We start from the raw sequence: 83,800 nt of genomic DNA on the forward strand, positions 1-83,800 counted from the left end.
CCAAAAGACCATTCTGCTGAAGTTTTGGGTCGGGCGGCGCGGGTTGGCGCCGCCCGATTCTCGTCCCGCACGACGATATGAGCGTGCAGGACTAGAGGATCAACGGAAGGGCATCCCGAAGATGAGGCCGCCGTCGTAGTACTGGGCGTTCAGGCCGCGGGGGATGTCGAACGGCGTCTCGGGACCGAGGTTGCGAGCGTAGATCTCACCGTAGTTCCCTACCTGGGCGATCGCCTCGCGGATCGCCGTGGGCTCGAGTCCGAGATCCTCGACCGCGCTGGGGTCGACACCCAGGAGCCGCTGTACGTTCGGGTTCTGTGTGGTTTCGGCCACCTGATCGACGTTCTCCGAGGTCACCCCGTACTCCTCGGCCTCGAACAGACCGAATACGACCCACTTGACTATGTCGAACCACTGGTCGTCGCCGTGACGGACCGCCGGGCCGAGCGGCTCCTTGGAGATGGTCACGTCCATGATCTTGTGCGCTTCGGGGTTCTGCAGCGTGATCAGGCGCGATGCGAGGCCCGACTTGTCGGTCGTCCAGGCGTCGACGTTACCGGCGTCGTAGGCCGCCACCAGCTGGTCGGCGGTCTCGAAGGTGACCGGGGTGTAGTCGATACCCAGAGCACCGAGGACGTCGGCGAGGTTGAGTTCGGTGGTCGTACCGATCTGCACACCGATGCGAAGGCCCTGGAGGTCCTGGAGGGTATCGATGCCCGAGTCGCGGGGCACCATGAAGCCCTGACCGTCGTAGAAGGTCGTGGGGGCGAAGTTCAGGCCCAGTTCCGTGTCACGCGTGGAGGTCCAGGTGGTGTTGCGGATGAGGACATCCACCTCACCGGTCTGCAAGGCGGTGAAACGCTCCTGCGCCGAGAGGGGCCGGAACTCGACCGCCTGGGCGTCGCCAAGCACCGCCGCGGCGATGGCGCGGCAGAAATCGACGTCGAACCCTTCGTACTCGCCCTGTGCGTTCACGGAGCCGAACCCGGGAAGCTGGTCGTTGACGCCGCAGACGAGGTTGCCGCGCTCCTGTACCTCCTGGAGCAGGCCCTGTCCGAAGGCGGCGCCTGCGAGGAGCAGGGCAGCCAGAACGATCGTAAATAGTTTGCGCATCTACACGTCTCCCATCCGTTCAGAAATGTGCTCTGGTTTTCGTGCCGGGGGCCATCCTATCCGTTTGGGACGTTATCTGTAAAGTCGTGCAGCTTCGCGAAACTTTAATGGTGGGTGGTTCGCGGCTCCTTCGGTCGGGCGCCGCGCCCGCCTCCTACCGTCACCTGGCGCGCCAGAAAATATGCGAACCGGTCCCTTCCGGGACCGGTTCATGGGTCGCTACCGGCTCGCTGGCCGGGCGGAGCGCCGCGGTTCCAGGCTACGCCCCCGCGACTTCCTCCTTGGCGTCCACTTCCTTCTCACGCGCCTCGAGCTTGGCCTTGATCCGCTTGAGGACCGTGACCTCCTCCAGCGCGCGCTGGTCGAGAACGCTGCGTATGTCGCGGATCTGGCGCTGGATATTGGGGATCACCAACTGTTCGAGGGCGTTGACGCGGCGATTGGTCTTCTTGATCTCCTCGCCGATCCGCCTGAGACGAGTCTCGGTGGCGGCGACCTTGACGAGCGCCTCGGTGAGCGCCCGGAACTGGGCGGCGGCGTTGAGCGTCTGAGCCCCCGCGCCAACGGGCGAGAAAGGCAGTTCATCGCTGAACTCGGGCGGCTGGACCGCCGGCACCTTCACACCGAAGAGGTTCTCCACCCGGATGTCGACTTCGAGACTCTGCGGCGAGGCGAGGCTGAGGCTCTCGACCGCCTGGGGGCCGTCCCACGCCTTCGCCAGGAAGAGGCTGAAGTACGCCTCCTTGCTGCTGGCGAAGAGCGCCCGGCGAGCGGCCAGCGACGACTTCACCAGCTCGAAGAATTCGCCGATGAGGGCGTCTCGCTTACGCTTGAGCAGGTCGGCCCCTCGAACCGCCAGGCGCAGCTGATCGCGGCGTTGCAGCAGGTTCGATCTGGTCGGGGCGATTTGTTCTGCCACGAATGCCTCCTAGCCCGGGGCTAGACGCGATCCCTGCTGGAGGATCCCCAGAGTTCGTCCATCTTGGCGCCGTAGTACTTGTCGATCTGATCGGTCGACAGCCTGGTGAGCTCGCTCTTCGGCAGCAGCGAGAGAAGTGCCCAGGCGAGGTCGAGCGAGTCCTCGATCGCGCGGTCCTCGGATCCCTGGTTGATGAAGCGCTTCTCGAACTCGTCGGCGAACTGCAGGTAGAGCTTGTCGTTCTCGGACAGAGCGTCCTCGCCGGTGATCGCTACCAGCCGCCTCAGGTCGAGGCCGTTCGCGTAGGCGGCCTGCAACTGGTCGGACACGTTCTTGTGGTCCTTGCGGGTCTTCCCTTCCCCGATGCCGTTGTTCATCAGTCGCGAGAGCGACGGGCCCGGGTTGATGGGCGGGTAGATGCCCTTGTTGTGCAGGTCGCGTGCCAGGTAGATCTGCCCCTCGGTGATGTAGCCGGTGAGGTCCGGGATCGGGTGGGTGACGTCATCGTCAGGCATCGAGAGGATCGGCAGCTGGGTGACCGATCCCTTGCGGCCAACCACGACGCCGGCCCGCTCGTAGATCGACGCGAGGTCGGTGTAGGTGTAGCCGGGATAGCCGCGGCGCCCCGGGATCTCCTCGCGAGCGCCGCCGATCTCGCGCAGCGCTTCGCAGTAGTTGGTCATGTCGGTGAGGATGACCAGCACGTGGTAGTCGTGCTCGAAGGCGAGGTACTCGGCGGCCGTCAGAGCCATCCTGGGGGTCAGGAGACGCTCCACGGCCGGGTCGTCGGCCTTGTTCAGGAAGAGGACCGAGCGAGCGAGCGCCCCTGTACGTTCGAACTCCTGGGTGAAGAAGGTCAGCTCACGCTGGGTGACGCCCATCGCCGCGAAGACCACGGCGAACTCGGCGCCTTCACCAAGCACCTTGGCCTGACGGGCGATCTGCGCCGCGAGCTCGTTGGCCGGCAGGCCCGAGCCCGAGAAGATGGGCAGCTTCTGCCCACGAACCAGGCTGATCATGGTGTCGATGGTGGAGATACCGGTCTGGATGAACTCCTCGGGCTTCTGCCGCGCTACCGGGTTGATGGGCGCCCCGTAGATGGGCAGGCGCTTGTCGGCGACCACCGGCGGCAAACCATCGATCGGCGCTCCGATACCGCTGAAGCGCCGGCCGATCATCTCCTTCGAGACACCGAGACGCGCCACGTCCTCCACGAGGCTCACCGTGGTGCTAGAGAGGTCGATACCGGAGGTCTCCTCGAACACCTGGAGCACGGTGTACTCGTTCGACACTTCGATGACCTGACCGCCACGGATCCGGCCGCTGGCGTCCTTGATGTTGACGATGGCGTTGTAGGCCAGGTCGGGCGCGTTCTGGAGGAAAAGCAGAGGTCCCGAGACGTAGGAGACCTGGCTGTACTCCTTGGTGAGTAGGTTCTTGCTCATGCCGATACTCCCTTAGGCCGCCACGCCGAAGCCCTTTTCGAGCTCGGCCATGGTGCTGCCCTTGTAGGCGTCGAACTCGTCCTCGGGCACGTAGCGCGAGCGGTTTATCTTCTCGACGACCGGGTTGGCGAGGATCTCGTCGACGGTTGCGCCCGCCTCGAGGGCCTTACGGCTCTCCTCGTAGAACTTGAGCATCATCTGCAGCATGCCGTACGCCTTCGAGAGCGAGCAGGAGGCGTCGACGGGGTCGAAGCCGTTCTGCTGCAGGAAGTCCTGACGCAGGATCCGGCCCGCCTCGATGACGAGGCGCTCGTTGTCCTGGAGAGCGTCGGGACCGACCAGCTGCACGACCTCCTGGAGGTCGCTCTCACGCTGGAGCAGGTCTACGGCCCGCTGGACCAGTTCCGGATAGTCCTCGGCCACGTTCTCCCGGTACCACGGCTCGAGGATGTCGCTGAAGAGCGTGTAGGAGCGGTTCCAGTTGATGGCCGGGAAGTGACGGCGGCGGGCGAGCGCCGCATCGAGCGCCCAGAAGCAGCCGGTGATCCGCAGGGTCGACTGGGTAACCGGCTCGGAGAAGTCGCCGCCGGCGGGCGAAACCGCGCCGATGATCGAGACCGCTCCCTGCTCGCCGTTCTGGGTGATGACGCGGCCGCCGCGCTCATAGAAGGCCGCGAGACGCGAGGCCAGGTAGGGCGGGTAGCCCTCCTCAGCGGGCATCTCCTCGAGTCGCGAGGAGATCTCGCGCAACGCCTCGGCCCAACGGCTGGTCGAGTCGGCCATGACCGAGACGCGGTAACCCTGGTCGCGGAAGTATTCGGCGAGGGTGATGCCGGTGTAGATGGAGGCCTCGCGTGCGGCGACCGGCATGTTCGAGGTGTTGGCGATCAGCACCGTGCGGTGCATGAGCGGGTTGCCCGTCTGCGGGTCCTCGAGTTCGGGGAACTCGACCAGCACGTCGGTCATCTCGTTGCCGCGCTCGCCGCATCCAACGTAGACGACGATATCGGCGTTGCCGTACTTGGCGACCGACTGCTGGGTGACGGTCTTGCCCGATCCGAAGGGCCCCGGGATCGCGGCGGTACCACCCATGGTGAGCGGGAAGAGCACGTCGAGGATTCGCATGCCCGTGAGGAACGGCGTGACAGGGTCGAGCTTCTTCTGCACCGGCCGCGGCTGGCGCACCGGCCAGGGGTGGTAGAGCTTCAGCTCGGTGCCGTCCTCCAGGGTGGCGATCACGTCGTCGACGGTGTACTCGCCCTCGGCGACGATCTTCTTGATCTTGCCGCCCTTGCCTGGCGGCACCAGGATCTTGTGGGTGAAGGCGAACTCCGGCACCGTGCCCAGCACCTGCCCCGAAGCCACCTCGTCACCCTTGGCAACCTGCGGGGTGAACTTCCACTTGGTCTCGCGCGACAGCGATTTCACGGTGATGCCGCGCTCGATGTAGGTGCCCGACGCCTCCTGGATCTTGTCCAGCGGCCGCTGGATCCCGTCGAAGATGCCGTTGAGCATCCCCGGGCCCAGTTCTACCGCCAGCGGCAGGCCGGTCGAGACGACCGGCTCGCCTACGGTCAGACCGCCGGTGTCCTCGTAGACCTGCACGAACGCGGTCGTGCCGTCGAGACGGATGATCTCCCCGACGAGCTTCTCCTCGCCGACCCTGACGATGTCGTACATCCGGGCTCCGAGCATCCCCTGCGCGATTACGGCAGGCCCGGAGATTCTCTGTATCTTGCCTTCGATGGCCATTGCTTCTCCTATTCGAGTGGGAACCGTTGTCGGGAATTCCGCTGCGGTTACTCGAGCTTGATGTCGAAGCCGATCGCGCTTCGCACCAGTTCCTTCATATAGGCGGTCGCATCGTCCCCCTCGCCGAACGACGCCGAAAGACTGGGGACCGGCAGGATCACCGGCAGGTCCCGTCCCCGCATCGTACGAGCGCTGGCGTCGATCGGGTCGGCGATGAGTCCTTCGTCCACCACTACCAGTCCGTACTCGCCGGACTCGATGAGGTCGTCGAGCTCCGCCTCGGCCCCTTCCGGTTGCGACTCACGGACCTCCACCCCCGCCAACCGGTAGCCGGTCGCGGTCTCACTGTCGGTAAGTACGACCACGCGATGTTCAGGCATTCCCCAACTCCCGTTCGAGTTGCTCCCGCGGCACATCGTAGAACTTGCCCCGGGCGAGGAGGCGTAGCTTGGCGGCCTCGGCCTCCTTCTTCCGCAGGAAGTCGAGCGCCACGCCGGGACCCAACGGGTCGGAGAGAGCCACCCGGTGGGCGCTCTCATCGAGGATCCCGCGGATGACGGCGTCGGCTTCGCTAAGCGAGTCGGTCTCGGCGACCTCCGCGAACGCGGAACCGGCGAGGGCCGACAGGGCCGACTTGGAGGTGTCGGCGATAATGGCGTCGAAGGTGCCGCGGTCTATCTCGGCGCCCCCCGGCACGTAGAGTTCCTCTCTGGCGACGGTCCTGCCACGCAGCTTCAGTGCGGTACGGAGGTTGGTCGCGTCGATCTCCCGCTTGACATGGCGCCGCAACTCGCGGGGCGCATCGTACTCGTCGAGCGCGTCGAGGAGCGACTTGTAGCAGAAGCGGTCGAGGGTGAGTTCGAGGGTGTAGAGCTCCCCCTCCTGAGCGTAGCGTCTCACGGCCGCACTGAACGCCCGCGAGAGCGGGTGGCCGGTGACGGCCAGCGCCTGAGCCATCGAGGGCAGGTCGGGCGCCGCGGCGAGCGTCTCGATGAGCGCCGGGCGCATCTCGCCGGCCGGCAGGGCCACGTCGAGGGCGCTCTCGGCATCACGGCCGGCGTGCTTGGCGCGAGCCAGTGTCTTGAGGTTCATCAGGTCGTAGCTCAGCAGGAAGAGGGTGAGCAGCTCTCCCGGCCGACCGTCGGAGAAATCGAGGATCGAACGGGCGGTACGGCGGAAGTTCTGCGCCACGGCCCAGTCCAGGGCTTCCAGCCCGGAGGTGCGCGCCTGCGCCTCTTCCAGGTCCGCGACGTAGGACGTCTGCGCGACGGTGCCGGTGAAGGCACGGAAGTCGGTATCGGCGAGCGCCTGAGTGTAGAACTCCGGCTCGAGCAGCTTTGCCTTCATCCCCCGTATTCGGGCGTTGATGTAGCCGAAGTCGGAGGACACGCTACCCCTCCTTGCTAAGCAAGACCTGCGCCACCTCGGCCGCCAGTTCGCCGCGCAGCGCCGCGAGCCTGCCCGGGAGGGTGTTCTCGATCACCGCACTGTCGCTTGCGGCCTCGACCCGAACGCCCGCGTAAACTTTGGGGTCGGCGGTGATGCGGTCCTGCAGGCCGAGGCCCTTGGCCGCTTTGCGAGCGGCTTCATCGTCCTCTGGATCGACCTTGACGGCTCGGATCTCGCTCGGGTCGCTGCCGCTCGCCGCGACCGCTTCCTTCATGAGCTGGCCCAAGACTTCGACGTAGGTGGGTCCGCGGCGCAGCGCCGCGATCCGCTCCTCGGCCTCCTGGAAGACGGCGGCGATGGCGTCGTGTTGAGCGCGAAGCGTCAGCGAGGACGCCTCGAGTTGGGCGGCGCTGCGGGCGCGCACCAGGCCCGCGGCGCTCTGCGCTTCGACGCTTCGCTTACGGCTCGCGAGCAGCGTCTCTGCTTCGGCCCTGGCGCCCTCGACGATTTCCGAGGCGCGGGTCCGCGCCTCGGAAAGGATCTGCTCGATCTCCGCGCTCGCTTCTTTCTCAAGCAGAGCAGCTAGATCCGCCACGTATCAGCCTATCTGGCCGTTGAGGAAGAAGGCGATGACGAAGGCGAAGATGATGATGGTCTCGGGGATCACCAGGTAGATGAGGACCTGACCGAAGGCCTCGGGACGTTCGGCGATGGTGCCCGCACCAGCCGAACCGATGGAGGCCTGCGCCAGACCGGTACCGACAGCGCCGAGGCCGATCGCCAAGCCGGCGCCGAGGGCCATGAGGCCCGCGCCGACCGAGTCTCCGGCGGCGGCCACCTCGGCCGCCTCCTGCGCGAAACCTGTCGCGACGAGGGCGAGAGCGGCGATGAATCCGAGAACTGCGGTTACTTTCACGGCGACTTTCTTCATGCTTTTCCTCCAAGAAGACGGAATGGCTTGTACGGGCGCCCGTTGGCGTCGTAGAAACCGAACTTGGTGAAGAACTCCACATACTGCAATCGCAGAGGCTGCAGTGTGTGTCCGATGATGGTGAGCGCCACCGCGATCAGATGCACGGCGAGCGCGACGATGATCCCCAACAGCGCGCCCACGACGGGCACCGGGAGGGCGCCGGCGATCGCGAAGCCGATGTCGGTAGCGAGATTGGCGATCAGAGCAGCCGAAAGGCCGACCGCGAACAGTCGCAGATAGCTGAGGATGTTGCCCGAGTTCGAGATGAGCTCGATGATCATCAGCGGGATGCCTGCGAGGAACACGCTCAGCAGGAATACGGCGAGGCCGGCGATCACCACGATCCAGACGGCAGTGCCGAGCGCCCCCGTGAGGAAGGCGGTGGCGAAGACCACCAGCGCGATGAGGCCCGACACCATGCCTATGCCCTCCCAGAGGTGGGCCCGGTCGTGGTGGAGCGCGCCGTAGTAGGCGCGGATCACCCAGCCGCCGATCACCTGCAGCACCCCGAAACCGATGGTGAGCAGGAGCAGCGGCGTGAACTCCTCGACACGGAAGAGCAGGATCGGGATCATGCCGTGGTCCCCGTGCGCAGGCGGGTAGAAGACCGGGTTGTCGTGCGGCCAGTGCTCGAGGAAGTTGCCGAAGAACTCTCCGTAGATGAAGCCCCAGACGATCCCCCAGACGGACGCCCAGATCACCAGCGTGCCGATGGTCGGCAGCGAAGCGGGCGGGATGACGATCCCCAGCGGTCCCAGGTCGAGAGAGCTGCCGTTCCTGCCTCGATTCCTGAGCCAGAGGCCGAGGGCGAGGAAGAGCAGGCCGAAGCCGATGTCGCCCAGGACGATCCCGAAGTAGAGCGGGAAGAAGATCGCCAGGGTCCAGCTCGGGTCGAAGCTTCCGTAGCGAGGTGGCGCGAAGAGGGAGAGCAGCATCTCGAACGGTCGAACCCAGCCCGGGTTCTCGAGCTTGACGGGCACGTCGTGATCGTGATGCTCGTTCGCGGGCCGAGAAGCGGCGACGATTCCCTGCCCGAACTGCTTGCGAAGTCCCTCGATGACCCTGCGCGTCTCGCTGGCGGGTACCCAGCCGCGGAGGGCGACGCTGTAACGGCCACTGAGCAGGTCTTCGAGTTTCTCGAAGCGGACCTGCTGGTTGAGGGCGAGCTGATGGACGGCCTGAAGGCGTCCCCCGTTCGCTTCCCGGAGTTGCCGAAGCTCCTGCTCGAGCGACTCGATCCGTCGCGGGAGGGTCTGGGACCGCTCCTCCATCACGTGCACGGCCTTCGCCACACCCTGGTCGGCGTAGCGGCCGGGAAGAGTCAGCGGACTGATTCCCAGCCTGCTGAGCGCCTGACGGAGAGTGGACTCGTCCCGCTTGAGGGCTGCGGCCGTGACGAGCGTCTGACGGCCGTAGGGACGCGAGGCGAAAGCGACGTTGCCGCCGAGGGCGTCCTCGACTTCACTACGGACCTCGGCTACGGCATCGGCGGCCACCAGGAAGGCGTACCCGCTGAGATAACGGCTGCCCTCCAGCTGAGCGAGGGTAGGAGCGAGGGTGCGGAAGAGCGGGAGGTAGGTGCGGATCAGGTCGAGTTCGTCGCGCAACCTCGAGCGCTCGGCCACGACGTTGTCGACCTGGGGGCCGAGGTCGGCGAGGTACCTCTCGATCTCGCCGACCTCACTGGGCGCTTCGCTCCGCGGCGCCGGTTCCTCGTCACGCGCGCCGAGCCCGCTCAGAAGCGTGTCGGTACGACCGACGATCTTCGACCACCGCTCACGGTTCTGGCGGTCGTCGCCTTCGAGCGTGTACCTGACCAGCGACAGACCCTCTTCGGGCTCGAGCGGGTCGACCTGCACCACCCCGAGACTCTGCAGGCTCTGCAGCAGCTCACGGGCGATGCTCCGCCGGCCCACCACCGTCAGCTGGTCCATGGGCGTGATCACGGCAGTACTCGCTCCATGACCATGTCGACCGCGCGCTCACGGTTGCCCTTCGCGCGTGCCTCTATCTTCTCGGCCTCGGCCCTGGCACGCGCGAGGATCTCCTCGCGTGCGGCCGCGCTCTGCCGCTCGGTTTCGGCCCGAGAGGAGTCGGCGAACGCGGCCGCTTCGGCACGCGCTTTCTCGAGGACGGCTGCGGCTTCCGCCTGGGCCTTCTCGATGATCGCCGCGGCGTCGCGCTTCGCCTGTTCGACCTTGGCGATCACCGCCTTCTCGTGGTCGACCAGGTTCTGAAGCAGTTGTTCACCTTGAGCTTCCAAACGGCCCTCCTTTCACCCGGACTATCCCCGTAGAACTACTTCGTGTGTGGGGTCTGAATCGGTGTCCCGAAAGACGAAAAACGCGATGGTTGAGGCACCTTCGGCGTCAACGCGAAAGCATACCAATGGCCATTTCACCGTGTCAATCGAGACATTTGTCCCCCCTGAGAAGAGCATGAGCGGGGCCGCTGGCGCTGGTACACTCTCACCCCGGATGCGCCCCCAGACTGTGCCCGACCCCCGCAATAAGGAACTCGGCGCGTACTACACCGAGGCGCGGGTCGCCAGCGCCCTCTGCCGTTGGGCGATGCGCTCGTCGTCGGGGCGTCTGCTCGACCCCGCGTTCGGCGGTGGCGTGTTCCTGAACGCGGCCGTCCAGCTGGCCGGCAGACAGGGCCTCTGGGAGCTCACCGGTGTGGAACTCGAAGAGGCAGCGCACGCCCGCTGCGCGGCTCACGGCTCAGACTCGAGGCTAATCAACGCCGACTTCTTCACGCTAGGTCGCGGCGACCTCCCGCGGATGGACGCCGTCGTGGGCAACCCGCCCTTTATCCGCTTCCAGCGCTTCACCGGTGGCGTTCGAACGCTCGCACTCCGCCGCGCCCGTGAGACCGGGATCGACCTGCCGCCACTGGCGGGCTCATGGGTGGCGTTCGTAGCCCACGCCACGACGTTCCTCGCCAACGGAGGCAGGTTGGCGATGGTGGTGCCCGCCGAGGTGGGGCACGCGCCCTCCGCTCGCCCGCTGCTCGACCTGCTGCACCGTTCGTTCGTCAGCGTGACCCTCGTCTCGTTCCGGCGCTCGCTCTTCCCTCACCTCGACCAGGAAACGGTCCTGCTCCTCGCCGACGGTTACGGGAGGGGCGAGGGGCATCTCACCTCGCTGGTACTGCCCGGTCCCGAAGCGCTCGAGCGCCCCCTTCCGCGTCAGGGCGACCTTCCGCTCGACGCACGCGCGCTCATCGAGGGGAGGTCTGCGCTGGCGCATTCTTGGCTCGAAGGTCCGACGCTCGACCTCTACACGCGGCTCGCAGAGAGGAACGAGATCATCAGGCTCGGCGACCTCGCGCGAGTCGAGAGCGGCTACGTCACCGGCGCGAACTCCCACTTCCACCTGTCGCCTCGCAAGGCCGAAGAGTGGCGCCTCCCGAATGGCGCCCTGGTGGCCGCGGTCTTCAGACCTCGCGCACTGGCCGGCTGGAGATTCGGTCTCCCCGAGTGGCAGGCGGCTTCCCTGGCCGGCCACGCCGGCTACCTGGTGCAGGCGGCCGGATTCGAAGGCGACGGAGCGGTCGGGGCTTTCATCGAGAGGCTGCGGGAAGCGGGCGTCCATACTCGCTACAAGGCCCGTCACAGGCGGCCCTGGTATCGGATCGGCAGGGTTGCGGCCCCACCGCTGATCCTTCCTTCCATGGGCTCCGGCAGCCTGCCCCTCGTCCACAACGCGGCGGCCGTGGCGGTCCCGAATACTTTCCACGCCGTTACCCCGGTGGAGGGCGCCGAAGCCGAGGCTCTGGCAGCCTGCTGGCGCACCTCGCTCACGGATCTCAGCCTCGAACTCGAGGGGCACGGGTTGGGCGGCGGCCTCCTCAAGCTCGATCCGGGCGAAGCGCGCAACGTGCTCCTGCCGTCACCGGCATTGCTGCCGGCGGGGGGTCCGGGGCGCATCGCGGCGGCAGGAGATGCCGACGCGATGCGCGAGTGTGCCGACGAACTCCTGTTGCGCGGAGCGCTGGGGCTCGACCGTCAGGAGGTAGCGGCGTTGCGACGGGCCGCCGCTGACTTGCGAGCGAGGCGGTTGCGGAAGTAGCTAGCTTCAGTCGTGCGTCGGCTCGACCTCGAGCAGGTGGAACTTCGCACGACCCGAACCGTGCCAGCCCTCTCCGTCCCGGACATCCGGGTAGAGGGCGCGGAGTTCCGCCCGGCTCTGCGGCGTCAGCCGCTCCCACTCGGGCGGGCCGAAGGTCTCACCGGCCTCGACGTCCACCGTCACGAACTTGTGGTCCCCGCTGGCCATGAAGAACATCCCAGCCACCGCAGCCTCTACGACCTCGCCGGGCCGCGGCTCGGCGATGGTCAGCACGAGGGCGTCGAAGTGAACTCCTGGAGGCGTGCCCGTGCCCGCTATCCAGCCGTAGGCTCCCGAGAACCCCCGCAGGTAGGCGAGGGAATCGTCATCGGTCCGGAAGAACTCGCCTCGCTCCGAAACGTACCGGTAACGCTTCGGTTCGTGGGGTGGCTGTTCGATGACGACCCAGACCTTGTCCGGGAAGTGCGGGTGACGACGCTCGTATAGTTCCCGGCTCACGGAACCGACAGTAACCGAAGACCGGGGCTACGCCGGGCCGATCGACCAGCGCGCATCCGGTACCCCGCAACAGACTCGACGCTCGGCGCGCCGCAAACTCGTCAACAGACCCCCGAACTCCCAGCCAGCCAGGAGAGCACCATGAACGATCTCATCAGGGGAGCCATCGCTGGAGCGGCCGCGACCTTGCCGATGACCGCCACCATCGAACTGATCAACCGCAGCCTGCCGCCGGGCGAACAGCGCCACCTCCCTCCCAGGCAGATAACGGAAGAGGTTGCCGAGCGAGCCGACGTGAAGCACGAGACGAGCGAGCGGGGCCTGGATATCGCCACGATGACCACTCACTTCGGTTTCGGTGCGGCCATGGGCACGCTTTACGGCCTCGGCGCCCCCGCACTGAGGCTGCCTCCGGCGCTCACCGGGATCGGCTACGGGCTCGCCGTGTGGGCAGGCAACTACGCCGGCATCCTGCCAGCCCTGGGACTGCAGCGCGCACCGAAGCACCGGCCGGCATCACTCAACGCCACGATGATCATCGGCCATGTCGTCTGGGGAGCGGCCCTGGGCCTCGTGGAGGAGCGGTTGCGGGCGCGCCGCAGGGACGAGTGGCAGGAGTACCAGGAAGAGACCTACGCGGAAGCGAGGACGAGGTTGGCGCCGCAGGACCGGTGAGCGGAGCCAGCGGCTGCTGTTAGAGTCGAGCGGTGCGACTAGCCGTCCTCTCCGACATCCATGGCAACCTCGCCGCGCTCGAAGCGGTGCTCGAGCATCTATCCCACGAGGAGGTCGACGAGGTGGTGGTGGCCGGCGACCTCGTCAACGGGGCGCCCGACTCGAAGGTCTGCTGGGACCTGATCCGCTCGCTCGGCTACCCGCTGTTGCGTGGCAATCACGAGCGGTACCTGTTCGACCTGGGCACGCCTCGGGAGGATCCGGCGTGGCGAACGGAGAGGTTCGGGCCGGTCAGGTGGGCGGCGCGTCAGTTCGGTTCCGGCGAGCTGGAGGAGATGAGATCCCTGCCTCTCTGCTACCGCCCCGGTGACCACCCGGACCTGCTGGTGGTGCACGCCTCCCCACGAGCCGACGACACCAACGTCCGCCCCTACACTCCCGCTGCCGAGGTAGAGGCGCTCTTCGCGAACAACGGGCTCACCCTGGCCGTACGTGGTCACAACCACATAGCCAATCTGCGTACGCTCGGTGACCTGAAACTCGTCACGGCCGGCTCCGTAGGGATGCCGCTCGACGGCCAGGTCCTCGCCCAGTTCCTGCTGCTGGAACGCAGAGAGGGCGCCTGGCGCTTCGAGCACCGCCCGTTCCGTACGACGTCGACTCCACCGTCCGCCGATTCAGCGAGTCCGGTTACCTGGAAGAGGCTGGTCCTATGGCACGGATGCTCCTGCGGGAGATCGCCACCGCCAGCCATCACATGCTCCCTTTCCTGCGCTTCTGGTATCGACAACCGGAAGGCGACCGGCAACTTTTCGCTGAGGCGGTCGACGCTTTCCTCGAGCTGTACTGACTCGCCTCAGTTCCGCCTCCGCCGCAGGTACCCGGCCGGGACCCGCAGGCGCCGCTCCGCTTCGCGGGCAACCTGCTTGGCGGCGATCTCCTTCAGTTCGGCGTACAACCGCTCGAGCCGCTCGGCTGGCAGGGTCGCGTCGGCCAGCAGCGCCTGGATCTCCTCCATGCGGGCGAGCAGCCTAGTCTGCTGGCTCGACTTCTCGCTGTCCAGGTAGAGCTCGCGCAGTCGCGATAGGGACTTCTCGATGTGACCGTCCACGTCTATCCGCCCCTCGGTGTCGCCCGCCGCCTCTCCGAAGAGCCGTGACCAGACGACGCCCCCTTCGTCCCGTTCCCGATAGTGGAGCAGCACCTGGCGATCGTCGAAGTCACACTCCCGGCAAAGCTCGGCGAACTCACGCAGGAGCGAGTCGGGTGCGGGCGGCAGCGCCATCTCGACCCGTTCGAGCCGGCTACGCAACCGCTCCGGCTCCAGCAACAGCAGGGCGATGATCTCGAGCTCGATGACGACCGTCTGGCTCGCGGTTCCGCCGCGCCGCTTCATGCCCTTGACCTGCGTGTCGTCGAGTCTGCTCCCTCCGCGCACGGAGCCCAGCCAGGCGTCGAGTGCCCGCCCATCCATGCCCAGGCGGTCGATGACCAGCCGGCGCATCTCGCTGGCCACCGGGTCGAACACCGAGCGGGGCCGCAAGGCAGGAAGCAGCTCGTTGAGGATCGCCTTCTGTCCCGCCACGCTCTTCGCATCGTGCTTCTCGATGACGCTGTTGAAGCGGAACTCGACCTCCGAAAGCCCCTCGTCCAGGGCTGCCAGGAACTCCTGCAGGTGACCGCTCATGACCGCATCGGCCGGATCCTTGCCGAAGGGCACCTGCACCGCCCGGACGAGGAACTGCCGGCCCACCGCCTGTTCCAACCCCGACAGCACGGCGCGCTGGCCGGCCGAATCGGCGTCGAACGCGAGGTAGAGCCGCTGGACGTCGAGCCGGCTCAGGTGGTCGGCCTGTTGCGCGGTGAGGGTCGCTCCCAGCGCGGCGACGACATGCTCGACCCCGGCCTGGTGGAGAGCGATGACGTCCATGTACCCCTCCACCACGATGCACTCGTTCCTCTGCCGGATGGAGTTCCGTGCCAGATCGAGCGCGTACAGCAGTTCCCCCTTGTGGAAGATATCGGTCTCGGGGGTGTTCAGGTACTTGGGCAGAGAGTCGTCGAGGACCCTTCCGGCGAACCCGACGACACGACCCAGGGGATCGCGGATCGGGAAGATCACCCGATTGCGGAAGCGGTCGTAGCGACGCCCGCTCTCGTTCTCCGAGAGGAGTCCGGCGGCGAGCAGGTCGTCGTCACGCAGACCCTTGCCCAACCCGTGACGCAACAGGCCGTCCCAGCCATCGGGGGCGAAGCCGAGACCGAACTTGGTTATCGTCTCGTCCTCCAGGCCCCTCTCTAGCAGGTACCTCCTGGCGACGGCCCCCTCCTCCGACGCCAGCTTCGACGTGAAGTAGCCGAGGGCGAGTTCGTTGACGTCGTACAGGTCGTTGCGCCTGCGGTCGCGGGCGCCGGGCGGGGAGACTTCCACGCCGACCCTCTGGCCGAGCGTCTGGAGCACCTCGGCGAACGACATCCCCCGCGTCTTCATCACGAAATCGAAGACGTCCCCCTTCTCCTGACAGCCGAAGCAGTAGAAGAACCCGCGATCGCGGTGAACGTGGAACGACGGCGTCTTCTCGCTGTGGAAGGGGCAGAGCCCCTTGAGCTGGCCGCGGCCGGCCGGCTTCAGCGCGACCACCTCGCCGATCACCTCGGCGATGTCGAGTCGCTGTCGAATCTGCTCTTTGGCGTCACTCGCCACGACCCATCGCCTCCACGCGCTGAACCGGTCACCGGAGGGGCCCGAGGGCCCTACGCCCGCAGGTTACCACGGGCGAAGGCGGATTCCGGATCCGGCGAAAATGCCGTTCTGCACCCTCTCTCTGGGCTTGCTACCAGCTCGTCCTCGGCCCCTTCATGCGGACCCCGCTGTCGGGCGTCACGACCCCTCGCGCCTCGACCCGTTGGCACGGCGGCTCAGAAGGATCGGGGCGGCCTCGAGGACACGTCCCGTCATCGCCCGGGCGCGGGTCTCAGCCGGAGATGCGCACGCCCAGCGCGGTGACGAGGCCGAGCGCCTCGGGCAGGTCGACCCGCATCCCCAGGAGTTTGTTCTCGTAAGGCGACAGCGAGTAGTTCCGGGCGCCCCGCAGGTCGCACTCCCTCATGTCGTTGTCGACGAACCTGGCGCCGACGAAGTCGCTGCCTCCCAGATCGACCTTCCTCAGGTCGCAACCCCGGAACTCCGCCTCGGAGAGCCGGCAGGAGCGGAACGAGCAGGCGCGCAGGTCGCAGTCGATGAAGGCGGCGAGGGAGAGTTCGCAGTTGTCGAACGAAGCGACCATGCCGATGGCGTCTCTACGCAGGGCGCCGAAGTCGACACCGGTGAGCCTGCAGCCGTCGAAGGTAACCGAGTGAAGCAGCGCGTCGGTCAGGTCGATGGTCGAGAGTTCGCACCGTTCGAACGCGCACTCGCTGAAGTGGCTGCCGCGCAGCGAGACCCCTGACAGGTCGCAATCCGCGAACATGCAGTCGCTGAACCTAGCGCCAGCCAGCTCGCCTGGGGGGAGTTCGTCACCGGAGAACCGGCGATCTTCGAAACGACCGGGCTCCGTCATGCCTGCCACCTACCTCGGGCGCTCGACCGCTCGCGAGCCGGCGAAGCCGACACGCAACTCAGCCTCGTGCCGGGAACAGCGGCAAGTGTCCGAGCGCCACGACGTCGTCACGTTCGTCTCCTTCGGTGAACACGACCAGCGTGGCCACCACCTGGCCGCCGATCTCCAGCAGCAGCTCCCGCAGGCCCTCCAGCGTGCCGCCTGTGCTGACGACATCGTCCACTATCGCCACCCGCTTCCCCTCGATCCTGGGGATGTCGCTGCCGTCTATGACCAGGTCCTGAGGCTTTCCCGTGGTGATAGACAGGACAGTCCGTTTGACCGCGCCCACCATGTACGGCTTCTCCGTCTTGCGCGCCACCACGTAGGGGATGCCGGTGATACGGCTGAGGGCGTGGGCGAGCGGTACCGCCTTCACTTCGGGAGTCACCAGCGTCTCTATGCCCTCCGGCATGCACCTGGCCAGTTCCGCGGCCGCCTCTTCGGTCAGTTCGGTGTCACCGAGGAGGTTGAGGAGAGCGACGGAAACGCCGCCCACGTCGACGATCTGCAGCTTCCGCTCGAGCTTCCCGATGCGTACCGTGTGATGTTCCATGTCGTGACTTCCCTCTCGTTTCCCTCCCCCGCCCGAGTCAGCCTAGCCCGAAAGGCGGGTGCGTCGAGGCGGCCCTGCTCCAAGACCACACCTACTCGAAGACCACCGTCTTGTTGCCGAACACCAGGATGCGGTCCTCTATATGAGCAGCGACGGCTCGGGCGAGCACGGTCCTCTCGATCTCCCGGCCCACCCTGGCCAAGTCGCTCACCGACTCTCGATGCGAGACGCGGTGCACGTCCTGTTCGATGATCGGGCCCTCGTCGAGTTCGTCGGTGACGTAGTGCGCGGTCGCACCGATCAGCTTCACCCCCCGCTGATAGGCGTTGCGATATGGGTTCGCGCCCACGAACGCCGGCAGGAACGAGTGGTGGATGTTGATGATGCGCTCGCGCCAACGCTGCACGAAACCGGGCGAAAGGATCTGCATGTAGCGAGCGAGGACGATGTAGTCGACCTGTCCGTCGAGCAGTTCCAGCATCGCCGCCTCCTGCTTAGCCTTCGTCTCCTTGCTCACCGGCAGGTGGTGGAAGGGGATGCCGAACGACTCGACTGTGCCGCGAAGCAGCTCGTGATTGGAGATGACGAGCGGGATGTCGACCTCGAACTCACCGCTTCGCTGGCGCCAGAGCAGTTCCAGCAGGCAGTGCTCGTACTGGCTCACCAGCACCGCCATCCGCTTCCGCTGGTCGGCGTAGGAGATGCGCCACTCCATCTCGAACGGCTTGGCGACGACCTCATCGAACGCCTTCTCGAGTTGACTGCGACCGAGGTCGAGCCTCTCGAGGTGGAAGACCATGCGCATGAAGAAGGTGCCGCCCTTCGGGTCGGTCGAGTGCTGCGACGAGTCGAGCACGTTGGCGCCGTGGGTGTAGAGGAACTGCGAGACGGCGGCGACGATGCCACGCCGGTCGGGACACGAGATGAGGAGTCTGGCGGTGTTGGCGCGCTCACTCACGAAGGGATCACGAAGGTGAAGCTTACCCGATGGACGGCTTGCGGCAGAAGGTTCGCGGGGGATGTGGCCAGGCCGTCCTTCCGCTCCCTGGGCCGGCGGTAGAGTGCTCCGGTGCGATCCTTGCCTCCCAGGACGAGAAGGGTGTTCGGTCAGGTCTGGCAGCTGGCGCTGCCCGTCATCATCGCCAACATGCTGCAGAGCCTGGTCAACGTCGCCGACGTGTTCCTGGCGGGCCGACTCGGTCCGATCGAGATCGCGGCGGTGGGGATGGGCACCAGCGTCCGGATGCTCGTGCTGGTGGGGATCATGGCCATCACAGCCGGCTGCATGGCACTGGCGGCGCAGGCTCGCGGAGCCGGCGACGACGAAGAACTGAGCCTGGTCACCCGCCAGTCGCTCTCGCTGGCCGTACTGCTGTCGGTGCTCCTGAGCGCTATCGGCTTCTTCGGCGCCGAACCGATCCTCCGCTTCCTCAACTCGGGCGGCGATCCGCGCGCAGTTGAGCTGGGCACCGACTATCTGCAGATCCTCTTCGCCGGCACCATCTTCCTGACCCTGAACTTCACCATCAACTCGCTCATGCAGGGAGCCGGAGACACCGTCACACCGCTCTACATCTCGGGTGGGATGAACGTGTTGAACGTGCTCTTCAGCTCGGTCCTGATGTTCGGCCCGGGCCCCCTCCCGGCCCTCGGCGTGAGCGGAGCTGCCTTCGGAACCGTACTCGCCCGGGCGTTCGCCGTGGTTGCCGGCATCTCCCTCTTCTACTCGGGCCGCAACGCCGTGCGTATCCTGCCGGGCAGCTACCTCCCCAACACCGACATGTTCCGCCAGATCCTCTCCATCGGGGTTCCTTCCGGCGCGCAGGGCATCGCCCGCAACGCGGCTCAGATCATGGTGCTGAGGATCGTCACCTCGACTGCCGCCGGGACCTACGGGGCGTCGGCTCTGGCGATCGGCCTGCAGGTGGAGTCGCTCGCCTTCATGCCCGGGCTCGCGGTGAGCGTCGCCGCGACCAGCCTGGTGGGCCGCTCGCTCGGCGCCTGGCAGGTGGAGGAGGCGCGTGAACGCGGCAACGCCGCCGTCGCGCTGGGCGCCCTCCTGATGGGAACCCTCGGGCTGCTGCTGTGGATCTTCGCGACCCCCCTCGTGCGCCTGTTCGACCCCAGCGCCCACCCCACCGTCATCGCGGCCGGAACCGCTTACCTGCGCATCAACGCCCTCTCACAGCCGATCCTGGCTGTGGCCATGGTCGTCAACGGCGGCCTCCGGGGAGCCGGGGACACCCGACCGCCCCTCGTCGCGACGATCGTGGGAAGGTGGCTCGTCGTCGTACCGCTCGCATACTTTCTCGCCCTGCAGCTGGGCATGGGGGTAAACGGCGTCTGGTGGGCGCTCTTCGCCGGCACCTGCATCCAGGCGGTCTACGTCGCGGCTCGGTGGCTCAGCGGGAAGTGGCTCCAGGTGGGGCTCCGCAAGTCGAGGCTCTACCGAATCCACCTGCGCCACCTGCCCGAAGAGGAGCAGCGCCGCTTCCTCTACGAGGTGAAGGCTCCGCTGATGGCCTCGGGAGCGACACGCGAACGGGTGGAAGAGGAGGGGGTCGTCTACCAACTGCCCAGCGGACGGGTGCAGCTCGCTTTTGACGGATCGTATCGGGTGGTGAGCGGCCACGAACTGCTGCCGGAGCCGGGCGCGGACTCCGGATCCGATGAGCTCGCCGAACCCCGCCCGGCAGTTGCCGATCGTCGGCCGGCGGGCTAGAAACCCCACTCCGGGTCGGCGGAAGCCCGTGATACCTTGGAGCCGTGGAGGACGGCGCCCTCAGGCCAACTAGACTCGACGAATACGTTGGGCAGGAGAAGCTGAAGGCGAAGCTGGCCGTCTACCTGGAGGCCGCGCGGAGTCGCGGCGAACCCCTCGATCACGTGCTCCTCTACGGTCCCCCCGGATTGGGGAAGACGACCCTGGCCCACATCATCGCGGCCGAGATGGGCGTGGGCATCCGTGTCACCTCGGGGCCGGCCATCGAGAAGCCGGGGGACCTGGCGGCCATCCTCACCAACGCACTGGAGGATGGCGATGTCCTCTTCATCGACGAGATCCACAGGCTGGGGCGAGTAGCCGAGGAACACCTCTACCCGGCGATGGAGGACTACAAGATCGACATCGTGCTGGGCCAGGGACCGGCCGCTCGCACCATCCGCCTCGACCTGCCCCGCTTCACCCTGGTGGGGGCGACGACCAGGCCGGGCCTGATAACCGGTCCGATGCGCAGTCGCTTCGGTATCCTCGAGCACCTCGAATACTACAGCGACCAGGAGCTGGCGCTGGGAGCGGCCCGAGATGCCCGGCTCCTCGGCTTCCGGCTCAGCGACGAGGCCGCGCTGGAGATCGGCCGGCGCTCACGGGGCACCATGCGCATCGCCAAACGGCTCTTGCGGCGGGTACGGGATTACGCGGAAGTAGCCGGCGACGAGATGGTCGCGTTGGAGCGGACACGGGCGACCCTCGACGAGTTGGGCATCGACTCGATCGGCCTGGACCGCCGAGACCGCGCCATCCTCGCCAGCATGATCGAGAAGTTCGCGGGAGGACCGGTTGGCCTGGACACGCTGGCCACGGCGGTGGGAGAGGACCGCAATACCCTCGAGGAGGTGCACGAGCCGTATCTCATCCAGCGTGGCCTGGTCCAACGCACTCCGCGGGGCCGGGTCGCCACCGATCGCGCCTACCGTCACCTCGGGCTGCCCACCCCCGCCAGGGGCGGCCTCTTCCCTCTCGAACCTTCCTGAGCCTCGCCCGATGAACCGTACTCGTGAACGGCACGGCATGAACGGGCGGCATGAACGGCACGACATGAACGGCACTGAATGAACGGCACTGCATGATCGAAGGAAGCCTCCGCAACCTCCCCCTCACCGACGTCTTCCAGGTGGTGGCGACCTCACAGAAGAGCGGAACCCTGAGCCTGATCCGCGGTCGGCGCCACGCCCGGGTGCTGTTCGACGCCGGGCGTATCACGTACGCCCACCTCACGCCCGGCGTGCACCTCGCCGAGATCCTGGTGAGGATGGAGCTGGTGACCGTTTCCGAGATGCTCACCCTACTCTCCCAGCAGAAGAAGGAGAGGTCGTCTCTGCCGCTGGGAAGGGCCGCGGTCGCGGCCGGCTACCTCGACGAGGAGGGCCTTCGGAACGCACTCGAGCGGCAGGTCCTGGAGGTGCTCAGCGAACTCCTCAGCTGGAGGACCGGCAGCTTCTCGTTCGGCGAGCAGATCGACGAAACGCTGGAGGGTCCCGAGGTCAAGGGGTTCGACGCGATGATGCTGCTCATGCAGGTGGCTCAGGAGCAGTCCGGGTCCGAAACCGACTCGGCGCAGCCGAGCGCCATCTACCAGCAGGTGGGCGACCCGACCAAGGTGGAGATGTCTGCTCCTGAGTGGGAGGTATTGACGGCGGTCGACGGCCGCCGCAACGCCATCTCGGTAGCAGCCGAACTCGACCTGCCCGAACGGCGGACCTACAGACTGCTCAGGGACCTCGAGCAGAAGCGGGTGGTCGCTCTCAGCCCGTTCAACATCGAAGTGCCACTGGTCCTGCTCGTCACCCCCTCCAACGCCCACGGCCGTCTCCTGAGGCTCTTGCTCGCCAGAAGCCGGGCCCTCCCCCACATCGAGTGGGAGCAGTCGGCCGCTCTCGAGTTCCTCGAGGCTCATCATCCGCGAGCGGTGATCGTCGACGATCACGGCAACAACGGTTGGGACTTCATCCGCGATCTGCGGCGCCTGCCCGCCAAGGCACACCTGCCGGTCGTGGCTCTGGTCCCTGCCGGTTCCGAACGTCGCGCAGCCGGGCGCGCCCGAAGGGTCAAGGCGCTGATGCTGCCGAAACCGTTCCAGGAGCTCGAGTTCCAGCAGCTGCTCGGGCGGATGGTGGGGTCGGCGGCTAGCTAGGTCGGCACACCGCCTAAGCCTCAGAGACGCCGCTCACAACGGCGCCGCTTCTTGCGGGCCCCGACGGCCCCTGCTATAGTTCGTCTACTCAATCGGCCGGTAACCGTCGCTGTTCGACGGCGGTGGCGCCTCCTGCGGTGGGAACGTAGGGTTGCGGCCGTTTTGACATCCATCGAAGAGGAGGGGATAGAGATGAAACGAATCGTGCTCATGCTGGTGGTCTTCACGATGTCGCTGGCGCTCGCCCAGGGGGAGCTACGGACCCCACAGGAGGCGGCGCTGGAGGCGGCCGGGGGCGAGCAGATCGGCGGAACGGTTTCAGTACTGGGAGTCTGGGGCGGCAGCGAGCAGGAGTCGTTCCTCGAGATGGTCGCCCCCTTCGAAGAGGCTACCGGGATCGACGTCGAGTACACCGGTACCCGTGACCTCAACGCGGTGCTCTTCACCCGGGTCGAGGGCGGCAATCCGCCCGACCTCGCCGGCCTGCCGGGACCCGGGCAGATGGCGCAGTTCGCCAGGGCAGGTGAGCTGGTGGACCTGAGCAGCGTGCTCGACATGGAGACTTTCGGCGAGAACTACGCTCAAACGTGGGCCGAGCTGGGCAGCGTCGATGGCACCCTCAGCGGCATCTTCATCAAGGCCGCGGTGAAGGGCCTGATCTGGCACAACGTGAACCAGTGGGAGGAACAGGGCTGGGAGCACCCGGAGACCTGGGACGAGATGATGCAGCTCTCCCAGCAGATCGCCGAGGAGACAGGCACCACTCCCTGGTGCGTAGCGGTCGAGAGTGGCGCTGCGAGCGGCTGGCCCGGTACCGACTGGATCGAGGACATCGTCTTGCGCCAGGCCGGACCCGAGGCGTACGACGCCTGGTACCAGGGCGAACTCGCCTGGACGTCGGACGAGATCCGCTCGGCGTGGGAGACCTGGGGCCAGATAGTCGGAGACCAGCAGATGGTGTACGGCGGCCCCGCCACGGTCCTCACCACCAACTTCGGACAGGGTGGCAACCCCCTCTTCACCGACCCGGTAGGTTGCTACATGTTCCATCAGGCCAGCTTCATCACCTCCTTCTTCCAGGAGTCGTTCCCGGACCTGCAGCCCGTGGAGGACTACAACTTCTTCGCCTTCCCGAAGTTCTCCGCGGACGCCCCGCAGAGCGTGGAGATGGCCGGCGACCTCTTCGGCATGTTCAACGACACGCCTCAGGCGCGTGCGCTCATCAACTATCTCGTCACTCCCGAAGCCCAAGCGATCTGGGTCGAGAACGGCGGCGCCATCTCGCCCAACCAGGCCGTGCCGCTCGAACTCTATCCGGACCCGATCAGCCAGCAGACAGCCGAGTTGCTGACCAGCGCCGAGGTCGTTCGGTTCGACGCATCCGACCTCATGCCCGAAGCGATGAATAACGCGTTCTGGGAAGCGATCCTCGAGTTCATCCAGAACCCGTCGGGCCTCGACGGCATCCTCGAGAACCTCGATTCCGTCCAACAGGACGCCTACGCTCAGTAGCTGAGCGGAGCCTGGCGGGGCGCGCGCCCCGCCAGGCCACTTGCCATGTTCGAGAGCAGGCTGTTACTCGCGCTGATCGTCGTCGTCGGGGTTCCCCTGGCGACAATCGCCTACGTCTGGCTCGTCGAAAGGCTGGTCGGGCTCCTGCCCGACCGCACCCGTGACGGCATCAGACCGTGGCTGTGGGTGGCCCCCGGGATCCTCCTGCTGACCGGTTATCTCGTCTACCCTACCCTCAACACCCTCTATCTGAGCTTCCTCGACGCCAACTCGACGGAGTTCGTCGGGCTGGCCAACTACCGTCATATCTTCACCGACGACAGCTTCATCACCTCGCTGCGTAACAACGCCCTGTGGCTGGTCTTCCTCACCGCCTTCACGGTAGGGTTCGGCCTGCTCTTCGCGATACTCTTCGACAAGGTCCCTTACGAGGCCGCCGCGAAAGCGCTCATCTTCCTGCCGATGGCGATCTCCTTCGTGGCCGCCGGCGTCATCTGGAAGCTCATGTACGACTTCCAGCCTCCCGGCCGACCGCAGACGGGGACCCTCAACGCGATCACAACCAGTCTGGGGGGCGATCCGGTCGCCTGGCTCCTCAACCAGCCCTGGAACAACTTCTTCCTGATAATCGTCGGCGTCTGGGTCTGGACGGGTTTCGCCCTGGTGATCCTCTCAGCCGGCCTCAAGGGTATCCCTGCCGAGATCATCGAGGCGGCCAGGGTGGACGGCGCCACCGAGTGGCAGACCTTGACCCGGGTGACGATCCCGATGATGGGCTCGACCATAGCGGTCGTGGCCACGACGATGATCATCTTCGCGCTCAAGGCGTTCGACATCGTCTACGTGATGACCAGCGGGAACTTCGGGACCGACGTCATCGCGAACCGGATGTACGAGGAGATGTTCAACATCAACCACTTCGGCAGGGCGGGAGCGATCGCGGTGATCCTGCTGCTCGCCATAGTGCCGATAATGTTCTTCAACATCAGGCGCTTCCGAGAACAGGAGGCGATGAGATGAAGTCGACCCAGGCGATGGCGATGCCGCGCAGCGAGAGCCGTACCCGGCCGCGAACGAACCGGTTCCTTCGGCGCATTCCGCTGCACGCCATAATCGTCTTCCTGGTGCTCGTCTGGTCGGTGCCGACGATCGGCCTGCTGGTCAGCTCCTTCCGACCGGCAAACCTCGTCACCACCACCGGCTGGTGGACCGCTTTCGTGCCCCCCTGGAACTTCTCCCTCGATCTCTACCGGGAAGCGCTGACCGCCAGGGGGATGGGGCAGAGCTTCGTCAACAGCCTGTTCATCAGCATCCCGGCTACGGTCATCCCCATCATGATCGCGGCCTTCGCCGCCTACGCCTTCTCCTGGATGCGGTTCCCCGGCCGGAACATCCTGTTCGTCTCGGTCGTGGGTCTGCTGGTCGTGCCCCTGCAGACCACCCTCATCCCGGTATTGCGGCTCTACAACGAGCTGGGGCTCACGGGAACCTTCACCGGCATCTGGCTGGCGCACGCCGCCTACGGACTCCCTTTCGCGGTCTACCTGCTCCGCAACTTCTTCGGCACCCTGCCCAGAGACATGCTCGAATCGGCGTTCCTGGACGGAGCCTCCCCGTTCACCGCATTCTTCTACCTGGCTCTGCCCCTTTCGGTGCCGGCCATCGCCTCGCTGGCGATCTTCCAGTTCATGTGGGTGTGGAACGATCTCCTGGTGGCGCTGATCTACCTGGGAGGCGCGCCCAACGTGGCGCCGATGACGGTGACCATCGCCAACATGACGAACTCCCTGGGCGGAGGCTGGCAGGTGCTCACCGCAGCGGCCTTCATCTCGATGATGCTGCCGCTGCTGGTCTTCTTCACCCTTCAGCGCTACTTCGTACGCGGCATATTGGCGGGATCCGTCAAGGGCTGAGGAGCCGCGAACTAGCGCCCTCCCTCTTCATGCAGCGCGGCAGGACCGTTGCAGACGCTCCTGCCGCTTGCTATAGTCGAACCACTCAAAACGACTGGAGCGCTTCCGTCCGGAACGGAACTCTTGGGCCTATTTGGCACGGTCTCCCGTGTCGCTTTGAGCCGGGGGGAATACGGAAGAGAGAGGTGCAAGATGAAGCGATGGTTCTTCGCAGCAGCGCTCGTCCTGGGCGGTGCGGCCGTGGCGCAGCAGGACGTCACGATCACCTGGATGGGTGGATCGAACGCCCCCGCGCAACAGTTCGCCGCGGCGAGCGCCCAACGGTACATGGACGCCAACCCGCACACCATCAACGGTACCGAGTACAACGTGACCATCGAGTTCGTTGCCGGGCCCGAGAGCACGACCGACAGGCTCAGCCTCTACCTCCAGTATTTCGAGGCGCAGTCGCCGGAAGTCGACCTGATGAACATCGACGTCATCTGGCCCGGAGACCTCGCCGCCCACCTCGTCGACCTCTACCAGTACGAGGGGTTCGAAGAGGCGGTCGAAGCCCACTTCCCGGCGATCGTCGAGAACAACACGGTAGACGGTGAACTCGTAGGTATCCCGCTCTTCACCGATGCCGGCCTCCTTTACTACCGCAGCGACCTGCTCGAGGAGTACGGCTACGACGGTCCGCCCTCTACCTGGGACGAGCTCGAGGAGATGGCCCGCACCATCCAGGAGGGTGAGCGCGAAGGCGGCAACCAGGACTTCTGGGGTTTCGTCTGGCAGGGCAACGCCTACGAGGGCCTCACCTGCGATGCGCTCGAGTGGGTCGCCTCGCACGGCGGCGGCACGATCATCAGCCCCGACGGCGTCATAACCATCAACAACGAGCGCGCCATAGCCGCCATCGAGCGGGCGGCCGGCTGGGTGGGAAGCATCTCGCCCGAGGGCGTAACCGGCTTCCTCGAAGAGGATGCCCGTGGAGTCTGGCAGGCCGGAAACGCGGCCTTCATGAGGAACTGGCCGTACGCCTACGTACCCGGCCAGGACGAGGCCAGCCCGATCCGAGGCAAGTTCGGCGTGGCCCCGCTGCCCGCCGGCGAGGGCGGCAGCCCCGCGGCCACACTGGGCGGCTGGCAACTCGCAGTCAACGCCTACAGCGACAACCCTGCCGTTGCCGCGGACGTCGCCCTGCACCTCACCAGCTACGAAGAGCAGGTGCGTCGAGCGATCGAGGTCTCCAACCTGCCGACCATCGAAGCCGTATACGAGGACCCCGAACTCCTCAACTCCGAGGTTGCCTGGTTCGCCGACCTGCTGCCCGTTTTCCAGAACGCGGTGGCCCGGCCCTCCACGGTTACCGCCCCGCAGTACGGCGAGACATCGCGCATCTTCTTCACGGCGGTCCACGACGTGCTGACGGGCCAGGAAGACGCCGGCACGGCGCTGGCGATCCTGGAGCTCGACCTGATGGAACTCCATCCCGACTTCGAGGTTGGGACGCCGGAGTAGCTGCCATCCGCTGACTAGCTTCGCGCCGGGCGGGCAAGGTCTCGCCCGGCGCAACTGGTAGGGCGACGCCCTGCCGCTCAGGAGGTTGTGAATGGCTCAGAGTCGGATCGGCATGGCGCCTGCGAGTCGCGGCGCCAGGAAGGGATTGCGGCTGGCGGCACGCGAGGAGCGGATGGCGTGGCTCCTGCTGCTCCCCTCGGTACTGCTGCTGCTGACCGTGGCGCTCTTCCCGCTGGGCCGGGTCTTCTACTCGAGTTTCACCGACGCCCGCTTCGCAGCCGCCGGCTCGCAGGAAGTGAACTTCGTCGGCATGAGGAACTACCGCGAGCTGCTCAGCTTCACCCTGCGTGAACTGCCCTACCAAGTGGATGCCGACGGCGTCCGCCGGTACGACCACCCCCGCCTCTTCCTGCGCCGCCTCGACACCAGCATGTCCTACGACGAAGTGGTCACCTTCGACCTGTTCGGCACCCGCTACGTACTGGGAGCGGTCCGGCCCGAGTTCGTGCGGTCGGTCATCGACACGGTCATCTTCACCGTCGTTACGGTCTCGCTGGAAACGATCCTGGGCATGATAGTCGCACTCGCGCTCGCCGCTAAGTTCTTCGGCAGGAACGCGATGCGAACGGCGATGCTGGTGCCGTGGGCGATCATCACCGTGGTGTCGGCCCGCATCTGGGAGTGGATGTTCCGCTCCAACCGCTCCGGCTTCTTCAACTCGCTGCTCGACCGGCTGGGGTGGGGGGACGGGAACACCGGCTTCCTCACCGAACCGGCGCTTCAACTGCCTTCGATCATCGCCATCGACGTCTGGAAGACCACGCCTTTCATGGCGTTGCTCCTGCTCGCCGGGCTGTCGGTCATCCCCAAGGAACTGTACGAGGCGGCCGAGGTCGACGGGGCATCCCCGATCCGGCGCTTCTTCACGATCACCCTGCCACTGGTCTCCCCTACCCTCGCCGTGGCCCTCGTGTTCCGCACTCTGGACGCGTTGCGGGTGTTCGACCTCTTCCAGGTGGTCTTCGGCGAGAGGCGCTTCTCGATGGCCAGCTTCGCGCAATACACCCTCGTGGCGAACCGCGACGTTGGCCTCTCCTCGGCCGCTTCGGTGGTGATCTTCCTGATTATCTTCATCTTCGCCATCATCTACATCCGGGCTCTCAAGGTGGACAGCGGTGACTAGGAAGCAGCGCAGGATAATCGGTCAGATAGGCTTCTACCTGCTCATAGGAGTCATCTTCGTCTACCTGATGTTCCCCTTCTACTGGGCGACGATCTCGGCCCTGAAGACGGAGAACGAACTCATCCGCACGCCCGCGACCTACTTCCCGATCGACCTCACACTGCAGAACTTCATGGCGGTGCTCAGCAACGAGCGCTTCCTGAGGGGTATCCTCAACAGCCTCATAGTCGCCAGCACGGCAACGGTACTAAGCCTGCTGGTGGGCTCGTTCGCAGGCTTCTCGCTGGGCAAGATGCGTTTTCGCGGCCGCAGCCCATCCCTCTACGCCATCCTGGCGATGACGATGTTCCCCCAGGTGGCAGTGCTCGCTGGCCTCTACGCCGTCATCCGCATCCTCTCCATGCCGTCGCTGGTGAGCCTCGTGCTCTCCTACCTGGTGTTCACCCTGCCGTTCACGATCTGGGTGCTCACCGCCTTCTTCAAGGGCCTGCCCAGCTCGCTCCTGCAGGCTGCCCAGGTCGACGGCGCCACCTTCATGCAGACCTTCTGGCAGGTGCTCCTGCCGCTGACGGCTCCAGCGCTGGTGACCACCGGGCTGCTGGCTTTCATAAACGCCTGGAACGAGTACCTGTTCGCCCTCACCTTCACCGCCACCGACCCCGACGCTCAGACGGTGCCGGTTGCCATCGCGAACCTGAGCGGACGGGTGGCACGTCAGGAACCCGTGGGCGAGATCATGGCCGCTGCCCTCATCGTCACGGTCCCGCTGGTCGTCCTGGTGCTGGTGTTCCAGCAGCGGATAGTGGCCGGCCTCACCGCCGGAGCCGTGAAGGGCTAGCTCCCCGACTCCTACGGTCGCCCGAGTCGAAGGGGCCCGGGCGCCCTTCTCACCTCACAGTTCCGCCACCGTCCGCTCGATCTCGTCGAGCGCCTCCGGGTTGGCTATCACCTCACGGTTCGGCACCGACTGCCCGTTCACGACCCTAGCCACGGCGATCTCCATCGATTTGCCGCTACGCGTCCGAGGCAGCTGCGAGACGGGGATCACCCTCCTTGGAACGTGACGGGGACTGGAACGAGCGCGTATCTCCCGCCTGATCTTCTCGACCAGGGCGTCATCGAGTTCCACGCCGGACCCTAGGACCACGAACAGCCAGATCGACTCGTCGCCGTCCACGCGCTTGCCGACCGCCGCCGCCTCAACCACCTCGGGCACCGCCTCCAGCGGCCGGTAGATCTCGGCAGTGCCGATGCGCACGCCGCCCGGGTTGAGGGTAGCGTCGCTGCGCCCGTACACCACGACGCCCCCCTCTGGCGTCACCTCGATGAGGTCGCCGTGGTGCCAGACCCCCTCGTAGCGCTCGAAGTAGGCGCTCCGGAAACGCTCGCCACCCTCGTCGTTCCAGAAGCGGAGCGGCATCGAGGGCAGCGGTTGGCGGCACACTAGCTCGCCCGGCTCTCCCACCACCGGCTGGCCCTCCTCGTCGAAGGCGGCCAGGTCGACGCCCAGGCCGGTAGCCTGGATCTGCCCCGGGTAGACGGGTAGCGTCGGGACCCCGAGCATGAAGCAGCTCACGATGTCGGTTCCACCCGAGATGGAGGCGAGGTGTACGTCTTCCTTGACGTTCCGGTAGACGTACTCGAAGCCCGACGGAGAGAGTGGCGAGCCAGTGGAAGCCACGGTGCGGAGGTGCGAGAGATCGTGGCTGGCGGGATCGATGCCTCGTGACTGAAGGGTGTGGAGGTAGCGGGCGCTGGTGCCGAAGAAGGTGAGACGGTGCCGCTCTGCTTGTCGCCAGAGGACGTCCAGGTCGGGCCAGCCCGGCGAGCCCTCGTAGAGGACTGCCGTCGCGCCCTGGGCCAGTACGGACACCAGCCAGTTCCACATCATCCAGCCGCAGGTGGTGAAGTAGAGGACCCGGTCGCCCTGGCGGATGTCGCTGTGCAGCCTGTGCTCCTTCCAGTGGCTCAGGAGCGCTCCGCCCGCTCTGTGGACGATCGCCTTGGGCAGTCCGGTGGTGCCCGAAGAGTAGAGGACGTAGAGCGGATGGTCGAACGGCAGCGGGTCAAGCTGCGGCTCGCCTCCTGCGCCTAGCCACTCCTCCCAGCCGACCATCCCATCGGGAACCGTCTCCTCGCCGGGGTAGGGCAGAACCACCGGGCGTTCGAGGCCGAGCGAAGCGGCAAGGTCCCGCACCACCCCGCTCACGTCGAACCGTTTCCCACCGTACCGGTAGGCGGGCGACGCGAAGAGCGCCTTGGGCCGCACCTGGCCGAAGCGTGCCCGAGACGCATCCAGACCGAAGTCCGGGGAGCAGCTCGTGAAGACAGCCCCCAAGCCGGCGCAGGCGAGCAGGACCACCACCGTCTCGGGCACGTTCGCCGCGTAGGCGGCCACCCGGTCGCCGGCCCCGACTCCCGCCTCCTTCAGGGCGGCCTGGGTGCGGGCTACGACCTGCCTGAGTTCTGCGTAGCTCACGCTCCTCTCGGAGCCGTCCTCGGCAAGGGCCAGCAGTGCGGTTCGCGACGCGTCGTCGAGGGCCGACGGGTAGAGGAGAGCCTTCGCGTAGTTGAGCGTCCCTCCTTCGAACCAGCGGGTGTGTGGCATCGGCTCGTCGCCCACGGCCCGTACCGGGTTCGTATCGAACGTCACTGCCTCCCGGGCCAGCATCATCCAGAACTCTTCGGGGCAGGCGACCGACCACTCGTGAAGGTCGAAGTAGCCACTGAGTTCGCGGCCCGCGCGCTCGGAGGCCCTCCGCCTGAATCCGTCCATGAACGACCGCCGGACACGCTCTTCGCTGGGCCGCCAGATCGGTTCTGCCACGTCGATTCTCCTTCCGGTAACCGGATTCTAGCCCGCCTCCGTCGGCTGGCGGGCAACGACGGCACGGCAACCTGGGGTCGTAGACTGTCGTGTGTTTCGTCCCAGCCGCCTTCGCCCTGCAGTGCCGGCAGCCGGTGAACGACAGCGGTTGGACGTCGGAGAGCTGAGGCGGCTCTTCACCCTTACCGGCCCGTACCGACCGCAGTTGATCGTGGGGATCGTCGCCGTGGCGGTGGCCGGACTGCTCACGCTCGCCCTCCCGCTGCTGGCCCGCAACCTCTTCAATAGCGCGTTCGCCGCCAGGGGCGCCGTCCAGCGAACCGCCGACCTCGATCTCATCGCCCTGACGCTCCTGGGACTGTTCGTCCTCCAGGCGGTGTTCAACTTCCTGCGGGTCTACATGCTCGGACTCGTGGGCGAGGGTGTGGTGGCCGACCTGCGCAAGGAACTGTACGGTCACCTGCTCGACCTGCCGGTCCCTTTCTTCGACTCGCGCAAGACGGGCGAGATCACCTCGCGGCTCACAGCCGACGTCGCCACGGTTCAGGCAGCGGTGTCGCAGGGCGTGGCCCAACTCGTCAACCAGGCGGTCACCCTCCTCGGTGCAGCCGTATTCCTGCTGGTTCTTAACGCCAGGCTCACCCTCGTGATGCTCGCGGTCATCCCCCCGGTGATAATCGCCGGCGCGGTTTTCGGTCGCCGGTTGCGTAGCATCAGCGCCCGTTTCCAGGACCGCGTGGCCGAAGCAAACGCCGATGCCGAGGAGGCGCTGGCGGGTATCAGGGTCGTGAAGGCGTTCACCGCCGAGGAGCTCGAGCGGGAGCGGTACGGCAGGTCGGTGGACGGCTCGTTCCAGCTGGGCCGGGCACGAGCGATGGCCCGGGCGCTGTTCGTGCCCTCGATAATCCTTGCGCTGTTCGCCGGCATCGCTCTCGTGCTCTGGTACGGCGGCCGCCAGGTGGTCGTGGGCCACCTCGCCCCCGGCGACCTGGTGGCGTTCCTCCTCCTGACTATCTTCGTCGCCGGATCGGTCGGAACCTTCACTACCCTCTACGGTCAGCTCCAGGAGGCGGCCGGCGCCTCGCGCCGGATCTTCGAACTGCTGGACGAGGAGGGCGAGGAGCTGGGCCGGGCGGCGCGGCAGAAGCCTGCCGCCAGCGGTCGCGTCGCCTTCGAAGGCGTTTCGTTCACGTACCCCGGGCGCGGCGAAGGGATGGTGCTCGAAGGGATCGATCTGGTGGCCGAAGCCGGCGAGGTGATCGCCCTCGTGGGCCCTTCGGGGGCCGGCAAGAGTACCCTCGTGTCGCTGCTGCCCCGCTTCTACGAACCGCTGGCCGGACGAATCACGATAGACCGCCGCGACCTGCGCGAGATGGAGCTGCGCGAGGTCCGCGAGATGCTGGCGATGGTGCCGCAGGAGACCCACCTCTTCTCCGGCACCATCCGCGAGAACATCCGCTACGGCCGGCCCGGCGCCAGCGACGACGAGGTGATGGGAGCGGCGTCGGCGGCCAACGCGCTCGAGTTCATCGAGGAGTTCCCGGACGGCTTCGAGACGACCGTGGGCGAACGAGGTCTCAAGCTGTCCGGGGGTCAACGGCAGCGCATCGCCATCGCCAGGGCGCTGCTCAAGGACCCGCGGATCCTGATCCTCGACGAGGCGACCTCGTCACTCGACAGCGAGTCGGAGGCCCTGGTGCAGGCCGCGCTCGAACGGTTGATGGCCGGGCGCACTACCTTCGTGATCGCCCACCGGCTTTCGACGGTGTTGCGTGCCGACAGGATCGTCGTTCTCGACCGGGGGCGGATCGTGCAGCAGGGAACCCATGCGGCCCTGCTCGGACAACCCGGGCTCTACCGCGATTTCTACCAGCGTCAGTTCGACGTGGAGACGATCAGAGGTGGCTGAACCGTCGCTCGGGCCTAGACCAGTTTCGCTTCCAACCTCACGTCGGGGACCGCCAACGCTCGCGACACCGGGCACCCCTTCTTGGCCGCTTGCGCCTGCTCCTGGAAGGCGCTCTCGTCGATCCCCGGCGCACTGACCTCGGTGTTCAGATCGATACGGGTGATGGCGAAGCCCTCGGCGCCTTTCTCGATGTGAACCTTCGCGGAAGTGCGGACCTCTTCGGGCGCGTGACCGGCTCTCTCCAGGTTGCCTGACAGGGCCATCGAGAAGCAGGCGGCGAAAGCAGCCCCGATCATCTCCTCCGGGTTCGTGCCCTCCCCCTCTTCGAATCGCGACGGGAAGGAGTAGCGGCCCTCGAAGCCTCCGAATGATGCGGTTCCCTGGCCCTCTCGCAGGCCGCCGCGCCAGATCGCTTTCGCAGAACGTACAGGCATGATCGCTCCCTTCCGGTCCGCGGCTGCGGACCAGCACAGCTCCCAGTGTACTGAGGCGGGGCCCCTCCGCCCTGCAGTGTAGCGAGGTTTTCGGCCGTTCCGCAGGCCGGCTACTGTAGCCGCTCATGAGGCGGCCGGGCCGCGGAGCGGCATAGAGTGAGGGAATGCCACTCGAGGTTCACGCGCCTTACCAGCCGCAGGGAGACCAGCCGCAGGCGATCGAGAAGATCTGCGAGGGCCTCGACGACGGGCTCCGCTATCAGACCCTGCTGGGCGTTACCGGTTCCGGGAAGACGCACACGATGGCGCGAGTCATCGAGAAGATGCAGCGGCCCGCACTGATCCTGGCGCCGAACAAGATCCTCACCGCGCAACTCGCTGCGGAGTTCAGGGAGTACTTCCCCACCGCCGCGGTCGAGTTCTTCATCTCCTACTACGACTACTACCAGCCCGAGGCGTACGTCCCGGCCCGCGATCTGTTCATCGAGAAGGACGCCAACATCAACGATGAGCTCGAGCGGCTGCGGCACTCCACCACCCGCAGTCTCCTCACCCGTCGGGACGTGATCGTCGTCGCCTCGGTATCGGCGATCTACGGCTTGGGTTCGCCGGACACCTATCAGCAGCTCAACATGATCCTGCAGACCGGCAAGGCTATAGGCCGCGACGAGATCCTCGAGCGCCTCGTCACCCAGCAGTACGAGCGGAACGACATCGAGCTCGCCCCCGGACGGTTCCGCGCCAAGGGTGACGTGATCGAGGTGTGGACCGCCTACGAAGAGGAGCCGCTGCGCATCGAACTGTGGGGCGACCAGATCGACCGGCTGGTGATGATGGACCCGATCACCGGCAGCGAGCTGACGGAGCTGGAGTCGGTCACCGTGTTCCCCGCCAAGCACTACGTCACCCCCTACGAACAGCTGGCGCCGGCGATCGAGCAGATCGAACACGACCTGAAGGACCGCCTCGCCTTCTTCGAAGGAACGGGCAAGCTGCTGGAGAAGCAACGTCTCAACGAACGGGTGCGTTACGACCTCGAGATGCTCCGCACCCTGGGATACTGCTCCGGCATCGAGAACTACTCCCGCTACCTCGACGGCCGCACCCCGGGACAGCCCCCGAACACCCTGCTCGACTACTTCCCCGACGACTTCATCACCTTCACCGACGAGTCCCACGTGATGCTTCCGCAGATCCGCGGCATGTACAACGGGGACCGGGCCCGCAAGCAGACGCTGGTCGACTACGGCTTCCGCCTGCCCGCCGCGCTCGACAACCGACCCCTCACCGATGACGAGTTCTTCGACCGGGTCGGTCAGGTGGTCTTCGTCTCGGCCACCCCGGCCGACCTCGAGCTGAAGCTATCCGACCAGGTCGCCGAACAGGTGATCAGACCTACCGGCCTCGTCGACCCGAGCGTTACCGTCAAGCCCAGCAAGGGTCAGATCGACGACCTCATCTTCGCCATCCGGGGGCGGGTGAAGGCCGGCGAAAGGGTTCTGGTCACCACCCTCACAAAGAAGATGGCCGAGGACCTCACCGAGTTCTTCGCACAGCAGGGGATCCGCGTGCGGTACATGCACTCCGATATCGACGCCCTGGAGCGCCAGGTGATCATCCGCGACCTGAGGCTTGGGCACTTCGACGTCCTCGTGGGCATCAACCTGCTTCGTGAAGGCCTCGACCTGCCCGAGGTCTCGCTGGTGGCCATCCTCGACGCCGACAAGACCGGCTTCCTGCGCAGCGAGCGCTCTCTCATCCAGACGATCGGCCGCGCGGCCCGCAATGTCAACGGCGAAGTGTTCCTGTATGCCGATGCCGTCTCCGAGGCGATGCAGGCGGCGATCGACGAGACCGATCGGAGGCGGAGCAAGCAACTCGCCTTCAACGAAGAGCACGGCATCACCCCTGAGACGATCCGCAAACGGGTGCACGAGGTAATCCGCGAGTCGAAGGATCCGGCCGAGGAGGTGAAGCTCGCACCCTGGGAGCGGGAGCTGGTCCAGGACGATCTGCGGCAGCAACTCGCGGTCCTCGAGAACGAGATGTGGCAGGCTTCCGAAGCGCTCGACTTCGAGAAGGCCGCCGCTATCCGCGACCAGATTCGCGAGGTCGAGGCGAGGCTCCAGGGCAGGGAGCTGAGCCTGCCGACGCTCCCCGGGCGCGGTCGAGGCGAGGAGAAGCGTTCGAAGAGCGGCAAGGAGAAGGGAATTCGGGCCTGAGCCCGTGGGGCGCTCCCACTGACGCTGGTAACGGCCTGCAACCTTCGCGGCACCTCCGCGCGGGTATACTTCTCGGGCTGTGACAGTCTTGTCCCCGAGATCGTTGCTTCTGCTCGCGGCGCTCCTGTCGATCCTCGGCGTTCCCGCCCTCGCGCAACCGTACGCGGCTGGCGGCGGCTTCGACCGACCCGTGGAGATCGCCCGGACACACGGGACGACCCGGGTCGACCTGGCCGGTTCAGGCGGCAGCGCCACTCTGTACTGGTCGGACAACAGCGGCATCTACTCGCGGGAATTCCCCGGGACCGGCGAGACGGTCCAGATCGTCGAAGGTCGCGGCGTCCGCGAACTGGCCTCCGCCGAGGTCCACGGGAGTGCGGCGGTTGCCTGGGCCAGGCGTGCGCTCACCAGCACCGAGACCGAACACTGGGTGCGCTGGAGGGGTGAGGAGCGGATGATGCTGGAGGCGCACCAGCCCTACCACCTCAGCCTGGTCGAAGCTCCCTCCGGACCGGCTCTGTTGATCGCCCGATTCGAAGACGAAGCCGGCGCTAACGTACTCAGGCTGATGAGCTGGAACGGCGACAGCACGGTGGTGAGACGCAGCGACATTTCACTGGTGCAATACGTGGCCCGGTTCGACGAGCAGGGCGTCGCCCACGTCGCCTGGCTCGAGGGCTTCACGCATCGCGGCGCTGTCCTGGGGCCGTCGGATGAGTGGCGCGCTTTCGTAACGACCGTTCAGCCGAACGGACAGGTGGGACGGGCGGTCGAACTGGGACTCGCCCGCTACCAGGGCAACGAGTCGGAGGTGGCGATCGAGCTCACCCCCGAGGGGGTCCGGGTGCTGTGGCCCGGTCCCGACGGAGAGGTCCTCTACGGCGGCCCCGGAATCGAAACGGTGAACGTGGGCCGAGGCTCCCCCGTTGGCATCTCCAGCGACGGCGGAATCTACTGGGCCGGCGATTTCTCGATCCGCCGCCGATTCCTCCCATCCGGTGAAGAGCCTGTGAACGTGAGCTGGTCGCCCACCACCATCACGCGTGGAGAACTGGTAGAGACCGGCGGTTCGCACTTCCTCGCCTGGTACGGGCCCACCGTCGGCGGTCTCCGCGTCGTCTACGGCGCAACCGACGCGACACCCTTCCGGCCGGGTCTGCGGGACAGGGTGGCAGCCGCGATGGGGTGGAGTCCGTGGAACTTCTGGGAGGCGTTCGCCGGCCAGCTCCTCGGCGCGCTCTTCGCCGGAGTGCTGATAGCCATGGTCCTCTCACCACTGCTCTGGGCAGTGGCCGCGGCGATGGTTCGACTGGAGGCAGCCGCCAACTCGACGATCTCCGGCATCTCCGTGGGGGCCGTGACCCTGCTGGCGATGCTGGCATTCGCCGCGCTGCGCAGCCGGCTACCGCAACCGATCCACTCCGCCCTCTTCGGTTCGGTGCCGGAACTGGTGATCACCCTCACCCTGGCGGCGCTCCTGACCTGGGCGTTGCGCAGACGTACCGACAGCGAGCAGCTCATCGGGGTGCTGGGGAGCGCCTGGCTGTTCGTCTTCCTGGGCACGTCCACACTCGCCTTCATCACATTCCAGGCATGGATGGAGTATTGGACCAGGGTCACCTGATCACCGCCGGTCGGCCGATAGCGCGTGTGGTAACGGAAATCGGGGGCAGGGGCGGCTATGGTACTCTCTGGGTTGGAGGAACCGGTGACATTTCAAGTGGGTGATCACGTCGTGTACCCCTCGCAGGGGGCAGGGCTGGTGCAGGAGAAGACCACGCGGCAGGTGCTCGGCGAAACGCACGAGTACCTGAAGATCGTGTTCATTCGCGGCGACATGGAGGTTCTGGTTCCGCTCAGGAAGGGGCAGGAGGTGGGTCTCCGCCACACCGTCGGCAAGGATGAGATCGCCCAGCTCAGCGAAGCGCTTGCCAAGGGCGACCTCTCGCTGCCGAACCAGTGGCCGCCTCGCTACCGCGCGGAGCAGGACATCCTCGCTGCCGGCAGCGCCTACGATCTGGCGCGGCTCATAGGCCTGCTCTCGAAGCGTGACATCGAGAAGGGTCTCGCCGCCACCGAGCGCGAGGTGCTCGAGACGGCGAAGAGCATGCTCGCGAGCGAGTTCGCCGTGGTGCAGGACATCGGCCTGGACGAGGCCGCGAAGCAGCTCGAAGCGATCATCAGCGAAAACGTCGGCTGACCAGATGGGGGGCGCCCTGCACGCGCCCAGCAGCGTGCGCGCGCTGCTCGAGAAGTTCGGGTTGCGGGCAGACAAGTCGTTCGGTCAGAACTTCCTCGTAGATATCCACGCTCTGCAGGCGATCGTGACGGCCGCGGACCTGACCCGCGACGAAACGGTCCTCGAGGTGGGGCCCGGACTCGGTGTGCTCACCCGGGAACTGGCGCTGCGCGCCGGGCGCGTGGTGAGCGTGGAACTCGACCGGCGGCTGCTCGAGCCGCTGAAAGAGACGGTCGGTGACGCCGCCAACCTCGAACTGCGATTCGGGGACGCCATGACCTTCGACCTCGGTGAGCTCCCCGAAAGGAGTGTGCTGGTCGCCAACCTGCCATACAACATCGCCACCGGCCTGATCGTCCGGGCGCTCGAGTCGGGGAGGTTCACAAGGCTGGTGGTGATGGTGCAGAAGGAGGTAGCCGAGCGGCTCACTGCCGCCGCCGGAACCCCGCAGTACGGGGCGGTGAGCCTCATGACCCGTCACTTCGCCGAGGCGCGTGTCGTGAGGAACGTCGCTCCCGGTTCCTTCTACCCGCCGCCCGAGGTCACCTCTTCGATAGTGCGTCTCGACGTGCGCCCCGAAGCTCGACCCGAGCCGGAGCTTTTCGACCTGGTGAAGGACGCTTTCAGGCACCGCCGCAAGACGCTCGCCAAGAACCTGCAGATGGCGGGGTACGAGCGGGAGCGCGTCAACGGTGCGCTCGCCTCACTGGGGCTCGACAGCCGGGTCAGAGGCGAGCAGCTCGACCTGGAAACCTACCGCAACCTGCAGAGAGAATTGCATGCCAGGGCGTAGGTCAAGGGGGCAAATCGGCTATACTTGCGCAAGCGCTAATCGGATACCTACCGACGTCGGAGAGGGTAGATGTGTAAGTTTTTCGTTGTCGGCGACGCCACCGTCGACCAGATGTATTTTGTTGATGAACTCCCGGAGCCCGGAGGAGAGGTCACCGCGCTGAGAGCGGTCATGGAGCCTGGTGGTGCCGGCGGCACCATCGCGACCGCCCTGGCGAGGATGGGCAACCCGGTGAAGATCGCGACCAGAGTCGGCACGGGTCCGTTCTCCGAGCTGGCCCTGATGAACATGCGAGCGGCCAAAGTAGATACGTCGATGATCCAGGTCGACGAACGGCTGCAGACATCGAGCGTGACACTCCTGATCACCCCCGATACGCAACGAACGATGATCTCGGCCGCGGGCGCTTCCCGCTACCTCGACTCGGCGGCTCTGACGCAGGCCGACCTCGAGGAGTGCGACGCGCTGATCATGAGCGCCTACAGTCTCGTCGCCGGGCGGCAGCGCGAGTACGCGGTGAGAGCGCTCGAGTACGCCTCGAAGGCGAACGTCACCACTTTCATAGACATGGGCTCGGGCGCCGTGAACGCCCTGCGTGACCGGCTCATCGGACTGGTGCGGGAGGTCGACTACCTGCTGATGAACGAGCGGGAGCTCTACACCCTGACCGGCGAGAGCTCGATTTCCGACGCCGTTTCGGGGCTTCGTACCCACGGCATCGAACGCGTGATCGTCAAGGTGGGCGAGATGGGCTCGATCGTCATCACTCCGGAACTCACCGAGCTGATCGAGGCGTTCGAGGTGGACGGTGTGGTCGACTCTACCGGCGCCGGCGACTACTACACGGCCGCGTTCGCCCACGCGATCATGCGGGGCGACGACCTCCTGCATGCCGCCCGGCTCGGCAACATCGCCGGCGCCCTCAACACCACCATGGTAGGTGCCCAGAGCTACCCGATAACTGCGGAGGAGCTCGACAGTCACGCCGAAGAACTCGAAGCAGTGCAGGGTTGACGAGCGAGTTGAGTCGCCGACACCTTCTCATCGCTTGCCTGTTGTGCCTCCTGGCTTCTGGCGCCGTCGCTCAGGGCAACTACGCGGAACGATTCGAGCGGGCCTGGAGCCTGGTCGCGGAGCGCTACTGGAGCCTCGAGGAGATCGACTGGCAGGCGGTGGGCGAAGAGTACCGCGACGACGCCGTCGGCGCAGCCAGCGAGGACGAGTTCTACGACGTGCTGGAGCGGATGTACGAGGAGCTCGACGACGACCATTCGGTGTTCGTGCCACCCGAGCGGGTCGCGGAGATTCGCGAGGAGTACGGTGACCTCCCTTGCCTGCCGGTGCTGGCCCAGAGCGATCCGAACGCGAACATCGGCCGTGTGAGTTTCCGGCTCATCGGCCAGGTGGGCTACCTGAAGGTTCCGGACCTGGCCTCTCCGTGGATCGCCGCGGACACGCGGGACGTGGTAGGCACGCTGGTATCGGCCGGCGCCGATTCGTTGATCCTCGACCTGCGCGGGAACCCCGGCGGCCGGCTCGTCGAGATGATGCAGCTGGCCGGGATCTTCACGCGCGGCTTCCTCTGGCGGGTGGTGACCCGCTGGTCGCTGCCCATCCCCTATCCCGCCATCGGCGCCGTCGAAACCGAACTGCCGCTGGCGATACTCACCGACGGCCGGGTCAACAGCGCCGCCGAAGGCTTGGCCGGTGCCCTCCAGCAGGCCCAGAGGGCCGTTATCGTAGGCGAGCCGACCGCGGGCAACGTCGAGGCGGTTCTCCCCTTCTGCCTGCGCGACGGCTCCCAGGCGTGGATAGCTACCGGGGTGCTGGCCCCTATCGGCGCGCCAACCTGGGAGGGAGAGGGCGTCAAACCCGACATACCCGCGGACGCCGACGAAGCGCTCGAAGCCGCTCTGCGCTACCTGCGAGGGATGTGAGCGCTCGGAGCGTAGCGACGGGCGTATGGTGCCTGCCACTCGAGAGCAGCACCCTGCCTCCCTTCGACACCACCAACACCTACCTGGTAGCCCACGACGGGGTGGGGGTGATCATCGATCCCGGGTTCAACGGGGAAGGATCGATCGATGAGCTGGGCGCGCTCGTCGACGGCGCCGGGGTCCGCCTGGTGAAGGCAGTCCTGCTCACGCACACCCATGGCGACCACACCGGAGGTCTGGACTCGGTGGCGAGCCGCTTCGACGAACCTACTCTCTACGTCCATCCGCTCGAACTGCCCCGCCTCAGTTCGGACCGCGCCAGGGCGTTGACCGACGAGCGTGTGCTGACCGTGGGAGACCTGACGATCAGGGCGCTTCACACTCCCGGTCACAGCCCTGGGCATCTCTGCTTCCATCTGCCCGATTCCGGTGTCGTGCTGTGCGGGGACCTGGTTGCCGGCGGCGCCTCGGTATGGGTCGGGGTCCCGGAGGGCGACATGAAAGCCTACCTGGCTTCGCTCGAGCGGATCGCTGACATCGAAGGTTTGCAGACGCTCGGTCCGGGCCACGGCGACCTGATCGGGGATCCGAAGGGGCGCCTGGATCAGGCACGCGACCACCGCCTGGATCGGGAGGAGCAGGTCCTCCTCGCTCTCGAGGAGCCCTTGCGACTGGAGGCACTGCGCGAGGCCGTCTACGGCGACCTCGCCGAGGGGCTACGGGGGCCGGCCGAGGCCACCCTGCTCGCTCACCTCCAGAAGCTGATGAGCGAGATGCGGGTGGTGCACCTGGGTGAGGACGAGACCGGACCGTTCGTGGTCAGGCGGTAAGTCGGGCGGTAGGTCCAGGAGTACGGCGCGCCAGCGCTGGCTGACGCCGGCTCAGCCCTCCAGGAAGTCCCTGAGCTTGCGGGTCCTGCTCTCGTGGTACTTGAGCTTGCGCAGCGCCTTGTTCTCGATCTGGCGGATCCGCTCGCGGGTCACCCCGAAGTGGCTGCCCACCTCCTCGAGCGTGTGCTCGCGACCATCCACCAGGCCCTTACGCAACTTCAACACCATCGCCTCACGCTCGTTCAGCTTGCCCAGAGCCTCGTCGAGTTCCTCCGAGAGGATGATCTTCGATGCCTGATCGACCGGCGATTCGACGTTCTCGTCGGGTATGAAGTCGCCGTAGAACGAGTCCTCCTCGTCACCGATCGGCGTCTCCAGCGAGAACGGCTCGCGGGCCAGGCGGAAAGCCTCCTCGACCTTCTCGGCGTTCCACTCCGGACCCATCGCGTCGGCGATCTGCTCCCAGGTCGGTTCCTCGCCATGCTCCTGATGCAGGGTGCGCCTGATCCTGGTGAGCTTGTTGATCGTCTCGACCATGTGCACCGGGATGCGGATAGTGCGGGCCTGGTCGGCGATGGCCCTGTTCACGGCCTGGCGGATCCACCAGGTGGCGTAGGTGGAGAACTTGTAGCCACGACGGTAGTCGAACTTCTCGACCGCACGGATGAGGCCCTGGTTCCCCTCCTGCACCAGGTCGAGGAAGCCCATCCCGCGCCCGCGATACTTCTTCGCTACCGACACGACCAGCCTCAGGTTCGCCTCGATCAGGTGCTGGCGGGCCATGTCACCGTCCTCCACCACCCGCTTCAGTTGCCGCTGGTCACGGTCGCTGAGTGTGGAGGCCTCCTCTTCGAGCCTCGCCCGGGCTGCCTCGCCCTCCTCGATGCGCCTCGCGAGACTGATCTCCTCCTCCAGCGTCAGCAGCTTGACGCGACCGATCTCCTGCAGGTACTGGCGCACCGGATCGCCGGTGGCGGCGCTGTCGCGGGTCCAGGAATCTGCCCGCTCCTCGAGCTCGAGGCGTTCGGCCTCCTCGTCGGCGGCCTCGTCCCCTTCGTCATCGTCGTCAGAAGCCAGCGCCTCGTCATCCTCGGCGTCGTCGTCGAGCTCCTCCTCTTCGGGCAACTCTTCGATCACGACGCCCTCCTGCTGGAGCAGGACGGCTAGCTTCCGCTCGCTCTCGCTGTCCTCTTCTTCGCTCGCGATCGTCTGGGCCACATTGACCACGGCGGCACGTGAGACGAGGCCCACGTCGCGCGCCGTCTGCAGCAGTTTCTGAACTGCCGGGTCCTCACGCAAACCCTCGAGCTCCTTCTGATCGACCTCTCCGTTCTCTACGCCACTCTCCTTCGCAACTGCAGCGGAGCCGCGTTTCTCGTTCACTCGTCGTCTCGTTCCACTCTTCTCGAGTTTTTCCGGCATGGGTCCTCCCGCCTCCGGCTCATGGTCCCGGCGGCACGATCGGTTGCAGCTCGTGTCGAAGTATCGGGGAACCGCCCGACCCCTGCGGTCGCACCTTCCTGGGTTAGGCGACCAATGGGCACTATAGCGAGGGCCGGGCGTCCACTTGTTTGCCCAGATTGCAGGGACGTCGGGGATGGCCTGCTAGAGAGGTCCGCCTCGTCTACGGACGGGCGTCACTACCTCTGCCCGTCGAGCAGGACCTGCCTGAGGCTAGAGGCCTCCGCTTCGATCTCCTGGACACGCTGCGGGGCGTCGCGCAGGCGTTCCAGCAGCTCGCTCGAAGGGGCCGAGACGCCCGTCGCCTGCGCGACGACGTCCGGGAACTTGGCAGGGTGAGCAGTGGCGAGGACGAGCGCGGGCCGGCGGTCACCCGTTCCGGCGCGATACCGCTCGACCGCCTCGAAGCCTACGGCGGTGTGGGGGCAGGCGATGTAGCCGTCCTCCTCGAAAGTCGCTCGCATCCGTTCTCGCGTCGCCTGGTCGCTCACCGAGGTAGCGCTGATGCGTTCCGTCATGCTCACGCCGAACAGCCGGTCCAGCCGCTCGAAGTTGCTGGGCGAGCCTACGTCCATGGCGTTCGAGATGGTTCTGACGGTCTCGCCGAAACGGTAGGCCTGCGCCGCGCCAGCCAGGAACCTGGGGAAGAAGTCGTTGGCGTTGTGCGCGGCGAGGAAGCGGTTCACCGGCAGCCCTGCCGCGGCGGCCAGCAGGCCGGCCGTCAGATTGCCGAGGTTCCCGCTGGGCACAGCTACCAGAGGCTCCCTGTCGCTCCCGGTGCTTCTAACGAGTTCGGCTACCGCCCACACGTAGTAGCACTGCTGCGGGAGCAAACGACCCACGTTTATCGAGTTGGCGCTGGAGAGCGGCACTCCCTCGAGGGCCGGGTCGACGAACGCCCCTTTCACCAGCCGCTGACAGTCGTCGAAGGTGCCCCGCACTCGCAGGCTGGTGAGATTGGGACGTTCAGCGATCAGCTGCCGCTCCTGGACCTCGCTGACCATCCCCTTCGGGTAGAGGAGCACGACACGCAGGTTGTCGAGGCCCGAGAAGCCGTCGGCAACCGCCGAGCCTGTATCGCCGGAGGTGGCGACGAGGATGGTTAGCCTCTCCCCCCTTCCCTCCAGGTAGCGGTTCATCAGACGCGCCATCGTCCGGGCGCCGAAGTCCTTGAACGAGAGCGTTGGACCGTGGAACAGTTCGACTACGTAGCGGTCCTCCGACAGTTCGACCAGCGGCACTGGGAAGTCGAGCGCGTCGGCGATAAGGCGGGCAAGTTCGTCACCCGTCGGCTCCTCGAGCCAGCCGCCAAGCAGTTCCGTCGCGAGGTCGGGGAACGACTCGATGCTGTGCCACCGTTCCGGGAGCGGCGGGATCGACTCTGGCAGGTAGAGGCCGCCGTCGGGGGCCAGTCCTTGGAGCAAAGCTACGCGGAAGGGAACGGAACGACCCGCTTCTCCGCGGCTACTGCGGAACCCGACAGGGCCGGGATCGCGTGGAACTCCCGCGGCTCTGATACGTTCGGGAGCGCCGGCCATGGACGGGAGGATATCACGCACCCCTGATATACTCCGCCCTTGGACGCCGCGCCCGACGGCAGCGGCGGCCAACTGGAGTTCTCATGCTCGGAATCGGTATTGTCGGCCTTCCCAACGTCGGGAAGAGCACGTTGTTCAACGCAATAACCCGCGCAGGTGTCGAGGCGGCCAACTATCCGTTCGCGACCATCGACAAGAACGTGGGCGTGGTCGCGGTCCCCGATGAGCGCCTGCCGGCGCTACGGGACCTCTACCGGAAAGATGGCAAGGAGCCACCGGTCGTTCCGACGACCGTCGAGTTCGTCGACATCGCCGGACTGGTGAAGGGCGCCTCGCAGGGTGAGGGCCTGGGCAACAGGTTCCTGGCCAACATCCGCGAGGTCGCGGCCATAGCGCACGTCGTCCGCTGCTTCGAAGACCCTAACGTCGTGCACGTCGCCGGCCGGGTCGATCCCATCGTCGACATCGACACGATCGACACCGAACTGGCGCTGGCCGACATCGCCTCCCTGGAGAAGCGGCTCGAGAAACTGCGCCGCAGCGCCAAGGCGAACAAGGAAGATGCCCTGCTGGTGGAGCGGTGTGAGGCGATGATCGCCCACCTCAGCGAGGGGCGTTCTGCCCGCAGTTCCGACATCGAACTACCCGCGGACTTCAACCTCCTCACCGCCAAGCCGGTGATCTACGTCTGCAACGTCTCCGAAGAGGACCTGATGGCCGGGAACGAGCACGTTTCGGCCGTAGCCAAGCGTGCCGAGAAGGAGGGCGCCGAGGTCGTCGTCATCTCTGCCCGCATCGAAGAGGAGCTGAGCGACCTGAGCGACGAGGAGGCGAGCGAGTTCCTCTCCGACCTGGGGCTCGAGGCGCCCGGACTCGAGCGTCTCATCCACAAGGGTTACGACGCGCTGGGTCTGCTTACGTTCCTGACGGCGGGCGAGAAGGAGGTGCGGGCCTGGACCGTGAGGCGTGGGACGAAGGCGCCGCAGGCGGCCGGAGAGATCCACAGCGACATAGAGCGCGGTTTCATCCGCGCCGAGGTGATCGCCTGGGACAGGCTCGTGGAGGCGGGGTCGATCACAGGGGCTCGCGCGAAGGGCTGGTTGCGGACGGAGGGCAAGGAGTACGTCATGCGGGACGGGGACGTGGTGAACTTCCTGTTCAACGTGTAGGGAAAGCTCGATCCCCCGCACAGGTAACCTGCGCGAAAGCGGCAGGCCGATCCACGGCCTCGACTACTGCCCGGTCGAGCATCTAGCTGGAGGACTCGTGGCAGCGGGCATCCTACCTAGCCGGGCCATTGTGACCGACACGCTTTCGTCGAAGTAGTGCTCCACCCCGATCCAGTTGGTAACGTGTCACTTTTTTCCCGTCTCCGACGGCCGCTATATTCGGTGGAGCGACATTCGCTGCCGTGCGCCGTGGTGTGCGGCTCGGAGGGGGCCCGGATGAGCGACACCGTCGACCAACGTGAATACACCGATATTCACTCGTTCGGTCCCGGCGAAGTAATACTCTTCCCAGGCGCGCCTGAGAACCTTTATCGAGTACACCGCGGTCTAGTCCGCGTGCACACAGTTGATGACGAAGGAAACGGGCTAACGCTTCGCTATGTAAAGCCAGGCGGGTACTTCGGCGAGGAATCGATCGCCGGACTACCGCGCAGGTACTTCGCCGAGGCCGTCGCGCAGAGCGACATAGAGGTAATCAGCCCAGCGGTTCTGCAGGCCGAGGACAACCTCGAGCTGGCGACCGATCTGGTCCACGCCGTCGAGGGACTTTACCGGTCCCTCCACCGTCTATCCGGCAAACGATTGCGCTCGCGCATCGCCGCGGAACTTCTCGACCTACGGGAGAGCGCTCTAGCCGGCAGGAACGACGCCGGCTACGAGATCATCCACATCACCCACGACGACCTGGCGGCTGCCGTAGGCTCGGTGCGCGAGACCGTCACGAAGGTGGTGGGTGAACTGGGCAGGCTTGGCGCGATCGAAGCCGGATACGGCAAGATCGCGCTCACCGACATAGACAGGTTGAGGTCGATCGCCGGGGAGTAGACCGCAGTCGGCAAAACCGCACGCCCCGCCCTTGGTGAACCTGAGGGCCTGGTCTTCCGCTAGAAGACCGGGCCGACCCGGAAGCGGAACTCCCCTGTGGGGTTCCGTTGGCTGAAACCGTAGTCGAATCTGAGCGCCGGTAGGAGGACGCCTCCGAAACCCAGGTTGACCTGCACGCCCACGCCGGCGCCCGCGAACAGCGGGGCGCCGTACTCGGGGAAGTTGGGCACGCTCGAGGCCCAGCCTACGTCGACGAAGACGATGCCGATCACCGTCTGGGTGGCGACAGTATCGAGGCCGAAGTCGTAGCGGTACTCCATCGAAGCGGTGGCGTAGGTGCGGGAGAGGTCGAAATCGTCCACGGTGTAGCCGCGGATCGCGGTGGCGTCGTTGATGCTCTTGCCCACCTGGAACCGCTTGGAGATGGGGTAGTTGGTGCCGAACTGATGTCCGGCGTTGATCCTGAAGGCCAGCACGTGGTTCGGGTCGCTTATCTCCTCGGGCGCGATGTCGGCCAACAGCACGTAGGTCTTCACACCGAACTCGAGTTGCTGGTAGGCGTACGACTGCTGCTGCCCGCTCGCAGGATCACGGTAGTCGGTACCGATCCCCAAGCCCACCAGAGCAGAGGCAGCGATGCCGCTTCGCGGGAAGTCGGGGTTGTCGCGATCGTCGTAACTCACCGTCGTGCTGATGAAGCTGTTGAGGCCGCCCTGGGGCAGGAAGTCATCGGCAGCCGCCTCTGGCAGCGCGCAGCGGTCGGCGTTCTCCAGGCTCCCACTGTCGTCGAAGGTGCACTCCACTTCGGGCGGCTCGAGCTTGTAGTCGGTGATAGAGGCTCGGGCGCTGAAGCGGAGGCTGGTGAAGTCGGCGACCGGCCGCGCGACGGAGAAGCTGAGACCGGTGTCGCGTTGCGCGTACTCGCCCACAAGCACCCGGTTCGCCTCGGTATCGGGCCGTCCCGGGTAGGGCGCGCGGGTGGAGCCATCTGCGGTCAGGAGCTGGTTGGTCGCCACCACACTGAACAGGGACGCCGATACCGAGGTGGGGACCTCCCGGAAGTCGTAGGCGTCGATGTAGAGCCAGGGGATGCTGTAGCGGACGGAACCGCCGAGCATCAGGCCGATGTCGGAAGTCTGCAGATTGACTTCCGCGCCCACGCTGTGGGCCCGCCCCAGGAAGTTCGCTTCGCTGAACGAGAGCGATGCCGAGAGGCCCGAGTCGGTCGCGTACTGAGCGCTGGGCGTGAAGAGGCCGGTACGCAACTCCCGTACGACGACGTCGAGACGAACCTGCGACGGATCCTCGGTCGGGACGAACCTCACGTTGACCGGTTCTACGGCGCCCAAGCGCGCTATCTGCCGCAGCGATGCCCTGATCTCCTCCTGGTTGACGACCGTTCCGACCTCGGGCATGTAGCGGGTGATCACGAACTCGTGCGTCTTGGGTTGCTCGCCCTCGAACGTGACGTCGTGGCCGGCGACCGTAACCTCGGTGATCCGCTGGATGTAGGTACCTTCGTCGTAGCTGAAGTCGGGCTCGGGCAGGACCACCCAGCCCTCCTGCTGGTAGCGCCGGACGATCCGATCGAAATCCTCGCGGGCGAGCGTGGAGGTGAAGGTGTCTCCCACCTCAAGCGCCAGCACCTCCCGCAACTCCTCGTCCGAGACGACGGTGTTCCCTTCGAAGACGATATCCTCGACGGGACCGGCGGTCTCCGGCGGGCCGAGCTGGAAGGTCACTCGCACGTCCCCGTCGCTCGTGGGAATCGGCGTCATCCGCACGTCGCCGCTGCGCCCTCGAGCCAGTCGCCGCACGTCCTCGAGCAGCAGGTCGTAGTTGAACAGGTCGCCGACCTCGACGCTCAGCTCCGACGGATCGACTCCGATGGCGCTGGTATCGATCGAGGCGATGCGCGCCTCCTGCAACGCCACCTCGAGGATCCCCTGCTGCAGCGAGCTGGCCCCCACGTCCACGCCGCTGAAGCGGTAGCCCTCATCCCGATAGAGCTGCTCGACGCGCTGCACCGCCTGAACGTAGAGGTCGAAGTCGAACTCGCCCGTGCTCACCAGGGGTTGGAACAGCTGCCTCAGAGGCGCTTCCTCCAGTACCGACGACTCCTCCACCACGACGTCGTCGACGGGAGCTGCCTCGCTCACCTCGAAGACGAGCCTCAGCTGCTCCTCCCCGCCGGCCTCGACCTCCTGCACCTCCAGGCTCACGGGGACGTCGAAAGGGAAGCCCCGCCGCCGGTAGAGCCGCTGGATGGTCGAGAGGGCTTCCTCGGCCCGTGCCGTGTTGTAGACGCGGCCGGGCGCCAACAGGTGTTCTCGTTCGAGGGCCATCCTGAGAGTCTCGGCCTGGATCGCCTCTGCCCCCTCGAAGAGCACCTCGCTGATGAGCGGATTCTCCTCCACCCGCACGAGCAGCACCGGTCCGTCGTTCGAGTCCTCCAGCGAAACGCTCACCTCGCTGAACGTCCCCAGGGCGTAGACCCGGTTCCGCTCCGCCTCGAGATCGACCTCCTCGACGGGACGGCCGGCCCGCGACTCCAGTACCACGCGCACGATGTCCGCGTAGCTGGCGGTGCCTTCGACCCGCACCCCGGCGAGGGTTTCGCCGCCCGCCTCGGACTGTGCGGCAGCCCAGGCGGAAAGCATGACAACGACGACGAGAACAGCACGACGTAACGGCATGACGCAAGTCTAACCGAGGAGTTGTGTGAGAAACCTGCGCTGTAGCCGCGCTTCCGGCCCGAGCCGCCCAAGGAGGGCTGGTTATCATGGCGTCATGCACCACCCCTTCGATACCCCTCTGGCCCAGGCCCTCTCCCGCGTCCGAAAGGAGAGCTCGCTGGTGCCGGAGGTCGCGCTCATCCTCGGTTCCGGCCTCGGCCCGCTTGCCGACGAGATCGACGTCGACGCCATCGTTCCCTACGAGGAGATCCCGGGGATGGTCCGTTCCACCGCACCGGGCCACTCCGGCAAGCTCTACCTCGGATCCTTGGAGGGGCGGCGGGTGGTGGCGATGAGGGGACGGGTGCACCTCTACGACGGGGTCAGCGCGGCCCAGGTCGCCTTCCCGGTGCGCCTCATGCACGAGCTGGGCGCGGGGAGTCTCATAGTTTCCAACGCCTGCGGTGGGCTCGAACCGAGCTGGCGGGCGGGTGACCTGATGCTCCAGACCGACTTCATCAACGCCACCGGAACGAGCCCTCTGCTGGGACCCAACGACGGAAGCCGGGGGCCCAGGTTTCCCGTCATGTTCGATTGCTACGACAGCGACTACTCGGGGCTCGCCCGCAGCTCCGCGGAGCGCCTCGGTATCACCCTCAGAGAGGGCGTCTACCTCGCCATCTCCGGCCCGGCTTACGCCACGCGCGCCGAACTGCGGGCCTATCGCAACTGGGGCGCCGACGCGATCGGCATGTCGACCGTCCACGAAGTGATCGTTGCCCGACACGAAGGAGTCAGGGTGCTCGGCCTCTCCTGCATCACCGACATGGCTCTGCCCGATTCGCACGAGCATGTGAGCGGAGATGAAGTGGTGCGTATGGCCGAACGCTCGGGCGAGAAGTTCCGGCGGCTGGTGCGGGCCGTCCTGCCGGAGCTGCAGGCTTGATCGACGAGGTACGACGGCGGATCGCGGCGGCCTGCGAACGGGCCGGTCGTGAGCGGTCCGAGGTGAAGCTCGTAGCCGTGACCAAGGGCCATCCTGTCGCCGAGATCGAGGAGAGGGTCGTGGACGAAGGCTGCCTGGTTCTGGGAGAGAGTCGGCTCCAGGAGTGGCGGGCCAAGGAGGCAGAACTCACGGGCCGCGGCATCGAGTGGCATCTGATCGGCAACCTGCAGCGAAACAAGATCAAGTACTGTCTCCCCTTCCACACCATCCACTCGCTCAACTCGCGGCGGCTCGCCGATGCTCTGCAGGCGTACGGCGAGCGGAGCGACCACCGGTTCCGGGTGCTGGTGGAGGTGAACGTCGCCGGGGAGGAGAGCAAACTGGGCATCGGGGTCGAGGAAGCGGCCGAGCTAGTTGCCTACGCCCGGGCTCTGCCCAATCTGCAGGTGGCCGGGTTGATGACGATGGCTCCTCACTACGACGACCCGGAGCAGGCCAGACCGGTGTTCAGGGGCCTCCGAGGGCTGCGTGATAAACTCGGCCTGGTGGAACTCTCGATGGGCATGAGCAACGACTTCGAAGTCGCGGTCGAAGAGGGAGCGACGATCGTAAGGGTTGGCAGCGCTCTGTTCGACGGGAGCGACGCGTGAAGCTGAGCCCGCTCGACATCGAGCACATGGAGTTCACCACCTCGGTAAGCGGGTACTCGAAGCGTCAGGTGCGTGAGTTCCTGGAACGCGTGTCGCAGCAGCTTGAGGAAACCCTCCGCGACAACCAGGGGCTTCGCGACGAGCTCAAGAAACGCGACGAACGGATCGAGGACCTACAGGTCGGCGAGGTCGAGCTCAAGCGGGCGGTGATAGCCGCCGAGCGGATAGCCAACGAGATCAAGGAGAACGCCAAGCACGAGGCGTCGTTGATCCTGCGTGAGGCCGATGGGCAGCGGAACAACCTGCTGCGTGAAGCCGAATCGCGGCTGCGGTCGGCACGCGCCGAACTCAGTCGGCTCGAGCGGGAGCAGCAGCTCTTCCGCGAGCAGTTCAGAGGGTTGCTGCGCGCCTTCGAACGGAGCCTCGACAATCCGGGCGCCAGCCGCAGCGCTCCGGAAGGTCAACCCAAACAGGTTGCGGCACCGGAAGCGGCAACCGAGAAGAGCCAGTAGGCAAGGGGGCTTCAGCGCTTGACACAGACGTACTTCGCGTACGCCTGCCACTTGCCATATTTCACGGACTCGATCTCGAAGCCGACTCGATCCAGCATCGCCTCCAGCAACCAGGTGTAGGTGATGAACTCCTCGCGCACGTCGTGCTCGAAGAACTCACGAGGGAAGCTTCCCGCCGGACGGCTGTCGATCCAGGCCTCGATCGCCTCGTCGGCCCGGCTCGGCTCGAATGAGAACAGGATGTCACGCAGGAACAACTTTCCGCCTGGTTTCAGTACGTCCGCGATCCTTTGAAGGGCCCTGACTTTCCAAAGGTCGGGAAGGTGATGCAGGGTTCGCTGGGTGAACGCGAAGTCGACCGGTTCGCCTCGATGCTCGTAGGTAAGGTGTCCCTGATGCACGTACTCGATATTGTGGAGGTGGAGCCTCCTGGCCTTCTCCCGTAGTTGATCGAGCATGGCTGTCGATACGTCGACTGCTATCACGCTCTTGCAGACTTTGGCCGCCTCCAAGGTGAGGGCGCCGGTGCCGCATCCGAAATCGATGATCGTGTCGGAAGCCGAAACACCCAGTTCGATCAACCGTTGCCTTTCAACCTCCGGGTCCACGTTCGCGAACCTGTCGTACGACTCCAGGACTTCGCTATCCGACCAGCCGAAATCCTGGAATTCGTCGAAAAGCCAAGGCGGAGCCGACTTGCTATCTAGCTGTGCCATGTCCAATTGCTAAGACGATTCGGGCGGTGGCGGCGCCTGGAAAGTCCTCTATCCCGGCAACGACTCGGCTACTTCGCTTGCTGCTCTTTGGCCTGCGCGCTGTCCAACGCTTCTGTGAGCGTGACCCAAGGCAGGGTCGCGCACTTGACGCGGGCATGCAGCTTGCTGATGCCCTGGAGCAGTTTGAGGTCGCCCAGCCGGTCGCTTGGCTCCCCTCCGTGGATCATCTCCTTGAAATCGGCGGCCAGCGAGCGCGCCTCGGCCACGCTCAACCCCTTGAGCGCCTGGGTCATCATGCTCGCCGACGCCTGGCTGATCGCGCACCCTTCGCCGATGAACTTCGCCTCGGCCACCTTGTCGTCGTCGATGAGGAGGAAGAGTTCGAGCTCGTCCCCGCACGACGGGTTGAGCCCCTCCTGGCGCACCGTATGCGGCTCGAGCTCGCCTCGGTTCCGGGGGCGCTTGTAGTGGTCGAGGATGATCTCCTTGTAGAGGCTGTCGAGCAGGGACATGTCTTGTTCCAGTTCCTATCGAGGTGACTTGACTCAGGCGAAGGCGGCGAAGAAGTCGCGTGCCTTGACGACCGCCGCGACTAAGCGGTCGATCTCGTCTTCGGTGTTGTAGAGATAGAAGCTTGCTCGGGCGGTCGCCTGGGTACCGAGGGCGCGGATGAGCGGCTGAGCGCAATGGTGCCCGGCTCTCACGGCGACCCCCTCCTGGTCGAGAACAGTAGCGATGTCGTGCGGGTGAGCGCCGTCCACGTTGAAGGCGATGATGCCGCCACGGTCTTCCCCTTCGGGCCCGTAGAGGGTAACGCCTTCGAGTTCCCGCATCCGCGCCAGCGCGTAGGCGAGAAGGCGCCGATCGTGCTCGAAGATCCGCTCCATGCCGATCTCCTCGAGGTAGTCGATCGCGGCCCCCAACCCGATCGCCTCCGCTATGTTCGGCGTGCCGGCTTCGAAGCGCATGGGGATGTCCGCGAAGCTGCTGCCCTCTATCTCCACCCGCCTGATCATCGATCCACCGGTTAGGAAGGGGGGCATCTCGCGGAGGATCTCGGCCCGGCCCCAGAGCGCGCCTGCACCCGTGGGTCCGCACATCTTGTGCCCGCTCAGCGCGTAGAAGTCGGCCCCCAGAGCCTGCACGTCGACCGGCATGTGGGGAGCAGCCTGAGCACCGTCGACCAGCACCAGAGCGCCTGCATCGTGCGCCAGATCGGCTATCTCCCTCACCGGGTTTATGGCGCCCAACGTGTTGCTCATGTGCCACGTGGCCACCAGCCGCGTCCTGTCGCTCAGCATCTCCCGGTAGCTGTCCATGTCGAAGCGATGGTCGGGAGTGAGAGGGACCGCTCGCAGCCTGGCGCCCCGCTCCTCGACCGCGCGCTGCCACGGCACCAGGTTGGCATGGTGCTCGGCGACCCCGATGACGATCTCGTCACCGGTCCTCAGGTTGTGCCTGGCCCAGCTGTCGGCGACCAGGTTTATGGCCTCGGTGGTGTTGCGGGTGAAGATCACCGAGGCCGGATCGGGTGCGTTGATGAAGCGCGCGACCTTCACCCGGGCTCCCTCGTAGAGGTCGCTCGCCTCGACGGCGAGGGTGTGGGCCCCACGGTGGACGTTGGCGTGGTGGCGGTAGTAGTAGTCGACCATCGCCTCGATCACCTGCCGGGGCTTCTGGGACGAGGCGGCGTTGTCGAGGTAGACGAGCGGGTGACCGTTGATCTCCCTCTCCAGGATCGGGAAGTCGGCGCGCAGGCGGGCCACATCGATCGCGCTGCCACTCGTGCTCATAGCCCGAGTGTACCACCCCTCGGAATGATTCCGAGAAAGCTGACTAGCCGATTGCCGTTTCCGGCCCAACCGCTGCCGTCCGGCTGCGGGAGCCGCTCGGGGTGGGCGTTACACTGCCGTGTGGTGCTGCGCAAGCTCACGCAGATCAACTTCCGCAACCTGGCCACCTCGACACTCGAGCCGTGTGCGGGGCTCACCGCCATATCCGGCCGGAACGCCGCGGGCAAATCGAATCTGCTGGAGGCGTCCTACCTGGGCCTCACCGGAGAGCTGCCGGGTGGGAAGATCGCGGAGAACCTCCGGATAGGCGAGGAACAGGGGTTCGTGGGCGTGCAGCTCGATCACGACGATGGCAACAGCACGATCGAGGTCGGTCTTGCACCGGGAAGAAAATCGCTCAAGCTCGACGGCCAATCGGCCCGGGTCGTCGACGTCTCGCGGGTCAGCGCAGCCGTGCTCGTAACCCCGGAAGACGCCGACCTCGTGCACGGCTCCCCCTCCGGCAGGCGCGCCTATCTCGACTCGCTGCTGGGACGTCTCTCCCCCCGCTATTCGGTCGTACTGCGCGCTTTCGCACGCGTTCTCGAACAGAGGAACGCCGCTCTACGGAGCGGCTTCGGCGACGCGGGGGTCGAGGTATGGAGCGACCGGTTCGTCGAGTTGGGAAGCGAGATCGACGAGCTGCGGGAGCGGGCGATCGTCCGCATCGCTGAACTCGCAGCGACCGCATACGAGGCGATAGCGGGCAGCGGATCACGGCTCGAGGTGACACTGCAGCGCTCCTGGGAGGCGAGTCTGGCCGAAGCGTTGCGCGCCAGCCGCCAAGAGGAGCGGGCTCGCGGCGTGACCGTGGTAGGTCCCCATCGAAGCGATCTTCGCATCGACCTAGGGGGCCACCGCGCCCAGGCTTACGCCTCCCGTGGGGAGGCGCGCACCGCGGCTCTGGCTCTCAGGGTCGCGGAGTTCCGCCTGCTGGAGGAGCGGCACGGGGAGACACCGGTACTCCTGCTCGACGACTTCAGCGCCGAACTCGACCCTTCCCGACGGGAGTTCCTGCTGCGGCTCGTGCGCAGTGCCGATCAGGCCCTCGTTACCGGCACAGAAGCTCCCCCCGAGTACGACACTCTCATGAGGATCGAAGCGGGGAGGGTGAGCAGTGGCTAAGGACACTCACGTCTCAGAGCTGCTGGCAGAGGTCTTCCGGCGTGGCGGGATGAAGCGCTCGCTCAAGCGGGCGCAGGCCGTGCTGCTCTGGCCACAGGTGGCCGGCAAGCAGCTCGCCGCCTTCACTCGCGCTCGCAGCCTCGTTGACGGGGTGCTGATAGTGGAGGTGCCCGATTCCGAGACGGCGATGCACCTGACGCTGCAGCGGCAACGCTTCCTCGACGTGTTCCAGGGCAAATTCGGAGCACGAGAGGTGCGCGACATCCGCTTCCAGACGGGACGCCGAGTCGGGGCCGAGGAGCAGCCTGCGGTAGAGGCGAAGCAGGTGCAGGTGGACCCGACCGACCTGGCGCAGCTCACCCGTGCGCTCGGTGAACTCGAACTCCCCGACGAGCTGTCGCAACCTGCCTTGCAGGCGGCTCAGTCGATGCTCGCCTATCGGGCCCGCCGCAAGGCAGAAGGCTGGTCCAACTGCCCTACCTGCGACGCCCTCACGCCCGAGACCGGGCTGTGCTCCACCTGCCGCCGCTACTCCGAAGATCCTCAGGTGGTTGCGGCCGCAGGGAGGCTGGCGGTGAACCCCTCCGTCGGCACCCCGGCGCTCTCCGAGGAGCAGCGCTCGGTCGCATCCTTGCTGGCCCAGAGGGAGCTGGCCGGAACCCTCTCTGAACTCCTGCCGCAGGTCCTGGCCGATCCCCAGCTGAGACAGCAGCTGGAGACGGTAGCCCGCTGCTACCTCGCGCTGCGCCTCGGGAAGGCGCCGGCGCAGGTGAGCGACGCCGACCTGGCTCTACTCCCGCCCAAGGTCGCTCGGATACTCGGCCACCTGGACGGGTAGTTCCTCGGAACTGCGACGACCTCCGTCACCTGTTACCCTTGCCTCGTTCGTGACGGCTCGCCAGCGACTCTCGGTTCGAGCCAGTGAGGTGAACCATGCCCAGACCGGTCGCTCTCATCGTCCTCGACGGCTTCGGCCTTGCTCCGGAAGGTCCGGGCAACGCTGTGGCTCTCGCCGACACACCGAACTTCGATCGCTACCGGCGGGAGTGGCCCCACACCACCCTGCTGGCCTCGGGGAAGGCGGTCGGTCTGCCCGAAGGTCAGATCGGCAACTCCGAGGTGGGTCACATGAACCTGGGCGCCGGGCGGGTCGTGATGCAGAGCCTCACCTACATCCAGGAGCAGATAGAGAGCGGCGCGTTCTTCCGGAATCCCGTACTCAGGGAGTTGATGGCGGAGGGCAGGCGGCTGCACCTCCTCGGCCTGGTTAGCCGCGGCGGGGTTCACAGCGACCTCGAGCATCTCCTGGCGCTGCTCGAACTGGCGCGGCGCGAGTACGACGGAGAGGTGTTCATCCACGCCTTCACCGACGGCCGCGACACCCCTCCTCAGAGCGGGCTCGGTTATCTGCGGGAGTTGGAGGAAGCGATCGTTTCGAGGGGCGCCAGAGCGCGAGTGGCCACGGTGAGCGGACGCTACTACGCGATGGACCGCGACAGGCGCTGGGAGCGTATCGAGCGCGCATACGACGCGGTGGTCTGCGGGCGGTCGAGCAGGAGCGCTCGCAGTTCGGTGGCGGCGATCGACGCCGCCTACGAACGCGGTGAGACGGACGAGTTCATCGAGCCGACGGTGATCACGACGGAAGACGGCGAGCCGCTGGGTGCGATCCAGGATGGGGACTCGGTGATCTTCTTCAACTTCCGCGCCGACCGTGCCAGGCAACTGACGTCCGCGCTGCTCGGGGGATCGGACTGGAACGAGTTCGGAAGGTGCAAGGCGCCGCAGATCCGGTTCGCCTCGCTCATGCAGTACGACCGTGAGTCCTCCGCGCCCTTCGCCTTCGAACTGCCGGAGCTGCGACCGAGCCTTGCCGAGGTCATCTCCGGGGCAGGATTACGGCAGTACCACACCGCAGAAACGGAGAAGTACGCGCATGTGACCTACTTCTTCAACGCCAAGCGGGAACGGCCCCACGAGGGGGAGGAGCATCATCTGGTCCCCTCGCCCAAGGTAGCCACGTACGACCTCAAGCCCGAGATGAGCGCGTCCGAGCTCGCCGCGGCAACGGTCAGCAGGATCCGCGAGCGGAACGACGACTTCATCCTCGTCAACTTCGCCAACCCGGACATGGTGGGCCACACCGGGGTGCTCGAAGCGGCGGTCGAGGCCTGCGAGGCCAGCGACCAGGGGATGGGTGAGGTGGTCGAGGCGGTACTCGCGAAGAGCGGGGCGGCAATCGTTCTGGCCGACCATGGTAACGCCGAGGTGATGGTCGACGAGAAGGGCGAGCCGCATACGGCGCACACAACCAATCCCGTCCCCTGCATCCTGGTCGGAGTCTCGCGCGTGGGCCTGCGGCAGGGCGGCGTGCTGGGCGATGTGGCGCCGACGGTTCTCGAACTGCTGGGTGTAGAGGTGCCGACCCAGATGACGGGACGATCGCTGCTCGCCTCCGATTGAGGGCCCGAAGTAGCGACCGAAGCGAGTTCGAGCAGCAGGACTAGATCTCGAAAGCGAGGAGCGGCACGAGCGCTTCTGCCGGCTCCAGCGATCCGTGCATCCCCACCATCGACCCTTCGGCTTCACGGTCCCACAGGTGGTTGGCGCCCCGGGAGAGCAGCAGCACGTCGCCAAGACGGGCCGGCGTCTCCGGGTGGAGTACGGCGGTGGGGCCGTAGAGGCCGGCCGCCAGCGCTTCCGCACCGTCGAGCACGGCGAAAGCGTCGGTCAGCTCCTCTCGGCAGTAGGCCAGCAGTTCCTCCTTCGCGCCGCCCCTGGCGTAGAGGTTGACGTGCCGCGCCTCACCGCCCGGACCCAGCAGGCTGAGGTCCTGCAGGCCCGGGTACTCCTGGATCTCGTGCCGCCGATCGACCGGGCAGTCCACGTGACCGTGATCGGCGCTGACGAGGAGCAGCGTTCGCGTTCCGTCGCGCCTGGCCGGTCGCTCCATCAATCTGCGCAGGTGGGCAGCGAAGTTCGCCCAGGTAAGGCTCCACGACGGAGCGTTCGTGCCGTCTCGGTGGCTGAGGGCATCGAAATCGGAGAGGTAGGCGTAAGCCAAGCTCATCTCCGGCGCGCCGTCCAGCCACTTCGCAAGCTTGTGGCAGGCATCGGTCCAGTTGATGTATCCCTCGACCCTGGCCCCCCGCAGCTGCATCCGGCTCAGCGGCGTGCGCACCAGGTGTGACGGCATGAAGGCGCTCGTCCGAGCGCCGCCCTGAGCTAGCACCTGGGCGAGCGATGGCGTGGGCAGGAACTCCTCGGGGACGAGTCCCCACCGCTCCAGGTCACCGGCCTTGGCCAGGGGATCGGCGACCGGCTGGAAGAGGAGCATGTTGGCTAGTACTCCGTGACGGGGCAGCAGGAACGTGTATCCGAGCATTCCGGTCGCGGCCGGACCGGCTCCGTTCCCCAGCAGGACCGTCGTGGCGGCGCTCGTCGTCGCCGGAGCTATCGAGGTGAGCGTTTCGTCGAGCAGAGGCGCTCTCCCCACGAGCTGCTCGATCGAACCTCCTGAGCAGTCCAACTCCTGCTGCAACCGTTGACGCCCTACGCCGTCGATGAGCAGGAGCACGACCCGGTCGGCCCGGCCCAGGTTGGCCGCCAGAGTACCGTGGAGCGGAGGCGCCGCCCAGCCCTCATCGACCCCAAGCAGCCCGCCGATCGTCGCCGGGAGATTGGCGATCGAGCCACCGGTGTAATCGGGAGTGACGAAACCGTCGGGCAGGAGGGCGTCCAGGACGGGCAGGTGACTGTTTCCGCGCATGGCTCCTCAATCTAACGTGCCGCCTCCCGCGTTGGCGTTCGCTGCGGCGCTGAGCAGCTAATCGTAGTGCCGCGGCCCATGCCGCTGCCAACGACGACGACGCGATTGGCGAAAGAAAGCGGGCGGTCGCTGGGACCGCCCGCTGGCTGGCTGGGTGAAGGAGGACTCTTTTAGAAGTCCATGCCTCCCATGCCGCCCATGTCGCCGCCGGGCATACCGCCTGCCGGAGCCGTTTCCTTCTCCGGCTTGTCGGCGATGACGGCCTCGGTGGTGAGCATGAGGCCGCCGATCGAAGCAGCGTTCTGCAGCGCGGTGCGCGTCACCTTGGTGGGGTCTACGATGCCGGCTGCGAACATGTCGTCGACATACTCGTCGGTCGCTGCGTTGTAGCCGAACTTGCCGTCGTTCTTGCCCTTGATCGTGTTGACGACGACCGAGCCTTCGGCGCCGGCGTTCGCAGCGATCTGCCGGGCCGGCTCCTCGAGCGCTCTCATGAGGATCTGGGCTCCGGTACGCTCGTCGCCGCTGAGTCCCTCGGCCAGCTTCTTGACGGCATCGACCGCGTGGATCAGGGTGACGCCACCACCGGCCACTATGCCTTCCTCGACCGCCGAGCGGGCGGTGGAGAGGGCGTCCTCGAAGCGGTGCTTCTTCTCCTTGAGTTCGGTCTCGGTCGCGGCACCCACACGGATCACGGCGACGCCGCCGGCCAGTTTGGCGAGGCGCTCCTGGAGCTTCTCGCGAGCGTAGTCGGAGTCGGTGTTCTCGATCTCGTTACGGATCGCCTTGACGCGCGCCTCGATCGTGGCCTGGTTGCCCTGGCCCTCGATGATGGTCGTCTCGTCCTTGGAGATGCGGACGCGCTTGGCGCGGCCCAGCTGCTGGATGCGCACGTTCTCGAGCTTGTGGCCCAGCTCTTCGCTCACGACCTCACCGCCGGTGACGGCAGCGATGTCCTTGAGCATCTCCTTGCGACGGTCGCCGAAACCTGGCGCCTTCACGGCCGCGATGTTCAGCGTGCCGCGCAGCTTGTTGACGACCAGGGTAGCGAGGGCTTCGCCTTCGATGTCCTCGGCAATGATCAGGAGCGGCTTGCCGGCCTGAGCGACCTGCTCGAGCACCGGCAGGAGATCCTTGAGGGCGCTGATCTTCTTCTCGAAGATGAGGATGTGGGCGTCCTCGAGCACCGCTTCCATGGCGTCGGAGTCGGTGATGAAGTAGGGGCTCAGGTAGCCCTTGTCGAACTGCATCCCCTCCACGACGTCGAGATCGGTGTCGAGCGACTTCGACTCCTCGACGGTGATGACGCCGTCACGGCCCACCTTGTCCATCGCGTCGGCGATGAGCTTGCCGACTTCCGGGTCGTTGGCCGAGATGGCGGCTACTTCGGCCACCGACTTGGAGTCCTCGACCGACTGCGCCATCGAACGGATCGACTCGACCGCGGCCTCGACCGCCTTGTCGATGCCGCGCTTGAGCGCCAGCGGGTTGGCGCCGGCCGCAACGTTCCGCAGGCCCTCCTTGACGATGGCCTGACCGAGAACGGTGGCGGTAGTGGTGCCGTCACCGGTGATGTCGTTGGTCTTCGAGGCGATCTCGATGAGCAGCTTGGCGCCGATGTTCTCGAGGTGATCGGTCAGCTCGATGTCCTTGGCGACGGTGACGCCGTCCTTGGTGATGGTCGGCGAGCCGAACTTCTTCTCCAGCACGACATTGCGCCCACGGGGGCCGAGGGTCACCTTGACCGCGTTCGCAACGGCGTTGACGCCCCTCTCGAGACTGCGCCGGGCTTCTTCCTTGAAAATCAGTTCCTTGGCCATGTTCTCTCCCTTGCTCTCTCTACGATTCCCGTGTCAGATTCGTTGTTACTCGACGATCGCGTGGATATCGCGGAGGCTCAGGATCATGAGCTCCTTGCCACCCAGGTCGAGTTCGGTGCCGCCGTACTTGGCGAAGACGACGGTGTCGCCCTCCTTGAGGTCCATCGGCTCGCGCTCGCCGTTATCGAGAACCTTGCCCGGTCCCACCGCGAGAACCTTGCCACGCTGGCTCTTCTCCTTGGCGGTGTCGGGCAGGACGATCCCGCTGGCCGTCGTCTGAGGCTCGTCGATGATCTCCACGACGACCTTATCGCCCAGAGGCCTAAGGCTCATGCGTGTCTCTGTCTGTGCCATGCTTCCCTCCGATTTTCGTGTGATGACCGACATTTTTAGCACTCGCCGATGGGGAGTGCTAACAGACACAATGGTACGCCCGGTTTTCGCAGGTTGTCAAGTAGGTTGAGCGTTCGACACTCAACCAGAAGGGGCGTCCGCGACGCCCTTCAACCTCGCTTCAAGCCGACCACGAGAGCCGGAACGAAGGCTACCGCGAACGTGATGTTGTAGGTGAGCAGGTTCACGAAGCCCCGCCAGAAGCTATTGAGACTGTCCGCTTCGAGCAGCGGGTCGACCCGCCCCTGGACCTCGGCCCAGTTCACCGTCAGGAACCCGAAGTAGGCGAGGGTCTGGATGGCTACGAAGAGCAGGCCAACCACGACCGCCACCACCTTGCCGACCTTCTTCACCGCGTAACCCACCAGGAAACCGGCTACGACTCCGAAAGTCAGCTGCTGGAGGAACGGAGCGACCGTAGTGAGGTCGGGCAGGTCCACGGCGACAGAGTCTAACACGGTGAGCTCTCTCGCCATTCGGCCGCTAGCAGGCGGTGCGATATCATTGTGGTCGTGAGTCTGAGTGTCGCCCCGCAAATCGTTGACGCACTCTCCAGAGCCCAACCGGTAGTCGCCCTCGAGTCCACCGTCATCACCCATGGCCTCCCCCATCCTCGCAACCTCGAACTGGCCGAAGAGCTCGAGGCTCAGATCCGGGAACGGGGAGCGGTACCGGCGACCGTAGCCGTCCTGAAGGGCAAGCTGGTGGTGGGGGCCAGCCTCGAGGATCTCGAGGAACTGGCCGGTTCCGACGCGCAGAAGGCGTCTCTCTGGAACCTGGGATCGCTCCTGGCCCAGGGGGCGAGCGCCGGCACCACCGTCGCTACCACGATGCATGCGGCGGCTGCCGCCGGAATCGAGGTCTTCGCCACGGGCGGGATCGGGGGCGTACACCAACGACCGTTCGATGAGTCGGCCGACCTGAGCGCGCTCTCCCGCTACCCGGTACTCACCGTGTGCGCGGGGCCCAAGAGCATCCTCGACCAGGCCGCGACGCTCGAACGCCTCGAGACCCTGGGCGTGCCTGTCGTCGGGTACCGTTCGCGGCATCTCGCCGGTTTCCACGTGCGAGAAACCGAACTGCCTCTGCCGGCAACGTTCGATCGGCCGGAAGGGATCGCCGCCGCTTTCCGCAGGCACCGCGAACTGGGGTTGCAGGGCGGGATGCTCGTAAGCAATCCGGTTTCTGAAGGACTCGCTCAGGACGAACTCGGCAGCTACCGCTCGGAGGCCGAGCGAGAGGCCAGCGAGGCCGGGGTCCACGGGCGCGACCTTACGCCCTTCCTGCTGGGGCGGCTCGCTGAGCTCTCCTCCGGGCGTACGGTAGAGGTGAACCTCCGCCTGCTACGGGAGAACGCCTCACTGGCCGCCCGTCTGGCCGCAGCCCTCCAGCTCCCCCGGCCCCTAGGAGCCCTCGATGAGTGACGCCGAAGACCAGCACTACCCGCAAGATCCGAAACTGGGCGACCTCCTGCGCGAAGCACGACAGGAGAAAGGGCTCGAACTGGGCGACGTCGCCGGTCTCACCAACGTACGGCGCGAGTACCTGGAGGCGCTCGAGGCGGGGCGCTACGCGGAACTGCCCGAGGACGTCTACACCCGCAACTTCCTCAAACTCTTCGCTCAGGCGGTGGGTTTCGACGTCGTGCGGGCGCAGGAGATGTACCGCAGCGAACGCCGGGAAGCACACGCCTTCGACACCAGCGAACAACGCCTCGAGCGCGACCGGGAGATCGCTGCGACGGTTCCGCCGGCCAGCGGCCGCTGGTGGGAGACGCCCGGAGACGGACCACGCTGGGGACCCCTCGTCTCCACCGCCCTGATGGTCGTGGCCGTGGTGGCGCTCGCCCTATGGGGCTTCAACAGCACCTTCTTCGATGCTTCCCGCGGCCTTCCCGAGGGAACGACCGAAGCGGAGGACCAGCTGGCCGAGACCGCTTCTCCCGCTGTCGAGGAGGATCGCGAGGCGGTCATCGACGGAACTCCCGTGGCCGAGCTCCCAAGGACGGTCCGGCTCTCGGTGACCTCTACCCCTTCGGGGGCGGAGGTCCTCGTCGACGGATTCCCCCTGCCCGGCGTCACCCCCATCGAATCCGCACCCGTGACCGCCAGGCCCGCAAGGACCATCCGACTCGAACGTGAAGGGTACGTACCGTACGAGGAGGAGTTCGACCTCAGCCGCGACCGTCATCTCAGCTTCTTCCTCACCCCCGTCTCTGCCGTTAGAACCGAGGAGGGGGCCGAAGCGAACCCGGCAGCGCCAGGGGATCCCGACACCGCCGAGGCAGCAGGGGGCCAGGAGGGCGAGGTGACTCTCACCATCACCGAGGACACCTGGCTGGAGGTCTACAGCGGAACCAGCCGCAACGGAGGCGAGAGGCTCGCCTTCATGACGGCTCGGGCGGGTCAGACCCTCAGCTACCCGCTACCGGTCTACATCCATGTCGGGAATGCCGGGGGCGTCGAGTTGACGGTGGAGGGACAGGAGCGCGGGACCCTAGGCTCGAGCGGAGAGGTGCGAGGGCTGGCGGTGACCGACTAGGATGGTCTGGTCGCTGGCGTTCCAATCCCTCGGGCGCCGGCCCCTGCGGACCTTCCTCACAGCCCTCGGGATCGCCGTGGCGGTCGGATCGATGGTTATCTTCCTCTCCCTCGGCGAAGGACTCCGGCAGGTGTTCAGCAACCAGCTCGGCGCGGTCGGGCCCGACATCCAGGTGAGCTACGGGGATGTCGAGGCCAACAATCCCTTCTCCTCGATTCCTCAGCTCGACCTCGCCTACGCCGCTGAACTCGGCGCGCACGCCGAACGCTTCGGCATAACCTCCGTGACGCCTGTGGTGCTGGTCGTCAGGGGCGGGTTCGACCCCACTTCGGCGATGGTGTTCCAGGGGATGCCCATCGACGTCGACCCGCGGCAGTACGTCACCGGTTTCAGGCTGGTGGAGGGCCGTTGGTTCGAGCCAACGGAAGCCGGCCAACCGCTCGCCGTGGTGGGCCTGAGCGCGGCCGAGCGACTGCACCTCGAGTTGGGCGACGTCCTGCGGCTCAACCCGGAATCGAGCTTCACCATCATCGGCATCGCGGAGACTGAGGGAGCGCTGGTGGGCAACAGCGTCGTGGTCCCGCTGCAGTCTCTCCAGCAGGCCATAGGCGTCAGCGACCGGGTGAGCGTACTGTCACTCGACCTGGCCAAACCGGCGCGCGCCGACGAGGTCGCGGCAGCCTTGGCCGAGGAGTACCCGGAACTCGGCTTCCAGACCCGTGCGGACCTGCTGGAAATCGTCGAACGCGGTCTGCGGATCTCCGATGCGGTGAGACTGGGGATCAGCGCCATCGCCCTCCTGGTGGGGGCCATCGCGGTCGTCAACACCCTCCTGATGAGCGTGTTCGAGCGGACCCGTGAGTTCGCCGTCCTGCGCGCCGTGGGGGCACGCCCGCGTTTCCTCCTCGCGCTGGTACTCTGCGAATCGATACTGCTCGCTGTCGCCGGCGCAGCGGCTGGCCTCGTACTCGGACGCCTCGGCATCGGCGGTGTGAACCTCGTATCGAACGACCTCGTAGGACTCGAGGTCGCCCTGCTCACGTTCCGGCTCGCCCTCTTCGCGGTCGCGGTGGCCCTGGTGGTGGGGCTCCTCGCCGGGCTGCTGCCAGCGGCACGCGCCGCTCGGGTACCGATCGCCGCAGCGATGGCAAGGGAGTGAAGTGAAACCGATCCACATCCTGACCCTGCTCCTGCTCACCCTGTCCGGCTTCGCCGCTCACTCTCAGGAGTACCGCTGGAGTGACGTCGAGCAGAACGTGACGATCCGGCGGGACGGCACCGTCGAAGTGGACGACAGGCGGACGCTCACGGCGCTGTCGGGGGACTTCGGGGAGGCGTTCATCTGCCTGGAACTCGAGGGGCGGCAGCGGATCGAGATGCTGCCCGGCAGCGGTGCCCTGAGCCCCGGACCGGACGCCGTCGCCTACACCCAGCGCTGCGAGGAGGGTGAGGGCACCGAACTGGTCGTGCGCAACGAGCGGCGGGTGCGCGAGAGAAGGGTGAGGTTCCACTACCTGCTGCACGGTTCGGTCGACCCGTACGCCGATGTCGTCCAGTGGTACTGGGAGATCTTCGGCCGGGGCAATCCACCGGTCCGTGGCTACGACCTCACCGTAGAGGCACCCGGACCGATGGCTGCGCCCTACGACGCCTACGTTCACCGCTTCGGCAACAGCGAACTGCCTACGGTGCGCCTGAGCGATGACAGGCGCGTACTCGAGGTTTCGTTCGATCGCATTCCGGAAGGCGAAGGGGTGGAGATCCGCTGGCTCATGGACCCGTCTCTCTTCAGCGTCCGGGGTGAAGGCCCTCGGATGGAGTCGCTGCTGCGCGACGAGGCCCGGATCGCAGGGCTCTTCGCGGTGAGACGGAGTCCGCTGTGGGGGGTGCTGGGCGCGGTCATCCTGTTCCTCCTGGCGCTCGGCGTCTACGGTGCCTACCGGCGCCACGGCAGCGAACCGGAGCTGCCGAGCATGCGCTACCCGTTCGAACCACCCAGCGACCTGCCGCCCGCGGCCGTGGGCGCGCTCCTCTCCCAACGCTTCAACGCGTCGACGATGGGCAACGCCTTCAGCGCTACGATCATGGACCTGGCCCGCCGGAACTTCGGCACCTTCACGGGTGAGGGCGGGAAGTTCTCGATGCGACTGGAGCCCTCCGGGGGAATCGCCGAGGACGGCCACCTCGAACCGTTCGAACAGGAGGTCCTGGCCTATCTGCGCGGCGCCGCCAGGCCCGGCAACCCGAACGAACTCGAGTTCGCGGAGTTGAAGCGGTACTCGGAGAGACGAGGGGCCCGCTTCCTGTCGGCCTGGGGCCAGGGAGTCAGGGCCTGGATAGAGAAGCGGCTGGACGGGCCCTTGACCACCGAGGAGAGCCGCCGCGCCTCGACCGCCTGGGCCCTCCGGTCGCTCCTCGCGGCAGCGGCGCTGTTCGGCCTCGGCATGTTCGCGATGGGCCCCTCGCAGGGAGCTCTCGTAGTGTTCGCGGTCCTCGCCGTCGGAATGGTGGTGATCGCCTTCCTGGCCCTCCCCAGCTGGCGGCCCGAAGTGGCGGCCCAGGTGTACGGCTGGCAGGGCTTCCGCAGGACACTCTCGGACTACACACGCATGAAAGATGCCCCCGACGACTTCTTCATGCTCTGGGACCGCTACTACTGCTACGCGGCGGTCCTAGGGGTTGCCGATCGATTCCTTCGGAACCTGCGTCGCGCCGCACCGCTACGCGGCCTCGACGAGGCGCAGCTCGCTTCCCGCGGCGCCTGGCTGACCGCAGACGCCGGGCGCCTGGCGAGCATCACCGACTTCGGCGCCATAACCAGTTCCGTTTCATCACTCTCCTCGGCTCTGTCCAGCGCTTCCGCGTCGGCCTCCTCGGGAGGTTCCAGCAGCGGCGGAGGCGGCGGGGGTGGCGGCGGCGGAGGGGGTGGCCGTTGACGGAAGCGACTGCAGCCTCGGGCAAGCTCCGCGCCCGGGACCTCGGCAAGGTGTACACCACCCCCTCCGGAGCGATCACGGCTCTCGTCGGATTCGACCACACCTTCGACCGCGGCCGGATCACCGCTATCATGGGCCCCTCAGGCTCGGGCAAGACCACCCTGCTGAACCTGCTCGCCGGCCTCGACCGCCCGACCAGCGGTGAGGTGCTGCTGGGCGAGCGGTCGCTGAGCGATCTGCCCGAGTGGCAACGCTCTATCCTCCGCCGCAACCATTTCGGGATCGTCTTCCAGTCGTACAACCTCGTCTCGGTGCTCTCCGCCCGACAGAACGTCGCGCTGCCACTGGCTCTCGCCGGCGTGCCGGCCGGGCGCAGGCTCGAGCGGGCGGACGAGTTGCTGGAGCGTTTCGGCCTCTCGCAGCGCGGCGCTCAACTCCCCTACCGGCTGTCGGGTGGTGAGCGGCAGAGAGTCGCCCTGGCTCGTGCGCTCGCCAACGACCCCCAGGTCCTCTTCGCCGACGAACCTACCGGCAACCTCGACAGCAGGTCGGGTGCGGTGGTCCTCCAGGCACTGCGCCAGATCGCCGACGAGGGACGAACCGTCATCGTCGTTACCCACGACGCCGAACTCGCCGCGAGGACGGATCTGATCCTCTCTCTCCGCGATGGTCGGCTCGAAGGCAGGCAGCAGGCGGTGCGAAGTGTCGGCTGACTCCATCGCGGGGGGCGCCGCATGACCCCGAGGACGGCAGCGGCTACGGGGGCGCTATGGGCAGCCCTGGCCGTGGCAGCGGGGGCGTTCGGGGCTCACGGGTTGGAAGGGCTGGTGAGCGGTGATCTTCTCGGCACCTTCGAGACCGCCGTCCGCTACCAGATGTTCCACGCGCTCGGACTGCTCGCAGCGGCGGCGATCGGCCCCCGAGCCTGCCGGGCGGCGCCGTGGCTGCTGGCTGGTTCCCTGGTCTTCTCCGGCAGCCTCTACCTGTTGGTGGCAGGAGCGCCGAACTGGTTCGGCGCGGTAGCCCCCGTGGGCGGCCTCCTCATGATCTGGGGCTGGGTCTACCTGGCCATCCTCGGCCTGCGGGGGGAGTGAGCGCGGCTCTTCAGTCGGCTGCGGCGTGAAGGTCGAAGCCGCGCCGTCGGATCGTCTCGCGGTACCAGTCGAACGACGACTTGGGCACCCTCTCCTGGCTGTCGAAATCCACGTAGACGAGACCGAAGCGCTTAGAGTACCCCTCGGCCCACTCGAAGTTGTCGATCAGCGTCCAGACGAAGTAGCCGCGCACGTCCACCCCGGCTTCGAGCGCTCGGTGGACGGCGTCTAAGTACATCTCCATGAAACGGATCCGCTCCGGATCGCGCACCGCCCCGTCATCGTCCGGTTCGTCCGCGAAGGCCGCCCCGTTCTCGGTCACGTAGACCGGCGGGTTACCGTAGCGCTCCTTGAGCTCGAGCAGCTGCTCGAAGAGCGCGTCCGGGTAGACCTCCCAGTTCATCTCGGTGCGGTCGGCGCCCCGAGGCGGGTCCAGCTGGCGGAAACCCACCAGGCTGGCCGGGTCGGCAGCGACGCGTACGCGGCTGTAGAGGTTGAGTCCCAGCATGTCCAGCGGTTGACTGATCGTGGCCAGGTCGTCGCCTTGTACGTACGGTTGGAGCAGCAACGAGGTCGCCTCGGGATAGCTGCCCAGCAGGAGAGGGTCCAGGTAATTGCGGTTCCGGAAGGCGTCGTAGAGGGAGACCACCCTCCCGATCTCCTCCTCGTCGTCACCCACCCCGTGGACCGGTTCGAGGTTCAAGATCGTGCCGAGCTGCCAGTCACCCAACTGCCGGAGCCTCGAAACTCCCTCGCCCGTGGCCAGGTTCAGGTGGTGGGTGGCTGCCGCGTAGGCACTCATGTCCGACTTCCCGGGTGCATGTATGCCCAGCAGGTGGCCGAGGAGCGCGACGATGCTTGGCTCGTTGAGCATGAGGAAGTGTTGGACCCGGTCGCCCAACGCCGTGGCGACGGCTTCGGCGTAGTCGGCGAAGCGGTAGACGGTGTCGCGGTTCGTCCAACCGCCGTCGTCTTCCAGGGCCTGCGGCAGGTCCCAATGGTAGAGGCATGCCCAGGGGGTGACTCCCGACTCGAGGAGGCTGTCGACGAGCCGCTCGTAGAAGTCGAGGCCGGCGCGGTTGAGGCGGCCCGCTCCAGCCGGGAAGATCCGCGGCCAGGCAACGGAGAAGCGGTAGGCGTCGACGCCGAGTTCTGCCATCAGCCGGACGTCCTCGCTGTACCGGTGGTAGTGGTCGCAGGCCACATCCCCGGTGTCGCCGTTCGCTACCTTCCCGGCCGTGTGGCTGAAGGTGTCCCAGATGCTGGGGCCGCGGCCGCCTTCACGGACGGCACCTTCGATCTGATACGAGGCGGTGGATACGCCCCAGGTGAAATCGTCTGGAAACGTGACCATCTGGAGCCGCACTCTAACCTGCTGCCATGGAGGCGGCTAGTACCGCCGACCACGACGCTCACGGTACGATGAGGTTTCATGGCGGCGCCCTCCCCTACCCCTCCCACCTCGGGCCGCGTCCTGCTGGTGCTGCTGATCGCGGTCGCCGCGGTGAGCCTCTCGGCGATATTCATCAGACTTGCCCAGGCCCCGGGAGTGGTCGTGGCGAGCCAGCGGATGCTCATCGCCGCGCTACTGCTCGCGCCGATAACTTGGCGCGGAGTGCGGAGGACGCCGTTCACCAGAAAGAGTCTGGCCTTCACCGTTCTGGCAGGCGTGTTCCTCGCCATCCACTTCGCCACCTGGATCAGCTCCCTCTCGTTCACCACGGTGGCAGCCAGCGTCACGATCGTGTGCAGCAACCCACTCTGGGTAGCGCTGTTCAGCTGGCTCTTCCTGGGCAAGCCGCCATCGTTGACCATGCTCATGGGCGTCCTTCTGGCCGTCCTGGGCGGTGCGATGATCGCCTTCGGGGACCTCACGGGCGGCTCGGCGCCGCTGCTCGGCGATGCGCTCGCGCTCGTCGGCGCGCTCACCGTCTCGGCCTATCTGCTGCTCGGCAGGACCGCGCAGCGCGAGGGGCTGAGCCTGGGCGCGTACGCCGGCAGCGCCTACACTATCTCGGCGCTGCTGCTGCTTCCGGTACCGGCACTGTTCGGCTTCCCCTACCTTGGCTACGATGCCGCGACGTACGGTTGGATCTTTCTGCTCGCAGCGCTGCCGCAGCTGGTGGGACACACCGGGGTCAACTACGCGATGAAGTTCCTGGACCCTACTCTGGTTACCACCGTCATCCTGCTCGAGCCGATCGGAGCCGCCCTCCTGGCACTGCTTCTGTTCGCCGAGGTGCCCGGACTGCTCACCGTCGTGGGAGCTTTGGTGCTCCTCGTGGGTGTGCTGCTGACGGTGAGGTTCGGTCAGTCGGTACCCCTGCCCGAGGCGACGCCGGCCGCGGAATGACGCGTACCTGGTCCAGCCGGCTCGGAGAGTTGCCCGCCGTTACGACGGAGCCCGCCAGCCCGCTCCGGCCGGCCGCTATCTCTGACACCGTTCGAGCGGCTCAGGAGGGTAGTAACATCGGTATCTTGCGTGAACGGTTCAGGCATCCCGAGCGGGTGCAGAACGGCCGATTTTCTGCTATCATCGGGCACGTGATCGTGCTCCGTCGGCTGACCGATTCCCGCCCTCGAGCACGAACAGCACATTTCCCACACCAAGCTACCGATTGAACGCAGGCCCCCAAACGTACCGGCTGCTGCGTGCGTAGTTTGGCAGGAAATCCGAAGGGAGCAGACGCCTTGAAAGAAGCGCAGAAGGAGTTTCAGAACGGCGATCAGGTGGTGCTGCCTCCGTATGGGGTCGGTGTGGTATCTGGAACCACCACCAAGACGGTGGCCGGCTCCGACCACCAGTACTACCAGGTCGACTTCCCCAACGGAACCTCGCGCGCCTATGTGCCGGTAAGTGCCCCCAAGGAAGCCGGTCTTCGTCCGGCCCTTACCGAAAAAGAGGTCCAGAGCGTACTGGAACGCCTTGCGAACGGCCGCATCAACCTTCCCAAGCAGTGGGCAGCCAGGCACCGCCGGGTGACTGACATCCTCACCAGCGGCGATCCGTATCAGATCGCGACGCTCGCGAGCGAGCTGCGGCGCTGGGACCTGGAGCGGGGGCTACCCGACCTCGACCGTCAGGCCTACCGGCGCGCGCTGCGTCTGCTGGCCGGCGAGATAAGTGCCGTCCTGGGGATCACCAGCGACGAAGCCCGGCAGATGATGGACGCCGGGGAGGACGAAGGGCTCAACTAGAGCGCTTCGCCACGAAACGAGATCGAAGGCCGGACACCGTGTCCGGCCTTTTTGATGGCCGCCGGCAAACGAGCGCCAGCAGTGAAGCGGAGCGGCGGGAGCCGCTCAACGGTTCGCCTGAACCGATATGCCGAGAACCCGCAGGTAGCGCAGCGCGATGGCGTAGGCCGCGTAGTCATCGATCGAGCGGGACGGCCACCAGAGGCCGCGCGGCAGCAGGCGCAGGGGCAGCGGCGGGCGGTGGTCGAGGAAGTAGAGCTCGCGACCCTCGAGGGTGGTTCCCCGTTCATCGACACGCTCGACCTGCAGATTACGGCGTGCCAGGATCGACTGGACGGCGTAGCTGCCGGTACCGTCCCCAACGACTATCTTGGCGCCCACCGGGAATTCCAGGGCGTGGATCTCGGCAAGCGGGAGCACCCGGTTCTCGATCAGCCGACCGTTCCCGTCGACGAGGGCGTAGCCGATGTTCTTGCCGGGGTCGATAGCGGCGACGAGCACGCTACATCATCGCACGGCACCAGCTCGATCGGTCAGTCGAACGGCGAGAAGAACAGCTGGACGCAGGTGAACAGAGGCATGCCCGGTTCGCCGGACGACTCGAGTTGACAGCCGGCACCGAAGAGTTCGGCTTCGCTGGCGAGGATGTTCCGTCGGTGTCCGGGGGAGAGCATCCAGCTGTCCACGATCGCTTCCGCGATCTCGAGGTAGGAGCGTTTGCCCAACGGCTCACCGCCTGGCTCGTCGCTGAATGCGGTCCGGCCATCCTCCTGCCGCAGGTAGACCTGCTCCCCGGACTCGTACCGCAGCACGAGCACCTCTCCGATGTTCTCTGCCAGGAACCGTATCTCCAGTCCCTGGCGGCGCACCCGGTCGGCGGGCGTTCGGATAGCCGCGGAGTACGGATTGAGGTGGCCGAAGAAGTCCCTTTCGACCATGGCTTCGGCGTGTAGACAGGCGGCTTCGTCGAGCTCCGGTAGGTGCTCCAGCGGTTCCAGGCCGTTCTGGGAGCGGCGCTCGTTCGTTTCGAAGAAGATCGCTGCAGCGAGCAGCGGGTAATCGACGGCCGCCGGATCAACGGGTAGCCGTGGCTCGGAGCCGGTCATGAACTGGGATCGGTTCTCTGCTCGCAGCGCCCGCGCGGACCCACAGGCCAACGCCAGCGTCACGGCCTGGCAGAAGAGGATCAGCATGGCCACGCGCATATGGGAGACGGTAGCCGCCGGGGCTGGTCACGACCACAGGGTCACTCACCGTGCAGTCGGGACGGATCGTTACGGCAAACCGTCGACCTGGTCCAGAAGGGGCTCCGACAGGGTCTGACGCCCACAGAGAAGATGGGCGGGCCCTTTCGGACCCGCCCACTTCAGTCTGGCTGGCAGTAGTTACTGCCGTTCGGTAGGGGCCGGTGCCGTTCGGCTCCGGCGCCCTGCGTGTCAAACGCCCGGTCGCTCTTCCTCCCTGGCCGGAGCGCGCTTGCTTGCGGGCACGGTGGCCGCCGCGGGTGCTTCGGCCAGGCGCTCGAGCGTGCGTTCGTCGGCCACACGGGTGGAGCGGATGGCTTCGAGCCCGGTACCGGCCGGGATCAGGCGACCGAGGATCACGTTCTCCTTGAGGCCCACCAGTTCGTCCGCCTTGCCGCTCACGGCGGCCTCGGTGAGGACGTGGGTGGTGTGCTGGAAGGAGGCGGCCGAGAGCCACGACTTGGTCGAGAGGCTTGCCTTCGTGATCCCCAGCAGCACCGGCTTCCAGGCGGCTGGCTGCTTGCCCTCGTCGAGCAGCCTGTTGTTGGCCTCCTCGACGTCGAACCGTTCGACCGTCTGGCCCTCCAGGAAGGCGCTGTCGCCCGGCTCGAGGATCTCCACGTACTTGAGCATCTGCTTGACGATCACCTCGAGGTGCTTGTCGTGGACGCTCACGCCCTGGCCGCGGTAGACGCGCTGGATCTCGTCGACCAGGTAGTGCTGTACTGCGTCGGGACCCTGCGCTTCGAGCAGGTCGTGAGGGTTGATGGCGCCGCGGGTGAGAGGATCGCCGGCCTCGACCTTGTCGCCGTCGCGGACGACCAGGCGGATGTTGCGGTCGACCCGGTAGTTCTTCGAGAACTCCCCGTCTTCCGAGGTCACCGTGATCCGGTAGCGGTCGTCGTCCTCCTCGATGGAGACGACTCCATCGAGTTCGCTGATGACGGCCTTGACCTTCGGCTTCCTGGCCTCGACCAGTTCGATCACGCGGGGCAGACCCTGGGTGATGTCGCCACCGGTGGCGATACCGCCGGTGTGGAAGGTACGCATGGTGAGCTGGGTGCCGGGCTCGCCGATCGATTCGGCCGCGATGACCCCTACGGCCTCGCCCAGAGAGACATCCTTCATCGTCGACATGTCGATGCCGTAGCAGTGACGGCAGACGCCGGCGCGGGTCTGGCAGGCGAGCGGGCTACGGACCTCGACCGTGCGAACTTCCGGGGCCCCCGACAGAGCCGCGTAGATCGCGTCCACGTCCTCGTGCAGAAGTGTTGCGCCTGCCTCGTAGCTGAGGTCGCCCACCTCGAGGTCGAGGGCGAGGCGCCGGCCGTAGAGGCTCATCTCGATCTGGCTCTTGGGCCGCAGGCGGCCCTCGGGCGTGTAGAGCTGGATCGAGACGAATTCGGCGGTGCCGCAGTCGTCCTCGCGGACTACCAGCTCGTGCGCCACGTCGACCAGCTTCCTGGTGAGGTAGCCGGAGTCGGCGGTACGAAGGGCGGTATCGGCACCACCTTTACGGGCACCGTGGGTGGAGATGAAGTACTCCAGAACCGTGAGCCCCTCGCGGAAGTTGGCGCGGATCGGCAGCTCGATCGTGTCGCCGGCCGGGTTGGCCATGAGGCCGCGCATGCCCGCCAGCTGACGGATCTGCTGCGGGTTGCCACGGGCGCCCGACTGGGCCATGACGAAGAGAGGGTTGAACGGCATGTTCTGCTGGAAGTTATCGAACACCGCCTGCTTCACGCGTTCGGTGGTGTCGTTCCACAGCTTCACGACCTGCTGCTCGCGTTCCTGGTCCGTCACGAAGCCGCGGTCGAATGCCGCCATGATCTTATCCAGCTTCTCCTGCGCCTCGGCGAGGATCTCGGCCTTGGCGGGCGGGATGGCGACGTCATCGATGCCTATGGTGAGACCGCTGGTGGTGGAGAGTTCGAAGCCCGACTGCTTGAGGGCGTCGAGCAGCTTGGCGGTCGCTTCGACCCCCAGCAGCTTGAAGGAGTCGACGACGAGGTCGCGCAGCGCGCCCTTCTCGTAGGCGGTGTCGTAGGAGATCATAGAGGCCGGAACCTCGACGCCGTCTTCGCCCACCGTCTCCTTCACCAGACGGGCGAAGTACATGCGCCCGGGGCTGGTCTCGATCAGCTTGCCGTCGATGCGCACGGTGACGACGTCCTGCATGTCGATCTCACCGCGCTCCACGGCGAGCAAGGCCTCGTCCACCCCGGCGAAACGGTAGCGCAGGCGGCCGATGCTGGTGTCCTTGCCGTCGACGACTATGGGCGAGTTCAGCTCGATGTCGCCCTTCTCGAAGGCGGCCAAGGCCTTCTCGACGCTCTTGTACTCGTTGCCAGCGCCCTTCTTGCCTACATGGACCTGGGTGAGGACGAAGAGGCCGAGGATGATGTCACGGCTCGCCTGGACGTTCGGGTTGCCGTGAGCCGGCGAGAGCAGGTTGTGGCTGGAGAGCATCTGGAGGCGGGCTTCCGACTGCGCGTAGACCGACAGCGGCACGTGGATGGCCATCTGATCGCCGTCGAAGTCGGCGTTGAACGCCTCGCAGACCAGCGGGTGCAGCTGGATCGCCTGACCTTCGACCAGTACCGGCTCGAAGGCCTGGATGCCCAGTCGGTGCAGGGTGGGCGCTCGGTTGAGCAGCACCACACGGTCCTGGATGACCTCTTCGAGGGCGTCCCAGATCTCGTCGCGGGTGTCGCGGTAGCGCTCCAGCAGCTTGCGCGCGCTCTTGATGTTGGAGACGATGCCGCGCTCCTCGAGCTTCTTGAAGAGGAACGGCTTGAACAGCTCCAGCGCCATCCTCTTGGGCACGCCGCACTGGTGCAGCTGCAGCTGCGGGCCCACGACGATCACCGAGCGGCCGGAGTAATCGACACGCTTGCCCAGCAGGTTCTGGCGGAAGCGACCCTGCTTGCCGCCCAGCAGGTCGGTGAGCGAGCGTAGCGGCCGATCGCTGCCCGGGTGCACCACCGCGCTGCCGCGGCGGCCGTTGTCGATGAGCGCGTCGACCGCCTCTTGCAGCATGCGCTTCTCGTTGCGCACGATCATCTCTGGCGCGCCCTGCTGCATCAGCTTCTTGAGACGGTTGTTCCTGTTGATGAGACGACGGTAGAGGTCGTTAAGATCGCTGGTAGCGAAGCGACCGCCCTCGACCTGAACCATCGGGCGCAGATCGGGCGGCATCACCGGCACCGCTTCCATGATCATCCAGGCCGGGTCGTTGCCCGACTTGAGGAAGTTCCGGACGATCTCCAGGCGCTTCCTGGCCTTCGCCCGCTTGTGACGGCTGGGGCTTTCCATCTCCTCGACCAGCTCGGCCTCGAGCGCCTCGAGGTCGATGGAGCGGAGCAGCTCGCGGACCGCCTCGGCGCCCATCTTCGCTTCGAAGTCGTAGCTCTCGATCAGCCGCACCTGACGACGGACCAGGTCGATCTCGACGCGTCCGGAGATGTCGGCCTTGACGTTGCCGCCATCGGCGAGCTCATCGCCCGGCAGCACCCGGTCGCCGTTGACCACGATCGGTTCGTCCTCGTAGGGGTAGATCTTGGCGCGCGAGACGATGATCGAGGCGGGTTCGGAGAGGTGCACGGTGCCGTCGGCAGCCGCCACGATCTCCTGAGCTGCGTCGATGGCGCCAACGACCTTCTCGCCGGCTACGACCTCGGCGCTGTCACCCACCAGCACGTGCATCGTGGGGTTGATCTCGAAGCTCTCGCGGCGGGCCCACTCGACCTTGAGGGTCATGCCGACCTCTCCGGCCTTGGCCTTCGAGGCCCGCACCGTGGCGGTGGCTTCCTGGGGCAGACGCAGTGACGCGCCGGCAGGGGCCTTCGCCAACTCGGTCCCCTCCTCGACGAACTCACCGTCACCCACGGTCGGATTCATGCCCGCGGGGATCAGGTAAGCGGCCTTGATGACGTCGTCATCGGGGTCGATGATGCTCACCACACCACCTTCGGTGCCGATGGGGAGCAGTTCGACCACCCCCTCCTCGGCGGTGGTGAGAACGAGCTCGTTCTCGAGCTCGGCGAGCGGCTGACCGCCCTGGTAGCTCTCCTCTTCGATCCAGGCCGCCTTTGGCAGACTGAAGCGCGCGTCCCGGCTCTCGCGGTAATCGATCGTGAGGCGCCTGGGGAAGCGGTACTGAGCTACGCCGGCGAGCTTGCTCTTCAGGCCCTTCGCGAGCTGCTGGCCCTGTTCGACCGCCTCGCCATCCCGCACCACCGCGTCCTCACCCTGAGGAACGGTGTAGGTCTCCTGGTGGCCGTAGCGCAACTGCCGGTACTCGTCGTCGGAGAGGAGGTCCCCGCGACGCAGCGGCTTGCCGTCCTTGAGCGCGCCCATCGGGTCGGTGACGATGTACTTGGCGAAGTAGAGGACCTGCTCCAGCTGGCTGGTGGAGAGGTTGAGCAGTGACCCTACCTTCGAGGGGATGTCCTTGACGTACCAGATGTGAGCGCAGGGGGTAGCCAGTTCGACGTGACCCATCCGGTAGCGGCGCACCGTCGACTTGGTGACCTCTACGCCGCAGCGCTCGCACACCTTGCCAGCGAAGCGCTGGCCGCGGTACTTGCCGCAGGCGCACTCCCAGTCCTTCTCGGGACCGAAGACGCGCTCGTCGAAGAGGCCGTCGCGTTCCGGCTTGAGGGTGCGGTAATTGATCGTTTCAGGCTTGGTGATCTCCCCGTACGACCAGCCGCGGATACGCTCGGGCGAAGCGATCTGGATCTGGACCCTGGAGAACATCCTGAAGTCGTTCATCTGTTTCCTTTCATCGACTGGGGGCGTCTACCGGTGGCGGAATCGCTGATGCGGACCACTACCAGTGCCGTCCCGACTCGTCGAAGATGGTCACCGGCTTCATGTCGTCGTCGGTTACCTTCACGTCCAGGCCGAGCGAGTGGAGCTCCTTCACCAGAACCTTGAACGATTCGGGGATGGTGGGCTCGAGCACGTCGTTCCCCTTGACGATCGCTTCGTAGGCAGCGTTCCTGCCGTCGATGTCGTCCGACTTGATAGTCAGCATCTCCTGCAGGGTGTAGGCGGCGCCGTGCGCCTGGAGCGCCCAGCACTCCATCTCGCCCAGTCGCTGCCCACCGAACTGCGCCTTGCCACCCAGCGGCTGCTGAGTGATGAGGCTGTAGGGGCCGGTCGAGCGGGCGTGCATCTTGTCCTCGACCATGTGGTAGAGCTTCATCACGTACATGATCCCGACCACTATGGGTGCGTCGATCGCTTCGCCGGTGCGGCCGTCGAAGAGAACCGCCTTGCCGGCCCGGGCGAGCGCCCGCTGCGCCTGTTCCTCATCCAGTCCGTCGGGCAGGATGCCGAACTTGGCGGAGCGGCGAAGGACGTCCTGTTCCCGTTTGTCTGGTCCGTAGCCGAGCTCTCTGCGCTCCTCGATGTCGGCCTTGGCGGACTCCTCGAGCAGGTCCTTGATCTCGTCCTCGCTGGCGCCGTCGAAGACCGGGGTGACGAAGGAGACGCCGTGCTTGTAGGCGGCCATCCCCAGGTGGGTTTCGAGGATCTGGCCCAGGTTCATGCGCGAGGGAACCCCCAGCGGGTTGAACACCAGGTCGACCGGGGTGCCGTCTTCGAGGTAGGGCATGTCTTCGGGCGGGAGGATCTTGGCGACAACCCCCTTGTTCCCGTGGCGGTTGGCAAGCTTGTCGCCCTCGATGAGGCGCCTCTTCTGCGCTATGTAGACGCGCACCATCTCCTGAACGCCGGGCCGCAGCTCGACGCCGGGATCACCGCGCCGGAAGCGCACGGTGCGTAGCACCACGCCCCCGTCACCGGGCGGTACACGCAGCGAGGTGTCCTTCACCTCTCTCGCCTTCTCACCGAAGATCGAGCGCAGCAGGCGCTCCTCGGGCGTGGGGTCCTTCTCGCCCTTGAACGAGGTGTGGCCCACCAGGATGTCGCCCTGCTTGACCTCTGCCCCGATTCGAACCACGCCGTCCTCGTCGAGGTCGCGCAGCGCCGCCTCGGAGAGTCCGGGGATGTCGCGGGTGATCTTCTCGGGACCGAGCTTGGTGTCGCGGGCTTCCTTCTCGAACTTCTCGATGTGAACGCTCGTGTACGAGTCGTTGCGCACGAGGTTCTCGGAGAGCACGATAGCGTCCTCGAAGTTGTAGCCGTCGAACGGCATCACCGCGATGAGGATGTTCTTCCCGAGCGCGAGGCGGCCTACCTGTGAGGCGGGGCCGTCGGCGATGACCTGGCCCGCCTCGACCTGGTCGCCCATGTTCACGACCGGGGTCTGGTCGAGGTTGGTGTTCTGGTTGGAGCGCTGGAAGCGGACCAGCGGGTAGGTGCGCTCGACACCCTTGTCGCCTTCGATGATGATGCGGGTGGCGTCGACGTAGGTGACGGTGCCCGCCTCGGTCGCCATCACAACCGTGCCAGAATCTCGGCTTACTCGCTCCTCGACGCCGGTTCCCACGTAGGGGGCCTCGGCCTTGAGCAGCGGTACCGCCTGCGACTGCATGTTGGAACCCATCAGGGCTCGGTTGGCGTCGTCGTGCTCGAGGAACGGGATGAGCGAGGTGGGGACCGAGATGATCTGCTTGGGCGAGACGTCCATGTAGTCGACTTCGGAGGCGTTCACCATCTCGGCGTCGCCTACGGTACGGGCCACCACTCTGTCGTTCACGAAGGCGCCGTTCTCGTCGAGCACGGTGTTCGCCTGGGCGATGGTGTACTGGTCCTCCTCGTGGGCCGTCATATATACGACCTCGTCGGTGACCTTCCTGTCCGCCACTCTTCGGTACGGCGCCTCGATGAACCCCAGGTCGTTGACCCGAGAGTAGGAGGCGAGCGAGGTGATGAGGCCTATGTTGGCGCCCTCGGGCGTCTCGATCGGGCAGATGCGTCCGTAGTGGGTGCGGTGCACATCGCGCACGTCGAAGCCGGCGCGCTCACGGGTTAGGCCGCCGGGGCCCAGCGCGCTGATGCGCCGCTTGTGGCGCAGTTCGGAGAGAGGGTTGACCTGATCTTTGAACTGCGACAGCTGGCTGCGGCCGAAGAACTCCCGCAGCGCCGCCACTATGGGGCGGTTGTTGACGAGCTTCTGCGGAGTGGCCGCGTCGGGGTTGCCCAGGAGCATCCTTTCACGGACGCCCCGAGCCATCCGGCCCAGGCCAACGCGGATCTGGTCGGCAACCAGTTCACCAACGGTACGGATACGGCGGTTGCCCAGGTGGTCGATGTCGTCTTCGAGGTAGCCTTCCACGCCGGCCTGCAGATTGACGAGGTACTGGATGGTGGCGACCAGGCCGTAGTCGACGAACTGGCCATCCACGAAGCCGAGGAGGGTGCTGGCCTCGTAGTCGAGTCCCAGCTTGGAGTTCATCTTGAACCGGCCGGCGTCACCGAGGTCGTAACGGCGAGGATCGGCGAGGAGACTGAACAGATAGGACGTGGCCTTGTCGACCTTGGGCGGGTCACCGGGACGCAGCACCGTGAACAGACGAAGAAGAGCTTCGTCCGCGGTGACCCCGGACGCCTCCTCGTTCTCGAGAGTGGGCTCGATCAGCGACTCGTTCCCCTTGAAGAGTTCACGGATCTGCTCGTCGCCGTAGCCGAGCACGCGCAGCAGCAGGGTGAAGGGGAACTTCCGCTTGTTCACCTTCATCCACAGAACGCCGCTGCTGTCGAACTCCAGTTCGATCCAGGGGCCGCGCTTGGGCATGGGGATGACGCTGGCGGTGATGCTCTTGCCGCTGGTACGCAGGCCGCTGGTGAAGTAGACACCCGGCGAGCGGTGGATCTGGGAAACGATGACCCGGTCGGCGCCGTTGATTACGAACGAGCCGTCCTCGGTCATGAGCGGCAGGTCGCCCAGGAAGACCTGGTCCTCCTTGATGAGGCCGGTGTCCTTGTGGACCAGTTGCAGCTTCGCGAAGAGGCCGGCGTGATAGCTGAGGTCCTTCTCGCGGCACTCCTCGGGGGAGTACTCCGGGTCCTCCAGCGTGTATTCGAGGAAGTCGAGCACCAGGCCCGTCTGCCGACCGCGTTCGGTCTCGTCTATCGGGAAGACTTCGCGGAACGCTGCCTGCAGGCCGCTGTCCTCCCGCTCGCTCGCGGGCACTCCCCGTTGCAAGAACTTCTGATATGACTTAATCTGGATATTGGTCAGATTCGGCAGCTCGATGACTTCCTTGATGCTGCCGAACGACTTGATATCGCGCATCTTCACCCCTTTGCTCGCGAGTGCTCTGCTTCCGCCGATTGGCTTTCCTTCTGCGGATGACGTGACGGAAACCTACTGATGCTCGGATACGCCGGGGATCACCCGGGCGACGTGGCTGATCGATCTGTCTGCCCTGTTCGTCACAATGTCCAAAGGACAACCCTAACTCAAGATATGTGTGGATGGAGTAGGCCTGGCGACAGCCATCCTACTCCGTCCACTGGTTCGCATCCGGCGCGGCGTGCGTTTACTGGACTTCTACGGTTGCGCCCGCGGCTTCGAGCTTCTGCTTGATGTCGTCGGCCTCCTCCTTGGAGACGTCCTCCTTGACGACACCGCCCGACTCCACGAGGTCCTTCGCTTCCTTGAGGCCGAGACTGGTGATCGCGCGAACTTCCTTGATCACCTGGAGCTTCTTGTCACCGGCGCTCTTGATGCTCACGGTGAACTCGGTCTTCTCCTCGGCGGCGGCGGCTTCGCCTCCGGCCGCGGGGGCAGCAGCCATCATGCCGGCAGGCATGGCGGCAGCGGCTTCGACGCCCCACTTCTCCTTCAGTGCCTCTACCAGGTCGACGAGCTCGAGCACGTTGAGCCCGGACAGTTGTTCGACCATCTTGTCCTTATCGAATGCCATCAGCCTTCCTCCTTCAACTTCTCTGAATAGTTGGTCATGACGGATACCAGGTTCCGCTCCGGGGCTTCGAGTACGCCCACGAGCTGCTGCAGCGGCGCCTGCATGACGCCGAGCAGTTCGCTCAGCAACTGCTGCCTGGACGGCAGCTTGGCGATCCTCGCCAACGCCTCGGGACCCACCTGACCGCCTTGCAGCAGTCCGCCTTTGGCGGCGGGGAGCTCCTTGGCATGGCCCTTGGCGAAATCGGTGAGCGCCTTCGCCGGCGCTACCGGATCCTCGCCCACCAGGACGAGCGCGGTCGGTCCCTTGAGGGCGTCGCCGAACCCTTCCAGGCCCTGCTCCTTGAGCACGACCTCGATGAGGGTGTTCTTGGCAACGAGGATCCGACCGCCGGCCTCCCTTACCCCTTTGCGCAGCGTGTTCAGTTCGCCTGCGCTGAGGCCCTGGTAGTCCACCAAGAAGAACGTCTTGGCGTCCGCGAGCAGGTCGCGGAGCGCGGCTACCGACGCTTCATTTCTCGGGTTGGCCATCTCTACCTTTCGTTTCCAGCAACTTCGTTCCGCGTTCTCGTCTCGATGACGAGTCGGAACAACCGCGAAGCGTACGCCTCGGCAGGATCTTTAAGCCTGGCAGGCCCCTGCTGTCTCCAACGCCAAAAGGTGCAGCACAAAGGGTGGAGCACCCTACGCTACGCACCGGGATGCCTGGGGAATGGGCCAATCAGATACTCACCCTCACGCTGGGGCCCATGGTGGAGGTGAGGTAGAGGGTCTTGAGAAAGATGCCCTTGGCGGCGTCCGGGCGGGCCGCTTCGAGCGCGGTCTTGAGCGCCGCGAGGTTCTCGGCCAGCTTGTCGGGATCGAACGAAGCCTTGCCGATGGGCGCATGCACCACACCGGTCTTGTCGCTCCGGAACTCGATCTGGCCGCCCTTCAGAGCGGTGACTATTCGGGCTATGTCAGGGCCCACGGTACCCGACTTCGGGTTGGGCAGAAGACCCCGGGGGCCAAGGACCCGGCCCAGCTTGGAGCCGACGGCAGCCATCATGTCGGGCGTAGCGGCGACGGCATCGAAATCCATCCAGCCACCGGCAACCTTGGCGATCAGATCGTCGCCACCGACGTAATCGGCGCCCGCGTCCTGAGCGGCCCGAGCGTTGTCGCCCTGGGCGAAAGCAAGCACCCTCACCGTACGGCCCGTGCCGTGCGGTAGCGATACGGTGCCACGCACGTTCTGATCGCTCTTGCGCGGGTCGACTCCAAGGCGGAAGTGCGCCTCGACGGTCTCATCGAACTTGGCCGTGGCCAACTGCCTCACGAGCTCCGCTGCCTCCTGCGCGCTGTACAGCTTGTCTCGGTCGACCTTGCCGGTGAGCTCGCGGTAGCGCTTTCCGTGCTTAGCCACGAACCGGCACCCCCTCGACCGTCACGCCCATGGAGCGCGCGGTACCGGCGATGATGCGGGCCGCCGCCTCTTCGCTGCCGGCATTGAGGTCGGTCATCTTCTGGCGACCGAGCTCGAGGCACTGATCCCAGGTGATGCTGCCGACCTTCTCCTTGTGGGGAACGCCGGAGCCCTTGGCGATGCCGGCGGCCTTGCGGATGAGGTAGGCGGCGGGCGGCGTCTTGGTCACGAACGTGAAGGAGCGGTCGGCGTAGATGGTGATCTCCACCGGGATGATCGCGCCCGCCTGCGAGGCGGTAGCGGCGTTGTACTCCTTCACGAAGCCCATGATGTTGGCCCCGTGCTGGCCCAGCGCCGGGCCCACCGGTGGCGCCGGGGTGGCGCCGCCTGCCGGCAGCTGAAGCTTGACTATTCCTACGACCTTCTTAGCCATCTTTCCTCCTGTAGCTCCCCCGCGGCTTGGCCGGCCGTGGGGTACGAACGCTGTGTCGGCCTGGTGGCCGAACCAGAACTATGTCGGCCAGCCGGCCGACACTGCGGTACTAGGTCTTCACGACCTGCGAGTAGTCGAGTTCGACCGGAGTTTCACGCCCGAAGATGGACACGAGTACCTTCACCTTGCCGCGCTCCGGGTTGGTCTCGGAGACCACCCCGCTGAAATCGGCGAACGGGCCCGAGGTCACCTGCACCATGTCGCCGACACTGAAGGTGATCTTCACCTTCGGCGCCTCGCGAGCCCCGGTGATTCCGAGGGTGCCGAGCATGCGCATCTCCTCGTCGCGGGAGAGGGGTACCGCACGAGTGGCCGTGCCCACGAAGCCGGTGACGCCGGGGGTGTAACGCACGACCTCCCAGGCTTCGTTCGGCTCGTCGGGATTATCGCCCAGATCCATCTGCACGAAGATGTACCCCGGGAAGATCTTCCGCTTCACGACCTCTTTCTTGTTGCCGCGGCCGTGTTCCACGGTCTCCTCCGTTGGCACCACTACCTGATAGATGCGATCGGCGATCCCCAGAGAGCGAGCGCGGTTCTGGATGTTCTCCTTCACCTTCTCCTCGTGCCCGACATAGGTATGGATCGCATACCACTCGATGCTCATTCTTCTTCTCCCTCGACCCGCCGCCTGCGACGCCGCGCCAACTGCTGCCGGTGCGAACCCGGCACGATCAGGTGATCAGCTGGATGAGCGAGCCCAGCGTGGTGTCGGCGATGAGCAGGAACAGCGCTGTGAGCACCACGAATACCAGGGTTGCCTGGGTCGACTGGACGACCTCGTTCCGGGTCGGCCAGGTGACCCTGCCGAGTTCTGCCCGCGAGTTCCTGAGGTATTGCAGGACGCGGTTCACGTCAGACCTTTACTTCGCGGTGTACCGTGTGCTTGCGGTCCCAGGGGCAGTACTTGCGCATCTGCAGCTTCTCCTGAGTGTTCCGGCGGTTCTTGTGAGTAGTGTAGTTGCGCCGTTTGCACTCGGTGCACTCGAGCTGCAGCTTGATGCGGACATCGCTTGCCATGGTCGTCTCCCAATCGAAATAGGGTAGCACCCTTCAGGTGCTGGGGGTGTCGCCCGAAGTAGCGCGCTCCCTCGTCCTCGTCGTGAGGTTCGCCTGGACGGCGAGGAGCGGAGCCACTACCTGGCGAATCGAGCGGCCTCGTCGCGGCAGACACGCGCCGAAACCGCTCTCGTCGTTACTTGGTCACTGCCGTGACGACGCCCGCACCAACGGTACGACCACCCTCACGGATCGCGAACCGGAGACCCTCCTCCATCGCGATCGGCTTGATCAACTCAACCCCAAGCTCAACATTATCCCCCGGCATAACCATCTCCACCCCACCAGGC

77 protein-coding genes are annotated in these 83,800 nt (G+C 66.1%); 36 read left to right on the forward strand and 41 right to left on the reverse strand.

The window, feature by feature from the left end; translation table 11 throughout:
• Positions 1–99: 99 nt before the first annotated feature.
• The 10 genes from VF168_03650 to VF168_03695 all read right to left on the reverse strand — a co-directional run bounded on the left by VF168_03650 (position 100) and on the right by VF168_03695 (position 9,854).
• Positions 100–1,113 (reverse strand): amino acid ABC transporter substrate-binding protein, encoded by a 1,014-nt coding sequence (locus tag VF168_03650; protein HEX7003260.1) that lies wholly within the window; start codon positions 1,111–1,113, stop codon positions 100–102.
• A 259-nt stretch (positions 1,114–1,372) separates the two neighbouring features.
• The gene (locus VF168_03655) at positions 1,373–2,032 is read right to left on the reverse strand and encodes a V-type ATP synthase subunit D (GenBank protein HEX7003261.1); all 660 of its coding nucleotides are present in this window, start codon (positions 2,030–2,032) and stop codon (positions 1,373–1,375) included.
• A 20-nt stretch (positions 2,033–2,052) separates the two neighbouring features.
• Positions 2,053–3,477 (reverse strand): V-type ATP synthase subunit B, encoded by a 1,425-nt coding sequence (locus VF168_03660; GenBank protein HEX7003262.1) that lies wholly within the window; start codon positions 3,475–3,477, stop codon positions 2,053–2,055.
• Positions 3,478–3,489: 12 nt separating this feature from the next.
• The gene (locus VF168_03665; protein ID HEX7003263.1) at positions 3,490–5,229 is read right to left on the reverse strand and encodes a V-type ATP synthase subunit A; all 1,740 of its coding nucleotides are present in this window, start codon (positions 5,227–5,229) and stop codon (positions 3,490–3,492) included.
• Positions 5,230–5,276: 47 nt separating this feature from the next.
• On the reverse strand, positions 5,277–5,609 hold the full coding sequence (locus VF168_03670; protein HEX7003264.1) for a V-type ATP synthase subunit F: 333 nt from the start codon (positions 5,607–5,609) through the stop codon (positions 5,277–5,279).
• Positions 5,602–6,618 carry a V-type ATPase subunit gene (locus VF168_03675; GenBank protein HEX7003265.1) on the reverse strand — a complete coding sequence of 339 codons (1,017 nt, stop codon included), beginning with the start codon at positions 6,616–6,618 and terminating at the stop codon, positions 5,602–5,604. The genes VF168_03670 and VF168_03675 overlap by 8 nt, the downstream gene beginning before the upstream one ends.
• Position 6,619: 1 nt before the next feature.
• A complete protein-coding gene (locus tag VF168_03680; GenBank protein HEX7003266.1) occupies positions 6,620–7,213 on the reverse strand; it encodes a V-type ATP synthase subunit E in 594 nt (197 codons plus the stop codon).
• Between the two features lie 3 nt (positions 7,214–7,216).
• On the reverse strand, positions 7,217–7,549 hold the full coding sequence (locus tag VF168_03685; protein HEX7003267.1) for a V-type ATP synthase subunit K: 333 nt from the start codon (positions 7,547–7,549) through the stop codon (positions 7,217–7,219).
• Positions 7,546–9,537, reverse strand: coding sequence for a V-type ATPase 116kDa subunit family protein (locus tag VF168_03690; protein HEX7003268.1), 1,992 nt, complete (start codon positions 9,535–9,537; stop codon positions 7,546–7,548). The genes VF168_03685 and VF168_03690 overlap by 4 nt, the downstream gene beginning before the upstream one ends.
• Positions 9,534–9,854, reverse strand: coding sequence for a V-type ATPase subunit subunit G family protein (locus VF168_03695; protein ID HEX7003269.1), 321 nt, complete (start codon positions 9,852–9,854; stop codon positions 9,534–9,536). The genes VF168_03690 and VF168_03695 overlap by 4 nt, the downstream gene beginning before the upstream one ends.
• A gap of 214 nt (positions 9,855–10,068) precedes the next feature.
• On the opposite strand from VF168_03695, the gene VF168_03700 reads away from it, so the two are divergent.
• Positions 10,069–11,664: an N-6 DNA methylase gene (locus VF168_03700; protein HEX7003270.1), complete on the forward strand. Its 1,596-nt coding sequence runs from the start codon at positions 10,069–10,071 to the stop codon at positions 11,662–11,664.
• A 6-nt stretch (positions 11,665–11,670) separates the two neighbouring features.
• Here the strand turns inward: VF168_03700 and VF168_03705 are convergent, their stop codons facing one another.
• Positions 11,671–12,162 (reverse strand): inorganic diphosphatase, encoded by a 492-nt coding sequence (locus VF168_03705; protein HEX7003271.1) that lies wholly within the window; start codon positions 12,160–12,162, stop codon positions 11,671–11,673.
• Positions 12,163–12,303: 141 nt separating this feature from the next.
• On the opposite strand from VF168_03705, the gene VF168_03710 reads away from it, so the two are divergent.
• A complete protein-coding gene (locus VF168_03710) occupies positions 12,304–12,837 on the forward strand; it encodes a DUF1440 domain-containing protein (GenBank protein ID HEX7003272.1) in 534 nt (177 codons plus the stop codon).
• A 98-nt stretch (positions 12,838–12,935) separates the two neighbouring features.
• Here the strand turns inward: VF168_03710 and VF168_03715 are convergent, their stop codons facing one another.
• On the reverse strand, positions 12,936–13,475 hold the full coding sequence (locus tag VF168_03715) for a hypothetical protein (protein ID HEX7003273.1): 540 nt from the start codon (positions 13,473–13,475) through the stop codon (positions 12,936–12,938).
• 74 nt (positions 13,476–13,549) lie between these two features.
• Here VF168_03715 and VF168_03720 point away from each other — a divergent pair, with 74 nt between their 5' ends.
• A complete protein-coding gene (locus VF168_03720) occupies positions 13,550–13,687 on the forward strand; it encodes a hypothetical protein (protein ID HEX7003274.1) in 138 nt (45 codons plus the stop codon).
• A gap of 6 nt (positions 13,688–13,693) precedes the next feature.
• On the opposite strand, the gene dnaG is transcribed toward VF168_03720, so the two are convergent.
• The 4 genes from dnaG to purU form a co-directional block, all read right to left on the reverse strand.
• On the reverse strand, positions 13,694–15,541 hold the full coding sequence (dnaG, locus tag VF168_03725; GenBank protein ID HEX7003275.1) for a DNA primase: 1,848 nt from the start codon (positions 15,539–15,541) through the stop codon (positions 13,694–13,696).
• Positions 15,542–15,812: 271 nt separating this feature from the next.
• Positions 15,813–16,397 carry a pentapeptide repeat-containing protein gene (locus tag VF168_03730; protein ID HEX7003276.1) on the reverse strand — a complete coding sequence of 195 codons (585 nt, stop codon included), beginning with the start codon at positions 16,395–16,397 and terminating at the stop codon, positions 15,813–15,815.
• A 58-nt stretch (positions 16,398–16,455) separates the two neighbouring features.
• Complete coding sequence (locus VF168_03735) at positions 16,456–16,992, reverse strand: phosphoribosyltransferase family protein (protein ID HEX7003277.1); 537 nt, start codon at positions 16,990–16,992, stop codon at positions 16,456–16,458.
• Between the two features lie 91 nt (positions 16,993–17,083).
• The gene (gene purU / locus VF168_03740; protein ID HEX7003278.1) at positions 17,084–17,950 is read right to left on the reverse strand and encodes a formyltetrahydrofolate deformylase; all 867 of its coding nucleotides are present in this window, start codon (positions 17,948–17,950) and stop codon (positions 17,084–17,086) included.
• Positions 17,951–18,061: 111 nt separating this feature from the next.
• On the opposite strand from purU, the gene VF168_03745 reads away from it, so the two are divergent.
• The 9 genes from VF168_03745 to VF168_03785 all read left to right on the forward strand — a co-directional run bounded on the left by VF168_03745 (position 18,062) and on the right by VF168_03785 (position 28,854).
• Positions 18,062–19,714, forward strand: a complete 1,653-nt coding sequence (locus tag VF168_03745) for an MATE family efflux transporter (GenBank protein ID HEX7003279.1) — start codon at positions 18,062–18,064, stop codon at positions 19,712–19,714.
• 44 nt (positions 19,715–19,758) lie between these two features.
• A complete protein-coding gene (gene ruvB / locus VF168_03750; GenBank protein ID HEX7003280.1) occupies positions 19,759–20,745 on the forward strand; it encodes a Holliday junction branch migration DNA helicase RuvB in 987 nt (328 codons plus the stop codon).
• A gap of 92 nt (positions 20,746–20,837) precedes the next feature.
• Entirely contained in the window at positions 20,838–21,905 is a 1,068-nt protein-coding gene (locus VF168_03755; GenBank protein HEX7003281.1) for a response regulator, read from the forward strand.
• A gap of 192 nt (positions 21,906–22,097) precedes the next feature.
• Positions 22,098–23,417, forward strand: a complete 1,320-nt coding sequence (locus VF168_03760) for an ABC transporter substrate-binding protein (GenBank protein HEX7003282.1) — start codon at positions 22,098–22,100, stop codon at positions 23,415–23,417.
• Positions 23,418–23,462: 45 nt separating this feature from the next.
• Positions 23,463–24,437 (forward strand): sugar ABC transporter permease, encoded by a 975-nt coding sequence (locus VF168_03765; GenBank protein HEX7003283.1) that lies wholly within the window; start codon positions 23,463–23,465, stop codon positions 24,435–24,437.
• Positions 24,434–25,330 (forward strand): carbohydrate ABC transporter permease, encoded by an 897-nt coding sequence (locus VF168_03770; GenBank protein ID HEX7003284.1) that lies wholly within the window; start codon positions 24,434–24,436, stop codon positions 25,328–25,330. Before VF168_03765 ends, VF168_03770 begins: the two co-directional genes overlap by 4 nt.
• Before the next feature lie 192 nt (positions 25,331–25,522).
• Positions 25,523–26,833, forward strand: coding sequence for an ABC transporter substrate-binding protein (locus VF168_03775; protein ID HEX7003285.1), 1,311 nt, complete (start codon positions 25,523–25,525; stop codon positions 26,831–26,833).
• 91 nt (positions 26,834–26,924) lie between these two features.
• Positions 26,925–28,016 carry a sugar ABC transporter permease gene (locus VF168_03780; protein ID HEX7003286.1) on the forward strand — a complete coding sequence of 364 codons (1,092 nt, stop codon included), beginning with the start codon at positions 26,925–26,927 and terminating at the stop codon, positions 28,014–28,016.
• Positions 28,009–28,854, forward strand: a complete 846-nt coding sequence (locus VF168_03785; protein ID HEX7003287.1) for a carbohydrate ABC transporter permease — start codon at positions 28,009–28,011, stop codon at positions 28,852–28,854. The genes VF168_03780 and VF168_03785 overlap by 8 nt, the downstream gene beginning before the upstream one ends.
• Positions 28,855–28,908: 54 nt before the next feature.
• On the opposite strand, the gene VF168_03790 is transcribed toward VF168_03785, so the two are convergent.
• Positions 28,909–30,843 carry an acetoacetate--CoA ligase gene (locus VF168_03790; protein ID HEX7003288.1) on the reverse strand — a complete coding sequence of 645 codons (1,935 nt, stop codon included), beginning with the start codon at positions 30,841–30,843 and terminating at the stop codon, positions 28,909–28,911.
• Positions 30,844–30,934: 91 nt separating this feature from the next.
• On the opposite strand from VF168_03790, the gene VF168_03795 reads away from it, so the two are divergent.
• Positions 30,935–32,752 carry an ABC transporter transmembrane domain-containing protein gene (locus tag VF168_03795; GenBank protein HEX7003289.1) on the forward strand — a complete coding sequence of 606 codons (1,818 nt, stop codon included), beginning with the start codon at positions 30,935–30,937 and terminating at the stop codon, positions 32,750–32,752.
• 14 nt (positions 32,753–32,766) lie between these two features.
• Here the strand turns inward: VF168_03795 and VF168_03800 are convergent, their stop codons facing one another.
• Entirely contained in the window at positions 32,767–33,186 is a 420-nt protein-coding gene (locus tag VF168_03800) for an OsmC family peroxiredoxin (protein ID HEX7003290.1), read from the reverse strand.
• A 164-nt stretch (positions 33,187–33,350) separates the two neighbouring features.
• On the opposite strand from VF168_03800, the gene uvrB reads away from it, so the two are divergent.
• From uvrB to VF168_03835, 7 genes are all read left to right on the forward strand, one after another.
• Complete coding sequence (gene uvrB, locus VF168_03805) at positions 33,351–35,408, forward strand: excinuclease ABC subunit UvrB (GenBank protein ID HEX7003291.1); 2,058 nt, start codon at positions 33,351–33,353, stop codon at positions 35,406–35,408.
• 79 nt (positions 35,409–35,487) lie between these two features.
• Positions 35,488–37,032, forward strand: a complete 1,545-nt coding sequence (locus tag VF168_03810; protein HEX7003292.1) for a hypothetical protein — start codon at positions 35,488–35,490, stop codon at positions 37,030–37,032.
• A gap of 84 nt (positions 37,033–37,116) precedes the next feature.
• On the forward strand, positions 37,117–37,608 hold the full coding sequence (locus VF168_03815) for a CarD family transcriptional regulator (protein HEX7003293.1): 492 nt from the start codon (positions 37,117–37,119) through the stop codon (positions 37,606–37,608).
• 4 nt (positions 37,609–37,612) lie between these two features.
• Positions 37,613–38,440 (forward strand): 16S rRNA (adenine(1518)-N(6)/adenine(1519)-N(6))-dimethyltransferase RsmA, encoded by an 828-nt coding sequence (gene rsmA / locus VF168_03820; GenBank protein HEX7003294.1) that lies wholly within the window; start codon positions 37,613–37,615, stop codon positions 38,438–38,440.
• Positions 38,441–38,509: 69 nt separating this feature from the next.
• Positions 38,510–39,454: a carbohydrate kinase family protein gene (locus VF168_03825; protein HEX7003295.1), complete on the forward strand. Its 945-nt coding sequence runs from the start codon at positions 38,510–38,512 to the stop codon at positions 39,452–39,454.
• 8 nt (positions 39,455–39,462) lie between these two features.
• Positions 39,463–40,377 carry a S41 family peptidase gene (locus VF168_03830; GenBank protein HEX7003296.1) on the forward strand — a complete coding sequence of 305 codons (915 nt, stop codon included), beginning with the start codon at positions 39,463–39,465 and terminating at the stop codon, positions 40,375–40,377.
• Positions 40,374–41,207: an MBL fold metallo-hydrolase gene (locus VF168_03835; GenBank protein ID HEX7003297.1), complete on the forward strand. Its 834-nt coding sequence runs from the start codon at positions 40,374–40,376 to the stop codon at positions 41,205–41,207. The genes VF168_03830 and VF168_03835 overlap by 4 nt, the downstream gene beginning before the upstream one ends.
• 51 nt (positions 41,208–41,258) lie before the next feature.
• Here the strand turns inward: VF168_03835 and rpoD are convergent, their stop codons facing one another.
• Both rpoD and thrC read right to left on the reverse strand, forming a co-directional pair.
• On the reverse strand, positions 41,259–42,629 hold the full coding sequence (gene rpoD / locus VF168_03840; protein ID HEX7003298.1) for an RNA polymerase sigma factor RpoD: 1,371 nt from the start codon (positions 42,627–42,629) through the stop codon (positions 41,259–41,261).
• A gap of 218 nt (positions 42,630–42,847) precedes the next feature.
• Complete coding sequence (gene thrC / locus VF168_03845) at positions 42,848–44,206, reverse strand: threonine synthase (GenBank protein HEX7003299.1); 1,359 nt, start codon at positions 44,204–44,206, stop codon at positions 42,848–42,850.
• A gap of 83 nt (positions 44,207–44,289) precedes the next feature.
• Here thrC and ychF point away from each other — a divergent pair, with 83 nt between their 5' ends.
• Positions 44,290–45,375: a redox-regulated ATPase YchF gene (ychF, locus tag VF168_03850; protein ID HEX7003300.1), complete on the forward strand. Its 1,086-nt coding sequence runs from the start codon at positions 44,290–44,292 to the stop codon at positions 45,373–45,375.
• A gap of 276 nt (positions 45,376–45,651) precedes the next feature.
• On the forward strand, positions 45,652–46,260 hold the full coding sequence (locus VF168_03855; protein HEX7003301.1) for a helix-turn-helix domain-containing protein: 609 nt from the start codon (positions 45,652–45,654) through the stop codon (positions 46,258–46,260).
• 59 nt (positions 46,261–46,319) lie between these two features.
• Here the strand turns inward: VF168_03855 and VF168_03860 are convergent, their stop codons facing one another.
• A complete protein-coding gene (locus VF168_03860) occupies positions 46,320–48,956 on the reverse strand; it encodes a POTRA domain-containing protein (GenBank protein HEX7003302.1) in 2,637 nt (878 codons plus the stop codon).
• A gap of 94 nt (positions 48,957–49,050) precedes the next feature.
• On the opposite strand from VF168_03860, the gene VF168_03865 reads away from it, so the two are divergent.
• The 3 genes from VF168_03865 to VF168_03875 are packed head-to-tail and all read left to right on the forward strand — an operon-like array spanning position 49,051 to position 51,043.
• On the forward strand, positions 49,051–49,881 hold the full coding sequence (locus VF168_03865) for a purine-nucleoside phosphorylase (protein HEX7003303.1): 831 nt from the start codon (positions 49,051–49,053) through the stop codon (positions 49,879–49,881).
• On the forward strand, positions 49,878–50,531 hold the full coding sequence (locus VF168_03870) for a YggS family pyridoxal phosphate-dependent enzyme (GenBank protein HEX7003304.1): 654 nt from the start codon (positions 49,878–49,880) through the stop codon (positions 50,529–50,531). Before VF168_03865 ends, VF168_03870 begins: the two co-directional genes overlap by 4 nt.
• Positions 50,528–51,043, forward strand: coding sequence for a DivIVA domain-containing protein (locus VF168_03875; protein HEX7003305.1), 516 nt, complete (start codon positions 50,528–50,530; stop codon positions 51,041–51,043). Before VF168_03870 ends, VF168_03875 begins: the two co-directional genes overlap by 4 nt.
• A gap of 11 nt (positions 51,044–51,054) precedes the next feature.
• On the opposite strand, the gene VF168_03880 is transcribed toward VF168_03875, so the two are convergent.
• The 3 genes from VF168_03880 to VF168_03890 form a co-directional block, all read right to left on the reverse strand.
• On the reverse strand, positions 51,055–51,759 hold the full coding sequence (locus VF168_03880) for a class I SAM-dependent methyltransferase (protein HEX7003306.1): 705 nt from the start codon (positions 51,757–51,759) through the stop codon (positions 51,055–51,057).
• A 68-nt stretch (positions 51,760–51,827) separates the two neighbouring features.
• On the reverse strand, positions 51,828–52,271 hold the full coding sequence (locus tag VF168_03885) for an SUF system NifU family Fe-S cluster assembly protein (GenBank protein HEX7003307.1): 444 nt from the start codon (positions 52,269–52,271) through the stop codon (positions 51,828–51,830).
• Positions 52,272–52,304: 33 nt separating this feature from the next.
• Complete coding sequence (locus VF168_03890; GenBank protein HEX7003308.1) at positions 52,305–53,552, reverse strand: cysteine desulfurase; 1,248 nt, start codon at positions 53,550–53,552, stop codon at positions 52,305–52,307.
• A gap of 120 nt (positions 53,553–53,672) precedes the next feature.
• Between VF168_03890 and recF the strand changes: the two genes are divergently transcribed.
• From recF to gpmI, 3 genes are all read left to right on the forward strand, one after another.
• Entirely contained in the window at positions 53,673–54,716 is a 1,044-nt protein-coding gene (gene recF / locus VF168_03895) for a DNA replication and repair protein RecF (GenBank protein ID HEX7003309.1), read from the forward strand.
• The gene (locus tag VF168_03900; protein HEX7003310.1) at positions 54,709–55,554 is read left to right on the forward strand and encodes a DUF721 domain-containing protein; all 846 of its coding nucleotides are present in this window, start codon (positions 54,709–54,711) and stop codon (positions 55,552–55,554) included. The genes recF and VF168_03900 overlap by 8 nt, the downstream gene beginning before the upstream one ends.
• A gap of 95 nt (positions 55,555–55,649) precedes the next feature.
• Complete coding sequence (gene gpmI, locus VF168_03905; GenBank protein HEX7003311.1) at positions 55,650–57,179, forward strand: 2,3-bisphosphoglycerate-independent phosphoglycerate mutase; 1,530 nt, start codon at positions 55,650–55,652, stop codon at positions 57,177–57,179.
• Between the two features lie 40 nt (positions 57,180–57,219).
• Here the strand turns inward: gpmI and VF168_03910 are convergent, their stop codons facing one another.
• The 4 genes from VF168_03910 to VF168_03925 all read right to left on the reverse strand — a co-directional run bounded on the left by VF168_03910 (position 57,220) and on the right by VF168_03925 (position 61,138).
• Complete coding sequence (locus VF168_03910) at positions 57,220–58,485, reverse strand: alkaline phosphatase family protein (protein HEX7003312.1); 1,266 nt, start codon at positions 58,483–58,485, stop codon at positions 57,220–57,222.
• A 170-nt stretch (positions 58,486–58,655) separates the two neighbouring features.
• A complete protein-coding gene (gene groL / locus VF168_03915; GenBank protein HEX7003313.1) occupies positions 58,656–60,305 on the reverse strand; it encodes a chaperonin GroEL in 1,650 nt (549 codons plus the stop codon).
• Positions 60,306–60,350: 45 nt separating this feature from the next.
• Positions 60,351–60,659 carry a co-chaperone GroES gene (gene groES, locus VF168_03920; GenBank protein HEX7003314.1) on the reverse strand — a complete coding sequence of 103 codons (309 nt, stop codon included), beginning with the start codon at positions 60,657–60,659 and terminating at the stop codon, positions 60,351–60,353.
• A 149-nt stretch (positions 60,660–60,808) separates the two neighbouring features.
• Positions 60,809–61,138: an FUN14 domain-containing protein gene (locus tag VF168_03925; GenBank protein ID HEX7003315.1), complete on the reverse strand. Its 330-nt coding sequence runs from the start codon at positions 61,136–61,138 to the stop codon at positions 60,809–60,811.
• Positions 61,139–61,210: 72 nt separating this feature from the next.
• Between VF168_03925 and VF168_03930 the strand changes: the two genes are divergently transcribed.
• Genes VF168_03930 through VF168_03955 form a run of 6 tightly spaced genes read left to right on the forward strand, consistent with a single transcriptional unit; the run spans position 61,211 to position 67,269 of the window.
• Positions 61,211–62,122 carry a pseudouridine-5'-phosphate glycosidase gene (locus VF168_03930; protein HEX7003316.1) on the forward strand — a complete coding sequence of 304 codons (912 nt, stop codon included), beginning with the start codon at positions 61,211–61,213 and terminating at the stop codon, positions 62,120–62,122.
• A complete protein-coding gene (locus tag VF168_03935) occupies positions 62,115–63,239 on the forward strand; it encodes a RodZ domain-containing protein (GenBank protein ID HEX7003317.1) in 1,125 nt (374 codons plus the stop codon). The genes VF168_03930 and VF168_03935 overlap by 8 nt, the downstream gene beginning before the upstream one ends.
• 1 nt (position 63,240) lies before the next feature.
• Complete coding sequence (locus tag VF168_03940) at positions 63,241–64,398, forward strand: ABC transporter permease (protein HEX7003318.1); 1,158 nt, start codon at positions 63,241–63,243, stop codon at positions 64,396–64,398.
• A 1-nt stretch (position 64,399) separates the two neighbouring features.
• The gene (locus tag VF168_03945) at positions 64,400–66,175 is read left to right on the forward strand and encodes a DUF2207 domain-containing protein (protein ID HEX7003319.1); all 1,776 of its coding nucleotides are present in this window, start codon (positions 64,400–64,402) and stop codon (positions 66,173–66,175) included.
• A complete protein-coding gene (locus tag VF168_03950) occupies positions 66,172–66,888 on the forward strand; it encodes an ABC transporter ATP-binding protein (protein HEX7003320.1) in 717 nt (238 codons plus the stop codon). Before VF168_03945 ends, VF168_03950 begins: the two co-directional genes overlap by 4 nt.
• Positions 66,889–66,909: 21 nt before the next feature.
• Positions 66,910–67,269 (forward strand): DUF423 domain-containing protein, encoded by a 360-nt coding sequence (locus VF168_03955; GenBank protein ID HEX7003321.1) that lies wholly within the window; start codon positions 66,910–66,912, stop codon positions 67,267–67,269.
• Between the two features lie 10 nt (positions 67,270–67,279).
• Here VF168_03955 and VF168_03960 read toward each other — a convergent pair whose 3' ends face one another.
• Positions 67,280–68,623, reverse strand: coding sequence for a GH1 family beta-glucosidase (locus VF168_03960; protein ID HEX7003322.1), 1,344 nt, complete (start codon positions 68,621–68,623; stop codon positions 67,280–67,282).
• 78 nt (positions 68,624–68,701) lie between these two features.
• Between VF168_03960 and VF168_03965 the strand changes: the two genes are divergently transcribed.
• Together VF168_03965 and VF168_03970 are read left to right on the forward strand one after the other, a co-directional pair.
• The gene (locus tag VF168_03965; GenBank protein HEX7003323.1) at positions 68,702–69,622 is read left to right on the forward strand and encodes a DMT family transporter; all 921 of its coding nucleotides are present in this window, start codon (positions 68,702–68,704) and stop codon (positions 69,620–69,622) included.
• 338 nt (positions 69,623–69,960) lie between these two features.
• Positions 69,961–70,467 carry a CarD family transcriptional regulator gene (locus VF168_03970; GenBank protein ID HEX7003324.1) on the forward strand — a complete coding sequence of 169 codons (507 nt, stop codon included), beginning with the start codon at positions 69,961–69,963 and terminating at the stop codon, positions 70,465–70,467.
• A 105-nt stretch (positions 70,468–70,572) separates the two neighbouring features.
• Here VF168_03970 and VF168_03975 read toward each other — a convergent pair whose 3' ends face one another.
• From VF168_03975 to tuf, 12 genes are all read right to left on the reverse strand, one after another.
• Complete coding sequence (locus VF168_03975; protein ID HEX7003325.1) at positions 70,573–70,968, reverse strand: hypothetical protein; 396 nt, start codon at positions 70,966–70,968, stop codon at positions 70,573–70,575.
• A 32-nt stretch (positions 70,969–71,000) separates the two neighbouring features.
• Positions 71,001–71,672 (reverse strand): CAP domain-containing protein, encoded by a 672-nt coding sequence (locus VF168_03980; GenBank protein ID HEX7003326.1) that lies wholly within the window; start codon positions 71,670–71,672, stop codon positions 71,001–71,003.
• 231 nt (positions 71,673–71,903) lie between these two features.
• Positions 71,904–76,487, reverse strand: coding sequence for a DNA-directed RNA polymerase subunit beta' (rpoC, locus tag VF168_03985; protein ID HEX7003327.1), 4,584 nt, complete (start codon positions 76,485–76,487; stop codon positions 71,904–71,906).
• Between the two features lie 58 nt (positions 76,488–76,545).
• Complete coding sequence (locus VF168_03990) at positions 76,546–79,920, reverse strand: DNA-directed RNA polymerase subunit beta (protein ID HEX7003328.1); 3,375 nt, start codon at positions 79,918–79,920, stop codon at positions 76,546–76,548.
• 247 nt (positions 79,921–80,167) lie between these two features.
• A complete protein-coding gene (rplL, locus tag VF168_03995; GenBank protein ID HEX7003329.1) occupies positions 80,168–80,554 on the reverse strand; it encodes a 50S ribosomal protein L7/L12 in 387 nt (128 codons plus the stop codon).
• On the reverse strand, positions 80,554–81,084 hold the full coding sequence (gene rplJ, locus VF168_04000; GenBank protein ID HEX7003330.1) for a 50S ribosomal protein L10: 531 nt from the start codon (positions 81,082–81,084) through the stop codon (positions 80,554–80,556). Before rplJ ends, rplL begins: the two co-directional genes overlap by 1 nt.
• Before the next feature lie 190 nt (positions 81,085–81,274).
• Positions 81,275–81,958 carry a 50S ribosomal protein L1 gene (gene rplA / locus VF168_04005; GenBank protein HEX7003331.1) on the reverse strand — a complete coding sequence of 228 codons (684 nt, stop codon included), beginning with the start codon at positions 81,956–81,958 and terminating at the stop codon, positions 81,275–81,277.
• Positions 81,951–82,391 carry a 50S ribosomal protein L11 gene (gene rplK / locus VF168_04010; protein ID HEX7003332.1) on the reverse strand — a complete coding sequence of 147 codons (441 nt, stop codon included), beginning with the start codon at positions 82,389–82,391 and terminating at the stop codon, positions 81,951–81,953. The genes rplA and rplK overlap by 8 nt, the downstream gene beginning before the upstream one ends.
• Positions 82,392–82,500: 109 nt before the next feature.
• Entirely contained in the window at positions 82,501–83,058 is a 558-nt protein-coding gene (gene nusG, locus VF168_04015) for a transcription termination/antitermination protein NusG (protein ID HEX7003333.1), read from the reverse strand.
• A gap of 67 nt (positions 83,059–83,125) precedes the next feature.
• Complete coding sequence (secE, locus tag VF168_04020; protein HEX7003334.1) at positions 83,126–83,305, reverse strand: preprotein translocase subunit SecE; 180 nt, start codon at positions 83,303–83,305, stop codon at positions 83,126–83,128.
• Position 83,306: 1 nt separating this feature from the next.
• Positions 83,307–83,471: a 50S ribosomal protein L33 gene (gene rpmG, locus VF168_04025; protein HEX7003335.1), complete on the reverse strand. Its 165-nt coding sequence runs from the start codon at positions 83,469–83,471 to the stop codon at positions 83,307–83,309.
• 175 nt (positions 83,472–83,646) lie between these two features.
• The coding region (tuf, locus tag VF168_04030; protein ID HEX7003336.1) for an elongation factor Tu at positions 83,647–83,800 on the reverse strand (154 nt) is incomplete at its 5' end.

The organism is Trueperaceae bacterium (assembly GCA_036381595.1).
In the GTDB taxonomy this organism is placed as follows: Bacteria; Deinococcota; Deinococci; order Deinococcales; family Trueperaceae; genus DASVCN01.

Coding starts and splice junctions, on each gene's coding strand:
- VF168_03650 (HEX7003260.1), bottom strand. CDS start 1,113: ATGCGCAAACTATTTACGATCGTTCTGGCTGCCCTGCTCCTCGCAGGC.
- VF168_03660 (HEX7003262.1), bottom strand. CDS start 3,477: ATGAGCAAGAACCTACTCACCAAGGAGTACAGCCAGGTCTCCTACGTC.
- VF168_03665 (HEX7003263.1), bottom strand. CDS start 5,229: ATGGCCATCGAAGGCAAGATACAGAGAATCTCCGGGCCTGCCGTAATC.
- VF168_03670 (HEX7003264.1), bottom strand. CDS start 5,609: ATGCCTGAACATCGCGTGGTCGTACTTACCGACAGTGAGACCGCGACC.
- VF168_03685 (HEX7003267.1), bottom strand. CDS start 7,549: ATGAAGAAAGTCGCCGTGAAAGTAACCGCAGTTCTCGGATTCATCGCC.
- VF168_03700 (HEX7003270.1), top strand. CDS start 10,069: ATGCGCCCCCAGACTGTGCCCGACCCCCGCAATAAGGAACTCGGCGCG.
- VF168_03710 (HEX7003272.1), top strand. CDS start 12,304: ATGAACGATCTCATCAGGGGAGCCATCGCTGGAGCGGCCGCGACCTTG.
- VF168_03720 (HEX7003274.1), top strand. CDS start 13,550: ATGGCACGGATGCTCCTGCGGGAGATCGCCACCGCCAGCCATCACATG.
- VF168_03730 (HEX7003276.1), bottom strand. CDS start 16,397: ATGACGGAGCCCGGTCGTTTCGAAGATCGCCGGTTCTCCGGTGACGAA.
- VF168_03735 (HEX7003277.1), bottom strand. CDS start 16,992: ATGGAACATCACACGGTACGCATCGGGAAGCTCGAGCGGAAGCTGCAG.
- VF168_03755 (HEX7003281.1), top strand. CDS start 20,838: ATGATCGAAGGAAGCCTCCGCAACCTCCCCCTCACCGACGTCTTCCAG.
- VF168_03760 (HEX7003282.1), top strand. CDS start 22,098: ATGAAACGAATCGTGCTCATGCTGGTGGTCTTCACGATGTCGCTGGCG.
- VF168_03765 (HEX7003283.1), top strand. CDS start 23,463: ATGTTCGAGAGCAGGCTGTTACTCGCGCTGATCGTCGTCGTCGGGGTT.
- VF168_03770 (HEX7003284.1), top strand. CDS start 24,434: ATGAAGTCGACCCAGGCGATGGCGATGCCGCGCAGCGAGAGCCGTACC.
- VF168_03775 (HEX7003285.1), top strand. CDS start 25,523: ATGAAGCGATGGTTCTTCGCAGCAGCGCTCGTCCTGGGCGGTGCGGCC.
- VF168_03780 (HEX7003286.1), top strand. CDS start 26,925: ATGGCTCAGAGTCGGATCGGCATGGCGCCTGCGAGTCGCGGCGCCAGG.
- VF168_03800 (HEX7003290.1), bottom strand. CDS start 33,186: ATGCCTGTACGTTCTGCGAAAGCGATCTGGCGCGGCGGCCTGCGAGAG.
- uvrB (HEX7003291.1), top strand. CDS start 33,351: ATGCCACTCGAGGTTCACGCGCCTTACCAGCCGCAGGGAGACCAGCCG.
- rsmA (HEX7003294.1), top strand. CDS start 37,613: ATGGGGGGCGCCCTGCACGCGCCCAGCAGCGTGCGCGCGCTGCTCGAG.
- VF168_03825 (HEX7003295.1), top strand. CDS start 38,510: ATGTGTAAGTTTTTCGTTGTCGGCGACGCCACCGTCGACCAGATGTAT.
- rpoD (HEX7003298.1), bottom strand. CDS start 42,629: ATGCCGGAAAAACTCGAGAAGAGTGGAACGAGACGACGAGTGAACGAG.
- thrC (HEX7003299.1), bottom strand. CDS start 44,206: ATGGCCGGCGCTCCCGAACGTATCAGAGCCGCGGGAGTTCCACGCGAT.
- ychF (HEX7003300.1), top strand. CDS start 44,290: ATGCTCGGAATCGGTATTGTCGGCCTTCCCAACGTCGGGAAGAGCACG.
- VF168_03855 (HEX7003301.1), top strand. CDS start 45,652: ATGAGCGACACCGTCGACCAACGTGAATACACCGATATTCACTCGTTC.
- VF168_03860 (HEX7003302.1), bottom strand. CDS start 48,956: ATGCCGTTACGTCGTGCTGTTCTCGTCGTCGTTGTCATGCTTTCCGCC.
- VF168_03865 (HEX7003303.1), top strand. CDS start 49,051: ATGCACCACCCCTTCGATACCCCTCTGGCCCAGGCCCTCTCCCGCGTC.
- VF168_03880 (HEX7003306.1), bottom strand. CDS start 51,759: ATGGCACAGCTAGATAGCAAGTCGGCTCCGCCTTGGCTTTTCGACGAA.
- VF168_03885 (HEX7003307.1), bottom strand. CDS start 52,271: ATGTCCCTGCTCGACAGCCTCTACAAGGAGATCATCCTCGACCACTAC.
- VF168_03890 (HEX7003308.1), bottom strand. CDS start 53,552: ATGAGCACGAGTGGCAGCGCGATCGATGTGGCCCGCCTGCGCGCCGAC.
- gpmI (HEX7003311.1), top strand. CDS start 55,650: ATGCCCAGACCGGTCGCTCTCATCGTCCTCGACGGCTTCGGCCTTGCT.
- VF168_03910 (HEX7003312.1), bottom strand. CDS start 58,485: ATGCGCGGAAACAGTCACCTGCCCGTCCTGGACGCCCTCCTGCCCGAC.
- groL (HEX7003313.1), bottom strand. CDS start 60,305: ATGGCCAAGGAACTGATTTTCAAGGAAGAAGCCCGGCGCAGTCTCGAG.
- groES (HEX7003314.1), bottom strand. CDS start 60,659: ATGGCACAGACAGAGACACGCATGAGCCTTAGGCCTCTGGGCGATAAG.
- VF168_03935 (HEX7003317.1), top strand. CDS start 62,115: ATGAGTGACGCCGAAGACCAGCACTACCCGCAAGATCCGAAACTGGGC.
- VF168_03940 (HEX7003318.1), top strand. CDS start 63,241: ATGGTCTGGTCGCTGGCGTTCCAATCCCTCGGGCGCCGGCCCCTGCGG.
- VF168_03955 (HEX7003321.1), top strand. CDS start 66,910: ATGACCCCGAGGACGGCAGCGGCTACGGGGGCGCTATGGGCAGCCCTG.
- VF168_03960 (HEX7003322.1), bottom strand. CDS start 68,623: ATGGTCACGTTTCCAGACGATTTCACCTGGGGCGTATCCACCGCCTCG.
- VF168_03965 (HEX7003323.1), top strand. CDS start 68,702: ATGGCGGCGCCCTCCCCTACCCCTCCCACCTCGGGCCGCGTCCTGCTG.
- VF168_03980 (HEX7003326.1), bottom strand. CDS start 71,672: ATGCGCGTGGCCATGCTGATCCTCTTCTGCCAGGCCGTGACGCTGGCG.
- rpoC (HEX7003327.1), bottom strand. CDS start 76,487: ATGAACGACTTCAGGATGTTCTCCAGGGTCCAGATCCAGATCGCTTCG.
- VF168_03990 (HEX7003328.1), bottom strand. CDS start 79,920: ATGCGCGATATCAAGTCGTTCGGCAGCATCAAGGAAGTCATCGAGCTG.
- rplL (HEX7003329.1), bottom strand. CDS start 80,554: ATGGCATTCGATAAGGACAAGATGGTCGAACAACTGTCCGGGCTCAAC.
- rplJ (HEX7003330.1), bottom strand. CDS start 81,084: ATGGCCAACCCGAGAAATGAAGCGTCGGTAGCCGCGCTCCGCGACCTG.
- rplK (HEX7003332.1), bottom strand. CDS start 82,391: ATGGCTAAGAAGGTCGTAGGAATAGTCAAGCTTCAGCTGCCGGCAGGC.
- nusG (HEX7003333.1), bottom strand. CDS start 83,058: ATGAGCATCGAGTGGTATGCGATCCATACCTATGTCGGGCACGAGGAG.
- rpmG (HEX7003335.1), bottom strand. CDS start 83,471: ATGGCAAGCGATGTCCGCATCAAGCTGCAGCTCGAGTGCACCGAGTGC.